This window comes from Escherichia sp. E4736, assembly GCF_005781225.1.
Taxonomy (GTDB): Bacteria; Pseudomonadota; Gammaproteobacteria; order Enterobacterales; family Enterobacteriaceae; genus Escherichia.
The window spans coordinates 1-86,113 of record NZ_VATT01000017.1; the positions used below are offsets into that span (position 1 = coordinate 1).

Genomic DNA, 86,113 nt, shown 5'->3' on the forward strand with positions numbered 1-86,113 from the left:
GAGTCCCGTCCGTTCCGCCACCCTAATTAGGGGCGTAGTTCAATTGGTAGAGCACCGGTCTCCAAAACCGGGTGTTGGGAGTTCGAGTCTCTCCGCCCCTGCCAGAAATCATCCTTAGCGAAAGCTAAGGATTTTTTTTATCTAAAATAACCCTCTCCGAAGTAAATCCTTCCACCGGCGTCCTTGCCAGCCATTCGGATTAATACACTTCATCCAGTACGTTAATTTTCAATAGATCTCGAATCAGCGCGTGTTTGTCGCTATTTTGCAGCCATATGGCATAGAGCGGCCGTGAAAGTGTTGTACTGTCGACAACAGTATGCAAACCGCCTTTTTTGCGCGCCCAACTTACCGGTAGCCAGGTGCAGCCATTAAGCATTTCAATCTGTTGTTGTGCCAGTTCAGCAGAACTGGTTGTCAGGATTGGAACTTCATCAGCACCGATCAAACCTGTCTCATGCTGTTGAAAATCCGGCCCCCATTCCAGACGCAGATAGTTAAGATCACCCTTTAATTTAGAGGGGGCGCTGGCATAGAGCGCTAAAGTGAAATGTCCCAACAACTGGCTACTAAATTCGTCCATTTTGGGCGCTTCAGTGGTAATAAGAAGATCAAGTTGACGTTCATGTAGCTGTTTTACCAGAGACTGTCGTTGGGCAATCCGCGCTTCAAATTGCAGGCCTGTGTGGGCATCCTGATTCTGATACAAGCGCCCCAGCCACTGATTAAGCATACACTCCCACAGCGAGGCGCTGGCACCGATAGAAAACTCATTATGTCGTGAGGTATGCGCCACCTCCTTGCGGGCGGCTTGCCAGGTGCTCATGAGCGTTTCTGCATAAGGCAGAAGCTTTTCTCCGGCAGCGGTTAAACGGATATTGTTTCTATGGCGGGTGAAAAGATTCACACCCAGTTGATTTTCCAGTTGTCTGATTCGAAAGCTCACGGCTGATTGGGTCAGATAGAGCGATTCAGCCGCTCGACCAAAGTGACGCGTTCGGCTAACTTCCAGGAAAGTTTTTAACAATTCCGTATCCACAGTGCTCTCCGCAAAATTATTTGTCGTTATGATTTAAATGTTTTGTTTTACACTCTGTCAAGCGTAACTAATACTCCGCGCCATAACTAGCTCGGTCAAAGAATTAGGAGCGTGCAGGATGGCGGAAAGCTTTACGACGACTAATCGATATTTCGACAATAAACATTATCCACGTGGATTCTCTCGTCATGGTGATTTCACCATCAAAGAGGCACAACTGCTTGAGCGTCATGGTTATGCCTTCAATGAGCTGGATCTCGGCAAGCGCGAGCCGGTTACCGAGGAAGAGAAACTCTTCGTAGCAGTATGCCGTGGCGAACGTGAGCCAGTGACAGAAGCAGAACGCGTGTGGTCCAAGTATATGACGCGTATTAAACGTCCAAAACGTTTTCATACCCTTTCCGGCGGTAAACCGCAGGTCGAAGGTGCTGAAGACTACACCGATTCCGACGATTAATAAAAAGGGCGAAATGCCCTTTTTTTATGTCAGCAGTTTTTGCAAATGGATGAGCAAGCGGTCAATCGCACGATAGCTAACCGCCTCCTGCAAATGCTGGCGTGTGATGATGTCAGACTGATCAATATCAGCAATGGTTCGTGCTACTTTCAGTAATCGCTGCCAGGCACGAATCGATAACCCCAGATGGATCAGCGTTTCTTCCAGCCACTGCGCATCTGCGCTCTCAAGCTTGCAGAATTGCCGTATTTCCGGGCTATCCAGCCAGGCATTCAGTTTATTCTGCCGCTTAAATTGGCGCTCTCTGGCGGCCATTACACGTTGTTTAACGGTGGCGCTGCTTTCTCCTGGCACTACCGCTTTACTCAAAATGCCGGGGGGCGGTAATGGGATCTCCAGTGAAAGGTCAAAGCGGTCAAGAAAGGGACCAGAGAGTCGGTTGAGATAACGTAATGTTTGTTCTGGTGTGCAGCGGTTATGGTTTCCCTGATAATGTCCGGTAGGGCTGGGGTTCATCGCCGCAACAAGCTGGAAACGGGCTGGATAGGTTATTTTTGCTCGCGTGCGTGAAAGATGGATCTGCCCGGATTCAATCGGCTCTCGCAAGGCATCCAGTGTACGCCGTTCAAATTCAGGTAGCTCATCAAGAAAAAGCACGCCGTTATGCGCCAGCGAAATTTCACCTGGCCCTGGAATTGCACCACCGCCCACCATCGCAGTTAACGACGCACTGTGATGCGGTGAGCGGAACGGGCGCTGCCGCCATTGTTTTTGCACTGACTCGGCATTCACCAGGCTTAATATTGCGGCACTCTCCAGAGCTTCTTCATTACTTAAATCTGGCAATAAGCCATTAATACGGCTGGCGAGCATTGTTTTACCTGTTCCTGGTGGTCCAATCAGTAAAAGGTTGTGGCCCCCTGCGGCGGTAATTTCCAGCCCTCGCTTTCCTTGCTCCTGACCGACAACATCACTGAGATCATGTTGTAATATCCGGGATACAACATCAGTTGGTGACGGGCGTTCGAGAGCATGCTTACCTTCGAGAAACGCACAGACAGCCTGCAGATGATCGGCTATCAGGCATCCTTCACCGTTAATTAGCCCCACTTCATCTTCGTTATCTTTCGCGACGATAATTTTTCTGCCTGACTTAATGGCTTCAGTTGCACTGGAGATTGCGCCAGGAACGCCGCGCAGAGCGCCTGTAAGCGCCAGTTCCCCGACTAATTCATATTCATGCAACTTATTGGCTGTAAGCTGTTCAGAAGCTGCCAGCAAAGCAATAGCGATAGGTAAATCATATCGCCCTCCTTCTTTCGGCAGGTCGGCTGGTGCAAGGTTAATGGTGATTTTTTTCGCCGGATATTCATATCCGCTATTGATAATGGCGCTGCGCACGCGATCGCGTGCTTCTTTTACCGTTGTTTCTGGTAAGCCCACCATCGTTAATCCTGGTAGACCTTTACTGATATGAACCTCAACAGTGATCGGGGGTGCGTTTACTCCCAGAGCTGCACGAGTATGAACAATTGACAGTGACATAAGCCCTCCTTGAGCCACTATTATGAGCATAAGAGATCGCTGCTGTAGTCTGCCAGATTGCGTTAATTAGCGGCTGATTCCCGTTTATTTATGCAACGTGAACTGAGTTGTATGAGTGATGGAATAACTCTCGCAAAAATGAGAAGTAAAAAAATTAGCCTCTGGGCGAGGGTAAGAAACATACGGAAATTGAATTTTTTTCACTCACCTTTTTTTATATAAAAAACAATGATTTTTATCGAAATGATTGGGAATACAACAAAACGTGATTAAAAAATATCTTGTGCCATTCGCAAAATCTATGGTAACTCTTTAGGTATTCCTTCGAACAAGATGCAAGAAAAGACAAAATGACAGCCCTTCTACGAGTGATTAGCCTGGTCGTGATTAGCGTGGTGGTGATTATTATCCCACCGTGCGGGGCTGCACTTGGACGAGGAAAGGCTTAGAGATCAAGCCTTAACGAACTAAGACCCCCGCACCGAAAGGTCCGGGGGTTTTTTTTGACCTTAAAAACATAACCGAGGAGCAGACAATGAATAACAGCACAAAATTCTGTTTCTCAATATTCAGGACGGGGAACTAACTATGAATGGCGCACAGTGGGTGGTACATGCGTTGCGGGCACAGGGTGTGAACACCGTTTTCGGTTATCCGGGTGGCGCAATTATGCCGGTTTACGATGCATTGTATGACGGCGGCGTGGAGCACTTGCTGTGCCGACATGAGCAGGGAGCGGCAATGGCGGCTATCGGCTATGCCCGTGCTACTGGCAAAACTGGCGTATGTATCGCCACGTCTGGTCCGGGCGCAACCAACCTGATAACCGGGCTTGCGGACGCGCTGTTAGATTCCATCCCTGTTGTTGCCATCACCGGTCAGGTGTCCGCTCCGTTTATCGGTACCGACGCATTTCAGGAAGTGGATGTCCTGGGATTGTCATTAGCCTGTACCAAACACAGCTTCCTGGTACAGTCGCTGGAAGAGTTGCCGCGCATCATGGCCGAAGCGTTTGAGGTTGCCAGCTCAGGTCGTCCTGGTCCAGTTCTGGTCGATATCCCAAAAGATATCCAGTTAGCCAGCGGCGATCTGGAACCGTGGTTCACCACCGTTGAAAACGAAGTGACTTTCCCACATGCCGAAGTCGAGCAAGCGCGCCAGATGCTGGCAAAAGCGCAAAAACCGATGCTGTACGTTGGCGGTGGCGTGGGCATGGCACAGGCGGTTCCGGCTTTGCGTGAATTTCTCGCTGCCACAAAAATGCCTGCCACCTGTACGCTGAAAGGGCTGGGCGCAGTTGAAGCGGATTATCCGTACTATCTGGGAATGCTGGGAATGCACGGCACCAAAGCGGCGAACTTCGCGGTGCAGGAATGTGATTTACTGATCGCCGTAGGTGCACGTTTTGATGACCGGGTGACCGGCAAGCTGAACACCTTCGCACCACACGCCAGTGTTATCCATATGGATATCGATCCAGCAGAAATGAACAAGCTGCGTCAGGCACATGTGGCATTACAGGGTGATTTAAACACGCTGTTGCCTGCGTTACAGCACACGTTAAATATCAATGACTGGCAGCAATACTGCGCGCAGCTGCGTGATGAACATGCCTGGCGTTACGACCATCCCGGTGATGCTATCTACGCGCCGCTGTTGTTAAAACAACTGTCGGATCGTAAACCTGCGGATTGCGTCGTGACCACAGATGTGGGGCAGCACCAGATGTGGGCTGCGCAGCACATCGCCCATACTCGCCCGGAAAATTTCATCACCTCCAGCGGCTTAGGCACTATGGGATTCGGTTTACCGGCAGCGGTTGGCGCGCAAGTCGCACGACCGAACGATACCGTTGTCTGTATCTCCGGTGACGGCTCTTTCATGATGAATGTGCAAGAGCTGGGCACCGTAAAACGCAAGCAATTACCGTTGAAAATCGTCTTACTCGATAACCAACGGTTAGGGATGGTTCGACAATGGCAGCAACTGTTTTTCCAGGAACGATACAGCGAAACCACCCTTACCGATAACCCAGATTTCCTCATGTTAGCCAGCGCCTTCGGCATCCCTGGCCAACACATCACCCGTAAAGACCAGGTTGAAGCGGCACTCGACACCATGCTGAACAGTGATGGGCCATACCTGCTTCATGTCTCAATCGACGAACTTGAGAACGTCTGGCCGCTGGTGCCGCCTGGTGCCAGTAATTCAGAAATGTTGGAGAAATTATCATGATGCAACATCAGGTCAATGTATCGGCTCGCTTCAGTCCGGAAACCTTAGAACGTGTTTTACGCGTGGTGCGTCATCGTGGTTTCCACGTCTGCTCAATGAATATGGCCGCCGCCAGCGATGCACAAAATATAAATATCGAATTGACCGTTGCCAGCCCACGGTCGGTCGACTTACTGTTTAGTCAGTTAAATAAACTGGTGGACGTCGCACACGTTGCCATCTGCCAGAGCACAACCACATCACAACAAATCCGCGCCTGAGCGCAAAAGGAATATAAAAATGACCACGAAGAAAGCTGATTACATTTGGTTCAATGGGGAGATGGTTCGCTGGGAAGACGCGAAGGTGCATGTGATGTCGCACGCGCTGCACTATGGCACCTCGGTTTTTGAAGGCATCCGTTGCTACGACTCGCACAAAGGACCGGTTGTATTCCGCCATCGTGAGCATATGCAGCGTCTGCATGACTCCGCCAAAATCTATCGCTTCCCGGTTTCGCAGAGCATTGATGAGCTGATGGAAGCTTGTCGTGACGTGATCCGCAAAAACAATCTCACCAGCGCCTATATCCGTCCGCTGATCTTTGTCGGTGATGTTGGCATGGGCGTAAACCCGCCTGCGGGATACTCAACCGACGTGATTATCGCCGCTTTCCCGTGGGGAGCGTATCTGGGGGCAGAAGCGCTGGAGCAGGGGATCGATGCGATGGTTTCCTCCTGGAACCGCGCAGCACCAAACACCATCCCAACCGCGGCGAAAGCCGGTGGTAACTACCTCTCTTCCCTGCTGGTGGGTAGCGAAGCGCGCCGCCACGGTTATCAGGAAGGTATCGCGCTGGATGTGAACGGTTACATCTCTGAAGGCGCAGGCGAAAACCTGTTTGAAGTGAAAGACGGTGTGCTGTTCACCCCACCGTTCACCTCATCCGCGCTGCCGGGTATTACCCGTGACGCCATCATCAAACTGGCGAAAGAGCTGGGAATTGAAGTGCGTGAGCAGGTGCTGTCGCGCGAATCACTGTACCTGGCGGATGAAGTGTTTATGTCCGGTACGGCGGCAGAAATCACGCCAGTGCGCAGCGTAGACGGGATTCAGGTTGGCGAAGGCCGTTGCGGCCCGGTTACCAAACGCATTCAGCAAGCCTTCTTCGGCCTCTTCACTGGCGAAACCGAAGATAAATGGGGCTGGTTGGATCAAGTTAATCAATAAATACAAAAAATGGGACGGCACGCACCGTCCCATTTACGAGACAGACACTGGGAGTAAATAAAGTATGCCTAAGTACCGTTCCGCCACCACCACTCATGGTCGTAATATGGCGGGTGCTCGTGCGCTGTGGCGCGCCACCGGAATGACCGACGCCGATTTCGGTAAGCCGATTATCGCGGTTGTGAACTCGTTCACCCAATTTGTACCGGGTCACGTCCATCTGCGCGATCTCGGTAAACTGGTCGCCGAACAAATTGAAGCGGCTGGCGGTGTTGCCAAAGAGTTCAACACCATTGCGGTGGATGATGGGATCGCCATGGGCCACGGGGGGATGCTTTATTCACTGCCATCTCGCGAACTGATCGCTGATTCCGTTGAGTATATGGTCAACGCCCACTGCGCCGACGCCATGGTCTGCATCTCTAACTGCGACAAAATCACCCCGGGGATGCTGATGGCTTCCCTGCGATTAAACATTCCGGTGATCTTCGTTTCCGGCGGCCCGATGGAGGCCGGGAAAACCAAACTGTCCGATCAGATCATCAAGCTCGATCTGGTTGATGCGATGATCCAGGGGGCAGACCCGAAAGTTTCTGACTCCCAGAGCGATCAGGTTGAACGTTCCGCCTGCCCAACCTGTGGTTCCTGCTCCGGGATGTTTACCGCTAACTCGATGAACTGCCTGACCGAAGCGCTGGGCCTGTCGCAACCGGGTAATGGCTCGCTGCTGGCGACCCACGCCGACCGTAAGCAGCTGTTCCTCAATGCCGGTAAACGCATTGTTGAATTGACCAAACGTTACTACGAGCAAAACGACGAAAGTGCACTGCCGCGTAATATCGCCAGTAAGGCGGCGTTTGAAAACGCCATGACGCTGGATATCGCAATGGGCGGTTCTACCAACACGGTACTTCACCTGCTGGCGGCGGCGCAGGAAGCGGAAATCGACTTCACCATGAGTGATATCGATAAACTTTCCCGAAAGGTTCCGCAGCTGTGTAAAGTTGCGCCGAGCACCCAGAAATACCATATGGAAGATGTTCATCGTGCTGGTGGTGTTATCGGTATTCTCGGCGAACTGGATCGCGCGGGGTTACTGAACCGTGATGTGAAAAACGTACTTGGCCTGACGTTGCCGCAAACGCTGGAACAATACGACGTTATGCTGACCCAGGATGACGCGGTAAAAAATATGTTCCGCGCTGGCCCAGCGGGTATTCGTACCACACAGGCGTTCTCGCAGGATTGCCGTTGGGATTCTCTCGATGACGACCGCGCAAACGGCTGCATCCGCTCGCTGGAGCACGCGTACAGCAAAGACGGCGGCCTGGCGGTACTCTACGGTAACTTTGCGGAAAACGGCTGCATCGTGAAAACCGCAGGCGTCGATGACAGCATCCTCAAATTCACCGGCCCGGCGAAAGTGTACGAAAGCCAGGACGACGCGGTAGAAGCTATCCTCGGCGGTAAAGTCGTCGCGGGTGATGTCGTAGTGATCCGCTATGAAGGCCCGAAAGGCGGCCCTGGCATGCAGGAAATGCTCTACCCAACCAGCTTCCTGAAATCGATGGGACTCGGCAAAGCCTGTGCGCTGATCACCGACGGTCGTTTCTCCGGCGGGACTTCCGGCCTCTCCATCGGCCACGTTTCACCGGAAGCGGCAAGCGGGGGCAATATCGCGATCATTGAAGATGGCGACCTGATCGAAATCGACATTCCGAATCGCGGCATTCAGTTGCAACTGAGCGAGCAGGAAATTGCCGCGCGTCGTGAAGCGCAGGAAGCGCGTGGCGACCAGGCCTGGACGCCGAAAAACCGTGAACGCCAGGTTTCCTTTGCCTTGCGCGCCTACGCCAGCCTGGCAACCAGCGCCGACAAAGGTGCGGTGCGCGATAAATCGAAACTGGGGGGTTAATGATGGCAGACTCACAACCCCTCTCCGGCGCTCCGGAAGGTGCCGAATATTTAAGAGCGGTGCTACGCGCACCGGTCTATGAAGCGGCGCAGGTCACGCCGCTACAAAAAATGGAAAAGCTGTCATCGCGTCTTGATAACGTGATTCTGGTTAAGCGCGAAGACCGCCAGCCAGTGCACAGCTTTAAGCTGCGTGGCGCATACGCCATGATGGCGGGCCTGACGGAAGAACAGAAAGCGCATGGCGTGATCACCGCCTCGGCGGGTAACCACGCGCAGGGCGTGGCGTTTTCTTCCGCACGGTTAGGCGTGAAGGCGCTGATCGTCATGCCAACCGCCACCGCTGACATCAAAGTTGATGCGGTGCGCGGCTTCGGTGGCGAAGTGCTGCTTCACGGCGCAAACTTTGATGAAGCGAAAGCCAAAGCAATTGAACTGTCGCAGCAGCAGGGCTTCACCTGGGTACCGCCGTTCGATCATCCGATGGTGATCGCCGGGCAAGGCACGCTGGCGCTGGAACTGCTCCAGCAGGACGCCCATCTTGATCGCGTATTTGTACCGGTCGGTGGCGGCGGCCTGGCGGCGGGTGTGGCAGTGCTGATCAAACAGCTGATGCCGCAAATCAAAGTGATCGCCGTAGAAGCGGAAGACTCCGCCTGCCTGAAAGCGGCGCTGGATGCAGGTCATCCCGTTGATTTGCCGCGCGTAGGGCTATTTGCTGAAGGCGTTGCGGTAAAACGCATCGGCGACGAAACCTTCCGTTTATGCCAGGAGTATCTCGACGACATCATCACCGTCGACAGCGATGCTATCTGTGCGGCGATGAAAGACCTGTTCGAAGATGTGCGTGCGGTGGCGGAACCCTCTGGTGCGCTGGCGCTGGCAGGGATGAAAAAATACATCGCCCAGCACAACATTCGCGGAGAACGACTGGCGCATGTACTTTCGGGGGCAAACGTCAATTTCCACGGCCTACGCTACGTCTCGGAACGCTGCGAATTGGGCGAACAGCGTGAAGCGTTGCTGGCGGTGACTATCCCGGAAGAAAAAGGCAGTTTCCTCAAATTCTGCCAGCTGCTTGGCGGGCGCTCGATCACCGAGTTCAACTACCGTTTTGCTGATGCCAAAAACGCCTGCATCTTTGTCGGCGTGCGCCTGAGCCGTGGCCTTGAAGAGCGCAAAGAAATTTTGCAGATGCTCAACGATGGCGGCTACAGCGTGGTTGATCTCTCCGACGACGAAATGGCGAAGCTTCACGTGCGCTATATGGTTGGCGGGCGTCCATCGCATCCGTTGCAGGAACGCCTCTACAGCTTCGAATTCCCGGAATCACCGGGCGCGCTGCTGCGTTTCCTCAACACGCTGGGTACGCACTGGAACATTTCGTTGTTCCATTATCGCAGTCATGGTACTGACTACGGACGCGTGCTGGCGGCGTTTGAGCTTGGCGACCATGAACCGGATTTTGAAACCCGGCTAAATGAGCTGGGCTACGATTGCCACGACGAAACCAATAACCCGGCGTTCAGGTTCTTTTTGGCGGGTTAACTCAGCTTTTCGGTTTTCAGGCCCACAAAGTAAAGTGGGCCTAATATCCAGATATGATCTTCCCTCAGTTATTGGGCTTTTCTGCCAGTCCGAAGCATCCACTCATTCAATTTTGCGAGACGTTTTCCAGAAGGCGCTCAACCCGCTTGTGGTGAAACTCGGCTCACAATATCGTTAGCACCGCCATTTTGGTTATTTGTGCACCGCTATCACTTGCACCAGTCAAAAACAATGTATAAAATTTTATACGCAAGGATGTTATGTTACTCACCCTGGCTCTCTCCAATGAAAAAGAAATTCGATGGGTGGGATCTTCTCTGGAGGATCTCCTGGCTTTTCCCATAACGGTACGTAAAGCCGTCGGTTATCAGCTTCACAAAATTCAGTATGGAATTGAACCCGATGACTGGAAACCGTTTTCAGAAATTGGGGCTGGGGTAAATGAAATTCGTATTCGTGACAACAATGGCATCTATCGCGTTATGTATGTTGCGAAGTTCGTAGAAGCGCTCTACGTTTTGCATAGTTTCCAGAAACAGACGCAACAAACCAGTCAGCACGATAAAAACATCGCCAGAACGCGTTATAACCGGGTGGTGCAACAACGGAGAAACAGCCTGTGATTGCCAAAACTGATAGTGATATTCGCCATGTGACACCATCTGGCGGTAATGTTTTTGCTGATTTGGGGTTTGATAAGCAGGAAGCTGAAAAGCTTTACGCTGATTCCCTGAGTGAAATTGAAAACACGTTAGTCATCAAAGAACAGCTCATGGAAGAAATTACCCTCTGGATTAAGCAAAACCAGATGAAGCAAGCCGAGGTGGCAACCGTTTTACATATATCACGGCCGCGCGTTTCGGATGTCGTCAACAAGAAATGCAGCAAATTCACCATCGATGCTCTGGTGAATATGCTTAGCCGTATTGGGAAGCCCGTTAGGGTAATGGTGGGGCCATAAAACTAATTCGGCAAAATCTTCCAGAACGCCTCAATCAGCGGCTCATGCAGCCGCTTTTTCTGCGCACAAACGCCCAGCTCGAACGGCGTTTTCTCATCGCTGCGCTCTAAAATCATCACGCGGTTACGCACCGGTTCCGGGCTGTTTTCCAGCACTACTTCCGGCAACAGCGCCACGCCGCAGCCGAGCGCCACCATTGATACCATTGCTTCATGTCCACCGACCGTGGCGTAAATCATCGGGTTGCTGATTTTATTGCGTCGAAACCATAGTTCAATGCGGCGGCGCACCGGTCCCTGATCGGCCATGATAAACGGCACTGTAGACCAGTCCGGCTTCTCTGCCGAAACCTGGTTACGCACCGGGCAGGGCAGCGCGGGCGCAATCAGCACTACTGCCAGATTCTCCAGCATCGAAAACGCCACCGCGCCGGGCAAAGTTTCCGGTTTACCCGCAATCGCCAGATCCGCTTCTCCCGTGACCACCTTTTCCATCGCATCTGCCGCATCACCAGTAGTGAGTTTAATCTCCACTGACGGATGTTCCGCGCGGAAGCGGTCGAGAATCGGTGGAAGATGGCTGTAAGCGGCGGTCACCGAGCAGAAGATATGTAATTCTCCTGAGAGCGACGGCCCTTGCTGATCGATGGTGTGGCGCAGTTGCTGATACTGCAACAGCGTTTGCTGGGCGAAAAAACGCAGCTCTTCCCCCGCTTCCGTCAGCGTTACCGTGCGGTTATCGCGCACAAACAGCGGCTGACCAAGATCTTCTTCCAGGCGCTGAATCTGCCGTGAGAGCGTGGATGGGCTTACGTGCATCGCCCGCGCGCTGCGGCCAAAATGGCGGCTTTCCGCCAGATGCAGGAAGGTTTTCAGATCGCGTAAATCCAATGGCGCAGCCCTCAATGTTGACGTTGCAAAAATTGCAATGTGACGTTGTGAATATATCAATTTCCGCAATAAATTTCCTGTCATATAGTGAATTCAATCTCGCAAACGCGAACCGAACAATAAGAAGCACAACATCACGAGGAATCACCATGGCTAACTACTTCAATACACTGAATCTGCGCCAGCAGCTGGCACAGTTGGGCAAATGTCGTTTTATGGGGCGCGATGAATTCGCCGACGGCGCGAGCTACCTTCAGGGTAAAAAAGTGGTCATCGTCGGCTGTGGCGCACAGGGTCTGAATCAGGGCCTGAACATGCGTGATTCTGGTCTCGATATCTCCTACGCTCTGCGTAAAGAAGCAATCGCTGAGAAACGCGCATCCTGGCGTAAAGCGACCGAAAACGGTTTTAAAGTGGGTACTTACGAAGAACTGATCCCGCAGGCGGATCTGGTGGTCAACCTGACGCCGGACAAGCAGCACTCTGATGTAGTGCGCACCGTACAGCCACTGATGAAAGACGGCGCGGCGCTGGGTTATTCGCACGGTTTCAACATCGTCGAAGTGGGCGAGCAGATCCGTAAAGACATCACCGTAGTAATGGTTGCGCCGAAATGCCCTGGCACCGAAGTACGTGAAGAGTACAAACGTGGATTCGGCGTACCGACGCTGATTGCCGTTCATCCGGAAAACGATCCGAAAGGCGAAGGCATGGCGATCGCTAAAGCATGGGCGGCAGCAACCGGTGGCCACCGTGCGGGCGTGCTGGAATCTTCCTTCGTTGCGGAAGTGAAATCTGACCTGATGGGCGAGCAAACTATTCTGTGCGGTATGTTGCAGGCTGGCTCTCTGCTGTGCTTCGACAAGCTGGTGGAAGAAGGCACCGATCCGGCATACGCAGAAAAACTGATTCAGTTCGGTTGGGAAACCATCACCGAAGCGCTGAAACAGGGCGGCATCACGCTGATGATGGACCGTCTCTCTAACCCGGCGAAACTGCGTGCTTACGCGCTGTCAGAACAACTGAAAGAGATCATGGCACCGCTGTTCCAGAAACATATGGACGACATCATCTCCGGCGAATTCTCCTCCGGCATGATGGCGGACTGGGCCAACGACGATAAGAAACTGCTGACCTGGCGTGAAGAAACCGGCAAAACCGCGTTCGAAACCGCGCCGCAGTATGAAGGCAAAATCGGCGAGCAGGAGTACTTCGATAAGGGCGTACTGATGATCGCGATGGTGAAAGCGGGTGTTGAACTGGCGTTCGAAACCATGGTCGATTCCGGCATCATTGAAGAATCTGCTTACTATGAATCACTGCATGAACTGCCGCTGATTGCCAACACCATCGCCCGTAAGCGTCTGTACGAAATGAACGTGGTTATCTCTGATACCGCCGAGTACGGTAACTATCTGTTCTCTTACGCTTGTGTACCGCTGCTGAAACCGTTTATGGCAGAGCTGCAACCGGGCGACCTGGGTAAAGCTATTCCGGAAGGTGCGGTAGATAACGCGCAGTTGCGTGATGTGAACGAAGCGATTCGCAGCCATGCGATTGAGCAGGTAGGTAAGAAACTGCGCGGCTATATGACGGATATGAAACGTATTGCTGTTGCGGGTTAATAGCGATTCAGAGTTCAAGGCCTTCTCCTGGAGAAGGCCTTGCTGTTAGTTGCGGTATAACACCTTAATGATGTGGTAACCGAACTGGGTATGCAGCGGGCCAGTCGGCTCCAGCACCGGACAAGAGAAAACCACTTTATCGAACGCCGGAACCATCTGACCCTGGCGGAATTCACCTAAATCACCACCGCGCTTGCCTGACGGGCAAATGGAGTGTTTCTTCGCCAGCTTGCCGAAATCGGCACCGTTCTTAATCTGCTCGAGAAGATCCAGAGCCAGTTTCTCTTCTTTTACAAGGATATGCAGTGCTGCTGCTGTTTTTGCCATGATCGTGCCTTGAGTGGTAAGGATGAGGCTGGCTATACTACCACGCTGTTATTTTCCCCTCCCGACTTTCATTGAGCGATTTTCCTATGCGTCTAAACCCCGGCCAACAACAAGCTGTCGAATTCGTTACCGGCCCCTGCCTGGTGCTGGCGGGTGCGGGTTCCGGTAAAACTCGTGTTATCACCAATAAAATCGCCCATCTGATCCGCGGTTGCGGTTATCAGGCGCGACATATCGCGGCGGTGACCTTTACCAATAAGGCGGCGCGCGAGATGAAAGAGCGTGTCGGGCAGACGCTGGGGCGTAAAGAGGCGCGCGGGCTGATGATCTCCACCTTCCACACGCTGGGGCTGGATATCATCAAACGCGAGTATGCAGCATTGGGGATGAAGGCAAACTTCTCGTTGTTTGACGATACCGATCAGCTTGCTTTGCTTAAAGAGTTGACCGAAGGGCTGATCGAAGATGACAAAGTTCTCTTGCAACAGCTAATTTCGACCATCTCCAATTGGAAAAACGATCTAAAAACACCGACGCAGGCGGCGGCAGAGGCAAAGGGCGAGCGGGATCGAATTTTTGCCCATTGTTATGGACTGTATGATGCGCACCTGAAAGCGTGCAATGTTCTCGACTTCGACGATCTGATTTTATTGCCGACGTTACTTCTGCAACGCAATGAAGAAGTACGCGAGCGCTGGCAGAACAAAATTCGCTACCTGCTGGTGGATGAGTATCAGGACACCAACACCAGCCAGTATGAACTGGTGAAACTGCTGGTGGGCAGCCGCGCGCGCTTTACCGTGGTGGGTGACGATGACCAGTCGATCTACTCCTGGCGCGGCGCACGTCCGCAAAACCTGGTGCTGCTGAGTCAGGATTTCCCGGCGTTGAAGGTGATTAAACTCGAGCAGAACTACCGCTCTTCCGGGCGTATTCTGAAAGCGGCGAATATTCTGATCGCCAATAACCCGCACGTCTTTGAAAAGCGTCTGTTCTCCGAACTGGGCTACGGCGCGGAACTAAAAGTTTTAAGCGCGAATAACGAGGAACATGAAGCAGAGCGCGTCACGGGGGAGTTGATTGCACATCACTTCGTCAATAAAACGCAGTACAAAGATTACGCTATTCTTTATCGCGGTAACCATCAGTCGCGGGTGTTTGAAAAATTCCTGATGCAAAACCGCATCCCGTACAAAATATCCGGTGGTACGTCGTTTTTCTCTCGTCCTGAAATCAAGGATTTGCTGGCTTATCTGCGCGTGCTGACTAACCCGGACGATGACAGCGCATTTCTGCGTATCGTTAACACGCCGAAGCGAGAGATTGGCCCGGCTACGCTGAAAAAGCTGGGTGAGTGGGCGATGACGCGCAATAAAAGCATGTTTACCGCCAGCTTTGATATGGGCCTGAGTCAGACGCTTAGCGGACGTGGTTATGAAGCATTGACCCGCTTCACTCACTGGTTGGCAGAAATCCAGCGTCTGGCGGAGCGGGAGCCGATTGCCGCGGTGCGTGATCTGATCCACGGCATGGATTATGAATCCTGGCTGTATGAAACATCGCCCAGTCCGAAAGCCGCCGAAATGCGCATGAAGAACGTTAACCAGTTATTTAGCTGGATGACGGAGATGCTGGAAGGCAGCGAACTGGATGAGCCGATGACGTTAACCCAGGTGGTGACGCGCTTTACTCTTCGCGACATGATGGAACGGGGTGAAAGCGAGGAAGAACTGGATCAGGTGCAACTGATGACTCTGCACGCGTCGAAAGGGCTGGAGTTTCCCTATGTCTACATGGTCGGTATGGAAGAAGGTTTTTTGCCGCACCAGAGCAGCATCGATGAAGATAATATCGATGAGGAGCGGCGACTGGCCTATGTCGGCATTACCCGCGCCCAGAAGGAATTGACCTTTACGCTGTGTAAAGAACGCCGTCAGTACGGCGAACTGGTGCGCCCGGAGCCAAGCCGCTTCCTGCTGGAGCTGCCGCAGGATGATCTGATTTGGGAACAAGAGCGTAAAGTGGTCAGCGCCGAAGAACGGATGCAGAAAGGGCAAAGCCATCTGGCAAATCTGAAAGCGATGATGGCGGCAAAACGAGGAAAATAATCAAGGCCGGATAAGAAGCGAGCATCGCATCCAGCACCTTGCACGTTAATGCACTTCCAGCGGCCAGTGGACATAGCTCTGCCACTGGCTTTCCTGATCGATAACCTCTGTACCCAGCGGATGCTGGATCAGCCAACCTTGTGGCAGCGTTAAGGTCAACTGCTCATGATCGGCCTGTAATTTAATATCTGGTACTAAATCATCACGACGACGGCTGGCAAAAATGATGGCGAGGCGCAGTAAACGACAGAGTTGTTCTGCGACGCGCGGCGGTACGGCATTTTGCTGATGCAGCGATGAGAGATCGACCGGATTCGTCTGGTTGAGTAATAACGTCGCCAGCAGCTTTTTCTGCGCGGGGGTAAAACCGGGAAGATCCAGGTTACGCACCAGATAAGCGGCATGTTGCGGCGCTTGTTTGAAATCAACGCTAAGGCCAATTTCATGAAGCTGACAGGCGCTGACCAGTAAATCGCGGCTAATCGCTTCAAGATGCCAGATATTTTCGACCTGATCGAACAAGTTAGCGGCGAGTTTAGCCACACGCTGTGCTTGATCGGTATCAATCATAAAGCGACGTTGAATATTACGCAGTGTTCGGCTGCGAATATCCTGCTCGACCGCCAGATGTAACATGCCGTAAACCAGGCCTTCACGCAGTGCGCCGCCGGCCAGCGTCATACACTGGATATTCAGCTCGGTAAAAATGGCTATCAGGATCGCCAGACCACTTGGGAATACTAACGCGCGTTCCAGCGTCAGCCCTTCGATTTCCAACTCTTCCAGCCTGCCACAGTGAATAGCGCGCTGTTTCAGTTGCTGCAATTTCGCCAGGGTAATGCGTTCATCCATACCCTGCGCCATCATGATTTCCTGCAAAGCCTGCACGGTGCCGGAAGCACCAACGCACACCTTCCAGCCGTGATAGCGCAATTCATCGGCAACTGGACGTAGCACTTCGCGCGCGGCTTGTTCGGCTGCGACAAAGTTTTCTTGCCCCAGATTACGATCGGCAAAATAGCGCTCAAGCCAGGTAACGCAGCCCATAGACAGGCTGAACAAGGACGTCGTTTGTGCGCCGGTGCCGGTTACCAGTTCAGTACTGGCGCCGCCGATATCTACCACCAGGCGCTGATCTGCACCGCCAGTGGTGTGAGCAACGCCCTGATAAATCAGGCGTGCTTCCTCTTCACCGCTAATGACCTGTACCGGACAGCCAAGGATTTCCTGCGCTTTAGCGATGAAATCACCAGCATTGACGGCAAGACGTAACGTCGCCGTGGCGACAACGCGAATTTGCGAGGGAGGGATATCTTGCAAACGTTCAGCAAACAGACGCAGGCATTGCCAGCCGCGCTCCATTGCTTCATTAGACAGGGCATTTTCGCTGTTCAGGCCAGCAGCCAGACGCACTTTGCGTTTAATTCGCGTCAGCGTCTGGATACTGCCAGCCACCTCGCGCACAACCAGCATATGAAAACTATTCGAACCGAGATCAATAGCGGCATAAAGCGACGAGGTGGAACCCATACTCTTCATCCTTCAATCTGTCTCTGCGTTGGCTGCGTTCTTTCACCCAAATCACTTACTACAATAAGCTCGTCGGGATTCATTCTCTTGCCATCTTGATATAGTTTGAATGATTTTGAGTATGACATTTTTTATTTAACCTGAACGACGACGATTACGCGGAGCGCCAGTACGACGCGGACCATTGCCTGTACGCGGGCGCGTGAGGCGCAGCGGTTTTGGCAGATCGGTCATCAATGCGTCCGGATTGTATTTGCTTACCGGAATTGAGTGACCAATATAGGTCTCAATAGCAGGCAAATTCAATGCATACTCTTCACATGCCAGGCTGATGGAATGACCACTTGCGCCAGCGCGGCCTGTACGACCAATACGGTGAACGTAATCTTCACAGTCATCGGGTAAATCGTAGTTAAAGACGTGCGTCACAGCCGGGATATGCAGGCCACGCGCGGCAACATCGGTGGCAACCAGAATATCCAAATCACCACGGGTAAATTCATCAAGAATACGCAGACGTTTTTTCTGCGCTACATCACCCGTTAACAGGCCAACACGATGACCATCTGCCGCCAGGTGACCCCAGATCTCTTCACAACGATGTTTGGTGTTGGCGAAAATAATCGCTCTGTCTGGCCACTCTTCTTCGATCAGCGTTTGTAATAAACGCATCTTTTCTTCGTTAGAAGGGTAGAAAAGTTCTTCTTTAATGCGGTGGCCCGTTTTCTGTTCCGGTTCCACTTCAATATATTCGGCATTGTTCATCTGCTCGAACGCCAGTTCACGTACCCGGTACGAAAGCGTGGCGGAGAACAGCATGTTGAGACGCTGGTTTGCAGGCGGCATACGGCGGAACAGCCAGCGGATATCTTTAATAAAGCCCAGATCGTACATACGATCGGCTTCGTCCAGCACCACTACCTGAATGGCGCCGAGGTTGATGTGGTTCTGTTTGGCGTAGTCGATCAAACGACCCGTAGTGCCAATCAAAATGTCAACGCCGCTTTCCAGCACTTTCAGCTGTTTGTCGTAGCCGTCGCCACCGTAAGCCAGACCCAATTTCAGGCCAGTAGCTTGCGCCAGTGGCTCCGCATCGGCGTGGATCTGCACGGCAAGTTCACGCGTCGGTGCCATAATTAAGGCACGCGGTTGATTCACCTTGCGATCGGCAATCGCAGGATGAGAGAGAAGATAATGAAACGTTGACGTAAGAAACGCCATCGTTTTTCCGGTACCGGTTTGCGCCTGCCCGGCTACGTCACGACCCACCAGCGTTAGCGGAAGGGCCAGTGCCTGAATGGGCGTACAGTTATGAAACCCTTTTTTTTCAAGGGCTTCTACAACTTTCGGATGCAGGGCGAAGTCGGAAAACTTCTGTTCTGTTAAATGTGTTTTGCTCATAGTGTGGTAGAATATCAGCTTACTATTGCTTTACGAAAGCGTATCCGGTGAAATAAAGTCAACCTTTAGTTGGTTAATGTTACACCAACAACGAAACCAACACGCCAGGCTTATTCCTGTGGAGTTATATATGAGCGATAAAATTATTCACCTGACTGACGACAGTTTTGACACGGATGTACTCAAAGCGGACGGGGCGATCCTCGTTGATTTCTGGGCAGAGTGGTGCGGTCCGTGCAAAATGATCGCCCCGATTCTGGATGAAATCGCTGACGAATATCAGGGCAAACTGACCGTTGCAAAACTGAACATCGATCAAAACCCTGGCACTGCGCCGAAATATGGCATCCGTGGTATCCCGACTCTGCTGCTGTTCAAAAACGGCGAATTGGCCGCAACCAAAGTGGGCGCACTGTCTAAAGGTCAGTTGAAAGAGTTCCTCGACGCTAACCTGGCGTAAGGGAATTTCATGTTCGGGTGCCCCGTCGCTAAAAACTGGACGCCCGGCGTGAGTCATGCTAACTTAATGTTGACTTCGTATTAAACATACCTTATTAAGTTTGAATCTTGTAATATCCAACGCTTCCTGTTTTTCTTAAATGCGAAGTGAACAGATTTCTGGCTCGTCACTCAATCCGTCTTGTCGTTTCAGTTCTGCGTACTCTCCTGTGACCAGACAGCGAAAAGACATGAGTTGATGACCGTAAACAGGCATGGATGATCCTGCCATACCATTCACAACATTAAGTTCGAGATTTACCCCAAGTTTAAGAACTCACACCACTATGAATCTTACCGAATTAAAGAATACGCCGGTTTCTGAGCTGATCACTCTCGGCGAAAATATGGGGCTGGAAAACCTGGCTCGTATGCGTAAGCAGGACATTATTTTTGCCATCCTGAAGCAGCACGCAAAGAGTGGCGAAGATATCTTTGGTGATGGCGTACTGGAGATATTGCAGGATGGATTTGGTTTCCTCCGTTCCGCAGACAGCTCCTACCTCGCCGGCCCTGATGACATCTACGTTTCTCCTAGCCAAATCCGCCGTTTCAACCTCCGCACTGGTGATACCATCTCTGGTAAGATTCGCCCGCCGAAAGAAGGTGAACGCTATTTTGCGCTGCTGAAGGTTAACGAAGTTAACTTCGACAAACCAGAAAACGCCCGTAACAAAATCCTCTTTGAGAACTTAACGCCGCTGCACGCAAACTCTCGTCTGCGTATGGAGCGTGGTAACGGTTCTACCGAAGATTTAACCGCACGCGTACTGGATCTGGCATCGCCTATCGGTCGTGGGCAACGTGGTCTGATTGTGGCACCGCCAAAAGCGGGTAAAACCATGCTGCTGCAGAACATTGCTCAGAGCATCGCTTACAACCATCCAGACTGCGTACTGATGGTTCTGCTGATTGACGAACGCCCGGAAGAAGTGACCGAGATGCAGCGTCTGGTTAAAGGTGAAGTTGTTGCTTCTACCTTCGACGAACCAGCATCTCGCCACGTTCAGGTTGCGGAAATGGTGATCGAGAAGGCAAAACGCCTGGTTGAGCATAAGAAAGACGTTATTATTCTGCTCGACTCCATCACTCGTCTGGCTCGTGCCTACAACACCGTCGTACCGGCTTCCGGTAAAGTGTTGACCGGTGGTGTGGACGCCAACGCCCTGCATCGTCCGAAACGCTTCTTCGGCGCAGCACGTAATGTGGAAGAGGGCGGCAGCCTGACCATCATTGCAACGGCGCTAATCGATACCGGCTCCAAAATGGACGAAGTTATCTACGAAGAGTTTAAAGGTACAGGTAACATGGAACTGCATCTCTCTCGTAAGATCGCTGAAAAACGCGTCTTCCCGGCAATCGACTACAACCGTTCTGGTACTCGTAAAGAAGAGTTGCTTACCACTCAGGAAGAGCTGCAGAAAATGTGGATCCTGCGCAAAATCATTCACCCGATGGGCGAAATCGACGCAATGGAATTCCTCATTAATAAGCTTGCGATGACCAAGACCAATGATGATTTCTTCGAGATGATGAAACGCTCATAAGTTAGTGTTACAGCAAAACGCCACGTGTTTACGTGGCGTTTTGCTTTTATATCTGTAATCTTAGCGGTATACCTGTGATGGTGTGAAAATTCCTGGTTTTTGCGGGTGTTTTATGCGATTTACATACCGATTGGTTGATTTTTGCACAAGTTTGATGGGTTCAGAAAGTAGTTTCCCTTCTGAATAAAGGTCTTCGTGGGTATACTTCAGCTAATAATTTTCTCTGAGAGCATGCATTGTGAATTTACTGACAGTGAGTACTGATCTCATCAGTATTTTTTTATTCACGACACTGTTTCTGTTTTTTGCCCGCAAGGTGGCAAAAAAAGTCGGTTTAGTGGATAAACCTAACTTCCGCAAACGTCACCAGGGATTGATACCGCTCGTTGGGGGTATTTCGGTTTACGCAGGGATTTGCTTCACGTTCGGAATTGTCGATTACTATATTCCACATGCAGCTCTCTACTTGGCTTGTGCCGGTGTCCTTGTGTTCATCGGCGCGCTGGATGACCGTTTTGATATCAGCGTAAAAATCCGCGCTACCATACAAGCTATCATTGGCGTCGTTATGATGGTGTTCGGGAAGCTTTATCTCAGTAGCCTTGGATATATCTTTGGCTCCTGGGAGATGGTGCTTGGACCGTTTGGTTACTTCCTGACGCTGTTTGCTGTCTGGGCGGCGATTAATGCCTTCAACATGGTCGATGGTATTGATGGCTTGCTGGGCGGGTTATCCTGTGTCTCGTTTGCGGCAATCGGTATGATTTTGTGGTTCGACGGGCAAACCAGCCTCGCTATCTGGTGCTTTGCCATGATCGCCGCCATCCTGCCTTATATCATGCTCAACCTTGGTATTCTGGGGCGTCGCTACAAAGTCTTTATGGGCGATGCGGGGAGTACGCTGATTGGTTTTACTGTTATCTGGATCCTGTTGGAAACTACCCAGGGAGCTACGCATCCAATCAGCCCGGTTACCGCCTTATGGATCATTGCTATCCCGCTGATGGACATGGTGGCGATTATGTATCGTCGTTTGCGTAAAGGCATGAGTCCATTCTCACCTGACCGACAGCACATTCATCATTTGATCATGCGCGCTGGATTTACTTCTCGTCAGGCGTTTGTGTTGATTACCCTTGCTGCAGCGCTACTCGCTTCTATTGGCGTACTGGCAGAATATTCTCATTTTGTCCCGGAATGGGTCATGCTGGTGCTCTTTTTGCTAGCATTCTTCCTCTATGGATATTGCATTAAGCGTGCCTGGAAAGTTGCTCGCTTTATTAAGCGCGTAAAACGCAGACTGCGTAGAAATCGTGGTGGCAGCCCCAATTTAACCAAATAAATGAGGATGTGATGACACAACCAATGCCTGGGAAACCGGCCGAAGACGCTGAAAATGAACTGGATATTCGTGGGTTGTTTCGTACCTTGTGGGCTGGGAAGCTGTGGATTATTGGCATGGGGCTGGCGTTTGCCTTAATCGCGTTGGCGTATACTTTTTTTGCGCGTCAGGAGTGGAGTGCGACGGCGATTACCGATCGTCCAACCGTGAATATGCTGGGCGGGTACTACTCGCAGCAGCAATTTTTGCGTAACCTGGATGTTCGTTCAAATATGGCCCCTGCCGACCAACCATCGGTTATGGATGAAGCCTATAAAGAGTTTGTTATGCAACTGGCATCGTGGGATACCCGCCGCGATTTCTGGTTGCAGACTGACTATTACAAACAGCGGATGGTCGGTAACAGTAAAGCCGATGCGGCTCTGCTGGATGAAATGATCAACAACATCCTGTTTATTCCTGGTGATTTCGCCCGCTCGGTCAATGACAGCGTTAAGCTGGTTGCCGAAACCGCCCCCGATGCTAATAACCTGCTTCGTCAATATGTTGCTTTTGCCAGCCAGCGTGCAGCCAGTCATCTGAATGATGAGCTGAAAGGCGCATGGGCGGCGCGCACTATTCAGATGAAAGCTCAGGTGAAGCGTCAGGAAGAAGTGGCTAAGTCCATCTACGACCGCCGGATGAACAGTATTGAACAGGCACTTAAAATCGCCGAGCAACACAATATTTCTCGCAGTGCGACAGACGTGCCAGCCGAGGAATTACCTGATTCAGAAATGTTCCTGTTGGGGCGTCCGATGCTCCAGGCGCGACTGGAAAATTTACAGGCTGTCGGCCCAGCCTTTGATCTCGACTATGATCAGAATCGGGCCATGTTAAACACCCTTAATGTTGGTCCAACCCTGGATCCGCGTTTTCAGACCTATCGCTATTTGCGTACACCGGAAGAACCGGTAAAACGCGATAGCCCACGTCGTGCCTTCCTGATGATTATGTGGGGCATTGTCGGGGGGCTGATCGGGGCTGGTGTCGCATTAACCCGCCGTTGCTCGAAATAGCAACACAGCTGTGGTGAGCGCAAAGGCGCTCGCCGCTTATTCGAAGAGAATCGATGTGAAAGTACTGACTGTATTTGGTACGCGCCCGGAAGCCATCAAGATGGCGCCGTTGGTGCATGCGTTGGCAAAAGATCCTTTTTTTGAGGCTAAAGTTTGCGTCACTGCGCAGCATCGGGAGATGCTCGATCAGGTGCTGAAACTCTTTTCCATTGTACCTGACTACGATCTCAACATAATGCAGCCAGGACAGGGCCTGACAGAGATAACCTGTCGGATTCTGGAAGGACTAAAACCTATTCTTGCCGAGTTCAAACCAGACGTTGTACTGGTTCACGGTGATACTACCACCACACTGGCAACCAGCCTGGCAGCGTTTTATCAGCGAATTCCTGTTGGTCACGTTGAGGCCGGACTGCGCACGGGCGATCTCTATTCGCCGTGGCCGGAAGAGGCTAACCGTACATTGACCGGGCATCTGGCGATGTACCATTTCTCACCAACTGAAACTTCCCGGCAAAATTTGCTGCGTGAAAACGTCGCTGACAGCCGAATATTTATTACCGGTAATACAGTAATTGATGCGCTGCTGTGGGTGCGCGACCAGGTAATGAGCAGCGATACGCTGCGTTCAGAACTGGCGGCAAATTACCCGTTTATCGACCCCGATAAAAAGATGATTCTGGTGACCGGTCACAGGCGTGAGAGCTTTGGTCGTGGTTTTGAAGAAATCTGCCATGCGCTGGCTGAAATTGCTACCACTCATCAGGACATCCAGATTGTTTATCCGGTACACCTTAACCCGAATGTCAGAGAGCCGGTCAATCGCATTCTGGGGCATGTGAAAAATGTCATTTTGATTGATCCCCAGGAGTATTTACCGTTTGTCTGGTTGATGAACCATGCCTGGTTGATTTTGACTGACTCTGGCGGCATTCAGGAAGAAGCACCTTCTCTGGGTAAACCGGTGCTGGTGATGCGCGATACCACCGAACGCCCAGAAGCGGTGACCGCAGGTACGGTACGTCTGGTGGGGACGGATAAGCAACGGATCGTCGAGGAAGTGACGCGTCTTTTAGAAGACGAAGATGAATATCAAACTATGAGCCGAGCCCATAACCCGTATGGTGATGGTCAGGCATGCTCTCGCATTTTGGAAGCGTTAAAAAATAATCGGATATCACTATGAGTTTTGCGACCATTTCTGTTATCGGACTGGGTTATATCGGGCTGCCAACGGCGGCTGCGTTTGCCTCACGGCAAAAACAGGTGATTGGTGTTGATATCAACCAACAAGCGGTTGATACCATCAATCGTGGCGAAATCCATATCGTCGAACCTGATTTAGCGAGCGTGGTAAAAACTGCCGTAGAAGGTGGTTTTTTACGAGCGAGCACGACGCCGGTTGAGGCTGATGCCTGGCTGATTGCTGTCCCAACGCCATTTAAAGGCGATCATGAGCCGGATATGGCCTACGTCGAATCGGCTGCCCGCTCCATTGCGCCAGTGCTGAAAAAAGGCGCGTTGGTGATCCTTGAATCCACCTCGCCGGTGGGTTCAACCGAGAAGATGGCAGAATGGTTAGCAGAGATGCGTCCGGACCTGACTTTCCCGCAGCAGGTGGGTGAGCAGGCGGACGTCAATATTGCTTATTGCCCGGAACGCGTGTTGCCGGGCCAGGTGATGGTCGAGCTGATTAAAAACGATCGCGTCATTGGCGGCATGACGCCAGTTTGCTCGGCGCGCGCCAGCGAACTGTACAAAATTTTCCTCGAAGGTGAGTGTGTCGTCACTAACTCGCGGACGGCGGAAATGTGTAAGCTCACAGAAAACAGCTTCCGCGACGTGAATATTGCTTTTGCTAACGAACTGTCGCTGATTTGTGCCGAGCAAGGAATTAACGTCTGGGAACTGATTCGTTTGGCGAATCGCCATCCACGAGTCAATATTCTCCAGCCTGGTCCGGGTGTGGGCGGTCACTGCATTGCCGTCGACCCGTGGTTTATCGTGGCGCAGAACCCGCAGCAGGCGCGGCTTATCCGTACCGCGCGTGAAGTGAACGATCACAAACCTTTCTGGGTGATTGATCAGGTGAAAGCGGCGGTCGCTGATTGTTTGGCTGCCACTGATAAACGCGCCAGTGAACTGAAAATTGCCTGCTTTGGTCTGGCGTTTAAACCGAATATTGATGACCTGCGCGAAAGCCCGGCGATGGAAATCGCTGAACTGATCGCCCAGTGGCACAGCGGCGAAACGCTGGTTGTTGAACCTAATATTCACCAGTTGCCGAAAAAACTGACCGGGCTTTGCACGCTGGCGCAGCTTGACGAGGCGCTGGCGACGGCAGATGTGCTAGTGATGTTGGTAGATCACAGCCAGTTTAAAGCCATTAGCGGCGATGATGTTCAGCAGCAGTATGTGGTGGATACCAAAGGAGTCTGGCGCTGATACTGATTACAGTAAACGACTGTGTTGAGGGAGATAGAGAATGCCCGTCCGTGCCAGTATTGAACCACTAACCTGGGAAAACGCCTTTTTTGGCGTTAACAGCGCCATCGTGCGCATTAGTCCTGACGCACCGCTCCTGACGCCAGGCGTTTTGGCGCCGTGGTCACGAGTACAGGCCAAAATTGCCGCATCCAATACCGAAGAACTAGATGTCCTGCAACAGCTGGGATTCTCGCTGGTCGAAGGAGAAGTGGATTTTGCGCTCCCCGTGATCAACGTCAGTGAAAGCCGTGCGGAAGTGGCTCAAGAAGCAGATATTCCAGTACTACGCCAGTTAGCCCGCGAAGCATTCGCCCAAAGCCGTTTTCGTATGCCGTGGTATGCACCCGATGCCAGTGGTCGCTTTTACGCGCAGTGGATTGAAAATGCCGTGCGCGGCACCTTTGATCATCAATGCCTGGTTTTACGCGCGGCGTCCGGAGAGATTCGCGGCTATGTTTCTCTACGAGAGTTGAATGCCACTGACGCGCGCATTGGTTTACTGGCAGGACGCGGCGCAGGTGCTGAACTGATGCAAACGGCGCTAAACTGGGCGTATGCTCGCGGTAAAACAACATTGCGGGTGGCGACCCAGATGGGCAACACCGCCGCGCTTAAACGATACATACAAAGTGGTGCGAATGTAGAAAGCACCGCGTACTGGTTATACAGGTGATCACATGATTCCATTTAACGCACCGCCGGTGGTGGGCACCGAACTCGACTATATGCAGTCGGCAATGGGTAGCGGAAAACTGTGCGGCGATGGCGGTTTTACCCGTCGCTGCCAGCAGTGGCTGGAGCAACGTTTTGGCAGCGCCAAAGTACTGCTGACGCCATCCTGCACCGCTTCTCTGGAGATGGCGGCGCTGCTGCTGGATATCCAACCGGGCGATGAAGTGATCATGCCGAGCTACACCTTTGTCTCCACCGCCAACGCCTTTGTGCTGCGTGGAGCAAAAATCGTTTTTGTCGATGTTCGCCCGGACACTATGAATATCGACGAAACGCTGATTGAAGCGGCGATCACCGACAAAACGCGCGTTATCGTGCCGGTGCATTACGCGGGCGTGGCCTGCGAAATGGACACCATTATGGCGTTGGCGAAAAAGCATAATCTGTTTGTGGTGGAAGATGCCGCTCAGGGCGTGATGTCCACTTACAAAGGGCGAGCGCTGGGAACCATTGGCCATATTGGCTGCTTTAGCTTCCATGAAACCAAAAACTACACGGCGGGCGGTGAAGGCGGGGCGACGCTAATTAATGATAAAGCGTTGATTGAACGTGCCGAGATCATCCGTGAAAAAGGGACTAACCGCAGCCAGTTCTTCCGTGGTCAGGTCGATAAATATACCTGGCGCGATATTGGCTCCAGCTATTTGATGTCCGATCTGCAAGCTGCGTACCTTTGGGCGCAACTGGAAGCCGCTGAACGTATCAACCAGCAACGTCTGGCGTTGTGGCAAAATTACTACGATGCGTTAGCACCTCTGGCGAAAGCCGGGCGTATCGAACTGCCGTCGATTCCGGATGACTGCGTGCAGAACGCGCATATGTTCTACATCAAGCTGCGGGATATTGATGACCGGAGCGCGTTGATTAGCTTCCTGAAGGAAGCGGAAATCATGGCGGTGTTCCATTACATTCCGCTGCACGGTTGCCCTGCGGGTGAACGCTTTGGTGAGTTTCACGGTGAAGATCGCTACACCACCAAAGAGAGCGAGCGCCTGCTGCGCCTGCCGTTGTTCTACAACTTGTCGCCCGTCAATCAGCGCACGGTGATTGCGACCTTGTTGAACTACTTCTCCTGATATGTCGCTGGCAAAAGCATCCTTGTGGACGGCGGCCAGTACGCTGGTCAAGATTGGCGCTGGGTTACTGGTTGGTAAATTATTGGCGGTGTCATTTGGTCCGGCAGGACTAGGGTTGGCGGCAAATTTCCGCCAGTTGATAACCGTGCTCGGTGTGCTTGCCGGGGCGGGCATCTTTAATGGCGTAACCAAATACGTTGCCCAGTACCACGATAATCCGCAGCAGCTGCGCCGTGTGGTCGGCACTTCATCTGCGATGGTGCTTGGCTTCTCCACGCTGATGGCGCTGGTCTTTGTGCTGGCGGCTGCGCCAATCAGCCAGGGATTGTTTGGTAATACCGACTATCAGGGGCTGGTGCGTTTAGTGGCGCTGGTGCAAATGGGGATCGCCTGGGGCAACCTGTTGCTGGCGCTAATGAAAGGCTTTCGCGATGCCGCGGGTAATGCGTTATCGCTGATTGTCGGCAGCCTGATTGGCGTTATTGCTTATTATGTCAGTTACCGTTTTGGCGGTTATGAAGGCGCGTTGCTTGGTCTGGCGCTGATTCCCGCGCTGGTGGTAATGCCTGCCGCCGTCATGTTAATTAAGCGTGGCGCTATCCCGTTAAGCTATCTAAAACCCAGCTGGGATAACGGTCTGGCAGGGCAGTTGAGCAAATTTACCCTTATGGCGTTGATTACGTCGGTAACCTTGCCCGTTGCGTACATCATGATGCGTAAACTGCTGGCGGCGCAGTATAGCTGGGATGAAGTGGGGATCTGGCAAGGGGTGAGCAGTATTTCCGACGCCTACCTGCAATTTATTACCGCATCGTTCAGTGTATATTTACTGCCCACGTTGTCGCGGCTAACGGAAAAACGCGATATCACTCGGGAAGTGGTGAAGTCGCTGAAATTTGTTTTACCGGCCGTGGCGGCAGCGAGTTTCACCGTCTGGCTACTGCGTGATTTTGCCATCTGGCTACTGTTGTCGAATAAATTTACCGCCATGCGGGATCTCTTTGCCTGGCAGTTGGTCGGCGATGTGTTGAAAGTGGGCGCTTATGTCTTTGGTTATTTAGTGATCGCCAAAGCGTCGCTGCGTTTTTATATTCTGGCGGAAGTCAGCCAGTTCACTTTATTGATGGTATTTGCCCACTGGTTGATCCCCGTGCATGGCGCCCTGGGCGCGGCGCAGGCCTACATGGCAACCTATATCGTCTATTTCTCTCTTTGTTGTGGCGTGTTTTTACTCTGGCGTAGGCGGGCATGACTGTACTGATTCACGTACTGGGATCGGATATCCCTCACCATAACCAAACCGTTCTGCGGTTTTTCAATGACGCGCTGGCCGCGACGAGCGAGCACGCGCGCGAGTTTATGGTTGCTGGCAAGGACGACGGCTTAAGTGATAGTTGTCCGGCGCTTTCTGTGCAATTTTTCCCTGGGAAAAAATCACTGGCAGAAGCCGTTATCGCTAAAGCGAAAGCTAACCGCCAGCAACGGTTTTTCTTCCACGGCCAGTTCAATCCCAAGCTGTGGCTGGCGCTGCTTAGTGGCGGAATCAAGCCCAGCCAGTTTTACTGGCATATCTGGGGGGCAGATCTCTATGAAGTTTCCAGTGGATTGAAATATAAACTCTTTTATCCTCTGCGCCGACTGGCACAAAAGCGAGTGGGCTGTGTGTTTGCCACTCGGGGAGACTTGAGCTTTTTTGCCAAAACGCATCCAAAGGTGCGGGGCGAACTGATTTACTTCCCAACCCGGATGGACCCTTCTCTCAATACAATGGCGAACGATCGGCAACGTGAAGGGAAAATGACCATTTTGGTAGGGAACTCCGGCGATCGCAGCAATGAGCATATCGCCGCCTTGCGCGCTGTTTATCAGCAGTTTGGCGATACGGTAAAAGTCGTGGTGCCGATGGGATATCCACCTAATAACGAAGCGTATATCGACGAAGTTCGTCAGGCGGGGCTCGAGTTATTCAGCGAAGAAAATCTGCAAGTTCTGAGCGAAAAACTGGAATTTGACGCCTATCTGGCGCTACTTCGCCAGTGCGATCTCGGCTACTTTATTTTTGCCCGCCAGCAGGGCATTGGTACGCTGTGCTTACTGATTCAGGCGGGCATTCCTTGTGTGCTTAACCGGGAAAATCCGTTCTGGCAGGATATGACAGAACAGCATTTGCCGGTGCTGTTTACCACTGACGATCTCAACGAAGATATTGTGCATGAAGCGCAGCGCCAGCTGGCGTCGGTGGATAAAAACACCATTGCCTTCTTTAGCCCGAACTATCTGCAAGGCTGGCAGCGGGCGTTGGCTATTGCCTCCGGGGAGGTCGCATGAGCCTGCTGCAATTCAGCGGCCTGTTTGTTGTCTGGCTGCTCTGCACGCTGTTTATCGCCACGCTGACATGGTTTGAGTTTCGCCGCGTGCGCTTTAACTTCAATGTCTTCTTTTCATTGCTGTTTTTGCTGACCTTTTTCTTCGGCTTCCCGCTGACCAGCTTGTTGGTGTTTCGCTTTGATGTTGCCGTGGTGCCACCAGAGATCTTGTTGCAGGCGTTACTTTCTGCGGGGGGATTTTACGCAGTTTACTACGTCACTTACAAAACACGTTTACGCAAACGCGTTGCCGATGCACCGCGCCGTCCAGTCTTTACCATGAACCGCGTGGAAACCAATCTCACGTGGGTGATTCTGATGGGTATCGCGCTGGTGAGCGTTGGCATCTTTTTCATGCATAACGGTTTTTTGCTGTTCCGGCTTAACTCTTACAGCCAGATCTTCTCCAGCGAAGTCTCTGGCGTGGCGTTAAAGCGTTTCTTTTACTTTTTCATCCCGGCAATGTTAGTGGTCTACTTTCTGCGCCAGGACAGTAAAGCATGGTTGTTTTTCCTCGTCAGCACGGTTGCCTTCGGTTTGCTGACTTACATGATTGTCGGCGGCACTCGCGCCAATATCATCATCGCGTTCGCTATCTTCCTGTTTATCGGCATTATTCGCGGCTGGATTTCACTGTGGATGCTGGCGGCTGCGGGCGTGCTGGGGATTGTCGGTATGTTCTGGCTGGCGCTAAAACGCTACGGAATGAACGTGAGCGGCGATGAGGCGTTCTATACGTTTCTCTATCTCACCCGCGATACCTTCTCGCCGTGGGAGAATCTGGCGCTGCTGTTGCAGAACTACGACAACATCGACTTCCAGGGCCTGGCTCCAATTGTCCGCGATTTCTATGTCTTTATCCCTTCCTGGCTGTGGCCGGGGCGTCCGAGTATGGTGCTGAACTCCGCCAACTACTTTACCTGGGAAGTGCTGAATAACCACTCCGGGCTGGCGATCTCGCCTACGCTTATAGGCTCACTGGTTGTTATGGGCGGCGCGTTGTTCATCCCGCTCGGGGCGATTGTGGTTGGTCTGATCATCAAGTGGTTCGACTGGTTGTATGAGCTGGGCAACCGCGAAACTAATCGCTATAAGGCTGCGATTCTCCACAGTTTCTGCTTCGGGGCGATCTTCAATATGATCGTGCTGGCGCGCGAAGGGTTGGATTCGTTTGTCTCGCGTGTCGTCTTTTTTATCGTGGTCTTCGGCGCAAGCCTGATGATTGCAAAACTGCTGTACTGGCTTTTTGATAACGCCGGACTCGTTCATAAACGAATAAAATCATCGCTCCGGACGCAGGTTGAAGGATAACAATGAATAACACCACCACGGCACCGACCTATACGCTGCGTGGCTTACAGTTGATCGGTTGGCGTGATATGCAGCATGCCCTCGATTATCTGTTCGCTGATGGGCAGCTTAAGCAGGGAACGCTGGTTGCCATTAATGCCGAAAAAATGCTGACCATTGAAGATAACGTCGAGGTCAGGGAGTTAATTAACGCTGCCGAATTTAAATATGCCGATGGCATTAGCGTTGTGCGGTCGGTGCGTAAAAAGTACCCGCAGGCACAGGTTTCCCGCGTTGCCGGTGCCGATCTCTGGGAAGAAGTAATGGCGCGCGCAGGCAAGGAAGGGACGCCGGTATTTCTTGTGGGCGGTAAACCTGATGTGCTGGCGCAGACCGAAGCTAAACTGCGCGACCAGTGGAATGTGAATATCGTTGGCAGCCAGGATGGTTATTTTATACCCGAGCAGCGTCAGGCGCTGTTTGAGCGTATTCACGCCAGTGGTGCGCAAATTGTCACTGTCGCAATGGGGTCACCAAAGCAGGAGATCTTCATGCGCGATTGCCGCCTGGTGCACCCTAATGCGCTGTATATGGGCGTTGGTGGAACGTACGATGTCTTTACCGGTCACGTAAAACGCGCGCCGAAAATCTGGCAAAAACTGGGACTGGAGTGGCTTTATAGACTGCTTTCGCAGCCGAGTCGCATTAAGCGCCAGCTTCGTTTGCTGCGTTATTTACGCTGGCATTACACCGGCGATCTCTGATTTTCCTCTCTCTGTAAAGCGACGGAGTGGTCACTTCGTCGCCTGCCTGTCTTTTTATTACACAAAGCATTCAAATTTTTAATGCTTTATTTGCCATTTCTCCTGAATTACGAAAACATTCGCAACACTCGATGTACCCATAACGATAACCGGTAACACCGGAAAGCATGCAAACACAACACGAGGATTTATGGCAGATAACAAACCAGAGCTACAGCGTGGGCTGGAAGCTCGACATATCGAACTCATCGCCCTGGGGGGCACCATTGGCGTTGGTCTGTTTATGGGGGCCGCTAGCACCCTGAAATGGGCCGGGCCATCCGTATTGTTGGCCTATATCATCGCCGGGCTGTTCGTCTTTTTCATCATGCGTTCAATGGGCGAAATGTTGTTCCTCGAGCCGGTGACCGGTTCATTCGCTGTCTATGCGCATCGTTATATGAGCCCGTTCTTTGGCTATCTCACCGCCTGGTCTTACTGGTTTATGTGGATGGCGGTGGGGATCTCGGAAATTACCGCCATCGGTGTTTATGTCCAGTTCTGGTTCCCGGAGATGGCGCAGTGGATACCTGCATTGATCGCGGTGGCGCTGGTGGCACTGGCGAATCTGGCAGCGGTGCGGTTGTACGGTGAAATCGAGTTCTGGTTCGCGATGATCAAAGTCACCACGATTATCGTGATGATTGTCATTGGCCTGGGCGTGATTTTCTTTGGCTTTGGCAATGGCGGGCAGTCGATTGGTTTTAGCAATCTCACAGAGCATGGCGGTTTTTTTGCGGGTGGCTGGAAAGGGTTCCTGACCGCGCTGTGTATTGTGGTAGCGTCCTACCAGGGCGTGGAGCTGATTGGCATTACTGCCGGTGAAGCGAAGAATCCGCAGGTGACGCTGCGCAGTGCCGTAGGCAAGGTGTTGTGGCGAATCCTGATTTTCTACGTAGGCGCGATTTTCGTTATCGTCACCATCTTCCCATGGAATGAAATAGGCAGCAACGGCAGCCCGTTTGTACTGACTTTCGCCAAAATCGGCATTACCGCAGCGGCGGGCATTATCAACTTTGTGGTGCTGACGGCTGCGCTCTCTGGCTGTAACAGCGGCATGTACAGTTGCGGACGTATGCTCTACGCGCTGGCGAAAAACCGTCAGTTACCGGCGGCGATGGCGAAAGTTTCCCGTCACGGTGTGCCGGTTGCAGGAGTGGCGGTATCCATTGTCATCCTGCTAATTGGCTCATGCCTGAACTACATCATCCCTAACCCACAGCGCGTGTTTGTCTACGTTTACAGTGCCAGCGTGCTTCCGGGCATGGTGCCGTGGTTTGTGATTTTGATAAGCCAGCTGCGTTTTCGTCGTGCACACAAAGCGGCGATTGCCAGCCATCCGTTCCGCTCAATCCTGTTCCCGTGGGCCAACTACGTAACAATGGCATTCCTGATTTGCGTTTTGATCGGTATGTACTTTAATGAAGATACCCGTATGTCGCTGTTTGTCGGCATCATCTTCATGCTGGCGGTGACGGCGATTTATAAAGTTTTTGGCCTTAATCGCCACGGTAAAGCGCATAAACTGGAGAAATAAGCAGCAAAGCGCACAAACCGTAACCAAACGCGCATTTTATTTAAAAAGGGACTAGACAGAGGGGTGGGAAGTCCGTATTATCCACCCCCGCAACGGCGCTAAGCGCCCGTAGCTCAGCTGGATAGAGCGCTGCCCTCCGGAGGCAGAGGTCTCAGGTTCGAATCCTGTCGGGCGCGCCATTTAGTCCCGGCGCTTGAGCTGCGGTGGTAGTAATACCGCGTAACAAGATTTGTAGTGGTGGCTATAGCTCAGTTGGTAGAGCCCTGGATTGTGATTCCAGTTGTCGTGGGTTCGAATCCCATTAGCCACCCCATTATTAGAAGTTGTGACAATGCGAAGGTGGCGGAATTGGTAGACGCGCTAGCTTCAGGTGTTAGTGTTCTTACGGACGTGGGGGTTCAAGTCCCCCCCCTCGCACCACGACTTTAAAGAATTGAACTAAAAATTCAAAAAGCAGTATTTCGGCGAGTAGCGCAGCTTGGTAGCGCAACTGGTTTGGGACCAGTGGGTCGGAGGTTCGAATCCTCTCTCGCCGACCAATTTTGAACCCCGCTTCGGCGGGGTTTTTTGTTTTCTGTGCATTTCATCACTCTCCCTTCGCAATAAACGCCCGTAGTAACTCATTGCCACACGGTATGATTTCGCCCTTAACATATTGAAGGATGACTTCAGGCAAGGAGCGACCATGCTGCAACAGGTTCCAACGCGTGCGTTTCACGTGATGGCGAAACCGAGCGGTTCCGATTGTAATCTGAACTGTGACTACTGTTTTTATCTCGAAAAACAATCCCTTTACCGTGAAAAGCCAGTCACGCATATGGACGAAGACACGCTGGAAGCGTATGTCCGTCACTATATCGCCGCCAGCGAACCACAAAACGAAGTCGCTTTTACCTGGCAGGGCGGTGAGCCAACGCTGATGGGGCTGGAGTTTTACCGCCGTGCCGTAAAGTTACAGGCGAAATACGGTACTGGCAGGAAGGTAAGTAACAGCTTCCAGACTAACGGTGTGCTGCTCGATGACGAATGGTGTGCATTTCTGGCAGAAAATCATTTTCTTATTGGGTTATCTCTGGATGGTCCGGCTGAGATCCACAATCAATATCGCGTGACCAAAGGTGGCAGACCAACGCATAAGCTGGTGATGCGTGCCCTGATGCTGCTGCAAAAGCATCATGTCGACTATAACGTGCTGGTCTGCGTCAACCGCACCAGCGCGCAGCAACCGTTGCAGGTTTATGATTTTTTGTGCGATGCGGGAGTCGAATTCATCCAGTTTATTCCGGTGGTCGAGCGCCTGGCTGATGAAACAGCTGCCCGCGATGGACTGAAACTACATGCGCCCGGCGATATTCAGGGCGACCTGACGGAATGGTCGGTGCGCCCCGATGAATTTGGTGAGTTTCTGGTGGCGATATTCGACCACTGGATCAAACGCGACGTCGGCAAGATTTTCGTGATGAATATCGAATGGGCGTTTGCCAATTTTGTTGGTGCGCCTGGTGCGGTTTGCCATCATCAGCCAACCTGTGGGCGCTCGATGATTGTTGAGCACAACGGCGACGTTTACGCCTGCGATCACTATGTTTATCTGCAATATCGACGGGGGAATATGCTTCAGCAGACCATCGCAGAAATGGTAGATTCTCCGCAGCAGCAGACTTTTGGTGAAGATAAATTTAAGCAGTTACCGGCGCAGTGTCGCAGTTGTAACGTGTTAAAAGCGTGCTGGGGAGGCTGCCCGAAACACCGCTTTATGCTCGATGCCAGCGGCAAGCCAGGGCTGAATTATTTGTGTGCCGGGTATCAGCGTTATTTCCGCCATCTACCGCCGTATCTTAAAGCAATGGCTGATTTGTTGGCGCACGGTCGCCCGGCCAGCGACATTATGCAGGCGCATTTGATGGTGGTGAATAAGTAAAAAAGCGGCCATTTTGTGGCCGCCTGCGGTTGATTGCCGGATGCGGCGTAAACGCCTTATCCGGCCTACATGATCGTGCAAATTCAATAAATTGCAGTGTTCTGTAGGCTGGATAAGATGCGTCAACATCGCATCCGGCAAAGGCAGATCACTGCGATAGCGCCGGATTAGTCAGATTTAATCTGCGCGCGTGGAGGATATTTCTTCAGGAGCTCCATATACGCGTGCATTTCGGTTTGCAGTGGTACTCCCATCGGGATATGGCGCACGCCGATAGAATCGCTTTCCTGTGGATCGGTGTAGAGGTTAAACACCGACGATCCGGCTGTTTGCATTACCGTGCCGGTGAACCCACCCTGATACCCGCTCTGGGTATAAGCGTAAGGCTGCTGAATCAGGACGTGATACTTGAACTCATCCATACGCACAGCAGAGAGTTTGCCGTTGAGGAAGTAGTGCTCGGCCTTACGGTTAGACTGGCCGTTTGTTCCCAGGAAGAAAGATGTCTGGTCTACACCATCGATAAAGGTGGTTTTCGGCACTAAATTCGCAACTTTCGCCCCAGGATGCCCCGCCAGATCCAGTGCTGTTGGGAAGAGATCTGCCAGATCAACAATACCGTCAGATTTACGCGGTTGGATCATGCCTTTCCAGTACACGAAAGTCGGAACGCGAACGCCGCCTTCCCAGGTAGATCCTTTCGCTCCACGGAACGGTGTGCGACCGTGCGGAGGCACTTCGGCTTCTGGACCGTTATCGGAGGTGAAGACAATAAGCGTGTTATCCAGCTGACCGTTTTTCTCCAGCGTTTTGTAGAGATTAGCGAACACATCGTTCATCTCTACCATGCAGTCACCATACGAGGTTCGTGCCGGAGAGCTACCCGCATATTTGGCGTTCGGGTAGTTATCGAAGTGGCAGCCGCGAGTGCCATAATAGAGGAAGAAAGGTTTATCACTCTTCGCCATCTTGTCGAGGAACTTAACGCCATATTCCATCCAGCGTTGATCCAGGTCTTCCATATATTTCGGCGTAATGTCAGCAATGGCCTCCTGTTCGCCGCCGCGTACAGCATGAACATCATCTTTGCTAAATGGTAATTGCTTGATGTATTCAGAACGGTCCGGACTCAGGGCGACTTCCGGGTTGACGTGAACATCGCGCCATTCGGTATACATATCGGACACGGAGTTGAAGCCACGGAAATCATCAAAGCCGACGTTCTGCGGCTGCGACTCTTTGTTTTCCCCCATATGCCATTTCCCGATAGCCTGGGTGACGTAACCTTGGTCGTGCAGCAATTGCGGCAGGGTGGTTAACCCTTGCAGACCGCCCGGTTGCCCGTACATCGGCGGCATCAGAATGCCGTGGTGGATGGAGTATTGTCCGGTGAGAATGGTGGCGCGGGTAGGGGAAGAACTTGGTTGAGAATATGCAGAGGTTAAAATCAATCCCTTGCTGGCAACGGCGTCAATATCTGGCGTTGGGTTACCTACCGCCACGCCACCGCCATTAAAGCCGACATCCATCCAGCCCACGTCATCCAGTAAGAAAACAACCACGTTCGGTTTCTTACCGGTCTTTTTCTCTAATTCCGCCAGCTTCTGCTGGGTTTCTTTATCCTGTGCCGGATGCTGCATCACAGGCATCATATTATCGGCAATGGTGGTCGCCGGTTTAACCAGGTACTGGTTAGGGTGATCATACCCGGCATAACCTTCGCGCGCGGTAGCGGTTGACGGGGTATCTGCAGCACTGGCCAGCAAAGGAATAGCGGCGGCGATTGCGATCACCAGTAGTTTGGGTGAAAACGAAATTTCCATGCAAAATGCTCCGGTTTCATGTCATTAAATGGATGACGTAATTAAGCATTGATAATTGAGATCCCTCTCCCTGATAAAATGGGTATATAAATAATTATGATGAAAATATATTATTTATTTGCCATGAGAATGAATCGAAAGATCAGGAGAGCGTTTTCAATCCTACCCCTGGTGCGGGGGATATGTAAGGCAGGTTTATTGTATAGTGTTGATTATTGATGCTGTTTTTGATTAGGAGTGTAATTAATATATATATTGGTTATTGAATATTTTTAACAATTCACAGTATTTATAATTAAAGAGAGTAAGGTGCTGGATAATATTTGCTCAGGTAATTATTGCGAATGAAAGAAACCTGGATTGCAGAATTTTCTCATAACAAGTATTAAAGGATGTTATTTCCCGGGCCTGTATGGCATAATAATTGGGTAGATGCTCATTCCATCTCTTATGTTCGCCTTAGTGCCTCATAAACTTAGGAATGACGCAGAGCCGTTTACGGTGCTTATCGTCCACTGACAGATGTCGCTTATGCCTCATCAGACACCATGGACACAACGTTGAGTGAAGCACCCACTTGTTGTCATACAGACCTGTTTTAACGCCTGCTCCGTAATAAGAGCAGGCGTTTTTTTATGGCTGAATAAACAACAGGCTACGTCGCTCTTGCGTCATTGGTTGTGCATTTAGCACCCTTACAAGAGAGCCTACCGTGACGATGGGAAGAAACTGATTATTCTCTATTCCGGTTAAATCGCGTCCGCAGCGAGCGGCGATATCTTCGACCAGCTCTTCTAACTCAACGGCATCGTTTACCAAATCCAGATCTTCGTCCAGTTTATCGTCGGCTTTAAGTGGCAGTGGGTAGCCGATATAGCCGTTTTCTTGCAAGGTATTCCACACAGCCCGAATGATCCATGTATCTACGGTACGAGGATTAAACTGGCGTGCAAACTGACAAATGGAAAGCCCCTGACGTTTATCGGCCATGATTCGGCGTTTCTCGAGGAGCTTGATTTTATCCTGCTTCGCGGCGGCTATCAGAGACACAATAAAAAGTGATAACCAGAAGATGAAGGTGTTGCCCGTACGCACGAAGGAAATAGTCAGCCAGCCTACGCCAGCCAGAGCAGCACATATCAAAAAGCAGAGTAACAACCTTACCTGAACAGGATTCCTTTCAAGCGATGGCAAGCGGAAAAGGTAGCGGGAAGGCATGCGCATTTTTGACATCCTTGTAAAAAAATATCGCCTCTGAACGAGGCGATATAAATTACTGCGGCGGGTTGTTCTGCAACGTCAACATCAAACCGTCGCGGCGCATCGATGCGGCTTCTTCCGGTTTGTGCAGTCTGTCCAGCGCGTCGGCAAGCCATGCGTAATCGTAGGCGTCCGGGCGTTGTTTCAGTGCCGCGCGGAAGGCGAGCGATGCTTCCTGCCATTCACCGTGTTTCATCAGCGACTGACCCAGCGTGCTCCACAACAGCGGGCGATCGCCGACGTTTTTGATTTGCTGGCGTAGCACTTTTTCAAGCTGTTCCGGATTGTTGGTTTTCAGTCGTGGGATCGGCAGCAGTAGGCGATCATCATACTGGCGTTTCAGGCCGTCGATGATAATTTGCTGGGCAGTATCATGATCGTCACATTCAATAAGATGTTCCGCCATTGCCACCTGCAAAGCCACCTGATGACGCGTTTTCCGGCTTTGGTTTTTCCACCAGTTACGTAAACCTTCGCTGCCGTCATCGGCCCGTGCCTGATTCATCAGACCAATCCATGCCTGTTGTTCCAGTATTGCGCGATGTTCTTCATCACCAACGTGGGCTTTCGCCATTGACGGGATTATGTCCAGCAGTGAACTCCACGCGCCGGTACGGATATACGCTTGTTCTGCCAGACGCAGCACTTCCGGATGGCGTGGTGTGACTTCGAGTAACTTATCCACGCCGTGGCGTGCCGCATGATTTTCATTACGCGCCAGTTGCAGGCGAACGCGGGCGATTTCCACCGGAATAGTGTCGTTGCCCGCAAGTTCCGCTGCGCGTTCCAGATGCTGATTGGCGCGCGCTTCATCCCCGCGTTGTTGTGCGGCTTCGGCAGCCAGTAGGTAGTTCACCACCGGCTGTTCAGCGTGATCGGCATTTTTTGACATCAGCTTTTCAACTTGCTGATAATCGCCTTCCGCTAGTTTTAGCAGCGCTTGTTCAGTCTGCTTACGTGCGCGGCGACGCTTACGTCCGACAAACCAACCCCGGGTGTGCGCGCCGGTGCGGAAGATCCGCCGCAGTAGCCACTCAATGGCAAACAGCACGACCATCGCCAGAATCAAAATGATCGCCAGGCCAGTCACGCTGGTTTCGATATTGTAGTTGTCGGTCTGGATCAGTACGTAACCCTGATGACCGGCAATCATCGGGCCGACCACGATCCCCGCAATCAGCAACACAAAGAGCAATAACACTTTTAGCATGGTTATTCTCCTTGCGGCGCGGCTGCCGGGGCATCAGCTTGCGGTGCAGGTGCAGGTGCAGGTGCAGGTGCAGGTGCAGGTGCAGGTTTAGCTTCCGTTGCCCCTGCTGCCGGTTGTGCCAGCAGGTTACGCACGCGAGTCTGCATCAGTTTTTCCAGCATCGCCTGGCTTTGCAGTGTTTCCGGGAGATCCATCGAGATATTTTGCTGGCTTAACTGGTCCACCTCGTCGAGAAACGCTTTGGTGGTGGCATCTTCAGTATCGTAATAAGCACGAACCCAGGTGGAGACGTTCTCCAGCGCCTGGCGGTACGTCTCTTCCTGATGACGCGGCACTGCTTGTGCGGCGACCAGCAGACGGGAACGAATATTTTCGCGCAGATAGATATCCTGATTCGGCGCTAACAGCGGTACGGCAGTATCATCACGACGGCGAATCGTAATGAAGTTGTCCATAAAACTCTGCCAGCTTTTTTGCAGATTGACGCGCCATTCGCTGATGGAGCTGGAAAGCTCTTCACCATCGGAATCCATTGGCGAACCGTCGCTATCATTGTCGGCCAGACGCAGGTTATCCACTTGATTAGAGAGCTGATTCAACTTGAGGATAATACCGTCATAATCCACCTGTGATACCGCAGAAAGGCTGGCGATATCATCGGTAATTGCCCGACGAACAGCAATAAGGCTGGGGTCATTCATATCTGCCAGGCTGGCATCAGCGCTTTTCAGTAACGCTGCTGCGGTGGTGACGTCCTGATCGCTCCAGAGTTTACGTCCGGCAAGTTTTACCAGAAAGTCCGCCTGTGCCAGAAGCCAGGTTTTGGCATCGCTACCAGAGATGGTAGCGACCTTTTGTTGGACTTCATCCAGCTGTTTTGCCAGCGTTTCTTGCTGTCGATTCGCCTGCTCTAACTGTACAGCCTGTTGCTTAATAATGCCTTCCAGCTCCGCTTTTTGGCTTTCCTGGGCTTTTTGCAGTGCCGTGAGTTGGCTCGCCAGGGCATCGCTGGTGGCAGTCTGACTGACGGCCTGTTGTTTACCCCAGCCATACAAACCGACGCCTGCTGCCAGAGCAATGGCGATAGCCACCGCACTGAGAATCAGAGCGGTACTATTCTTACTCTTCTTTTCTGCAACGACAGGTTGTGGCGTGGTGTCCACGGCCTCCCTGGTATCTTCAACCACGGCGGAGGTTTTTTCTTGTTCCGTCATTATGGCTTCCTGTTATGAGAGTTATTGTAATGCCCGTAAAAGCGCATCGTTGTCAGCGTTATCGGCGACCTTAATGTCATTCCAGCCCAGTTCCCGGGCGAGTTTCGCCAAACGCTCACTGACGACCAAAAGCCGACAGCGTAGTAACCAGTGCTCACGATACCATTGTGGGATCAATGACCAGAGTTGATGCAACATTTCACCGCTGGTAACAACGACGGTCGTCACCTCGCGGGATTGCCAACGCATCGCCTCTTCTGCACCGTCATAATGAATAGCGCACCGTTGATAACATTCACAAAAAGTGACTTCAGCACCGCGTGCCGTCAGAGTTTCTCCAATCAGCTCACGACCGCCGTTGCCACGTAATATCAGCGCACGTTTGCCCGCAATACTTTGTAATTCCGGTAATTGTAGCAAGACTTCACTGATTTCCCGATCCTGCGGATAACGAACCTGGTGCCCGCTCACGGTATGCAGCGCCAGCGCAGTGGTGCGGCCGATGGCGAAATAACCAGCAAGTAATGGCCATTTAAGAGCTTGCTGATGCAGTTGTGATTGGGCAAAAGCAACGGCGTGTTGCGAAAGGGCAAACAATAGATCGCCTTTACCAAGTGCTGATAGCTGGTCGGCAAGTTGTGGTAATTGCCGACCCGGGGAAAACTCTATCAGCGGAAAATGCCAGGCCACCTGCCCCAGTGTGCGCAGACGGCTCACTAACTCTTCTCCAGCTGGAGATGGGCGGGTGACCAGGATACTCATGCTGGCGCGTCTCCGTTGTAGACTTCAGCGAGAATCTCCCGTGCGCCGTTATTCAGTAGCTCTTCCGCCAGTGAAATCCCCATTTGCTCGGCATCCTGCGGCGCACCGCGGCGTTCACCACGAATAATCTGCGAACCGTCCGGCGCACCGACCAGCGCACGCAACCAGATTTTGCCGTCAACAAGTTCGGCATAGCTGCCAATCGGCACCTGACAACCCCCTTCCAGACGGGTATTCATCGCACGTTCAGCGGTGACGCGTAGCGCGGTTTCATGGTGATTAAGCGCGGCAAGAAGCTCGCGGGTACGCGTATCATCAAGGCGGCATTCAATACCTACGGCACCTTGTCCGACTGCCGGAAGAGAAATTTCTGGGGGCAGTGCAGCGCGAATGCGGGACTCCAGCCCTAAACGTTTTAATCCAGCCACGGCAAGAATAATGGCATCGTATTCGCCGTTATCCAGCTTGCTAAGGCGTGTTCCAACGTTCCCACGCAGAGAGCGGATAATCAGGTCCGGGCGGCGTTCCGCCAGTTGGCACTGGCGACGTAAGCTGGAAGTCCCGACGATACTGCCAGCCGGTAACGCATCCAGATTGTCATAATTATTGGACACAAAGGCATCACGCGGATCCTCGCGTTCGCAAATGGTGACCAGCCCCAGACCTTGCGGGAATTCAACCGGCACATCTTTCATCGAATGTACGGCGATATCGGCGCGGTTTTCCAGAAGCGCGACTTCCAGCTCTTTAACAAATAAGCCTTTTCCGCCTACTTTCGCCAGCGGCGTATCAAGAATTACATCGCCGCGCGTCACCATCGGTACTAGTTCAACGACTAATCCCGGATGGCTCGCCATCAACTTGTCTTTGACATAGTGTGCCTGCCAGAGTGCAAGTGGGCTTTGGCGTGTGGCAATTCTTAAAACATTGTCTAACATGCTTGTTACCGTCATTATCATCCGTGGTCCATCCTAACATCCTTGCTGGAGCGATGTCAGTGTTGTGGTGAAACGTTGACGTTAATGCAAAACGTAAATTGAATCCTGACAGGCGCTTCAAGCCGTCGTAATAAGGAATTTACAGAGAATAAACGGTGCTACACTTGTATGTAGCGCATCTTTCTTTACGGTCAATCAGCAAGGTGTTAAATTGATCACGTTTTAGACCATTTTTTCGTCGTGAAACTAAAAAAACCAGGCGCGGAAAGTGGTAACAGTTACCTTTGACATACGAAATATCCCGAATGCCGCGTGTTTCCGTTGATGTTGCCGGAATCACAGACATGACGGGTAGCAAATCAGGCGATACGTCTTGTACCTCTATATTGAGACTCTGAAACAGAGACTGGATGCCATAAATCAATTGCGCGTGGATCGCGCGCTTGCTGCCATGGGGCCTGCATTCCAACAGGTTTACAGTCTGCTGCCGACATTGTTGCACTATCACCATCCGCTAATGCCGGGTTACCTTGATGGTAACGTTCCCAAAGGCATTTGCCTTTACACGCCTGATGAAACCCAACGCCACTACCTGAACGAACTTGAACTGTATCGTGGAATGTCAGTACAGGACCCGCCGAAAGGCGAGCTTCCGATTACTGGTGTATACACCATGGGCAGTACTTCGTCGGTAGGGCAAAGTTGTTCCTCTGACCTGGATATCTGGGTCTGTCATCAATCCTGGCTCGATAGCGAAGAGCGCCAGTTACTACAACGTAAATGTAGCCTGCTGGAAAGCTGGGCCGCCTCGCTCGGGGTGGAAGTTAGCTTCTTCCTGATTGATGAAAACCGTTTCCGTCACAACGAGAGTGGCAGTCTGGGGGGCGAAGATTGCGGCTCCACCCAGCATATACTGCTTCTTGATGAATTTTACCGTACCGCCGTGCGTCTCGCCGGTAAGCGTATTCTGTGGAATATGGTGCCTTGCGACGAAGAAGAGCATTACGATGACTACGTGATGACGCTTTACGCGCAGGGCGTGCTGACGCCAAATGAATGGCTGGATCTCGGCGGCTTAAGCTCGCTTTCCGCTGAAGAGTACTTTGGTGCCAGCCTTTGGCAACTCTACAAAAGTATCGATTCCCCGTACAAAGCGGTGCTGAAGACACTGCTGCTGGAAGCCTATTCCTGGGAATATCCGAATCCACGCCTGCTGGCGAAAGATATCAAACAGCGTTTGCACGACGGCGAGATTGTGTCGTTTGGCCTCGATCCGTACTGCATGATGCTGGAGCGTGTTACTGAATACCTGACGGCGATTGAAGATTTCACCCGTCTGGATTTAGTACGCCGCTGCTTCTATTTAAAAGTGTGCGAAAAACTCAGCCGTGAACGCGCCTGCGTAGGCTGGCGTCGTGAAGTGTTAAGCCAGTTGGTGAAAGAGTGGGAATGGGACGATGCTCGTCTGGCAATGCTCGATAACCGTGCTAACTGGAAGATAGATCAGGTGCGTGAGGCGCACAACGAGCTGCTCGACGCAATGATGCAGAGCTACCGTAATCTGATCCGCTTTGCGCGCCGCAATAACCTTAGCGTCTCCGCCAGCCCGCAGGATATCGGCGTGCTGACGCGTAAACTGTACGCCGCGTTTGAAGCATTACCGGGTAAAGTGACGCTGGTAAACCCGCAGATTTCACCTGATCTCTCGGAACCGAATCTGACCTTTATTTATGTACCGCCGGGCCGTGCTAACCGTTCAGGTTGGTATCTGTATAACCGTGCGCCAAATATTGAGTCGATCATCAGCCATCAGCCGCTGGAATATAACCGTTACCTGAATAAGCTAGTGGCCTGGGCGTGGTTTAACGGCCTGTTGACTTCACGTACACGCTTGTACATTAAGGGCAATGGCATTGTTGATCTGCCGAAGTTGCAAGAGATGGTGGCCGATGTGTCGCACCACTTCCCATTGCGTCTGCCCGCACCGACGCCAAAAGCGCTCTACAGTCCATGTGAGATTCGCCATCTGGCAATAATTGTTAATCTGGAATATGACCCGACGACGGCATTCCGTAACCAGGTAGTACATTTCGATTTTCGTAAGCTGGATGTTTTCAGCTTTGGTGAAGAGCAAAAATGCCTGGTGGGTAGTGTTGACTTGCTGTACCGCAACTCGTGGAACGAAGTGCGTACGCTGCACTTCAACGGTGAGCAGTCGATGATTGAAGCCCTGAAAACCATTCTCGGCAAAATGCATCAGGACGCCGCACCGCCCGATAGCGTGGAAGTCTTCTGCTACAGCCAGCATCTGCGCGGTTTAATTCGCACCCGCGTGCAGCAACTGGTTTCTGAGTGTATTGAACTGCGTCTTTCCAGCACCCGCCAGGAAACTGGGCGCTTCAAGGCACTGCGTGTTTCTGGTCAAACCTGGGGTTTGTTCTTCGAACGCCTGAATGTATCGGTACAGAAACTGGAGAACGCCATCGAGTTTTATGGCGCTATTTCGCATAACAAACTGCACGGCCTGTCAGTGCAGGTTGAAACCAATCACGTCAAATTACCGGCGGTGGTGGACGGCTTTGCCAGCGAAGGGATCATCCAGTTCTTCTTCGAAGAAACGCAAGACGAGAATGGCTTTAATATCTACATTCTCGACGAAAGCAACCGAGTTGAGGTGTATCACCACTGCGAAGGTAGCAAAGAGGAGCTGGTGCGTGACGTCAGCCGCTTCTACTCGTCATCGCACGACCGTTTTACCTACGGCTCTAGCTTCATTAACTTCAATCTGCCGCAGTTCTATCAGATTGTGAAGGTCGATGGTCGCGAACAGGTGATTCCGTTCCGCACAAAATCTATTGGCAACATGCCACCTGCCAATCAGGACAACGATACGCCGCTGTTACAGCAGTATTTTTCGTGATGAGCGAGCCGGAAAGCGAGGCTTATCCGGCATGCAATTTTAGCGGAAACTGACTGTTTCACCCGCCTGCTGCGTTGCCGCCTGTTCCAGCAAATCCCAGAAGGTTTCACCGCTACGGTCGCAAATCCACTCGTCGCCTTTCAGATCAAAATGGTAGCCGCCCTGTTTGGTTGCCAGCCATACCTGGTGCAGCGGTTCCTGGCGGTTGATAATGATTTTGCTGCCGTTCTCAAAGGTAATGGTCAGCACGCCACCGTTGATTTCGCAGTCGATATCGCTGTCGCCATCCCAGTCGTCCAGGTGCTCTTCAATGGTTAGCCACAGTTGGTCAGCCAGGCGATGAAATTCACTGTCGTTCATTGTTGTATCCTGTTTTTAAGTGATGGCGGCAGTATAGCGGCATGGGGTCAGGGCTTCAAAGGTTGCACCTCTGCTGCTGCGTTCCGGCATGATTCATCCGTCACCGGAATAATAATGTCTCTGTATAGCGAAAGATTTGTCTCTTCATTAGGGCGCAGGTACACCACGCCTTTCCCTGTTTCTGGTAAACATTATGATCAGGTTCACCGAGCGAGCATCCCTACGCTGACGGAACTAAAAAAAGACAACAAACAAACCACATTGCGATAGTGCATAAAGCCATCCTGGCGCGAGGTGCCGATCACGAAACTACCAGCAAAACATAAATCCCCACGTGTAAGCGTTATACTCGCAGCAAATCCTCACTTTTCAGACTTCATAAAGAGTCGCTAAATGCTTGCTTTTACGCCTTCTCCTGCGATGATAGAAAGCAGAAAGCGATGAACTTTACAGGCAATCCATAATGAAAAACGTGTTTAAGGCACTCACTGTATTACTTACTCTCTTCAGCCTGACGGGCTGCGGTCTGAAAGGTCCGCTCTATTTCCCGCCTGCAGATAAAAACGCACCGCCGCCGACCAAACCGGTAGAGACACAAACGCAATCCACGTTGCCGGATAAAAACGACCGCGCCACAGGCGATGGCCCATCCCAGGTGAATTACTAAAAGTCAGTTTCTGTACCCGCGTGATTGGAGTAAATGATGCAGTTCTCGAAAATGCATGGCCTTGGCAACGATTTTATGGTCGTCGACGCGGTAACGCAGAATGTCTTTTTTTCACCGGAGTTGATTCGTCGCCTGGCGGATCGGCACCTGGGGGTAGGGTTTGACCAGTTGCTGGTGGTTGAGCCGCCTTACGATCCTGAACTGGATTTTCACTATCGCATTTTTAATGCTGATGGCAGTGAAGTGGCGCAGTGCGGCAACGGCGCGCGCTGCTTTGCCCGTTTTGTGCGCCTGAAAGGGCTGACCAATAAGCGCGATATCCGCGTCAGCACCGCCAACGGGCGGATGGTTCTGACCGTCACCGATGATGATCTGGTCCGCGTAAATATGGGCGAGCCCAACTTCGAACCTTCCGCTGTGCCGTTTCGCGCTAACAAAGCGGAAAAGACCTATATTATGCGCGCCGCCGAGCAGACAATCTTATGTGGCGTGGTGTCGATGGGAAATCCGCACTGCGTGATTCAGGTCGATGATGTCGATACCGCGGCGGTAGAAACACTGGGGCCTGTTCTGGAAAGCCACGAACGTTTTCCGGAGCGCGCCAATATCGGTTTTATGCAAGTGGTTAAGCGCGAGCATATTCGTTTACGCGTTTATGAGCGTGGGGCAGGAGAAACCCAGGCCTGCGGCAGCGGCGCGTGTGCGGCGGTGGCGGTAGGGATTCAGCAAGGTTTGCTGGCCGAAGAAGTACGTGTGGAACTCCCTGGTGGTCGTCTTGATATCGCCTGGAAAGGTCCGGGTCATCCGTTATATATGACGGGTCCGGCAGTACATGTTTACGACGGATTTATTCATCTATGAAGCAACCAGGGGAAGAACTACAGGAAACACTCACGGAGCTTGATGACCGGGCGGTTGTCGATTATCTGATTAAAAATCCTGAGTTTTTTATCCGCAATGCGCACGCAGTAGAGGCGATACGTGTGCCGCATCCGGTACGTGGTACTGTTTCGCTGGTCGAGTGGCATCTGGCTCGCGCGCGTAACCATATTCATGTTCTGGAAGAGAACATGTCGCTGTTGATGGAACAGGCTATCGCCAACGAAGGCCTGTTTTATCGCTTACTCTACTTGCAGCGTAGTCTCACCGCCGCCAGCAGTCTCGACGATATGCTGATGCGTTTTCACCGCTGGGCGCGTGATTTAGGGCTGGCGGGCGCGAGTGTGCGCCTGTTTCCGGATCGTTGGCGCTTAGGTGCGCCGTCGAACCATACTCATCTGGCATTAAGCCGTCAGGCTTTTGAACCACTGCGTATTCAGCGGCTGGGGCAGGAGCAGCATTATCTGGGGCCGCTTAACGGGCCGGAGTTGCTGGTGGTGCTACCGGAAGCGAAAGCGGTGGGATCGGTGGCGATGTCGATGCTGGGAAGCGATGCTGATTTAGGCGTAGTGCTGTTCACCAGCCGCGATGCCAATCACTATCAACAAGGACAGGGAACGCAGTTACTTGATGAAATTGCGCTGATGATGCCGGAGCTTCTGGAGCGTTGGATTGAACGCGTATGACCAATTTACATACCGATGTAGAACGCTATCTACGTTATCTGAGCGTGGAGCGTCAGCTTAGCCCAATAACTCTGCTTAACTACCAGCGCCAGCTTGAGGCGATCATCAATTTTGCCAGCGAAAATGGCCTGCAAAGTTGGCAGCAATGCGATGTGACGATGGTGCGCAATTTTGCTGTACGCAGTCGCCGTAAAGGGCTGGGCGCGGCAAGCCTCGCATTACGCCTCTCTGCGCTACGTAGCTTTTTTGACTGGCTGGTCAGCCAGAACGAACTCAAAGCCAACCCGGCAAAAGGTGTTTCGGCACCGAAAGCGCCGCGTCACCTGCCAAAAAATATCGACGTCGATGATATGAATCGGCTGCTGGATATTGATATCAACGATCCCCTCGCCGTACGCGATCGGGCAATGCTGGAAGTGATGTACGGCGCGGGTCTGCGTCTTTCCGAACTGGTGGGGCTGGATATCAAACACCTCGACCTGGAGTCCGGCGAAGTGTGGGTGATGGGGAAAGGCAGTAAAGAGCGCCGCCTGCCAATTGGTCGCAACGCTGTGGCGTGGATTGAGCACTGGCTTGATTTGCGCGATCTGTTTGGCAGCGAAGACGACGCGCTTTTCCTGTCGAAACTGGGCAAGCGTATCTCCGCGCGTAATGTACAGAAACGCTTTGCCGAATGGGGCATAAAACAAGGGCTGAATAATCACGTTCACCCGCATAAATTACGTCACTCGTTCGCTACGCATATGCTGGAGTCGAGCGGTGATCTTCGTGGTGTGCAGGAGCTGCTGGGTCATGCCAACCTCTCCACCACGCAAATCTATACTCATCTTGATTTTCAACACCTTGCCTCGGTGTACGATGCGGCGCATCCACGCGCCAAACGGGGGAAATAATGCGTTTTTACCGGCCTTTGGGGCGCATCTCGGCGCTCACCTTTGACCTGGATGATACCCTTTATGATAACCGTCCGGTGATCCAACGTACCGAGCAAGAAGCTCTTATCTTTGTGCAAAATTATCATCCGGCGCTGCGCAGCTTCCAGAATGAAGATCTGCAACGTCTGCGTCAGACGGTACGGGAAGCGGAACCCGAGATTTATCACGACGTAACGCGCTGGCGTTTTCGTTCGATTGAACAAGCGATGCTCGACGCTGGGCTGAGTGCGGAAGAAGCCAGTGCCGGCGCACACGCGGCAATGATCAACTTTGCCAAATGGCGTAGCCGGATCGATGTTCCGCAGCAAACCCACGACACCTTAAAACAGCTGGCGAAGAAATGGCCGCTGGTGGCGATCACCAACGGTAACGCCCAGCCGGAGCTGTTTGGCCTGGGCGACTACTTTGAGTTTGTGCTGCGTGCTGGCCCACACGGGCGCTCAAAACCGTTCAGCGATATGTACTTCCTGGCGGCGGAAAAACTCAACGTGCCGATCGGCGAGATCTTACATGTCGGGGACGATCTCACCACTGACGTGGGCGGGGCAATTCGCAGCGGAATGCAGGCCTGTTGGATCAGACCGGAAAATGGCGATCTGATGCAAACCTGGGACAGCCGTTTACTCCCGCATCTGGAAATTTCCCGGTTGGCATCTCTGACCTCGCTGATATAATCAGCAAATCTGTATATATACCCAGCTTTTTGGCGGAGGGCGTTGCGCTTCTCCGCCCAACCTATTTTTACGCGGCGGTGCCAATGGACGTTTCTTACCTGCTCGATAGCCTTAATGACAAACAGCGCGAAGCGGTGGCCGCGCCACGCAGCAACCTTCTGGTGCTGGCGGGCGCGGGCAGTGGTAAGACGCGCGTACTGGTGCATCGTATCGCCTGGCTGATGAGCGTGGAAAACTGCTCGCCATACTCGATTATGGCGGTGACGTTTACCAACAAAGCGGCGGCGGAGATGCGTCATCGTATCGGGCAACTGATGGGCACCAGCCAGGGCGGCATGTGGGTCGGCACCTTCCACGGGCTGGCGCACCGCCTGCTGCGTGCGCACCACATGGACGCCAACCTGCCGCAGGATTTCCAGATCCTCGATAGTGAAGACCAGCTGCGCCTGCTTAAGCGTCTGATCAAGGCGATGAACCTCGACGAGAAGCAGTGGCCACCGCGCCAGGCAATGTGGTACATCAACAGCCAGAAAGATGAAGGGCTGCGCCCGCATCACATTCAGAGCTATGGTAACCCGGTGGAGCAGACCTGGCAGAAGGTGTATCAGGCGTATCAGGAAGCGTGTGACCGCGCGGGCCTGGTGGACTTCGCCGAGCTGCTGCTGCGCGCCCACGAACTGTGGCTTAACAAGCCGCATATCCTGCAACACTACCGCGAACGTTTTACCAACATCCTGGTGGACGAATTCCAGGATACCAACAACATTCAGTACGCGTGGATCCGCCTGCTGGCGGGCGACACTGGCAAGGTGATGATCGTCGGTGATGACGACCAGTCAATCTACGGCTGGCGCGGGGCGCAGGTCGAGAACATTCAGCGTTTCCTCAATGATTTCCCCGGTGCTGAAACTATCCGTCTGGAGCAGAACTACCGCTCTACCAGCAATATTCTGAGCGCCGCTAACGCCCTGATTGAAAACAACAACGGGCGTCTGGGTAAAAAACTGTGGACCGATGGCGCGGACGGCGAGCCGATTTCCCTCTATTGCGCTTTTAACGAACTCGACGAAGCGCGTTTTGTGGTTAACCGCATCAAAACCTGGCAGGACAACGGCGGGGCACTTGCCGAGTGCGCCATTCTCTACCGCAGCAACGCCCAGTCTCGTGTGCTGGAAGAAGCACTGTTGCAGGCGAGTATGCCGTACCGTATTTACGGCGGGATGCGCTTCTTCGAACGTCAGGAAATCAAAGATGCGCTCTCGTATCTGCGCCTGATTGCCAACCGCAACGACGACGCGGCCTTTGAGCGTGTGGTGAATACACCAACACGGGGTATTGGTGACCGGACGCTGGACGTGGTACGTCAGACATCGCGCGATCGCCAGTTAACACTCTGGCAGGCGTGCCGTGAACTGTTGCAGGAAAAAGCCCTCGCCGGACGTGCAGCCAGCGCCTTGCAACGGTTTATGGAATTAATCGACGCCTTAGCACAGGAAACTGCCGATATGCCTCTACATGTACAGACTGACCGGGTAATTAAAGACTCCGGCCTGCGCACCATGTACGAGCAGGAGAAGGGCGAAAAAGGCCAGACGCGTATCGAAAACTTAGAGGAACTGGTTACGGCAACGCGCCAGTTCAGCTACAACGAAGAAGACGAAGATTTAATGCCGCTGCAGGCGTTCCTCTCCCATGCGGCACTGGAAGCAGGTGAAGGGCAGGCGGATACCTGGCAGGATGCGGTGCAGTTGATGACGCTACACTCGGCGAAAGGTCTGGAGTTTCCGCAGGTGTTTATCGTTGGTATGGAAGAGGGCATGTTCCCAAGCCAAATGTCGCTGGATGAAGGCGGGCGTCTGGAAGAAGAACGCCGTCTGGCCTACGTTGGCGTAACCCGCGCGATGCAGAAACTGACGCTGACCTACGCGGAAACTCGCCGTCTGTATGGCAAAGAGGTTTACCATCGCCCGTCGCGCTTTATTGGCGAGCTGCCGGAAGAGTGTGTGGAAGAGGTGCGCCTGCGCGCCACGGTAAGCCGCCCGGTCAGCCATCAGCGGATGGGTACGCCAATGGTCGAGAATGACAGCGGCTACAAACTCGGCCAGCGCGTGCGCCACGCCAAGTTTGGTGAAGGCACTATCGTCAATATGGAAGGCAGCGGCGAGCATAGCCGTTTGCAGGTGGCATTCCAGGGCCAGGGAATTAAATGGCTGGTGGCAGCTTACGCCCGGCTGGAGACGGTGTAATTTACGATTCCGTTGCGGGATGAGGTGCAGTTCTTGCGCACCTTATCCGGCCTACAGAAATGGCACCCGGTAGGCCGGATAAGGCGTTTACGCCGCATCCGGCATCAGCACCTTACTTAGCGCACTTCTTCACATCAATATTCCAGTCAGCACCAGACGCAACCTGATGTTTCTGCGCGAAATTATCCATATTCAGCGCCACGGAAACATTCAACAAGCTGTTCAGATACACCATCGGCTGGCCTTCCGGCACATCGCCGAAGCTGGCGACATACGGCATTTTCCCTGCGTATTTTTGCTGGGAACCTTCGGAAATGGTCACACATAACGTATCGTTGAGTTTGATCCCCGCCTGATTCAACAACTCGTCGCTGATATTGCTCCAGACGTTACCGTACTGAATATCAAGAATCGGGATATTGCCCTTCACTTCACCTTTTGTCGCTTTCGCTTTCTGATAAGGCAGTTCGACAACTTTTGCCGGAAGCTCTGGCCCCACCTGCTCGAACGTGATCGCTCCGGAAGCCAGACGCGCACCGGTGTAGGCATATACATCGCGACCGTGGAAGGTATATGACTTTTCAGAACCTTTCAGGCGGTTGGTTTTTTCATCGATTTGCCGGACGCTCTCAATACCCAGCGATTCCGCCACCAAAGTGAGCGTACCGTTATCTGGTGAAACGAAGTACTGACCGTTTTTGGTTTTCAGCACCACCGATTTACGGTCAGTGCCTACGCCCGGATCGACCACACTGACAAACACCGAACCTTGCGGCCAGTAACTGGCAGTCTGATACAGGCGATAAGCACCTTCCCAGATGTTATACGGTGGAATTTCGTGGGTTAAATCAAAGATTTTAAGATTATGGTCAACGCCGAAAGCGACGCCTTTCATCGCCGAGACGGCCCCATCTTTCAGGCTAAAATCCGTTTGTAAAATCAAAGCGTTATCCGCATAAGCGGACGATGATCCCAGACACGTTAATAAAAATAACGTTGCGAGCGTTTTTTTCATTTTTGTTTCCCTTCATTTATCTGATGATTTTCCTGCTGTGTAGCCAGCCCCAGTTTGTCTGGCCTCCTCGAGTGTACAATGCTTAACTTTTCCGCTCGACGGAAATCATGGTAACAAAAGGATAGCGTTGCCACGGGATTGCCCCGCCTTTCACATACATATGTGAAATCGTGCCATCAAGATAAAGCAGCTGCTCGACGTCCAGTTTCGCTTTGGCATAACAGGCAAAATCATAAAAATTTGTCGCCTGCTGGCTCAACAAAAACACAGCGTTCCCTTGTTTATTAATCCCCACACCGTTACGGATTTTGCGTGAGGCTACGTTGGGATGAATACGCGGATTAATTACGCCATTTTCCATCAGCATTGGCCCTGACTGCACCGCAAACTGAATCTCTTTACTGGCTTTAAAGGCATCCAAACGAACGATGCCGACTTTATTTCCCGCAACATAAAAAACGCCGCCAGGACGGATAAAGAAATTACCTTCCCCCGAGGCGAGATTTAACGCCACTTTCTGCTGACCATTTTCGATGTACAAACCGAGCGGTGAATAGCTTTCATCATAGATGCCGCCGTTCATCACCATCTGAACTTGTCCCTGGCTATTAATATCCTCCAGCAGCGCATGTAACGTTTCCCACGCTTCACCATTGGCTTTTTGCCAGTACATTTTCACCCGTTCGGTTTGAGGATTAACGGTATACGCCCGCACAGTCAGCATTGGGGCAGAGAGCGCGCAGTCATCAGCAGCAACAGCAAACAAGGGGAGCAAGGTGAGGGCGAGAAAAATCCGTTTGAGATTCAAGGTGATCATTCCTTTACCAATGAGTAGCCGATGCGCCATTATAGGTCCTGGATGTGGGATTTTTTTATCCTGTTAATGACCTTGACGAGTACCAAAAAGCGCGAAGTTCAACTATTGTTCTGTGGTGTTCTGTTGCGTGTTGACGGCAAAATTTTGCTGGCGTAACATGCGCGCACGATCACTCTAAGAGGACATTCGCCTTGGACACACCCAGTAGATACTGGCTCATTATCCTGTCATCCAGGATCAACTCCTAAGGCTATCCCCTTTTGCTGATAGCCTTAGCGGTTGTCAGCGACCTCAATTTTCCCGTCGCGCTGAGTCAGGCTGTTTAATGGTCTGAAACCCAATTTGTTTCTGTGTGCCCACCGAACTGTCCGATATTTTAAGCATTGGGAGTCCCGGTCATGCTGAGCGCATTTCAACTGGAAAATAACCGACTGACCCGGCTGGAAGTCGAAGAGTCACAACCCCTTGTAAATGCAGTATGGATTGATCTTGTCGAACCGGATGACGACGAGCGACTGCGCGTACAATCTGAACTTGGCCAGAGCCTGGCAACTCGCCCGGAACTGGAAGACATCGAAGCATCGGCGCGTTTCTTTGAAGACGATGACGGCCTGCATATTCACTCCTTCTTCTTCTTTGAAGATGCGGAAGATCACGCCGGTAACTCTACTGTAGCATTTACCATCCGCGATGGTCGTCTGTTTACACTGCGTGAACGCGAGCTGCCTGCATTCCGTCTGTATCGTATGCGCGCCCGCAGCCAGTCGATGGTAGACGGTAACGCTTACGAGCTGCTGCTGGATCTGTTCGAAACCAAAATCGAACAGTTAGCGGATGAAATTGAAAACATCTACAGCGATCTGGAGCAACTGAGCCGGGTGATTATGGAAGGGCGTCAGGGCGATGAGTACGACGAGGCACTCTCCACATTGGCAGAACTGGAAGATATCGGCTGGAAAGTTCGCCTGTGTCTGATGGATACCCAGCGCGCGCTCAACTTCCTGGTACGTAAAGCACGCTTACCGGGTGGGCAACTGGAGCAGGCGCGTGAAATTCTGCGAGATATCGAGTCCCTGCTGCCGCATAACGAATCCTTGTTCCAGAAGGTGAACTTCTTGATGCAGGCAGCGATGGGCTTTATCAACATCGAGCAGAACCGCATCATCAAAATCTTCTCGGTGGTGTCCGTCGTGTTCCTGCCGCCAACGCTGGTCGCTTCCAGCTACGGGATGAACTTTGAGTTTATGCCAGAGTTGAAGTGGAGCTTCGGCTACCCGGCAGCGATTATCTTTATGATCCTCGCGGGCCTGGCACCGTATCTGTACTTTAAGCGCAAGAACTGGCTGTAACTTTACGATGTCGCTGTGAGTAAGTTAGTGTGCTGACAGCGACATTTTAGCCGAGGGAATCACAGATAACATAATTGTTGTGAATAATATCCATGCCACGTTGAGTTGGACGCTTAATGAATCACATCTCATCCCTTCAATTGCTGCAGAGATGATAGAAAAAAGTGTCAAACCCAATGAAGTCAATACAAAGTAGATTGCCTTACATCCAGTATCTCTTATTCTTTTAGCTCCGATGTTGATATTCACATATGTATTAGTGTTGATCAGAATAAAACTCAAAGCCAGGTTGATATCATTCAAAGTTATTAATATTGACCATGATGTTAATGTATAGATTATGAACTGCAAGCGTGATAAGCGCTCAAGCCTGGATGGGTAGAATATATTTCTGATGGATGATTTAAACATTTTTACATTGTTATATATATGATGGATTGAAGTTTATATATTATTTAGCTCATATAAGTTGCTATATCTATGCAATATAGCAGTCTTTGTATTGATAACTATACAGTAGTAATTTAGAGTGTGTAAGTTTTTATTGATGGGGTATATTTTAATTAAATATAATTGAAATGTATTTTTATTCTATAAATAATATCTGGGGTGAATGGATTCTATATGGGAAATGGTAACTTTTGGCAGTTATTCTTGGGTAAAGAACCTTACAGCAAAAAATCTGATTTTGTTAAGGCGTGGTTATTGTGGTGGGCTATTACCATCCTTGTTCTATTTATTTTAAGCCTGACTACGACATTAAATTTAAGAAGTATAGGTATAGGGTTAAGTTTTGGGTTTTGTCAAATCCTTGGTAGATATACAATGTCTCTAGGATGGAGTAAGTACTGGGGAGTTTTGGGTATATTTCCTGTAACAAATATCGTACTTTTTCTTATCTTAATTTTTTTCAAAAAAAGATAGATAAGTCAGTGGGTAGGCTTTTTAAATGGCCTACCCATGTTAATGCTTAACTTTTTCTACGCTGCGTATAAATCGCATCCATCACAAAAATTGCCAGCGCCACCCAAATAAAGGCGAAAGTCACCATCTTATCGGCACCCGGTTTTTCACCATAAAACGTCACAGCCAGCAGGAACATCAGCGTCGGGCCAATGTACTGGAAAAAGCCTAACGTTGAGAGACGCAGGCGCGTGGCTGCGGCGGTAAAACACAACAGCGGTACGGTAGTGACAATACCGGCGGCGATCAGCAGTAAATTCAGCGACATAGGGTTTTGTCCCATATGGCTGGTTGAGCTGTCGGCAATAGCAAACAGGTAAATCGCCGCCACGGGCAGCAACCACATGGTTTCGATTAACATGCCGGTTTGCGCTTCAACGGCAATTTTCTTGCGTACCAGGCCGTAGAAGGCAAAACTAAACGCCAGCCCCAGCGCGATAATAGGTAGCGAACCAAAAGTCCACAGCTGGACCAACACGCCACATATCGCCAGAATCACCGCCAGCCATTGCATCCGGCGGAATCGCTCGCCGAGGAAAATCATCCCCAGCACAATGTTCACCAGCGGGTTAATAAAGTACCCGAGGCTCGCTTCTAGCATATGGTGATTGTTCACCGCCCAGATAAACAGTAGCCAGTTGCCGCCAATCAGCACGGCAGAGACTGCCAGCATAAAAATTTTCTGTGGCGTCTGAATCAGCGTTTTTAAATAGGACCACTGGCGGCAGATGCTCATCAGCACCACCATAAAGAAAAACGACCAGATCACGCGATGCGTCAGGATCTCATCGGCGGGCACGTAGTAAATCAGCTTGAAGTACGCTGGGGCGATACCCCAAATAAAATAAGCGGCAAGAGCGAGTAATACGCCCTGCCGCGTTTGTTTTGCATCCATTGGAAAACTCATTTTTTGTTGTTGATAGCAGTTGACCTGCTCAGTTTGCTGACAAAGTGTGCTTTGTTCATGCCGGATGCAGCGTTAACGCCTTATTCAGCCTACAAAACCATGCAAATTCAATATATTGCATTTCTCTGGTAGGCCTGATAAGCGTAGCGCATCAGGCAATTTTGCGTTTGTCATAAGTCTCAGCAGTTTACCTGCTTTTATGTATTCAACCTACCATATAGGTGGCGGTAGCACTGGCAATATAAAGCTGTTCTTCATTGTGCAGTTCAACGCGGGCGACGGCGACTTTATTACCCGCACGCAGCAGGCTACTGGTAGCTGTAAAACGCTCGCCTCTGCCTGGACGTAGATAATCGACGCGAAGATCAATTGTCCCCATCCGCGATAGCCGCTGGCGCAGTTCATCCTCACTGATGGTTTCGTGGCGGGTTAAGGTGCTACCTACACACACCAGACCCGCGGCGACGTCCAGCGCCGACGCAATGACCCCACCGTGCAAAATGCTTTGCGCCCAGTTACCAACCATCATCGGCTGATTTTTAAAGGCCAGCTGTGCAAATTCTTTTTCGTAACGCTCCAGCTCCATCCCCAATGCGCGGTTAAATGGCATGTGATAAACAAACATTTCACCCACTAATTTCAGGGCTTGTTCGGCGGTCAGTACGGCAGACATATCATCCTTACACTTCATTGGTTAATGAAATGTTGATTTTATGCTTCTTTGTTGTTGGTTTCTACTTTAGGAAGGGATAACTAACGGCAATTGAGTTAAGTATGTAAAATAGCCCGCAGAAAAAATATTCATCTAATCAATAATTCGTTACGGAGAACACGATCGATGCGGACTCTACTGGGCTGCTTGTTGCCGATGTGTATGCTGCCGATAGTGGCAAATGCGCAAGAGGCAACGGTGAAAGATGTGCATGACGCGCCAGCAGTACGTGGCAGCATTATCGCCAATATGTTGCAGGAGCATGACAATCCTTTCACCCTTTATCCTTACGACACCAACTACATCATCTACACCCAAACCAGCGATCTCAATAAAGAAGCTATTGCCAGTTACGACTGGGCAGAGAACGCGCGTAAGGATGAAGTAAAGTTCCAGTTGAGCCTGGCGTTTCCGCTGTGGCGGGGGATTTTGGGGCCAAACTCTGTACTGGGCGCTTCCTACACACAGAAATCCTGGTGGCAGCTTTCTAATAGCGATGAGTCATCACCGTTTCGTGAAACCAACTATGAACCGCAATTGTTCCTCGGGTTCGCCACCGATTACAGCTTTGCAGGCTGGACGCTGCGCGATGTAGAGATGGGTTATAATCACGACTCTAACGGACGTTCTGACCCAACATCCCGTAGTTGGAACCGTATCTACACCCGCCTGATGGCAGAGAACGGTAACTGGCTGGTAGAAGTGAAGCCGTGGTATGTCGTCGGTAATACGGACGATAACCCGGACATCATCAAATATATGGGTTACTACCAGCTTAAAATTGGTTATCACCTCGGTGATGCTGTGCTGAGCGCGAAAGGGCAGTACAACTGGAACACCGGTTATGGTGGTGCGGAGTTAGGCTTAAGCTACCCGATCACCAAACATGTGCGTCTTTATACCCAAGTCTACAGCGGCTATGGCGAATCGCTCATCGACTATAACTTTAACCAGACCCGCGTCGGTGTGGGAGTTATGCTAAACGACCTGTTTTAATGCGAGTTGATTGAAAGGCAAATCTGGAATCCAGCATCCAGGATTATCCTCTCAGAGACTAAAAGCATTGCAGTTTCTCGCGCAGGCGCTGAAAATAGCGCCTGTTTTTATTTCAGGCAATCGGGGTGAATGTGGCGCAGGCGGAAGTGTTGAATCTGGAGTCAGGAGCTAAGCAGGTTTTACAAGAAACCTTTGGCTACCAACAGTTTCGCCCTGGTCAGGAAGAGATCATCGATACCGTATTTTCTGGTCGCGATTGCCTGGTCGTCATGCCCACTGGTGGCGGAAAATCCCTTTGCTATCAAATTCCTGCCTTATTGCTAAACGGCCTTACCGTGGTTGTTTCACCGCTGATTTCGTTGATGAAAGATCAGGTGGATCAACTGCAAGCCAACGGCGTGGCGGCGGCGTGCCTTAACTCGACGCAAACCCGAGAGCAGCAACTTGAAGTGATGACAGGCTGCCGTACCGGGCAAATTCGTCTGCTCTATATCGCGCCGGAACGCCTGATGCTGGATAACTTCCTTGAGCATCTGGCGCACTGGAATCCGGTGTTATTAGCCGTTGATGAAGCGCACTGTATCTCCCAGTGGGGCCACGATTTCCGCCCGGAATATGCCGCGCTCGGTCAGCTGCGTCAGCGTTTTCCGACGCTGCCGTTTATGGCGCTAACCGCCACCGCCGACGACACCACGCGGCAGGATATCGTGCGCCTGCTGGGGCTGAACGATCCGCTAATTCAAATCAGTAGTTTTGACCGTCCGAATATTCGCTACATGCTGATGGAGAAGTTCAAACCGCTCGATCAGTTGATGCGTTACGTGCAGGAACAGCGGGGAAAGTCGGGCATTATCTACTGCAACAGTCGGGCGAAAGTAGAAGACACAGCCGCGCGTCTGCAAAGTAAAGGAATTAGCGCGGCGGCGTATCATGCCGGCCTGGAAAACGATGTTCGCGCCGATGTGCAGGAGAAATTCCAGCGCGATGACCTGCAAATTGTGGTGGCGACGGTGGCGTTCGGCATGGGCATCAATAAACCGAACGTCCGCTTCGTGGTGCATTTTGATATTCCGCGCAATATCGAATCCTATTATCAGGAAACCGGTCGCGCCGGGCGTGATGGCCTGCCCGCGGAAGCGATGCTGTTTTACGATCCGGCTGATATGGCGTGGCTGCGCCGTTGCCTGGAAGAGAAACCGCAAGGGCAATTGCAGGATATCGAGCGCCATAAACTCAATGCGATGGGCGCATTTGCCGAAGCGCAAACTTGCCGCCGTCTGGTGTTGCTGAACTATTTTGGCGAAGGTCGTCAGGAACCATGTGGTAACTGCGATATCTGCCTCGATCCGCCGAAACAGTACGATGGTTCAACCGATGCACAGATTGCCCTTTCCACCATTGGTCGTGTGAATCAGCGGTTTGGGATGGGCTATGTGGTGGAAGTGATTCGCGGCGCCAATAACCAGCGTATCCGCGACTATGGTCATGACAAACTGAAAGTCTACGGCATGGGCCGTGATAAAAGTCATGAGCACTGGGTGAGCGTGATCCGCCAGCTGATTCACCTCGGCCTGGTGACGCAAAATATTGCCCAGCACTCCGCGTTACAGCTGACAGAAGCCGCGCGCCCGGTACTGCGTGGCGAATCCTCTTTGCAACTTGCCGTGCCGCGTATTGTGGCGCTCAAACCGAAAGCGATGCAGAAATCGTTCGGCGGCAACTATGACCGTAAACTGTTCGCTAAATTACGCAAACTGCGTAAATCGATTGCCGATGAAAGCAATGTCCCGCCGTACGTGGTGTTTAACGACGCTACCTTAATTGAGATGGCGGAACAGATGCCGATCACCGCCAGCGAAATGCTCAGCGTTAACGGCGTTGGGATGCGCAAGCTGGAACGCTTTGGTAAACCGTTTATGACGCTTATCCGCGCGCATGTTGACGGCGACGACGAAGAGTAGTCAGCGGCATAAAAAAGTGCCAGGATGAAGATTCCGTAAACGTTTTCCCCGCGAGTCAATTGTATGTTGATGTTATTCCTCACCGTTGCCATGGTGCACATCGTGGCGCTTATGAGCCCCGGTCCCGATTTCTTTTTTGTCTCTCAGACCGCCGTTAGTCGTTCCCGTAAAGAAGCGATGATGGGTGTGCTGGGCATTACCTGCGGCGTAATGGTTTGGGCTGGGATTGCGCTGCTTGGCCTGCATCTGATTATCGAAAAAATGGCCTGGCTGCATACGCTGATTATGGTAGGTGGTGGCCTGTATCTCTGCTGGATGGGTTATCAGATGCTGCGTAGTGCACTGAAAAAAGAGGTTGTTTCTGCACCTGCGCCACAGGTAGAACTGGCGAAAAGCGGGCGCAGTTTCCTGAAAGGTTTACTGACTAATCTCGCCAATCCGAAAGCGATTATCTACTTTGGCTCGGTGTTCTCGCTGTTTGTCGGCGATAACGTCGGCACCACTGAGCGCTGGGGCATTTTCGCGCTGATCATTGTCGAAACGCTGGCATGGTTTACCGTCGTTGCCAGCCTGTTTGCCCTGCCGCAAATGCGCCGTGGTTATCAACGTCTGGCGAAGTGGATTGATGGTTTTGCCGGGGCGTTATTTGCCGGATTTGGCATTCATTTGATTATTTCGCGTTGATGCCAGACGCGTCATCAGAGTAAGTCGGATAAGGCGTTTACGCCGCATCCGACATTATTTTTCAAGCGTGTCTCGCCGATGCCAACAGCGCTCCCACCAGCATAAACAGCGAGCCGAAAATCTTATTCAATGCCTTCATTTGTTTCGGCCCTTTTATCCATAACGCGATCCGTTGGGCGAGGGTGGCGTAACCGATCATCACAATAATATCGACCACAATGGTGGTGACGCCGAGCACGATATACTGCATAACTTGCGGCTGCTGCGGCATGATGAATTGCGGAAATAGCGCTGCCAGAAACACAATACTTTTGGGATTGGTGAGATTCACAAACACGGCCCGTTGGTACAGATGACGCCGTGATTGGGGCGGGGTCAGCGATTTAAGGTCAATTGCACCAGCGGCGCGCCACTGCTGGATCCCCAGCCAAATCAGGTAAGCCGCTCCCGCCCACTTCAACACTTCAAACGCAATCAATGAGCGGGAAAATAGCGTCCCCAATCCCACGCCAACCAGCACAATATGAATCGCCAGCCCGGTTTGTAAACCAGCAATAGACGCCACTGCACCACGATAACCGTGGTTAAGGGAAGTGGTCATGGTATTGATTGCGCCAGAGCCTGGCGACAAGCTTAAAATGATCGATGTCAGCAGGTAGGCAAACCACCATTCTAAAGTCATGATGAACTCCCGGTGTGTCTATTTTTGTGCCACAATACGCTACTGTCGCAGCGTTGTGTCAGGCACGCTTAAAAAAACGATTTTACGTGGTTTAAGAGGCAGATTACCCGATGTTTCAGCAGCAAAAAGACTGGGAAACAAGAGAAAAAGCGTTTGCTGCTTTTACCATGGGACCGCTGACTGATTTCTGGCGTCAGCGTGATGAAGCAGAGTTTACTGGTGTGGATGACATTCCGGTGCGCTTTGTCCGTTTTTGCGCGCAGCACCATGACCGGGTGGTCGTCATCTGTCCAGGGCGCATTGAGAGCTACGTAAAATATGCGGAACTGGCTTATGACCTGTTTCAACTGGGGTTTGACGTATTAATCATCGACCATCGCGGGCAAGGGCGTTCTGGTCGTCTGTTAGCCGATCCACATCTCGGCCATGTTAATCGCTTTGATGATTATGTTGATGATTTGGCGGCGTTCTGGCAACAAGAGGTCCAGCCAGGTCCGTGGCGTAAACGCTATATACTGGCCCACTCGATGGGCGGCGCAATCTCCACTCTGTTCCTGCAACGCCATCCTGGCGTGTGCGATGCCATTGCACTGACCGCGCCAATGTTCGGCATTGTGATTCGCATGCCGTCATTTATGGCGCGGCAGATCCTAAACTGGGCCGAAGCGCACCCACGTTTTCGCGATGGCTATGCGATAGGCACCGGGCGCTGGCGCGCCTTGCCGTTTACCATCAACGTGCTTACCCACAGCAGGCAGCGATATCGGCGCAATCTACGCTTCTATGCTGATGACCCAACGATTCGTGTCGGCGGGCCGACATACCATTGGGTACGTGAAAGTATTCTGGCCGGAGAACAGGTGTTAGCCGGAGCAGGTGATGACGCCACGCCAACGCTGCTTTTGCAGGCTGAAGAAGAGCGCGTGGTGGATAACCGCATGCACGACCGTTTTTGTGAACTTCGCGCCGCCGCGGGCCACCCTGTAGAAGGAGGTCGACCGTTGGTAATTAAAGGTGCGTACCACGAGATCCTTTTTGAAAAGGACGCAATGCGCTCAGTCGCGCTCCACGCCATCGTTGATTTTTTCAACAGGCATAACTCACCCAGCGGAAACCGCTCTACAGAGGTTTAAATTTCTTATGTACCAGGTTGTTGCGTCTGATTTAGATGGCACGTTACTTTCTCCCGACCATACGTTATCCCCTTACGCCAAAGAAACTCTGAAGCTGCTCACCGCGCGCGGCATCAACTTTGTGTTTGCGACTGGTCGCCACCACGTTGATGTGGGGCAAATTCGCGATAATCTGGAGATTAAGTCTTACATGATTACCTCCAATGGCGCGCGCGTTCACGATCTGGATGGCAATCTGGTTTTTGCTCATAACCTGGATCGCGACATTGCCAGTGACCTGTTTGGCGTAGTCAACGACAATCCGGACATCATTACTAACGTTTATCGCGACGACGAATGGTTTATGAATCGCCACCGCCCGGAAGAGATGCGCTTTTTTAAAGAAGCGGTATTCAAATATGCGCTATATGAGCCGGGGTTGCTGGAACCAGAAGGTGTCAGCAAAGTGTTCTTCACCAGTGATTCCCATGAAAAACTTCTGCCACTGGAGCAAGCGATTAACGCTCGCTGGGGCGATCGCGTCAATGTCAGTTTCTCTACCTTAACCTGCCTGGAAGTCATGGCTGGCGGCGTTTCAAAAGGCCATGCCCTGGAAGCGGTAGCGAAGAAACTGGGCTACAGCCTGCAAGATTGTATTGCCTTTGGCGATGGAATGAACGATGCCGAAATGCTGTCGATGGCGGGTAAAGGCTGCATTATGGGCAGCGCACATCAACGGCTGAAAGATCTGCATCCAGAGCTGGAAGTGATTGGTACTAACGCCGAAGACGCAGTGCCGCATTATCTGCGTAAGCTCTATTTATCGTAATCGTTCTTTATTTGGTCAGTTGTCAACCTGATACTTCGCTACAATGGATACTCGTTAATCAAAGAGTTTTCCATTGTGGCGCTACTTATCATCACCACGATTCTGTGGGCCTTCTCCTTTAGCTTTTATGGCGAATACCTTGCGGGCCACGTCGATAGCTATTTTGCGGTGCTGGTGCGCGTTGGCCTGGCGGCACTCGTTTTTCTGCCGTTTCTGCGTACCCGTGGCAATAGCCTGAAAACGGTCGGCCTGTATATGCTGGTGGGCGCGATGCAGCTTGGCGTGATGTATATGCTGAGTTTCCGTGCTTATCTCTACCTGACGGTCTCCGAACTGTTGCTGTTCACCGTGCTGACGCCGCTCTACATCACGCTGATTTATGACATCATGAGCAAGCGCCGCCTGCGCTGGGGCTATGCCTTTAGCGCCTTGCTGGCGGTGATTGGCGCCGGAATTATTCGCTACGATCAGGTCACCGACCATTTCTGGACGGGCCTGCTGCTGGTACAACTCTCCAATATCACTTTTGCCATTGGTATGGTGGGCTATAAACGCCTGATGGAAACTCGCCCGATGCCGCAGCATAACGCCTTTGCGTGGTTCTATCTTGGCGCGTTTCTGGTGGCAGTGATTGCATGGTTCTTGCTGGGAAATGCGCAGAAAATGCCGCAAACCACGCTGCAATGGGGCATTCTGGTGTTTCTTGGCGTGGTGGCTTCCGGGATTGGCTACTTTATGTGGAACTACGGCGCGACGCAGGTGGACGCCGGAACGCTGGGCATTATGAATAATATGCACGTTCCGGCAGGGCTGCTGGTAAACCTGGCTATCTGGCACCAACAGCCGCACTGGCCAACGTTTATTACAGGCGCGCTGGTGATCCTGGCCTCACTGTGGGTGCATCGTAAGTGGGTCGCTCCGCGCTCTTCACAAACGGCAGATGATCGCAGGCGTGATTGCGCGCTGAGCGAATAAACGCTTCCGTAATCGGCTGACGCTGCTCGCCATCGCGCACCGCGGCGTACAGTCGGCTCCACAAGCCTTCGCCCAGGGTTTTGGTGACCACCAGACCCTGGCGCTCAAAACTCTCCACTACCCAATGCGGTAGTGCGGCAATACCCATCCGTGCGGCAACCATCTGAATCAACAATAAGGTGTTATCGACGCTTTTCAGTGACGGGCTGACGCCTGCTGGCTGAAGAAAATGCCGCCAGACATCCAGTCGGCTACGCTGCACCGGATAAATCAACAGCGTCTCGCTGGCGAGATCTTCCGGCGTGATACGCGTTTTTGCCGCCAGTGGATGGTCAGGTGCTAACACCAGACGCACTTCATAGTCGAACATCGGCGAATAATGCAGGCCACTGCGCGGCAGAATATCGGACGTCATCACCAGATCCAGCTCGCCCTGTTGCAACGCAGGCTGCGGATCAAACGTTACGCCCGATTTAAAATCCATCTCCACCTGCGGCCAGTTCTTATGGAAATTTTCTAATGCGGGCGTCAGCCACTGAATACAGCTATGGCACTCTATGGCAATGCGCAGGCGCGTCTGCTGCGGTTCATTGCAGGCTTGCAGTGCCTGACTGATTTGCGGCAGTACCTGGTTTGCCAGTTGTAGCAGGATTTCTCCCTGCGGTGTAAAGCGAAGCGGCTGGCTTTTACGCACAAATAGCCGGAAGCCGAGGCGTTGTTCCAGATCGCTAAACTGGTGAGACAGGGCGGATTGCGTCTGATGCAACGTCGCCGCAGCGGCTGCGAGCGAGCCGCAGTTCCGCAACGCTTGTAGCGTTTTCAGGTGTTTTACTTCGATCATGAAAGTCCTTCACTTCGGCATGAATAATTTGCGCTTGAGGAATATACAGTAACTGGCAAATATGGATGTGTAAACATCTGGACGTCTAAATACTAAAAATTCCACAAGGGGCATATAATGACAATTCTTAATCACACCCTCGGTTTTCCTCGCGTTGGCCTGCGTCGCGAGCTGAAAAAAGCGCAAGAAAGTTATTGGGCGGGGAACTCCACGCGTGAAGAACTGCTGGCAGTAGGGCGTGAATTGCGTGCTCGTCACTGGGATCAACAAAAGCAAGCGGGTATCGACCTGCTGCCGGTGGGCGATTTTGCCTGGTACGATCATGTTCTGACCACCAGCCTGCTGCTGGGTAATGTTCCGGCGCGTCACCAGAACAAAGATGGTTCGGTAGATATCGACACCCTGTTCCGTATTGGTCGTGGACGTGCACCGACTGGCGAACCTGCGGCAGCGGCGGAAATGACCAAATGGTTTAACACCAACTATCACTACATGGTGCCGGAGTTCGTAAAAGGCCAACAGTTCAAACTGACCTGGACGCAGCTGCTGGAGGAAGTGGACGAGGCGCTGGCGCTGGGCCACAAGGTGAAACCTGTGCTGCTGGGGCCGATTACCTACCTGTGGCTGGGGAAAGTGAAAGGTGAACAGTTTGACCGCCTGAGCCTGCTGAACGACATTCTGCCGGTTTATCAGCAAGTGCTGGCAGAACTGGCAAAACGCGGCATTGAGTGGGTACAGATCGACGAACCCGCGCTGGTACTGGAACTGCCGCAGGCGTGGCTGGACGCATACAAACCCGCTTACGACGCGCTCCAGGGGCAGGTGAAACTGCTGCTGACTACCTATTTTGAAGGCGTCACACCAAACCTCAACACGATTACTGCGCTGCCTGTTCAGGGGCTGCATGTTGACCTCGTGCATGGCAAAGATGACGTTGTTGAACTGCACAAGCGTTTGCCTTCTGACTGGCTGCTGTCTGCTGGTCTGATCAATGGTCGTAACGTCTGGCGCGCCGATCTTACCGAGAAATATGCGCAAATTAAGGACATTGTCGGCAAACGTGATTTGTGGGTGGCATCTTCCTGCTCACTGCTGCACAGCCCCATCGACCTGAGCGTGGAAACGCGTCTTGATGCAGAAGTGAAAAGCTGGTTTGCCTTCGCCCTGCAAAAATGCCATGAACTGGCGCTGCTGCGCGATGCGCTGAACAGTGGTGACACGGCAGCTCTGGCAGAGTGGAGCGCCCCGATTCAGGCGCGCCGCCACTCTACCCGTGTACATAATCCGGCGGTAGAAAAACGTCTGGCGGCGATCACCGCCCAGGACAGTCAGCGTGCGAATGTCTATGAAGTGCGTGCCGAAGCCCAGCGTGCGCGTTTTAAACTGCCCGCGTGGCCGACCACCACGATTGGTTCCTTCCCGCAAACCACGGAAATTCGTACTTTGCGTCTGGATTTCAAAAAGGGTAATCTTGACGCCAATAACTACCGCACGGGCATTGCGGAACATATCAAGCAGGCCATTGTTGAGCAGGAACGTTTGGGACTGGATGTGCTGGTACATGGCGAGGCCGAGCGTAACGACATGGTGGAATACTTTGGTGAGCATCTCGACGGTTTTGTCTTTACGCAAAACGGTTGGGTACAGAGCTACGGTTCCCGCTGCGTGAAGCCACCGATTGTTATTGGTGACGTTAGCCGCCCGGCACCGATTACCGTGGAGTGGGCATCGTTCGCGCAATCGCTGACTGATAAACCGGTGAAAGGGATGCTGACTGGCCCGGTGACGATTCTCTGCTGGTCGTTCCCGCGTGAAGATGTCAGCCGTGAAACCATCGCCAAACAAATTGCGCTGGCGCTGCGTGATGAAGTGGCGGACCTGGAAGCGGCAGGTATCGGCATTATTCAGATTGACGAACCGGCACTGCGCGAAGGTTTACCGCTGCGCCGCAGCGACTGGGATGCTTATCTCCAGTGGGGCGTAGAGGCCTTCCGTATCAACGCCGCCGTAGCGAAAGATGAAACGCAAATCCACACTCACATGTGTTATTGCGAGTTCAACGACATCATGGATTCGATTGCGGCACTGGATGCAGACGTCATCACCATCGAAACCTCGCGTTCCGACATGGAGTTGCTGGAGTCATTTGAAGAGTTTGATTATCCGAATGAAATTGGCCCAGGCGTCTATGACATTCACTCGCCAAACGTACCGAGTGTGGAATGGATTGAAGCCTTGCTGAAGAAAGCGGCAAAACGCATTCCGGCAGAGCGTCTGTGGGTCAACCCGGACTGCGGCCTGAAAACGCGTGGCTGGCCAGAAACCCGCGCCGCGCTGGCGAACATGGTGCAGGCGGCGCAGAATTTGCGTCGGGGGTAAATCCAAACCGGGTGGTAATACCACCCGGTCTTTTCTCATTACAGCGACTTCTTGCCACCATACTGCCTGAACCATTCCAGCATTCGCTGCCAGCCGTCTTTTGCAGATTCTGCATGATAGCTCGGACGATAATCGGCGTTGAATGCATGCCCGGCATCCGGGTAAACGATAATCTCTGCTTTCGCGTTTGCTGCCCGCAGCGCCTGGCGCATCGTTTCCACGCTCTCCTGCGGAATGCTGTTATCCTGGCCGCCATATAAGCCGAGAACCGGAGCGTTAAGATCGGTTGCGATATCAACAGGTTGTTTCGGTGAATTCAGTGACTTATCGCCCGTCAGTTTGCCGTACCACGCCACTGCGGCTTTTAACTGTGGATTATGCGCGGCATACAGCCAGGTGATGCGTCCGCCCCAGCAAAATCCGGTGATCATTAAACGATGGACATCGCCGCCGTTGCGTGACGCCCAACTGGCGACATGATCGAGATCGGCCAATACCTGTGAGTCAGGTACTTTTGCCACCAGACCACTTAGCAGCGTTGGGATATCGGCGAAATCATTCGGATCGCCTTCGCGGAAATAGAGTTCTGGTGCGATAGCCAGATACCCCTCCAGCGCCAGACGGCGACAAATATCGCGGATATGTTCATGCACGCCAAAAATTTCTTGCACTACAATGACCACTGGCAGTGGGCCATCGCTCTGCTTTGGGCGAGCATGGTAAGCAGGCATGTTATCCCCTTGTGAAGGGATAGAGGTGAACCCTGCCACAATCGCATCTTCCGGGGTTTGAACGATGGTCGAGGCGAGGGGCGATGCAGCAGGTGCAAATCCAGATTGTTGTGTTGTTGCCATGGTATTCTCCGTACCCTTATAAAAATTTTGCGCAATGTTAACTATAGTCAGCATGCAACAAATCACATTGCCTGAATCGGCTCATCTTTTATGCAACAACACACGGTAAAGAGTTATTTATGTGATTTAAATCACTTTTATCAGGTAAATGCATGCAACACATTTGCGTCATGGTGATGGGTGTCACGAAAAAATGTTAAATCCTTCGGTAAAGTGTCTTTTTGCTTCTTCTGACTAAACCGATTCACAGAGGAGTTGTATATGTCCAAGTCTGATGTTTTTCATCTCGGCCTCACTAAAAACGATTTACAAGGGGCTACGCTTGCCATCGTCCCTGGCGACCCGGATCGTGTGGAAAAGATCGCCGCGCTGATGGATAAGCCGGTTAAGCTGGCATCTCACCGCGAATTCACCACCTGGCGCGCAGAGCTGGATGGTAAACCTGTTATTGTCTGCTCTACCGGTATCGGCGGTCCGTCTACTTCTATTGCTGTTGAAGAGCTGGCACAGCTGGGCATTCGCACTTTCCTGCGTATCGGTACGACGGGGGCTATTCAGCCGCATATTAATGTTGGTGATGTCCTGGTTACCACGGCGTCTGTTCGTCTGGATGGCGCGAGCCTGCACTTCGCTCCGCTGGAGTTCCCGGCTGTCGCTGATTTCGAATGTACTACTGCACTGGTAGAAGCCGCGAAATCAATTGGTGCCACCACTCACGTAGGCGTGACGGCTTCTTCTGACACCTTCTACCCGGGCCAGGAGCGTTACGATACTTACTCTGGTCGCGTAGTCCGTCACTTTAAAGGTTCTATGGAAGAGTGGCAGACGATGGGCGTGATGAACTATGAAATGGAATCTGCAACTCTGCTGACCATGTGTGCAAGCCAGGGCCTGCGCGCCGGTATGGTGGCGGGCGTTATCGTTAACCGTACCCAGCAAGAGATCCCGAACGCCGAGACGATGAAACAAACCGAAAGCCATGCGGTGAAAATCGTAGTGGAAGCGGCGCGTCGTCTGCTGAAATAAAAAAATGCTCCCTGGCTTAGGGGAGCATTCCGATTGTTGTTAACGTGTGCTTTGTTCATGCCGGATGCGGCGTGAACGCCTTATCCGGGCCTACAAAAGCATTCAAATTCAATATATTGCATTTCTGTGGTAGGCCTGATAAGCGCAGCGCATCAGGCAATTTAGCGTTTGTCATCAGTCTCATACTCCCCAACTTCGGAGAGCGATATCTGTTACTGACGCCGTAAGCGCATAATTTTGCGGATTATTGGCGTCAGCAGCGTAAAGGCTGCCAGAGTCAGCAATGCCAGGGTGATCGGTCGGGTATACAGAAAGTCGAGTGACCCACCCGAAAGCGACAGCGCCCGGCGAAAATTACTTTCTGCCATTGGCCCCATAATCAATGCCAGGACCACTGGCGACGCCGGATATCCCCCTTTCTGCATGAAATAGCCCACTACGCCCGCAATCAGCATAATGCCGACATCAAACAGGCTATTGTTCAGCGCATAAGTCCCAACAACACAAAGCGCGAGGATCATCGGCGTGAGAATATTGCCGGGGATTTTCACCACGTTGCCGATGACTTTCAAAGAGAGCAGCCCAAGCACTAGCAGCATGAAGTAACAGAAGATCATGCCGACAAACAGCGTATAAACCATATCGCCGTGGTCGGTAAACATCAGTGGACCTGGCTGCATCCCTTGTAACGTTAACGCGCCCAGCATGATGGCGGTTACCGCATCGCCAGGGATCCCTAGCGTCAGCATAGGTAACAAGGCGCCACCGGTGCAGCCATTCGCGCCTGCCTCACAGGAGGCCACCGCCTTAATCTCACCCTTACCAAAGTTTTCAGGCGTCTTACTGAAACGACGAGTTTCGTTATAGGCAACAAAAGCTGCAATATCCGCTCCCGCACCGGGGATCATGCCGATAAAAACCCCTAATCCTGATGAGCGCAAAATGGTTAATGCGATGCGACGTAGCGTTTGCCAGGGCAGTAACAGACTGCCGATAGCCACCTTCGCGCCCTGACGAATTTGCTGGTTTTGCTCCATAGAGCGGAATGCTTCTGAAGCAGCAAATAAACCAATCATCACCGGGATAAATGGCACATTCATCAGCTCCACAAAACCGCCCGTAAACCGTGGAAAACCGCCCATTGGATCAAGGCCTATCGTTGCGATCAGCAATCCGCCAACTCCGGCAATCAGACCTTTAATCAGCGACTCACCGGAAATACTGGCAATAATACTCAGCCCGAAGGTTGCCAGGGCGAAGGACTCTGAAGCACTAAACTTCAACGCCCAACTGGCAAGTACCGGAGAGAGAAACATCAGCACAATAATGCTGATTGTTCCGCCGCTAAAGGAAGAGAACGTGGCGGCACTCAACGCCAGCCCGGCTTTTCCCTGCTTCGTCAGCTCATAACCGTCAATTGCGGTGGCTGCGGCTGCGGGTGTGCCTGGAATTTTGAGCAAAATTGCGGTGATAGAACCGCCATAGACGCCGCCAAAAAAGACGCCGCAAATCATCAACAAGCCAGAAACAGGCTCCATGCCGTAGGTGAAAGGCAGTAAAATCGCCACCCCCATGGTCGCTGTTAAACCGGGCAGGGCGCCAATCACAATACCCAGCATCACCCCAAACGTGGCAAACAGCAGCGCCTGAGGATTACTGAGTAATGTCGAAAAACCCTGAGTTAAAAGTTCACTTTCAAACATTGCTGGCCCCTGTTATTCGAAAAATGTGCCGACAGGCAATGGCACCTGTAACGCTTCGACGAACAGCAACCAGAGGATTGCCGTTAACAACAGCGCAATACCCGGTGTGAGTACCCATCGCCTGTAGCCCATCAACGTCATAATGACGATGAGGAAAACAGGAGTAGTAATGAGATAACCGCAGTAGCTCATCGCCACAATATAAAACGCGGTTGCCGCAATTCCCGTTGCCGTTTTCCTGAATGCCGGTTTTTCCTGTGCGTTGGCGCAAGATTCTGGTTTTGCCAGCAAAAGATCGCGTATCACCAGCAAGACAGCGAGCACAATCAGGGCGCAGGCATAGAAGGTAGGGAAGGCACTTGCACCGGGATCCGTTTCAATGGCAGTTGCTGGAAAATCAGCGGCATTAATCATCACTGTGCCAGCAACTACGCAAAGTAACAGCGCCACCACCACGGTGGATGAAAGGCGCTTGCGGTGCGGTACGGCGAGTTGAGCAACAGACTGTTTTGTGTTCATCGACCGTACCTCGGGATTATTTTTTCAGGCCCAGGCGAGTTAGCAGCTCGTCAAAATACTGTTCCTGCTCGCTGATTTGGGTCTGGAAGCTGGCGCCATCAAGCCATGCATAGTTGAGATTCAACTTTTGCAGAGCATCCTGAAATACAGGCTCTTCAGCCGTCTCTTTTGCTGCCTTCGCCAGAACATCCACCACATCCTGCGGCGTTTTTTGCGACACAATCAGACCGCGCCAGGTGCCGATGGAGAGATCAACGCTTTTCTCTTTTAACGTCGGTACGTCAGGCATGGCTTTCACACGTTCATCCGCCATCACCACCAGTGTCTTCAGCTTGCCGCCTTTCACATGGTTGATAACTTCACCTGGGCTTACAGAAACCGCTTCAATGTGCCCGCCTAACAGACCTGTAATGGCAGGGGCTGCGCCGTCATACGGGACATGGGAAAACTTTGCGCCCGTCTTATCCTCCAGTGCAGCCGCCGCCAGATGCCAGATAGCCCCGGTGCCTGAGTTACCAATGCGTACTTTTCCGGGATTCGCTTTGGCGTAAATCATAAATTCTTCATAGCTATTCCACGGCGCATCGGCACGGACGGTGATAGCCGCCGGATCCGCATTCAGACGGGCGATGGGTTTGAAGTCGCTGGTTTTAAAACGCACCATGCCGAGGCTGGGAAGGGTGGTCAGTTCAACCGTGCCTAAACCGATTTTGTAACCGTTAGGGCGGGCAGCGGCGATTTCACTCAGGCCGATTGCGCCGCCACCGCCAGGTTTATTGATAACCCCGATGCTGACGGGTAAATGGTTTTTGGCGGCATCAGCAAAGGCTCGGGCAACCAGATCCGTACCGCCTCCGGCAGCGTAGGGTACGACTAACTCGATCTGTTTGGTTGGCCAGGAAGCCGCCTGTACGGGTGCAGTGCTGAGGGCAGCGCCTGCAAGAAGTACCATCGCAGCCATTTTTTTCGGTAAGGTAAGATGTTTTATCATTGGTTTTATATCCTTATTTATCAGTTATTTATTATTTAAATTGTTCCATGCGTTCATAAAAAGCACTGCATTTTCATAGACCTGCTCTGGCGTCATGCCGGGGCGATATAGCGCAGAACCGAGGCCGAAGCCGTTTGCGCCGTGACTCAGATAACGCGCCATGGTTTCCGGTGTGATACCGCCAACCGGTAACATCGGAACGGATTGCGGAATAACCGCACGCCAGGCTTTGGTGACTTCTGGCGTAATTTGTTCGGCCGGGAACAGCTTGATGGCATTGGCGCCGTGTTCAATGGCAGCAAAGGCTTCAGTGGGCGTAGCGACGCCAGGCGCGCAATACATACCCAGCGCACGGGCGCGACGGATCACCGCAGTATCGCAATGCGGCATCACGATAATCTGGCCTCCAGCCTCTTTAACCGCGACCACCTGCTCTACTGAAAGCACAGTTCCGGCTCCGACCAGGCAGTCCTTAGGCAGGGCGTCGCGCAGTAGACTGATACTTTGCAACGGCTCCGGCGAGTTCATGGGAATCTCAATCAGGCGGAATCCGGCGGCGTACAGCTTTTCACCGATGGCGACAATCTCATCCGGTTTCACGCCGCGTAAAATGGCGACTAACCCGGTTTTTTGCAAAAGCGTATTAAATGGCATGAGTACATTCCCTGGCGTTGGTGGAGAGTAGCCCGGCAGCGTGGGCGATTCGCCATAATCCCTGTTCAGTGGCATTAGGAATGGCGTGAAGCTGTCTGTCGGGAAAAACGTGGCTGAACGCCCGTGAATAGCGGCTGTTCAGGGTGGCGCTACCGATTAAGGCGATCGGCGTTGTGGCGGGTAAATCACGCAGCAAGCTGGATGCCAGACCACATAATTCATGGCCTATCAGTAATCCAGAAAGATAATCTCCCTGTGAGGACGGCGTAAGATTATCGGTCAGCAAGCGCGAACGGGTCGAAAACAGCGTCGATAATAATCCGGTCTGATGATGCTCCAGTGCCGCTGTCAGTCCTTGGGCAAAGGCATCCCAGTGCGGCTCATCTCCCGAATGCATGGTGGCGCCAAGAATCGAATGGCGGGATAAAACATCAAATAATTCGCCCGTCATAAAGGTTCGGAAATCGGTAATGGTGTTGTTTTCAACCACCGCCCATTTCGCATGAGTGCCAGGTAAGCCAATCAGCACCGGCACCCCCTTACGGATTGCGTCTTGCAGGGCAGGTTCCATTGTGATGGCACCGAAGATTTGTGTCTCTTCGCCACGCATCACTTCGGGCATTTCACCTTCTTTAATCACGCCAGGAATGATGTGCAGCATTGTCTGCTGCTGGTGGATAACCGGCGTCAGTTGCTTCGCCAGTCCATCGAGAGTGACCGGGCAAGGTAAATAAGCTGCTGGTTGCCACCCTTGCGCACTGCCGATCATGCCACAAGCCAGAACCGGGCAGGGGGATTGTGCCAGCCAGTCGCCACAGACACGCAAAAATGTATCGTGGAAAGCGTCCTCACGTGTTGCCGCCTGGGAGGGTAATTTCATGATTCCCCAGGGGAATTCACGTTTTTCTTGTGGATCTGGTGAGTCACCAAAACGCCATGCCCGAAGCGATGACGTTCCCCAGTCCAGGGCAATAAATGAGGTATTTCCCGACATTAGCCGTTTCCTTTAATCATGGTTTAATTATCTTTGCGGACGTGCTTACCCCAGCCCAGTTCAGCGGAGATCTCTTCTGCACAGGATTTGACGTAAGGTGCCAGTTCTTCCAGGCGCGCCAGCGACATATACGTGGTGGTACTGGCGACAGAAATGGCCGCCACAATTTCATTCCGGGCGTTGTAAATCGGCGCTGCAACGCAACGGATAGTGGGCTCGTTCTCTTCCAGATCAAAAGCAAAACCACTGGCGGCATAACGGCGCATGTTTTGTATAAATGCGCCCAGTTTTGTTTCATCACCACAAGTCAAAAATAGTGTGTGCCACTCTTCTTCTGTTCGGTTGAGGATCAACGCCTTGCCGATGCCGGTGATTGCCAGTGGCATGCGATGGCCTGGGCGTGAGCGCATTTCCAGCCCGCGCTGACTGTTGATCTTCTCCAGATACAGCACTTCGTCGCCTTCAACGATCCCCAGATGCACGGTGTCCAGGGTGTAACGGGCCAGACGTTGCAAAACGGGCTGTGCAACTTCATACAATGAAGTGCTTTCCAGCGCTCTGGCGCCGAGTTCGATCAGTTTGGCGCCCAGTTGGTAGCCCTGAGTTGGGACATGGCGCAGATAGCGTTGCTCCACCAAAACAGAGACTAAACGATGGGTTGTACTCCGCGTCGTGCCGGTGAACTCGCCGATGCTTTTCAGGTCATGGCAACCGTTATAAACAGCATTAATAACCGCCAGTCCACGTAATAACGTTTGTGCGCCAGCGGTGGTTGAAGAGGTTTCTGCCATAGATGTCTCCTGAGGATATTGCCGAGTGTTTCACAGAATAAAGTGGGGAAAAGGTGATGTGTCCCACAATATAAACTTAGTCTCATATTGTGGGATAAAATAAGCAAAATAAACGATCGTTTTGCGTAGCGCCTCGCAGGAAACTTCTTTCAAACTGGACGTTTGTACAGCACAATTCTATTTTGTGCGGGTAATTTGTTGCGTCAGGGGGCTTTGTGGATTTCTCAATCATTGTTTATGCCATTATTGCGCTGGTCAGTGTGGCCATCGGTTGGCTGTTTGCCAGTTATCAACATGCGCAGCAAAAAGCCGAGCAATTAGCTGAACGTGAAGAGATGGTCGCGGAGTTAAGTGCGGTAAAACAACAAATTACCCAAAGTGAGCACTGGCGTGCAGAGTGTGAATTGCTCAATAACGAAGTGCGTAGTCTGCAAAGTATCAATACTTCGCTGGAGGCGGATCTGCGTGAAGTAACCACGCGGATGGAAGCCGCACAGCAACACGCTGACGATAAAATCCGCCAGATGATCAACAGCGAGCAGCGTTTGAGCGAGCAATTTGAAAATCTCGCCAACCGTATTTTTGAGCACAGTAATCGCCGGGTAGATGAACAAAATCGTCAGAGTCTGAACAACTTGTTATCGCCGCTGCGTGAACAACTGGATGGTTTTCGCCGACAGGTACAGGACAGCTTTGGTAAAGAAGCACAAGAACGCCATACCCTGACCCACGAAATTCGTAATCTACAGCAACTCAACGCGCAAATGGCCCAGGAAGCGATCAACCTGACGCGCGCGCTGAAAGGCGATAACAAAACCCAGGGGAACTGGGGCGAAGTGGTACTGACGCGGGTGCTGGAGGCTTCCGGACTGCGTGAAGGGTATGAATACGAAACCCAGGTAAGCATCGAAAATGATGCTCGCTCGCGGATGCAGCCGGATGTCATCGTGCGGCTGCCGCAGGGGAAAGATGTGGTGATCGATGCCAAAATGACGTTGGTCGCCTATGAACGCTACTTCAACGCGGAAGACGACTACACCCGCGAAAGCGCGCTACAGGAGCATATCGCGTCGGTGCGTAACCATATCCGTTTGCTGGGACGCAAAGACTATCAACAGCTGCCGGGGCTACGAACGCTGGATTACGTGCTGATGTTTATTCCCGTTGAACCAGCGTTTTTACTGGCGCTTGATCGCCAGCCAGAGCTGATCACCGAAGCGTTAAAGAACAACATCATGCTGGTTAGCCCCACCACGCTGCTGGTGGCGTTGCGTACTATCGCCAACCTGTGGCGTTATGAGCATCAAAGCCGTAACGCCCAGCAAATCGCCGATCGTGCCAGCAAGCTGTACGACAAGATGCGTCTGTTTATTGATGATATGTCCGCGATTGGTCAAAGTCTGGACAAAGCGCAGGATAACTATCGCCAGGCGATGAAAAAACTCTCTTCAGGTCGCGGAAATGTGCTGGCGCAGGCAGAAGCGTTTCGCGGTTTAGGGGTAGAAATTAAACGCGAGATTAATCCGGACTTGGCTGAACAGGCGGTGAGCCAGGATGAAGAGTATCGACTGCGGTCGGTTCCGGGGCAGCCGAATGATGAAGCTTATCAACGCGATGATGAATATAATCAGCAGTCGCGCTAGCCCATTAGGGGTAGTTAAGCCGGGTAGAAATCTAGGGCATCGACGCCCAATCTGTTACACTTCTGGAACAATTTTTTGATGAGCAGGCATTGAGATGGTGGATAAGTCACAAGAAACGACGCACTTTGGTTTTCAGACCGTCGCGAAGGAACAAAAAGCGGATATGGTCGCCCACGTTTTCCATTCCGTGGCATCGAAATATGATGTCATGAATGATTTGATGTCATTTGGTATTCATCGTTTGTGGAAGCGATTCACGATCGATTGCAGCGGTGTGCGTCGTGGGCAGACCGTACTGGATCTGGCTGGCGGTACCGGCGATCTGACGGCGAAATTCTCCCGCCTGGTCGGTGAAACGGGCAAAGTGGTTCTCGCCGATATCAATGAATCCATGCTCAAGATGGGCCGTGAGAAACTGCGCAATATCGGTGTGATTGGCAACGTTGAGTATGTTCAGGCGAACGCAGAGGCGCTGCCGTTCCCGGATAACACCTTTGATTGCATCACCATTTCGTTTGGTCTGCGTAACGTTACCGACAAAGATAAAGCACTGCGTTCGATGTATCGCGTGCTGAAACCGGGCGGTCGCCTGCTGGTGCTTGAGTTCTCGAAGCCGATTATCGAACCGTTAAGCAAAGCCTATGACGCTTACTCCTTCCATGTGCTGCCACGTATTGGTTCGCTGGTGGCGAACGATGCCGACAGCTACCGCTATCTGGCCGAATCCATCCGTATGCATCCCGATCAGGATACGCTGAAAGCCATGATGCAGGATGCCGGATTCGAAAGTGTCGATTATTACAACCTGACGGCTGGCGTTGTGGCGCTGCATCGTGGTTATAAGTTCTGACAGGAGTACGACTATGCCTTTTAAACCTTTAGTGACGGCAGGAATTGAAAGTCTGCTCAACACTTTCCTGTATCGCTCACCCGCGCTGAAAACAGCCCGCTCGCGTCTGCTGGGTAAAGTATTGCGCGTGGAGGTAAAAGGCTTTTCGACGTCGCTAATTCTGGTGTTTAGTGAACGCCAGGTCGATGTGCTGGGCGAATGGTCTGGCGATGCTGATTGCACCGTTATCGCCTACGCCAGCGTGTTGCCGAAACTTCGTGACCGCCAGCAGCTTGCCGCACTAATTCGTAGCGGTGAGCTGGAAGTGCAGGGCGATATTCAGGTGGTACAGAATTTCGTGGCGCTGGCAGATCTGGCAGAGTTCGACCCTGCGGAACTGCTGGCCCCTTATACCGGTGATATCGCCGCTGAAGGAATCAGCAAAGCCCTGCGCGGCGGTGCGAAATTCTTGCATCATGGTATTAAACGCCAGCAACGTTATGTGGCAGAAGCCATTACCGAAGAGTGGCGTATGGCGCCTGGTCCGCTTGAAGTGGCCTGGTTTGCGGAAGAGACAGCCGCTGTTGAACGTGCCGTTGATGCGTTAATCAAACGGCTGGAAAAACTGGAGGCAGTTTAATGACGCCAGGTGAAGTACGGCGCCTGTATTTCATCATTCGCACTTTTTTAAGCTACGGACTTGATGAACTGATCCCTAAAATGCGTATCACCTTGCCGCTGCGGTTATGGCGATACTCATTATTCTGGATGCCGAATCGGCACAAAGACAAACCATTAGGTGAGCGACTACGACTGGCGCTGCAAGAGCTGGGGCCGGTATGGATCAAGTTCGGGCAGATGCTATCGACCCGTCGCGACCTTTTTCCGCCGCATATTGCTGACCAACTGGCACTCTTGCAGGACAAAGTCGCACCGTTTGATGGCAGACTGGCGAAGCAACAGATTGAAGCTGCAATGGGCGGTCTGCCGGTGGAGGCGTGGTTTGACGATTTTGAAATCGAGCCGCTGGCGTCGGCCTCTATCGCCCAGGTTCATACCGCGCGATTGAAATCGAATGGCAAAGATGTGGTAATTAAAGTCATCCGTCCGGACATTTTGCCGGTGATTAAAGCGGATCTGAAACTTATCTACCGCTTGGCTCGCTGGGTGCCGCGTTTGCTGCCGGATGGTCGCCGTCTGCGCCCAACTGAAGTGGTGCGCGAGTACGAAAAGACCTTGATTGATGAATTGAATTTGCTGCGGGAATCTGCCAACGCCATTCAGTTACGACGCAATTTTGAAGACAGCCCGATGCTCTACATCCCGGAAGTTTACCCTGACTATTGCAGCGAAGGGATGATGGTGATGGAGCGCATTTACGGCATTCCCGTTTCTGATGTCGCGGCGCTGGAGAAAAACGGCACTAACATGAAATTGCTGGCAGAACGCGGTGTGCAGGTGTTCTTCACCCAGGTTTTCCGTGACAGCTTTTTTCATGCCGATATGCATCCAGGCAACATCTTCGTAAGCTATGAGCACCCGGAAAACCCGAAATATATCGGCATTGATTGCGGGATAGTCGGCTCGCTAAACAAGGAAGATAAACGCTATCTGGCGGAAAACTTTATCGCCTTCTTTAACCGCGACTATCGCAAAGTGGCAGAGCTGCATGTCGATTCAGGCTGGGTACCGCCAGATACCAACGTTGAAGAGTTCGAATTTGCCATTCGTACCGTTTGCGAACCTATCTTTGAGAAACCGCTGGCGGAAATTTCGTTTGGACATGTGCTGTTAAATCTGTTTAATACGGCGCGTCGCTTCAATATGGAAGTGCAGCCGCAACTGGTGTTACTTCAGAAAACCTTGCTCTATATCGAAGGGGTAGGACGGCAGCTTTATCCGCAGCTCGATTTATGGAAAACTGCAAAACCTTTCCTTGAATCGTGGATTAAAGATCAGGTCGGTATTCCCGCGCTGGTGAGAGCATTTAAGGAAAAAGCGCCGTTCTGGATCGAAAAAATGCCAGAACTGCCTGAATTGGTTTATGACAGTTTGCGCCAGGGCAAGTATTTACAGCATAGTGTTGATAAGATTGCGCGCGAGTTACAGTCGAATCATGTGCGTCAGGGACAATCTCGTTACTTATTGGGGATTGGTGCGACGTTAGTATTAAGCGGCACATTCTTGTTGGTCAGCCGACCGGAATGGGGGCTGATGCCCGGCTGGTTAATGGCGGCCGGTCTGATCGCCTGGTTTGTCGGTTGGTGCAAAACACGCTGATTTTTTCATCGCTCAAGGCGGGCCGTGTAACGTATAATGCGGCCTTGTTTAATCATCATCTACCACAGAGGAACATGTATGGGTGGTATCAGTATTTGGCAGTTATTGATTATTGCCGTCATCGTTGTACTGCTTTTTGGCACCAAAAAGCTCGGCTCCATCGGTTCCGATCTTGGTGCGTCGATCAAAGGCTTTAAAAAAGCAATGAGCGATGATGAACCAAAGCAGGATAAAACCAGTCAGGATGCTGATTTTACTGCGAAAACAATCGCCGATAAGCAGGCGGATGCGAATCAGGAACAGGCTAAAACAGAAGACGCAAAGCGCCACGATAAAGAGCAGGTGTAATCCGTGTTTGATATCGGTTTTAGCGAACTGCTATTGGTGTTCATTATCGGCCTCGTAGTTCTGGGGCCGCAACGACTGCCTGTGGCGGTAAAAACGGTAGCGGGCTGGATTCGTGCGTTGCGTTCACTGGCAACAACGGTGCAGAACGAACTGACCCAGGAGTTAAAACTCCAGGAGTTTCAGGACAGCCTGAAAAAGGTTGAAAAGGCGAGTCTCACCAACCTGACGCCTGAACTGAAAGCGTCAATGGATGAGCTGCGCCAGGCTGCGGAGTCGATGAAGCGTTCCTACGTTGCGAATGACCCTGAAAAGGCGAGCGATGAAGCGCACACCATTCATAACCCGGTGGTGAAAGACAATGAGGCTGCGCATGAAGGCGTCACGCCAGCCGCTGCACAAACGCAGGCCAGTTCGCCGGAACAGAAGCCAGAAACCACGCCAGAGCCGGTGGTAAAACCTGCTGCGGACGCTGAACCGAAAACCGCTGCACATTCCCCTTCGTCGAGTGATAAACCGTAAACATGTCTGTAGAAGATACTCAACCGCTTATCACGCATCTGATTGAGCTGCGTAAGCGTCTGCTGAACTGCATTATCGCGGTGATCGTGATATTTCTGTGTCTGGTCTATTTCGCCAATGACATTTATCACCTGGTATCCGCGCCATTGATCAAGCAGTTGCCGCAAGGTTCAACGATGATCGCCACCGATGTGGCCTCGCCATTCTTTACGCCAATCAAGCTGACCTTTATGGTGTCGCTGATTCTGTCAGCGCCGGTGATTCTCTATCAGGTGTGGGCATTTATCGCTCCTGCACTCTATAAGCACGAACGTCGCCTGGTGGTGCCGCTGCTGGTTTCCAGCTCTCTGCTGTTTTATATCGGCATGGCGTTCGCTTATTTCGTGGTCTTCCCGCTGGCGTTTGGTTTCCTTGCCAATACCGCGCCTGAAGGGGTGCAGGTATCCACCGACATTGCCAGCTATTTGAGCTTCGTGATGGCGCTGTTTATGGCGTTTGGTATCTCCTTTGAAGTGCCTGTGGCGATTGTGCTGCTGTGCTGGATGGGGATTACCTCGCCAGAAGACTTACGCAAAAAACGTCCGTATGTGCTGGTTGGCGCATTCGTCGTCGGGATGCTGCTGACGCCGCCGGATGTCTTCTCGCAAACGCTGCTGGCGATCCCGATGTACTGCCTGTTTGAAATTGGCGTCTTCTTCTCGCGCTTTTACGTTGGTAAAGGCCGAAACCGGGAAGAAGAAAACGACGCTGAAGCAGAAAGCGAAAAAACTGAAGAATAAACTCAACCGCCCGTCAGGGCGGTTGTCATATGGAGTGCAGGATGTTTGATATCGGCGTTAATCTGACCAGTTCGCAATTTGCGAAAGACCGTGATGATGTCGTAGCGCGCGCTTTTGCTGCGGGAGTTAATGGGCTACTCATCACCGGCACTAACCTGCGCGAAAGCCAGCAGGCGCAAAAGCTGGCGCGTCAGTATTCGTCCTGTTGGTCAACGGCGGGCGTACATCCTCACGACAGCAGCCAGTGGCAAGCTGTGACTGAAGAAGCGATTATTGAGCTGGCCTCGCAGCCAGAAGTGGTGGCGATTGGTGAGTGTGGCCTCGACTTTAACCGCAACTTTTCGACGCCGGAAGAGCAGGAACGCGCTTTTGTCGCCCAGCTACGCATTGCCGCAGAGTTAAACATGCCGGTATTTATGCACTGCCGTGATGCCCACGAGCGGTTTATGACGTTGCTGGAGCCGTGGCTGGATAAACTGCCTGGCGCGGTGTTGCACTGTTTTACCGGCACACGCGAAGAGATGCAGGCGTGCGTGGCGCGCGGAATTTATATCGGCATTACCGGTTGGGTTTGCGATGAACGACGCGGACTGGAGCTGCGAGAACTGTTGCCATTTATTCCGGCGGAGCAATTGCTGGTTGAGACAGACGCACCGTATTTGCTTCCGCGCGATCTCACGCCGAAGCCATCGTCACGGCGTAATGAGCCAGCCTATCTGCCCCATATTTTGCAACGTATTGCACACTGGCGTGGGGAAGATGCCGCATGGCTGGCTGCCACCACGGATGCCAATGTCAAAAAGTTATTTAGGATTGCGTTCTAGAGTTTGCGGAACTCGGTGTTCTTCACACTGTGCTTAATCTCTTTATTGATAAGATTAAGCAATAGCATAGAGCGAGCCTCGCCGTCGGGTTCGGTGAAAATGGCCTGAAAACCTTCGAAAGCGCCTTCGGTGATAATCACCTTATCACCAGGATAGGGCGTCGCAGGATCAACAATGTCTTCCGGTTTATACACCGACAGTTGATGAATAACCGCAGATGGGACTATCGCTGGCGATGCGCCAAAGCGCACAAAGTGGCTGACGCCGCGGGTAGCACTGATGGTTGTGGTATGAATCACTTCCGGATCAAATTCCACAAACAGGTAGTTGGGGAACAATGGTTCACTGACTGCGGTACGTTTGCCTCGCACGATTTTTTCCAGGGTGATCATCGGTGCCAGGCAATTCACCGCCTGTCTTTCGAGGTGTTCCTGGGCACGTTGAAGTTGCCCGCGCTTGCAGTACAGTAAATACCAGGATTGCATAATGACTCTTATCCGTTTAATCGGGGCGCAAGGATAGCAAAAGCTTTACGCTAAGTTAATTATATTCCCCGGTTTGCGTTATGCCGTCAGAGTTCACGCTAATTTAACAAATTTACAGCATCGCGAAGATGAACGCCGTATAATGGGCGAAGATTAAGAGGCTACAATGGACGCCATGAAATATAACGATTTACGCGACTTCCTGACGCTGCTTGAACAGCAGGGTGAGCTAAAACGTATCACGCTTCCGGTGGATCCGCATCTGGAAATCACTGAAATTGCTGACCGCACTCTGCGTGCCGGTGGACCTGCGTTGTTGTTTGAAAACCCCAAAGGTTATTCGATGCCGGTGCTGTGCAACCTGTTTGGTACGCCAAAGCGCGTGGCGATGGGCATGGGCCAGGAAGATGTTTCGGCGCTGCGTGAAGTCGGTAAATTATTGGCGTTTCTGAAAGAGCCGGAGCCGCCAAAAGGTTTCCGCGACCTGTTTGATAAACTGCCGCAGTTTAAGCAGGTGTTAAACATGCCGACAAAGCGATTGCGTGGTGCCCCTTGCCAACAAAAAATCGTCTCTGGTGATGACGTCGATCTTAACCGCATTCCCATTATGACCTGCTGGCCGGAAGACGCCGCGCCGCTAATTACCTGGGGGCTGACCGTAACGCGCGGCCCGCATAAAGAGCGGCAGAATCTGGGTATTTATCGCCAGCAGCTGATTGGTAAAAACAAACTGATTATGCGCTGGCTGTCGCATCGTGGCGGCGCACTGGATTATCAGGAGTGGTGCGCGGCGCATCCGGGCGAACGTTTCCCGGTTTCTGTGGCGCTGGGTGCCGATCCCGCTACGATTCTCGGTGCAGTGACGCCAGTCCCGGATACATTGTCGGAATACGCCTTTGCCGGATTGCTGCGCGGCACCAAGACTGAAGTGGTGAAGTGTATATCCAATGACCTTGAAGTGCCCGCCAGTGCGGAGATTGTGCTGGAAGGGTATATCGAACAAGGCGAAACGGCGCCGGAAGGGCCGTATGGCGACCACACCGGTTACTATAACGAAGTCGATAGTTTCCCGGTATTTACCGTGACGCATATTACCCAGCGTGAAGATGCGATTTACCATTCCACCTATACCGGGCGTCCGCCAGATGAACCCGCGGTACTGGGCGTGGCGTTGAACGAAGTGTTCGTGCCGATTCTGCAAAAACAGTTCCCGGAAATTGTCGATTTTTACCTGCCGCCGGAAGGCTGTTCTTATCGCCTGGCGGTAGTGACAATCAAAAAACAGTACGCCGGACATGCGAAGCGCGTCATGATGGGGGTCTGGTCATTCTTACGCCAGTTTATGTACACTAAGTTCGTGATCGTCTGCGATGATGATGTTAACGCACGCGACTGGAACGATGTGATTTGGGCAATTACCACCCGTATGGACCCTGCGCGGGATACGGTGTTGGTAGAAAATACGCCTATTGATTATCTGGATTTTGCCTCGCCCGTCTCCGGGCTTGGTTCAAAAATGGGGCTGGATGCCACGAATAAATGGCCAGGGGAAACCCAGCGTGAATGGGGACGTCCCATCAAAAAAGATCCGGACGTTGTCGCACGTATTGATGCCATCTGGGATGAACTGGCTATTTTTAACAACGGTAAAAGCGCCTGATGCGCGTTTGTTTTGCCCTATTTATCGATCCGACAGAGAAAGCGCATGACAACCTTAAGCTGTAAAGTGACCTCGGTAGAAGCTATCACGGATACCGTATATCGTGTCCGCATTGTGCCAGACGCGGCCTTTTCTTTTCGTGCTGGTCAGTATTTGATGGTGGTGATGGACGAGCGCGACAAACGCCCGTTTTCAATGGCTTCGACGCCGAATGAACAAGGTTTCATTGAGCTGCACATTGGCGCTTCGGAGATCAATCTCTACGCCAAAGCCGTTATGGATCGCATCCTTAAAGATCATCAAATCGTGGTGGATATTCCCCACGGTGAAGCGTGGCTGCGCGATGATGAAGAACGTCCGATGATTCTGATTGCGGGCGGCACGGGGTTCTCTTATGCGCGCTCAATTTTGCTGACAGCGCTGGCACGTAATCCCAATCGCGATATCACCATTTACTGGGGCGGGCGTGAAGAGCAACATCTTTATGATCTGTCCGAGCTTGAGGCGCTTTCTCTGAAGCATCCTGGTTTGCGTGTGGTGCCGGTAGTTGAACAACCGGAAGCGGGCTGGCGTGGACGTACTGGCACCGTGTTAACGGCGGTATTGCAGGATCACGGTACGCTGGCGGAGCATGATATCTATATCGCTGGCCGCTTTGAGATGGCGAAAATCGCCCGTGACCTGTTCTGCAATGAGCGTAATGCGCGGGAAGATCGCCTGTTTGGCGATGCGTTTGCGTTTATCTAAGCCATAAAAAACCCGCCCCTGACAGGCGGGAAGAACGGCAACTAAAACTTTATACAGTGGCATTTGGATCTATGTCGCATCCGGAAAACAATGCCTGATGCGACGCTTGCGCGTCTTATCAGGCCTACAAATAGTCCTGAACCGTGGGCCGGATAAGGCGTTTACGCCGCATCCGGCAAACAATGCCTGATGCGACGCTGACGTGTCTTATCGTGCCTACAAATA

At 52.1% G+C, this 86,113-nt stretch carries 82 protein-coding genes, 5 tRNA genes and 1 pseudogene; 60 read left to right on the top strand and 28 right to left on the bottom strand.

The features are described 5' to 3' along the window. Positions 1–28: 28 nt before the first annotated feature. A tRNA-Trp gene (locus FEK46_RS13275) sits at positions 29–104 on the top strand. Positions 105–199: 95 nt separating this feature from the next. Here FEK46_RS13275 and hdfR read toward each other — a convergent pair. After that, positions 200–1,039, bottom strand: a complete 840-nt coding sequence (gene hdfR, locus FEK46_RS13280) for an HTH-type transcriptional regulator HdfR (RefSeq protein WP_130209370.1) — start codon at positions 1,037–1,039, stop codon at positions 200–202. Positions 1,040–1,157: 118 nt separating this feature from the next. On the opposite strand from hdfR, the gene maoP reads away from it, so the two are divergent. Further along, a complete protein-coding gene (gene maoP, locus FEK46_RS13285; RefSeq protein WP_000841001.1) occupies positions 1,158–1,496 on the top strand; it encodes a macrodomain Ori organization protein MaoP in 339 nt (112 codons plus the stop codon). A 24-nt stretch (positions 1,497–1,520) separates the two neighbouring features. On the opposite strand, the gene FEK46_RS13290 is transcribed toward maoP, so the two are convergent. Continuing rightward, positions 1,521–3,041, bottom strand: a complete 1,521-nt coding sequence (locus FEK46_RS13290) for a YifB family Mg chelatase-like AAA ATPase (RefSeq protein ID WP_130209372.1) — start codon at positions 3,039–3,041, stop codon at positions 1,521–1,523. Between the two features lie 350 nt (positions 3,042–3,391). On the opposite strand from FEK46_RS13290, the gene ilvL reads away from it, so the two are divergent. From ilvL to FEK46_RS13335, 9 genes are all read left to right on the top strand, one after another. Beyond that, complete coding sequence (gene ilvL, locus FEK46_RS13295) at positions 3,392–3,490, top strand: ilv operon leader peptide (RefSeq protein ID WP_001311244.1); 99 nt, start codon at positions 3,392–3,394, stop codon at positions 3,488–3,490. 86 nt (positions 3,491–3,576) lie between these two features. Continuing rightward, positions 3,577–3,627, top strand: a complete 51-nt coding sequence (ilvX, locus tag FEK46_RS13300) for a peptide IlvX (protein ID WP_105212609.1) — start codon at positions 3,577–3,579, stop codon at positions 3,625–3,627. Positions 3,628–3,629: 2 nt separating this feature from the next. Then, positions 3,630–5,276: an acetolactate synthase 2 catalytic subunit gene (gene ilvG, locus FEK46_RS13305; RefSeq protein ID WP_130209374.1), complete on the top strand. Its 1,647-nt coding sequence runs from the start codon at positions 3,630–3,632 to the stop codon at positions 5,274–5,276. After that, positions 5,273–5,536 (top strand): acetolactate synthase 2 small subunit, encoded by a 264-nt coding sequence (gene ilvM, locus FEK46_RS13310; protein WP_130209376.1) that lies wholly within the window; start codon positions 5,273–5,275, stop codon positions 5,534–5,536. Before ilvG ends, ilvM begins: the two co-directional genes overlap by 4 nt. Before the next feature lie 19 nt (positions 5,537–5,555). Continuing rightward, positions 5,556–6,485, top strand: a complete 930-nt coding sequence (gene ilvE / locus FEK46_RS13315; RefSeq protein WP_000208520.1) for a branched-chain-amino-acid transaminase — start codon at positions 5,556–5,558, stop codon at positions 6,483–6,485. A gap of 64 nt (positions 6,486–6,549) precedes the next feature. Then, a complete protein-coding gene (ilvD, locus tag FEK46_RS13320) occupies positions 6,550–8,400 on the top strand; it encodes a dihydroxy-acid dehydratase (protein ID WP_135495436.1) in 1,851 nt (616 codons plus the stop codon). A gap of 2 nt (positions 8,401–8,402) precedes the next feature. Further along, on the top strand, positions 8,403–9,947 hold the full coding sequence (gene ilvA, locus FEK46_RS13325) for a threonine ammonia-lyase, biosynthetic (protein WP_130209492.1): 1,545 nt from the start codon (positions 8,403–8,405) through the stop codon (positions 9,945–9,947). A gap of 305 nt (positions 9,948–10,252) precedes the next feature. Continuing rightward, a complete protein-coding gene (locus FEK46_RS13330; RefSeq protein WP_165383357.1) occupies positions 10,253–10,570 on the top strand; it encodes a type II toxin-antitoxin system RelE/ParE family toxin in 318 nt (105 codons plus the stop codon). Next, positions 10,567–10,908, top strand: coding sequence for a helix-turn-helix domain-containing protein (locus tag FEK46_RS13335; protein WP_130258653.1), 342 nt, complete (start codon positions 10,567–10,569; stop codon positions 10,906–10,908). Before FEK46_RS13330 ends, FEK46_RS13335 begins: the two co-directional genes overlap by 4 nt. Positions 10,909–10,910: 2 nt before the next feature. Here FEK46_RS13335 and ilvY read toward each other — a convergent pair whose 3' ends face one another. Next, entirely contained in the window at positions 10,911–11,798 is an 888-nt protein-coding gene (gene ilvY, locus FEK46_RS13340; protein WP_135559152.1) for an HTH-type transcriptional activator IlvY, read from the bottom strand. Between the two features lie 149 nt (positions 11,799–11,947). On the opposite strand from ilvY, the gene ilvC reads away from it, so the two are divergent. After that, positions 11,948–13,423 carry a ketol-acid reductoisomerase gene (gene ilvC / locus FEK46_RS13345; RefSeq protein WP_000024951.1) on the top strand — a complete coding sequence of 492 codons (1,476 nt, stop codon included), beginning with the start codon at positions 11,948–11,950 and terminating at the stop codon, positions 13,421–13,423. Positions 13,424–13,468: 45 nt separating this feature from the next. Here the strand turns inward: ilvC and ppiC are convergent, their stop codons facing one another. Further along, the gene (gene ppiC / locus FEK46_RS13350) at positions 13,469–13,750 is read right to left on the bottom strand and encodes a peptidylprolyl isomerase PpiC (RefSeq protein WP_001140251.1); all 282 of its coding nucleotides are present in this window, start codon (positions 13,748–13,750) and stop codon (positions 13,469–13,471) included. Between the two features lie 86 nt (positions 13,751–13,836). Here ppiC and rep point away from each other — a divergent pair, with 86 nt between their 5' ends. After that, entirely contained in the window at positions 13,837–15,858 is a 2,022-nt protein-coding gene (gene rep / locus FEK46_RS13355; protein WP_130209382.1) for a DNA helicase Rep, read from the top strand. Between the two features lie 45 nt (positions 15,859–15,903). Here rep and gppA read toward each other — a convergent pair whose 3' ends face one another. Further along, on the bottom strand, positions 15,904–17,388 hold the full coding sequence (gppA, locus tag FEK46_RS13360; protein ID WP_130209384.1) for a guanosine-5'-triphosphate,3'-diphosphate diphosphatase: 1,485 nt from the start codon (positions 17,386–17,388) through the stop codon (positions 15,904–15,906). Positions 17,389–17,523: 135 nt separating this feature from the next. Next, on the bottom strand, positions 17,524–18,789 hold the full coding sequence (rhlB, locus tag FEK46_RS13365) for an ATP-dependent RNA helicase RhlB (RefSeq protein WP_130209386.1): 1,266 nt from the start codon (positions 18,787–18,789) through the stop codon (positions 17,524–17,526). Positions 18,790–18,919: 130 nt separating this feature from the next. On the opposite strand from rhlB, the gene trxA reads away from it, so the two are divergent. The 19 genes from trxA to FEK46_RS13460 all read left to right on the top strand — a co-directional run bounded on the left by trxA (position 18,920) and on the right by FEK46_RS13460 (position 35,446). Continuing rightward, positions 18,920–19,249, top strand: a complete 330-nt coding sequence (trxA, locus tag FEK46_RS13370) for a thioredoxin TrxA (protein ID WP_064530526.1) — start codon at positions 18,920–18,922, stop codon at positions 19,247–19,249. 139 nt (positions 19,250–19,388) lie between these two features. After that, positions 19,389–19,487, top strand: coding sequence for a rho operon leader peptide RhoL (rhoL, locus tag FEK46_RS13375; protein ID WP_032145636.1), 99 nt, complete (start codon positions 19,389–19,391; stop codon positions 19,485–19,487). An 87-nt stretch (positions 19,488–19,574) separates the two neighbouring features. Beyond that, positions 19,575–20,834, top strand: coding sequence for a transcription termination factor Rho (gene rho / locus FEK46_RS13380; protein ID WP_001054527.1), 1,260 nt, complete (start codon positions 19,575–19,577; stop codon positions 20,832–20,834). Between the two features lie 238 nt (positions 20,835–21,072). Then, positions 21,073–22,176 carry a UDP-N-acetylglucosamine--undecaprenyl-phosphate N-acetylglucosaminephosphotransferase gene (gene wecA, locus FEK46_RS13385; protein ID WP_135490589.1) on the top strand — a complete coding sequence of 368 codons (1,104 nt, stop codon included), beginning with the start codon at positions 21,073–21,075 and terminating at the stop codon, positions 22,174–22,176. Between the two features lie 11 nt (positions 22,177–22,187). After that, complete coding sequence (gene wzzE, locus FEK46_RS13390; protein WP_130209390.1) at positions 22,188–23,234, top strand: ECA polysaccharide chain length modulation protein; 1,047 nt, start codon at positions 22,188–22,190, stop codon at positions 23,232–23,234. 55 nt (positions 23,235–23,289) lie between these two features. Beyond that, positions 23,290–24,420: a UDP-N-acetylglucosamine 2-epimerase (non-hydrolyzing) gene (wecB, locus tag FEK46_RS13395; RefSeq protein ID WP_064530529.1), complete on the top strand. Its 1,131-nt coding sequence runs from the start codon at positions 23,290–23,292 to the stop codon at positions 24,418–24,420. After that, the gene (gene wecC, locus FEK46_RS13400; RefSeq protein WP_130209394.1) at positions 24,417–25,679 is read left to right on the top strand and encodes a UDP-N-acetyl-D-mannosamine dehydrogenase; all 1,263 of its coding nucleotides are present in this window, start codon (positions 24,417–24,419) and stop codon (positions 25,677–25,679) included. The genes wecB and wecC overlap by 4 nt, the downstream gene beginning before the upstream one ends. Before the next feature lie 40 nt (positions 25,680–25,719). After that, positions 25,720–26,394: a dTDP-4-amino-4,6-dideoxy-D-galactose acyltransferase gene (gene rffC / locus FEK46_RS13405; protein WP_131162284.1), complete on the top strand. Its 675-nt coding sequence runs from the start codon at positions 25,720–25,722 to the stop codon at positions 26,392–26,394. Between the two features lie 4 nt (positions 26,395–26,398). Next, positions 26,399–27,529, top strand: coding sequence for a dTDP-4-amino-4,6-dideoxygalactose transaminase (gene rffA, locus FEK46_RS13410; RefSeq protein ID WP_130209398.1), 1,131 nt, complete (start codon positions 26,399–26,401; stop codon positions 27,527–27,529). Between the two features lies 1 nt (position 27,530). Further along, positions 27,531–28,781, top strand: a complete 1,251-nt coding sequence (gene wzxE / locus FEK46_RS13415; protein WP_130261200.1) for a lipid III flippase WzxE — start codon at positions 27,531–27,533, stop codon at positions 28,779–28,781. After that, on the top strand, positions 28,778–29,857 hold the full coding sequence (gene rffT / locus FEK46_RS13420) for a TDP-N-acetylfucosamine:lipid II N-acetylfucosaminyltransferase (protein WP_135559150.1): 1,080 nt from the start codon (positions 28,778–28,780) through the stop codon (positions 29,855–29,857). Before wzxE ends, rffT begins: the two co-directional genes overlap by 4 nt. Continuing rightward, positions 29,854–31,206 carry an ECA oligosaccharide polymerase gene (wzyE, locus tag FEK46_RS13425; RefSeq protein WP_135559149.1) on the top strand — a complete coding sequence of 451 codons (1,353 nt, stop codon included), beginning with the start codon at positions 29,854–29,856 and terminating at the stop codon, positions 31,204–31,206. The genes rffT and wzyE overlap by 4 nt, the downstream gene beginning before the upstream one ends. 2 nt (positions 31,207–31,208) lie before the next feature. Then, positions 31,209–31,949 (top strand): lipopolysaccharide N-acetylmannosaminouronosyltransferase, encoded by a 741-nt coding sequence (gene wecG / locus FEK46_RS13430; RefSeq protein ID WP_135559148.1) that lies wholly within the window; start codon positions 31,209–31,211, stop codon positions 31,947–31,949. Between the two features lie 190 nt (positions 31,950–32,139). Continuing rightward, positions 32,140–33,525 (top strand): amino acid permease, encoded by a 1,386-nt coding sequence (locus FEK46_RS13435; protein ID WP_130209408.1) that lies wholly within the window; start codon positions 32,140–32,142, stop codon positions 33,523–33,525. A 102-nt stretch (positions 33,526–33,627) separates the two neighbouring features. Beyond that, positions 33,628–33,704, top strand: a tRNA-Arg gene (locus tag FEK46_RS13440). Between the two features lie 58 nt (positions 33,705–33,762). After that, positions 33,763–33,838, top strand: a tRNA-His gene (locus FEK46_RS13445). Between the two features lie 20 nt (positions 33,839–33,858). Next, positions 33,859–33,945 (top strand) — tRNA-Leu (locus tag FEK46_RS13450). A gap of 42 nt (positions 33,946–33,987) precedes the next feature. Next, positions 33,988–34,064, top strand: a tRNA-Pro gene (locus FEK46_RS13455). Positions 34,065–34,210: 146 nt separating this feature from the next. Beyond that, the gene (locus tag FEK46_RS13460; protein WP_135559147.1) at positions 34,211–35,446 is read left to right on the top strand and encodes an anaerobic sulfatase maturase; all 1,236 of its coding nucleotides are present in this window, start codon (positions 34,211–34,213) and stop codon (positions 35,444–35,446) included. 167 nt (positions 35,447–35,613) lie between these two features. On the opposite strand, the gene aslA is transcribed toward FEK46_RS13460, so the two are convergent. The 6 genes from aslA to hemC form a co-directional block, all read right to left on the bottom strand. Continuing rightward, a complete protein-coding gene (gene aslA, locus FEK46_RS13465) occupies positions 35,614–37,269 on the bottom strand; it encodes an arylsulfatase AslA (RefSeq protein WP_135559146.1) in 1,656 nt (551 codons plus the stop codon). 633 nt (positions 37,270–37,902) lie between these two features. After that, positions 37,903–38,493 carry a hypothetical protein gene (locus FEK46_RS13470; protein ID WP_135559145.1) on the bottom strand — a complete coding sequence of 197 codons (591 nt, stop codon included), beginning with the start codon at positions 38,491–38,493 and terminating at the stop codon, positions 37,903–37,905. Between the two features lie 49 nt (positions 38,494–38,542). Next, a complete protein-coding gene (gene hemY / locus FEK46_RS13475; RefSeq protein WP_135490594.1) occupies positions 38,543–39,739 on the bottom strand; it encodes a protoheme IX biogenesis protein HemY in 1,197 nt (398 codons plus the stop codon). A gap of 2 nt (positions 39,740–39,741) precedes the next feature. Beyond that, positions 39,742–40,953, bottom strand: coding sequence for a uroporphyrinogen-III C-methyltransferase (gene hemX, locus FEK46_RS13480; protein ID WP_135559144.1), 1,212 nt, complete (start codon positions 40,951–40,953; stop codon positions 39,742–39,744). A gap of 21 nt (positions 40,954–40,974) precedes the next feature. Next, positions 40,975–41,715: a uroporphyrinogen-III synthase gene (hemD, locus tag FEK46_RS13485; protein WP_130261206.1), complete on the bottom strand. Its 741-nt coding sequence runs from the start codon at positions 41,713–41,715 to the stop codon at positions 40,975–40,977. Then, positions 41,712–42,653, bottom strand: a complete 942-nt coding sequence (hemC, locus tag FEK46_RS13490; protein WP_130209422.1) for a hydroxymethylbilane synthase — start codon at positions 42,651–42,653, stop codon at positions 41,712–41,714. Before hemC ends, hemD begins: the two co-directional genes overlap by 4 nt. A 373-nt stretch (positions 42,654–43,026) precedes the next feature. On the opposite strand from hemC, the gene cyaA reads away from it, so the two are divergent. After that, a complete protein-coding gene (cyaA, locus tag FEK46_RS13495) occupies positions 43,027–45,573 on the top strand; it encodes a class I adenylate cyclase (RefSeq protein WP_131162276.1) in 2,547 nt (848 codons plus the stop codon). 39 nt (positions 45,574–45,612) lie between these two features. Here cyaA and cyaY read toward each other — a convergent pair whose 3' ends face one another. Together cyaY and FEK46_RS23400 are read right to left on the bottom strand one after the other, a co-directional pair. Continuing rightward, complete coding sequence (cyaY, locus tag FEK46_RS13500) at positions 45,613–45,933, bottom strand: iron donor protein CyaY (protein ID WP_000999936.1); 321 nt, start codon at positions 45,931–45,933, stop codon at positions 45,613–45,615. Between the two features lie 125 nt (positions 45,934–46,058). After that, positions 46,059–46,238 (bottom strand): annotated as a pseudogene (locus FEK46_RS23400) (DKNYY family protein); the annotation flags it as partial. A 158-nt stretch (positions 46,239–46,396) separates the two neighbouring features. Here FEK46_RS23400 and FEK46_RS13505 point away from each other — a divergent pair. The 6 genes from FEK46_RS13505 to uvrD all read left to right on the top strand — a co-directional run bounded on the left by FEK46_RS13505 (position 46,397) and on the right by uvrD (position 52,020). Continuing rightward, positions 46,397–46,600 (top strand): lipoprotein, encoded by a 204-nt coding sequence (locus tag FEK46_RS13505; protein ID WP_021581201.1) that lies wholly within the window; start codon positions 46,397–46,399, stop codon positions 46,598–46,600. 36 nt (positions 46,601–46,636) lie between these two features. Beyond that, positions 46,637–47,461, top strand: coding sequence for a diaminopimelate epimerase (gene dapF / locus FEK46_RS13510; protein ID WP_001160654.1), 825 nt, complete (start codon positions 46,637–46,639; stop codon positions 47,459–47,461). Further along, positions 47,458–48,165: a DUF484 domain-containing protein gene (locus tag FEK46_RS13515; protein ID WP_130209426.1), complete on the top strand. Its 708-nt coding sequence runs from the start codon at positions 47,458–47,460 to the stop codon at positions 48,163–48,165. The genes dapF and FEK46_RS13515 overlap by 4 nt, the downstream gene beginning before the upstream one ends. Continuing rightward, positions 48,162–49,058 carry a tyrosine recombinase XerC gene (gene xerC, locus FEK46_RS13520; RefSeq protein ID WP_130209428.1) on the top strand — a complete coding sequence of 299 codons (897 nt, stop codon included), beginning with the start codon at positions 48,162–48,164 and terminating at the stop codon, positions 49,056–49,058. Before FEK46_RS13515 ends, xerC begins: the two co-directional genes overlap by 4 nt. After that, positions 49,058–49,774 carry a 5-amino-6-(5-phospho-D-ribitylamino)uracil phosphatase YigB gene (gene yigB / locus FEK46_RS13525; RefSeq protein ID WP_130209430.1) on the top strand — a complete coding sequence of 239 codons (717 nt, stop codon included), beginning with the start codon at positions 49,058–49,060 and terminating at the stop codon, positions 49,772–49,774. The genes xerC and yigB overlap by 1 nt, the downstream gene beginning before the upstream one ends. Before the next feature lie 83 nt (positions 49,775–49,857). Beyond that, positions 49,858–52,020 carry a DNA helicase II gene (gene uvrD, locus FEK46_RS13530; RefSeq protein WP_000383407.1) on the top strand — a complete coding sequence of 721 codons (2,163 nt, stop codon included), beginning with the start codon at positions 49,858–49,860 and terminating at the stop codon, positions 52,018–52,020. Between the two features lie 112 nt (positions 52,021–52,132). Here uvrD and FEK46_RS13535 read toward each other — a convergent pair whose 3' ends face one another. Together FEK46_RS13535 and FEK46_RS13540 are read right to left on the bottom strand one after the other, a co-directional pair. Then, positions 52,133–53,035 carry an S-adenosyl-l-methionine hydroxide adenosyltransferase family protein gene (locus FEK46_RS13535; protein WP_131162271.1) on the bottom strand — a complete coding sequence of 301 codons (903 nt, stop codon included), beginning with the start codon at positions 53,033–53,035 and terminating at the stop codon, positions 52,133–52,135. Positions 53,036–53,117: 82 nt separating this feature from the next. Beyond that, on the bottom strand, positions 53,118–53,882 hold the full coding sequence (locus tag FEK46_RS13540; RefSeq protein WP_135559143.1) for a phosphodiester glycosidase family protein: 765 nt from the start codon (positions 53,880–53,882) through the stop codon (positions 53,118–53,120). A 161-nt stretch (positions 53,883–54,043) separates the two neighbouring features. Between FEK46_RS13540 and ysgD the strand changes: the two genes are divergently transcribed. The 3 genes from ysgD to FEK46_RS13555 all read left to right on the top strand — a co-directional run bounded on the left by ysgD (position 54,044) and on the right by FEK46_RS13555 (position 56,125). Next, positions 54,044–54,100, top strand: coding sequence for a YsgD/CorL family protein (ysgD, locus tag FEK46_RS23715; protein ID WP_212723238.1), 57 nt, complete (start codon positions 54,044–54,046; stop codon positions 54,098–54,100). A 150-nt stretch (positions 54,101–54,250) separates the two neighbouring features. After that, positions 54,251–55,201, top strand: a complete 951-nt coding sequence (gene corA / locus FEK46_RS13545) for a magnesium/cobalt transporter CorA (RefSeq protein ID WP_130209436.1) — start codon at positions 54,251–54,253, stop codon at positions 55,199–55,201. Positions 55,202–55,825: 624 nt separating this feature from the next. After that, positions 55,826–56,125 carry a hypothetical protein gene (locus tag FEK46_RS13555; RefSeq protein WP_135490600.1) on the top strand — a complete coding sequence of 100 codons (300 nt, stop codon included), beginning with the start codon at positions 55,826–55,828 and terminating at the stop codon, positions 56,123–56,125. Positions 56,126–56,171: 46 nt separating this feature from the next. Here FEK46_RS13555 and rarD read toward each other — a convergent pair whose 3' ends face one another. After that, the gene (gene rarD / locus FEK46_RS13560; RefSeq protein WP_000339103.1) at positions 56,172–57,059 is read right to left on the bottom strand and encodes an EamA family transporter RarD; all 888 of its coding nucleotides are present in this window, start codon (positions 57,057–57,059) and stop codon (positions 56,172–56,174) included. Positions 57,060–57,276: 217 nt separating this feature from the next. Continuing rightward, on the bottom strand, positions 57,277–57,744 hold the full coding sequence (gene yigI / locus FEK46_RS13565; RefSeq protein ID WP_001277142.1) for an acyl-CoA thioesterase YigI: 468 nt from the start codon (positions 57,742–57,744) through the stop codon (positions 57,277–57,279). Between the two features lie 165 nt (positions 57,745–57,909). Between yigI and pldA the strand changes: the two genes are divergently transcribed. The 3 genes from pldA to rhtC all read left to right on the top strand — a co-directional run bounded on the left by pldA (position 57,910) and on the right by rhtC (position 61,424). Beyond that, the gene (gene pldA, locus FEK46_RS13570) at positions 57,910–58,779 is read left to right on the top strand and encodes a phospholipase A (protein WP_135559142.1); all 870 of its coding nucleotides are present in this window, start codon (positions 57,910–57,912) and stop codon (positions 58,777–58,779) included. Positions 58,780–58,910: 131 nt separating this feature from the next. Then, a complete protein-coding gene (recQ, locus tag FEK46_RS13575; RefSeq protein ID WP_135559158.1) occupies positions 58,911–60,740 on the top strand; it encodes an ATP-dependent DNA helicase RecQ in 1,830 nt (609 codons plus the stop codon). Positions 60,741–60,803: 63 nt separating this feature from the next. Beyond that, the gene (gene rhtC / locus FEK46_RS13580; protein WP_000928845.1) at positions 60,804–61,424 is read left to right on the top strand and encodes a threonine export protein RhtC; all 621 of its coding nucleotides are present in this window, start codon (positions 60,804–60,806) and stop codon (positions 61,422–61,424) included. A 61-nt stretch (positions 61,425–61,485) separates the two neighbouring features. Here the strand turns inward: rhtC and rhtB are convergent, their stop codons facing one another. Next, positions 61,486–62,106 (bottom strand): homoserine/homoserine lactone efflux protein, encoded by a 621-nt coding sequence (gene rhtB / locus FEK46_RS13585; protein WP_135559141.1) that lies wholly within the window; start codon positions 62,104–62,106, stop codon positions 61,486–61,488. 110 nt (positions 62,107–62,216) lie between these two features. On the opposite strand from rhtB, the gene pldB reads away from it, so the two are divergent. From pldB to bioP, 3 genes are all read left to right on the top strand, one after another. Beyond that, positions 62,217–63,239: a lysophospholipase L2 gene (gene pldB / locus FEK46_RS13590; protein WP_135559140.1), complete on the top strand. Its 1,023-nt coding sequence runs from the start codon at positions 62,217–62,219 to the stop codon at positions 63,237–63,239. A 7-nt stretch (positions 63,240–63,246) separates the two neighbouring features. After that, the gene (gene yigL, locus FEK46_RS13595) at positions 63,247–64,047 is read left to right on the top strand and encodes a sugar/pyridoxal phosphate phosphatase YigL (protein WP_130209446.1); all 801 of its coding nucleotides are present in this window, start codon (positions 63,247–63,249) and stop codon (positions 64,045–64,047) included. 75 nt (positions 64,048–64,122) lie between these two features. Beyond that, positions 64,123–65,022, top strand: a complete 900-nt coding sequence (gene bioP / locus FEK46_RS13600) for a biotin transporter (RefSeq protein WP_001196238.1) — start codon at positions 64,123–64,125, stop codon at positions 65,020–65,022. On the opposite strand, the gene metR is transcribed toward bioP, so the two are convergent. Further along, positions 64,910–65,863 (bottom strand): HTH-type transcriptional regulator MetR, encoded by a 954-nt coding sequence (metR, locus tag FEK46_RS13605; protein WP_000573618.1) that lies wholly within the window; start codon positions 65,861–65,863, stop codon positions 64,910–64,912. The two genes, bioP and metR, sit on opposite strands and share 113 nt — an antisense overlap. Positions 65,864–65,980: 117 nt before the next feature. Here metR and metE point away from each other — a divergent pair, with 117 nt between their 5' ends. Continuing rightward, a complete protein-coding gene (gene metE, locus FEK46_RS13610; protein ID WP_135559139.1) occupies positions 65,981–68,242 on the top strand; it encodes a 5-methyltetrahydropteroyltriglutamate--homocysteine S-methyltransferase in 2,262 nt (753 codons plus the stop codon). A gap of 38 nt (positions 68,243–68,280) precedes the next feature. On the opposite strand, the gene FEK46_RS13615 is transcribed toward metE, so the two are convergent. Then, on the bottom strand, positions 68,281–69,096 hold the full coding sequence (locus tag FEK46_RS13615; protein WP_130209450.1) for a dienelactone hydrolase family protein: 816 nt from the start codon (positions 69,094–69,096) through the stop codon (positions 68,281–68,283). A gap of 261 nt (positions 69,097–69,357) precedes the next feature. Between FEK46_RS13615 and udp the strand changes: the two genes are divergently transcribed. After that, the gene (gene udp, locus FEK46_RS13620; RefSeq protein ID WP_135559138.1) at positions 69,358–70,122 is read left to right on the top strand and encodes a uridine phosphorylase; all 765 of its coding nucleotides are present in this window, start codon (positions 69,358–69,360) and stop codon (positions 70,120–70,122) included. A gap of 212 nt (positions 70,123–70,334) precedes the next feature. On the opposite strand, the gene FEK46_RS13625 is transcribed toward udp, so the two are convergent. From FEK46_RS13625 to FEK46_RS13650, 6 genes are read right to left on the bottom strand one after another with little or no spacing between them, the layout of a single operon-like run. Further along, positions 70,335–71,825: a tripartite tricarboxylate transporter permease gene (locus FEK46_RS13625; protein ID WP_130223361.1), complete on the bottom strand. Its 1,491-nt coding sequence runs from the start codon at positions 71,823–71,825 to the stop codon at positions 70,335–70,337. A 12-nt stretch (positions 71,826–71,837) separates the two neighbouring features. After that, positions 71,838–72,344, bottom strand: coding sequence for a tripartite tricarboxylate transporter TctB family protein (locus tag FEK46_RS13630; RefSeq protein ID WP_130209456.1), 507 nt, complete (start codon positions 72,342–72,344; stop codon positions 71,838–71,840). Between the two features lie 16 nt (positions 72,345–72,360). Further along, positions 72,361–73,335 (bottom strand): tripartite tricarboxylate transporter substrate binding protein, encoded by a 975-nt coding sequence (locus FEK46_RS13635; protein WP_135559137.1) that lies wholly within the window; start codon positions 73,333–73,335, stop codon positions 72,361–72,363. A gap of 24 nt (positions 73,336–73,359) precedes the next feature. Next, positions 73,360–73,989, bottom strand: coding sequence for a 2-dehydro-3-deoxy-6-phosphogalactonate aldolase (locus FEK46_RS13640; RefSeq protein WP_130209460.1), 630 nt, complete (start codon positions 73,987–73,989; stop codon positions 73,360–73,362). Continuing rightward, positions 73,979–74,983 carry a 2-dehydro-3-deoxygalactonokinase gene (locus FEK46_RS13645; protein WP_130209462.1) on the bottom strand — a complete coding sequence of 335 codons (1,005 nt, stop codon included), beginning with the start codon at positions 74,981–74,983 and terminating at the stop codon, positions 73,979–73,981. Before FEK46_RS13645 ends, FEK46_RS13640 begins: the two co-directional genes overlap by 11 nt. A 23-nt stretch (positions 74,984–75,006) precedes the next feature. Further along, positions 75,007–75,774 carry an IclR family transcriptional regulator gene (locus FEK46_RS13650; RefSeq protein WP_135559136.1) on the bottom strand — a complete coding sequence of 256 codons (768 nt, stop codon included), beginning with the start codon at positions 75,772–75,774 and terminating at the stop codon, positions 75,007–75,009. Between the two features lie 215 nt (positions 75,775–75,989). Between FEK46_RS13650 and rmuC the strand changes: the two genes are divergently transcribed. From rmuC to tatD, 8 genes are all read left to right on the top strand, one after another. Next, entirely contained in the window at positions 75,990–77,417 is a 1,428-nt protein-coding gene (gene rmuC, locus FEK46_RS13655; RefSeq protein WP_135559135.1) for a DNA recombination protein RmuC, read from the top strand. A gap of 94 nt (positions 77,418–77,511) precedes the next feature. Continuing rightward, positions 77,512–78,267: a bifunctional demethylmenaquinone methyltransferase/2-methoxy-6-polyprenyl-1,4-benzoquinol methylase UbiE gene (gene ubiE / locus FEK46_RS13660; RefSeq protein ID WP_000227958.1), complete on the top strand. Its 756-nt coding sequence runs from the start codon at positions 77,512–77,514 to the stop codon at positions 78,265–78,267. 13 nt (positions 78,268–78,280) lie between these two features. Continuing rightward, positions 78,281–78,886, top strand: coding sequence for a ubiquinone biosynthesis protein UbiJ (gene ubiJ, locus FEK46_RS13665; RefSeq protein ID WP_130261219.1), 606 nt, complete (start codon positions 78,281–78,283; stop codon positions 78,884–78,886). After that, positions 78,886–80,526, top strand: a complete 1,641-nt coding sequence (gene ubiB, locus FEK46_RS13670; protein WP_130209470.1) for a ubiquinone biosynthesis regulatory protein kinase UbiB — start codon at positions 78,886–78,888, stop codon at positions 80,524–80,526. The genes ubiJ and ubiB overlap by 1 nt, the downstream gene beginning before the upstream one ends. 78 nt (positions 80,527–80,604) lie before the next feature. Beyond that, on the top strand, positions 80,605–80,874 hold the full coding sequence (gene tatA / locus FEK46_RS13675; protein WP_130209472.1) for a Sec-independent protein translocase subunit TatA: 270 nt from the start codon (positions 80,605–80,607) through the stop codon (positions 80,872–80,874). A gap of 3 nt (positions 80,875–80,877) precedes the next feature. Next, positions 80,878–81,393, top strand: a complete 516-nt coding sequence (tatB, locus tag FEK46_RS13680) for a Sec-independent protein translocase protein TatB (RefSeq protein WP_130209474.1) — start codon at positions 80,878–80,880, stop codon at positions 81,391–81,393. 2 nt (positions 81,394–81,395) lie between these two features. Next, the gene (gene tatC, locus FEK46_RS13685; RefSeq protein ID WP_000109937.1) at positions 81,396–82,172 is read left to right on the top strand and encodes a Sec-independent protein translocase subunit TatC; all 777 of its coding nucleotides are present in this window, start codon (positions 81,396–81,398) and stop codon (positions 82,170–82,172) included. Between the two features lie 41 nt (positions 82,173–82,213). Continuing rightward, positions 82,214–82,996, top strand: a complete 783-nt coding sequence (gene tatD / locus FEK46_RS13690) for a 3'-5' ssDNA/RNA exonuclease TatD (protein WP_135559134.1) — start codon at positions 82,214–82,216, stop codon at positions 82,994–82,996. On the opposite strand, the gene rfaH is transcribed toward tatD, so the two are convergent. Continuing rightward, positions 82,993–83,481 carry a transcription/translation regulatory transformer protein RfaH gene (gene rfaH, locus FEK46_RS13695; RefSeq protein ID WP_130209478.1) on the bottom strand — a complete coding sequence of 163 codons (489 nt, stop codon included), beginning with the start codon at positions 83,479–83,481 and terminating at the stop codon, positions 82,993–82,995. The genes tatD and rfaH overlap by 4 nt on opposite strands. A gap of 166 nt (positions 83,482–83,647) precedes the next feature. On the opposite strand from rfaH, the gene ubiD reads away from it, so the two are divergent. Both ubiD and fre read left to right on the top strand, forming a co-directional pair. Beyond that, on the top strand, positions 83,648–85,141 hold the full coding sequence (gene ubiD / locus FEK46_RS13700) for a 4-hydroxy-3-polyprenylbenzoate decarboxylase (RefSeq protein ID WP_000339805.1): 1,494 nt from the start codon (positions 83,648–83,650) through the stop codon (positions 85,139–85,141). A 45-nt stretch (positions 85,142–85,186) separates the two neighbouring features. Then, the gene (gene fre / locus FEK46_RS13705; protein WP_130209480.1) at positions 85,187–85,888 is read left to right on the top strand and encodes an NAD(P)H-flavin reductase; all 702 of its coding nucleotides are present in this window, start codon (positions 85,187–85,189) and stop codon (positions 85,886–85,888) included. Positions 85,889–86,113: the final 225 nt, after the last annotated feature.

Bases quoted from the DNA above. Each gene is read 5' to 3' on its own strand.
- maoP (WP_000841001.1), top strand. From the start codon at position 1,158: ATGGCGGAAAGCTTTACGACGACTAATCGATATTTCGACAATAAACAT.
- FEK46_RS13290 (WP_130209372.1), bottom strand. From the start codon at position 3,041: ATGTCACTGTCAATTGTTCATACTCGTGCAGCTCTGGGAGTAAACGCA.
- ilvL (WP_001311244.1), top strand. From the start codon at position 3,392: ATGACAGCCCTTCTACGAGTGATTAGCCTGGTCGTGATTAGCGTGGTG.
- ilvG (WP_130209374.1), top strand. From the start codon at position 3,630: ATGAATGGCGCACAGTGGGTGGTACATGCGTTGCGGGCACAGGGTGTG.
- ilvM (WP_130209376.1), top strand. From the start codon at position 5,273: ATGATGCAACATCAGGTCAATGTATCGGCTCGCTTCAGTCCGGAAACC.
- ilvE (WP_000208520.1), top strand. From the start codon at position 5,556: ATGACCACGAAGAAAGCTGATTACATTTGGTTCAATGGGGAGATGGTT.
- ilvD (WP_135495436.1), top strand. From the start codon at position 6,550: ATGCCTAAGTACCGTTCCGCCACCACCACTCATGGTCGTAATATGGCG.
- ilvA (WP_130209492.1), top strand. From the start codon at position 8,403: ATGGCAGACTCACAACCCCTCTCCGGCGCTCCGGAAGGTGCCGAATAT.
- ilvC (WP_000024951.1), top strand. From the start codon at position 11,948: ATGGCTAACTACTTCAATACACTGAATCTGCGCCAGCAGCTGGCACAG.
- ppiC (WP_001140251.1), bottom strand. From the start codon at position 13,750: ATGGCAAAAACAGCAGCAGCACTGCATATCCTTGTAAAAGAAGAGAAA.
- rep (WP_130209382.1), top strand. From the start codon at position 13,837: ATGCGTCTAAACCCCGGCCAACAACAAGCTGTCGAATTCGTTACCGGC.
- gppA (WP_130209384.1), bottom strand. From the start codon at position 17,388: ATGGGTTCCACCTCGTCGCTTTATGCCGCTATTGATCTCGGTTCGAAT.
- rhlB (WP_130209386.1), bottom strand. From the start codon at position 18,789: ATGAGCAAAACACATTTAACAGAACAGAAGTTTTCCGACTTCGCCCTG.
- trxA (WP_064530526.1), top strand. From the start codon at position 18,920: ATGAGCGATAAAATTATTCACCTGACTGACGACAGTTTTGACACGGAT.
- rhoL (WP_032145636.1), top strand. From the start codon at position 19,389: ATGCGAAGTGAACAGATTTCTGGCTCGTCACTCAATCCGTCTTGTCGT.
- rho (WP_001054527.1), top strand. From the start codon at position 19,575: ATGAATCTTACCGAATTAAAGAATACGCCGGTTTCTGAGCTGATCACT.
- wzzE (WP_130209390.1), top strand. From the start codon at position 22,188: ATGACACAACCAATGCCTGGGAAACCGGCCGAAGACGCTGAAAATGAA.
- wecC (WP_130209394.1), top strand. From the start codon at position 24,417: ATGAGTTTTGCGACCATTTCTGTTATCGGACTGGGTTATATCGGGCTG.
- rffC (WP_131162284.1), top strand. From the start codon at position 25,720: ATGCCCGTCCGTGCCAGTATTGAACCACTAACCTGGGAAAACGCCTTT.
- rffA (WP_130209398.1), top strand. From the start codon at position 26,399: ATGATTCCATTTAACGCACCGCCGGTGGTGGGCACCGAACTCGACTAT.
- wzxE (WP_130261200.1), top strand. From the start codon at position 27,531: ATGTCGCTGGCAAAAGCATCCTTGTGGACGGCGGCCAGTACGCTGGTC.
- rffT (WP_135559150.1), top strand. From the start codon at position 28,778: ATGACTGTACTGATTCACGTACTGGGATCGGATATCCCTCACCATAAC.
- wzyE (WP_135559149.1), top strand. From the start codon at position 29,854: ATGAGCCTGCTGCAATTCAGCGGCCTGTTTGTTGTCTGGCTGCTCTGC.
- wecG (WP_135559148.1), top strand. From the start codon at position 31,209: ATGAATAACACCACCACGGCACCGACCTATACGCTGCGTGGCTTACAG.
- FEK46_RS13435 (WP_130209408.1), top strand. From the start codon at position 32,140: ATGGCAGATAACAAACCAGAGCTACAGCGTGGGCTGGAAGCTCGACAT.
- FEK46_RS13460 (WP_135559147.1), top strand. From the start codon at position 34,211: ATGCTGCAACAGGTTCCAACGCGTGCGTTTCACGTGATGGCGAAACCG.
- aslA (WP_135559146.1), bottom strand. From the start codon at position 37,269: ATGGAAATTTCGTTTTCACCCAAACTACTGGTGATCGCAATCGCCGCC.
- FEK46_RS13470 (WP_135559145.1), bottom strand. From the start codon at position 38,493: ATGCGCATGCCTTCCCGCTACCTTTTCCGCTTGCCATCGCTTGAAAGG.
- hemY (WP_135490594.1), bottom strand. From the start codon at position 39,739: ATGCTAAAAGTGTTATTGCTCTTTGTGTTGCTGATTGCGGGGATCGTG.
- hemX (WP_135559144.1), bottom strand. From the start codon at position 40,953: ATGACGGAACAAGAAAAAACCTCCGCCGTGGTTGAAGATACCAGGGAG.
- hemD (WP_130261206.1), bottom strand. From the start codon at position 41,715: ATGAGTATCCTGGTCACCCGCCCATCTCCAGCTGGAGAAGAGTTAGTG.
- hemC (WP_130209422.1), bottom strand. From the start codon at position 42,653: ATGTTAGACAATGTTTTAAGAATTGCCACACGCCAAAGCCCACTTGCA.
- cyaY (WP_000999936.1), bottom strand. From the start codon at position 45,933: ATGAACGACAGTGAATTTCATCGCCTGGCTGACCAACTGTGGCTAACC.
- FEK46_RS13505 (WP_021581201.1), top strand. From the start codon at position 46,397: ATGAAAAACGTGTTTAAGGCACTCACTGTATTACTTACTCTCTTCAGC.
- dapF (WP_001160654.1), top strand. From the start codon at position 46,637: ATGCAGTTCTCGAAAATGCATGGCCTTGGCAACGATTTTATGGTCGTC.
- FEK46_RS13515 (WP_130209426.1), top strand. From the start codon at position 47,458: ATGAAGCAACCAGGGGAAGAACTACAGGAAACACTCACGGAGCTTGAT.
- xerC (WP_130209428.1), top strand. From the start codon at position 48,162: ATGACCAATTTACATACCGATGTAGAACGCTATCTACGTTATCTGAGC.
- yigB (WP_130209430.1), top strand. From the start codon at position 49,058: ATGCGTTTTTACCGGCCTTTGGGGCGCATCTCGGCGCTCACCTTTGAC.
- uvrD (WP_000383407.1), top strand. From the start codon at position 49,858: ATGGACGTTTCTTACCTGCTCGATAGCCTTAATGACAAACAGCGCGAA.
- FEK46_RS13535 (WP_131162271.1), bottom strand. From the start codon at position 53,035: ATGAAAAAAACGCTCGCAACGTTATTTTTATTAACGTGTCTGGGATCA.
- FEK46_RS13540 (WP_135559143.1), bottom strand. From the start codon at position 53,882: ATGGCGCATCGGCTACTCATTGGTAAAGGAATGATCACCTTGAATCTC.
- corA (WP_130209436.1), top strand. From the start codon at position 54,251: ATGCTGAGCGCATTTCAACTGGAAAATAACCGACTGACCCGGCTGGAA.
- FEK46_RS13555 (WP_135490600.1), top strand. From the start codon at position 55,826: ATGGGAAATGGTAACTTTTGGCAGTTATTCTTGGGTAAAGAACCTTAC.
- rarD (WP_000339103.1), bottom strand. From the start codon at position 57,059: ATGGATGCAAAACAAACGCGGCAGGGCGTATTACTCGCTCTTGCCGCT.
- yigI (WP_001277142.1), bottom strand. From the start codon at position 57,744: ATGTCTGCCGTACTGACCGCCGAACAAGCCCTGAAATTAGTGGGTGAA.
- pldA (WP_135559142.1), top strand. From the start codon at position 57,910: ATGCGGACTCTACTGGGCTGCTTGTTGCCGATGTGTATGCTGCCGATA.
- rhtC (WP_000928845.1), top strand. From the start codon at position 60,804: ATGTTGATGTTATTCCTCACCGTTGCCATGGTGCACATCGTGGCGCTT.
- rhtB (WP_135559141.1), bottom strand. From the start codon at position 62,106: ATGACTTTAGAATGGTGGTTTGCCTACCTGCTGACATCGATCATTTTA.
- pldB (WP_135559140.1), top strand. From the start codon at position 62,217: ATGTTTCAGCAGCAAAAAGACTGGGAAACAAGAGAAAAAGCGTTTGCT.
- yigL (WP_130209446.1), top strand. From the start codon at position 63,247: ATGTACCAGGTTGTTGCGTCTGATTTAGATGGCACGTTACTTTCTCCC.
- metR (WP_000573618.1), bottom strand. From the start codon at position 65,863: ATGATCGAAGTAAAACACCTGAAAACGCTACAAGCGTTGCGGAACTGC.
- metE (WP_135559139.1), top strand. From the start codon at position 65,981: ATGACAATTCTTAATCACACCCTCGGTTTTCCTCGCGTTGGCCTGCGT.
- FEK46_RS13615 (WP_130209450.1), bottom strand. From the start codon at position 69,096: ATGGCAACAACACAACAATCTGGATTTGCACCTGCTGCATCGCCCCTC.
- udp (WP_135559138.1), top strand. From the start codon at position 69,358: ATGTCCAAGTCTGATGTTTTTCATCTCGGCCTCACTAAAAACGATTTA.
- FEK46_RS13625 (WP_130223361.1), bottom strand. From the start codon at position 71,825: ATGTTTGAAAGTGAACTTTTAACTCAGGGTTTTTCGACATTACTCAGT.
- FEK46_RS13630 (WP_130209456.1), bottom strand. From the start codon at position 72,344: ATGAACACAAAACAGTCTGTTGCTCAACTCGCCGTACCGCACCGCAAG.
- FEK46_RS13635 (WP_135559137.1), bottom strand. From the start codon at position 73,335: ATGATAAAACATCTTACCTTACCGAAAAAAATGGCTGCGATGGTACTT.
- FEK46_RS13640 (WP_130209460.1), bottom strand. From the start codon at position 73,989: ATGCCATTTAATACGCTTTTGCAAAAAACCGGGTTAGTCGCCATTTTA.
- FEK46_RS13645 (WP_130209462.1), bottom strand. From the start codon at position 74,983: ATGTCGGGAAATACCTCATTTATTGCCCTGGACTGGGGAACGTCATCG.
- FEK46_RS13650 (WP_135559136.1), bottom strand. From the start codon at position 75,774: ATGGCAGAAACCTCTTCAACCACCGCTGGCGCACAAACGTTATTACGT.
- ubiE (WP_000227958.1), top strand. From the start codon at position 77,512: ATGGTGGATAAGTCACAAGAAACGACGCACTTTGGTTTTCAGACCGTC.
- ubiJ (WP_130261219.1), top strand. From the start codon at position 78,281: ATGCCTTTTAAACCTTTAGTGACGGCAGGAATTGAAAGTCTGCTCAAC.
- ubiB (WP_130209470.1), top strand. From the start codon at position 78,886: ATGACGCCAGGTGAAGTACGGCGCCTGTATTTCATCATTCGCACTTTT.
- tatA (WP_130209472.1), top strand. From the start codon at position 80,605: ATGGGTGGTATCAGTATTTGGCAGTTATTGATTATTGCCGTCATCGTT.
- tatC (WP_000109937.1), top strand. From the start codon at position 81,396: ATGTCTGTAGAAGATACTCAACCGCTTATCACGCATCTGATTGAGCTG.
- tatD (WP_135559134.1), top strand. From the start codon at position 82,214: ATGTTTGATATCGGCGTTAATCTGACCAGTTCGCAATTTGCGAAAGAC.
- rfaH (WP_130209478.1), bottom strand. From the start codon at position 83,481: ATGCAATCCTGGTATTTACTGTACTGCAAGCGCGGGCAACTTCAACGT.
- ubiD (WP_000339805.1), top strand. From the start codon at position 83,648: ATGGACGCCATGAAATATAACGATTTACGCGACTTCCTGACGCTGCTT.
- fre (WP_130209480.1), top strand. From the start codon at position 85,187: ATGACAACCTTAAGCTGTAAAGTGACCTCGGTAGAAGCTATCACGGAT.